The 115,343-nt window shown below is 59.7% G+C and carries 90 protein-coding genes, 2 tRNA genes, 1 pseudogene and 1 riboswitch (1 of these 94 running past the window's edge); of the genes and pseudogenes, 28 read left to right on the forward strand and 65 right to left on the reverse strand.

Features of this window, described 5'->3' with window-relative positions:
* Positions 1-196 precede the first annotated feature (196 nt).
* Positions 197-643 carry an azurin gene (azu, locus tag AC07OG_RS02735; protein ID WP_017336273.1) on the reverse strand — a complete coding sequence of 149 codons (447 nt, stop codon included), beginning with the start codon at positions 641-643 and terminating at the stop codon, positions 197-199.
* A gap of 344 nt (positions 644-987) precedes the next feature.
* Between azu and AC07OG_RS02740 the strand changes: the two genes are divergently transcribed.
* Both AC07OG_RS02740 and AC07OG_RS02745 read left to right on the forward strand, forming a co-directional pair.
* Positions 988-1,575: a cytokinin riboside 5'-monophosphate phosphoribohydrolase gene (locus AC07OG_RS02740; RefSeq protein ID WP_495066161.1), complete on the forward strand. Its 588-nt coding sequence runs from the start codon at positions 988-990 to the stop codon at positions 1,573-1,575.
* A 68-nt stretch (positions 1,576-1,643) separates the two neighbouring features.
* Complete coding sequence (locus tag AC07OG_RS02745; RefSeq protein ID WP_060542756.1) at positions 1,644-1,823, forward strand: hypothetical protein; 180 nt, start codon at positions 1,644-1,646, stop codon at positions 1,821-1,823.
* 246 nt (positions 1,824-2,069) lie between these two features.
* Here AC07OG_RS02745 and AC07OG_RS02750 read toward each other — a convergent pair whose 3' ends face one another.
* The 11 genes from AC07OG_RS02750 to rnr form a co-directional block, all read right to left on the reverse strand.
* Complete coding sequence (locus tag AC07OG_RS02750; RefSeq protein WP_495066162.1) at positions 2,070-2,960, reverse strand: transglutaminase family protein; 891 nt, start codon at positions 2,958-2,960, stop codon at positions 2,070-2,072.
* A complete protein-coding gene (locus AC07OG_RS02755) occupies positions 2,960-5,446 on the reverse strand; it encodes a circularly permuted type 2 ATP-grasp protein (protein ID WP_495066163.1) in 2,487 nt (828 codons plus the stop codon). The genes AC07OG_RS02750 and AC07OG_RS02755 overlap by 1 nt, the downstream gene beginning before the upstream one ends.
* Before the next feature lie 88 nt (positions 5,447-5,534).
* A complete protein-coding gene (locus tag AC07OG_RS02760; protein ID WP_495066164.1) occupies positions 5,535-8,810 on the reverse strand; it encodes a transglutaminase family protein in 3,276 nt (1,091 codons plus the stop codon).
* A gap of 580 nt (positions 8,811-9,390) precedes the next feature.
* The gene (locus AC07OG_RS02765) at positions 9,391-11,694 is read right to left on the reverse strand and encodes a YgiQ family radical SAM protein (protein WP_060542753.1); all 2,304 of its coding nucleotides are present in this window, start codon (positions 11,692-11,694) and stop codon (positions 9,391-9,393) included.
* 263 nt (positions 11,695-11,957) lie between these two features.
* Positions 11,958-13,355 (reverse strand): replicative DNA helicase, encoded by a 1,398-nt coding sequence (dnaB, locus tag AC07OG_RS02770; protein ID WP_060542752.1) that lies wholly within the window; start codon positions 13,353-13,355, stop codon positions 11,958-11,960.
* A 121-nt stretch (positions 13,356-13,476) separates the two neighbouring features.
* Complete coding sequence (gene rplI, locus AC07OG_RS02775) at positions 13,477-13,923, reverse strand: 50S ribosomal protein L9 (protein WP_008035347.1); 447 nt, start codon at positions 13,921-13,923, stop codon at positions 13,477-13,479.
* Between the two features lie 19 nt (positions 13,924-13,942).
* Positions 13,943-14,836, reverse strand: a complete 894-nt coding sequence (locus tag AC07OG_RS02780) for a YybS family protein (RefSeq protein ID WP_218424312.1) — start codon at positions 14,834-14,836, stop codon at positions 13,943-13,945.
* A gap of 36 nt (positions 14,837-14,872) precedes the next feature.
* Positions 14,873-15,103 (reverse strand): 30S ribosomal protein S18, encoded by a 231-nt coding sequence (gene rpsR, locus AC07OG_RS02785; protein WP_002551829.1) that lies wholly within the window; start codon positions 15,101-15,103, stop codon positions 14,873-14,875.
* Positions 15,104-15,131: 28 nt separating this feature from the next.
* Complete coding sequence (gene rpsF / locus AC07OG_RS02790; RefSeq protein ID WP_003217491.1) at positions 15,132-15,554, reverse strand: 30S ribosomal protein S6; 423 nt, start codon at positions 15,552-15,554, stop codon at positions 15,132-15,134.
* 308 nt (positions 15,555-15,862) lie between these two features.
* Positions 15,863-16,630: a 23S rRNA (guanosine(2251)-2'-O)-methyltransferase RlmB gene (gene rlmB, locus AC07OG_RS02795; protein WP_060542750.1), complete on the reverse strand. Its 768-nt coding sequence runs from the start codon at positions 16,628-16,630 to the stop codon at positions 15,863-15,865.
* On the reverse strand, positions 16,627-19,254 hold the full coding sequence (rnr, locus tag AC07OG_RS02800; RefSeq protein WP_060542749.1) for a ribonuclease R: 2,628 nt from the start codon (positions 19,252-19,254) through the stop codon (positions 16,627-16,629). The genes rlmB and rnr overlap by 4 nt, the downstream gene beginning before the upstream one ends.
* A 224-nt stretch (positions 19,255-19,478) precedes the next feature.
* Here rnr and AC07OG_RS02805 point away from each other — a divergent pair.
* Both AC07OG_RS02805 and AC07OG_RS02810 read left to right on the forward strand, forming a co-directional pair.
* Positions 19,479-19,565: transfer RNA gene (locus AC07OG_RS02805), tRNA-Leu, on the forward strand.
* 168 nt (positions 19,566-19,733) lie between these two features.
* Positions 19,734-19,820, forward strand: a tRNA-Leu gene (locus AC07OG_RS02810).
* 250 nt (positions 19,821-20,070) lie between these two features.
* Here the strand turns inward: AC07OG_RS02810 and AC07OG_RS02815 are convergent.
* From AC07OG_RS02815 to AC07OG_RS02870, 12 genes are all read right to left on the reverse strand, one after another.
* Positions 20,071-22,005, reverse strand: coding sequence for a methyl-accepting chemotaxis protein (locus tag AC07OG_RS02815; RefSeq protein ID WP_495066165.1), 1,935 nt, complete (start codon positions 22,003-22,005; stop codon positions 20,071-20,073).
* 149 nt (positions 22,006-22,154) lie between these two features.
* On the reverse strand, positions 22,155-23,444 hold the full coding sequence (locus AC07OG_RS02820; protein WP_495066166.1) for an adenylosuccinate synthase: 1,290 nt from the start codon (positions 23,442-23,444) through the stop codon (positions 22,155-22,157).
* Positions 23,445-23,498: 54 nt separating this feature from the next.
* The gene (locus AC07OG_RS02825; protein WP_060542746.1) at positions 23,499-24,686 is read right to left on the reverse strand and encodes an ATP phosphoribosyltransferase regulatory subunit; all 1,188 of its coding nucleotides are present in this window, start codon (positions 24,684-24,686) and stop codon (positions 23,499-23,501) included.
* Between the two features lie 309 nt (positions 24,687-24,995).
* Positions 24,996-25,865, reverse strand: a complete 870-nt coding sequence (hflC, locus tag AC07OG_RS02830) for a protease modulator HflC (protein WP_046039827.1) — start codon at positions 25,863-25,865, stop codon at positions 24,996-24,998.
* Positions 25,865-27,040, reverse strand: a complete 1,176-nt coding sequence (hflK, locus tag AC07OG_RS02835) for an FtsH protease activity modulator HflK (protein ID WP_060542745.1) — start codon at positions 27,038-27,040, stop codon at positions 25,865-25,867. Before hflK ends, hflC begins: the two co-directional genes overlap by 1 nt.
* Positions 27,041-27,136: 96 nt before the next feature.
* A complete protein-coding gene (gene hflX / locus AC07OG_RS02840) occupies positions 27,137-28,438 on the reverse strand; it encodes a ribosome rescue GTPase HflX (RefSeq protein WP_060542744.1) in 1,302 nt (433 codons plus the stop codon).
* Between the two features lie 12 nt (positions 28,439-28,450).
* Positions 28,451-28,711, reverse strand: coding sequence for an RNA chaperone Hfq (gene hfq / locus AC07OG_RS02845; RefSeq protein WP_007902656.1), 261 nt, complete (start codon positions 28,709-28,711; stop codon positions 28,451-28,453).
* Positions 28,712-28,804: 93 nt separating this feature from the next.
* Positions 28,805-29,776 carry a tRNA (adenosine(37)-N6)-dimethylallyltransferase MiaA gene (miaA, locus tag AC07OG_RS02850; RefSeq protein WP_495066354.1) on the reverse strand — a complete coding sequence of 324 codons (972 nt, stop codon included), beginning with the start codon at positions 29,774-29,776 and terminating at the stop codon, positions 28,805-28,807.
* On the reverse strand, positions 29,776-31,674 hold the full coding sequence (gene mutL / locus AC07OG_RS02855) for a DNA mismatch repair endonuclease MutL (protein ID WP_495066355.1): 1,899 nt from the start codon (positions 31,672-31,674) through the stop codon (positions 29,776-29,778). Before mutL ends, miaA begins: the two co-directional genes overlap by 1 nt.
* An 8-nt stretch (positions 31,675-31,682) precedes the next feature.
* On the reverse strand, positions 31,683-33,110 hold the full coding sequence (locus AC07OG_RS02860) for an N-acetylmuramoyl-L-alanine amidase (RefSeq protein WP_495066356.1): 1,428 nt from the start codon (positions 33,108-33,110) through the stop codon (positions 31,683-31,685).
* Between the two features lie 3 nt (positions 33,111-33,113).
* A complete protein-coding gene (gene tsaE / locus AC07OG_RS02865) occupies positions 33,114-33,584 on the reverse strand; it encodes a tRNA (adenosine(37)-N6)-threonylcarbamoyltransferase complex ATPase subunit type 1 TsaE (RefSeq protein ID WP_495066167.1) in 471 nt (156 codons plus the stop codon).
* Complete coding sequence (locus tag AC07OG_RS02870) at positions 33,572-35,071, reverse strand: NAD(P)H-hydrate dehydratase (protein WP_495066168.1); 1,500 nt, start codon at positions 35,069-35,071, stop codon at positions 33,572-33,574. Before AC07OG_RS02870 ends, tsaE begins: the two co-directional genes overlap by 13 nt.
* A gap of 63 nt (positions 35,072-35,134) precedes the next feature.
* Between AC07OG_RS02870 and queG the strand changes: the two genes are divergently transcribed.
* On the forward strand, positions 35,135-36,199 hold the full coding sequence (queG, locus tag AC07OG_RS02875; RefSeq protein WP_495066169.1) for a tRNA epoxyqueuosine(34) reductase QueG: 1,065 nt from the start codon (positions 35,135-35,137) through the stop codon (positions 36,197-36,199).
* Between the two features lie 106 nt (positions 36,200-36,305).
* Here queG and AC07OG_RS02880 read toward each other — a convergent pair whose 3' ends face one another.
* Entirely contained in the window at positions 36,306-36,917 is a 612-nt protein-coding gene (locus AC07OG_RS02880; RefSeq protein ID WP_060542737.1) for a trimeric intracellular cation channel family protein, read from the reverse strand.
* Positions 36,918-37,128: 211 nt separating this feature from the next.
* Positions 37,129-37,671, reverse strand: coding sequence for an oligoribonuclease (orn, locus tag AC07OG_RS02885; RefSeq protein ID WP_495066170.1), 543 nt, complete (start codon positions 37,669-37,671; stop codon positions 37,129-37,131).
* 107 nt (positions 37,672-37,778) lie between these two features.
* On the opposite strand from orn, the gene rsgA reads away from it, so the two are divergent.
* The 4 genes from rsgA (at position 37,779) to AC07OG_RS02905 (ending at position 40,884) form a co-directional block, all read left to right on the forward strand.
* Positions 37,779-38,810 carry a small ribosomal subunit biogenesis GTPase RsgA gene (gene rsgA, locus AC07OG_RS02890; protein WP_060542735.1) on the forward strand — a complete coding sequence of 344 codons (1,032 nt, stop codon included), beginning with the start codon at positions 37,779-37,781 and terminating at the stop codon, positions 38,808-38,810.
* Between the two features lie 213 nt (positions 38,811-39,023).
* The gene (locus tag AC07OG_RS02895; RefSeq protein ID WP_495066171.1) at positions 39,024-39,431 is read left to right on the forward strand and encodes a TIR domain-containing protein; all 408 of its coding nucleotides are present in this window, start codon (positions 39,024-39,026) and stop codon (positions 39,429-39,431) included.
* Between the two features lie 2 nt (positions 39,432-39,433).
* Positions 39,434-40,393: a caspase family protein gene (locus tag AC07OG_RS02900; protein WP_060542733.1), complete on the forward strand. Its 960-nt coding sequence runs from the start codon at positions 39,434-39,436 to the stop codon at positions 40,391-40,393.
* A complete protein-coding gene (locus AC07OG_RS02905; protein ID WP_060542732.1) occupies positions 40,393-40,884 on the forward strand; it encodes a toll/interleukin-1 receptor domain-containing protein in 492 nt (163 codons plus the stop codon). The genes AC07OG_RS02900 and AC07OG_RS02905 overlap by 1 nt, the downstream gene beginning before the upstream one ends.
* A gap of 47 nt (positions 40,885-40,931) precedes the next feature.
* Here the strand turns inward: AC07OG_RS02905 and motB are convergent, their stop codons facing one another.
* Both motB and motA read right to left on the reverse strand, forming a co-directional pair.
* Positions 40,932-41,996: a flagellar motor protein MotB gene (motB, locus tag AC07OG_RS02910; RefSeq protein ID WP_495066172.1), complete on the reverse strand. Its 1,065-nt coding sequence runs from the start codon at positions 41,994-41,996 to the stop codon at positions 40,932-40,934.
* A gap of 3 nt (positions 41,997-41,999) precedes the next feature.
* Positions 42,000-42,851, reverse strand: coding sequence for a flagellar motor stator protein MotA (gene motA, locus AC07OG_RS02915; protein ID WP_060542730.1), 852 nt, complete (start codon positions 42,849-42,851; stop codon positions 42,000-42,002).
* 167 nt (positions 42,852-43,018) lie between these two features.
* On the opposite strand from motA, the gene AC07OG_RS02920 reads away from it, so the two are divergent.
* Genes AC07OG_RS02920 through asd form a run of 3 tightly spaced genes read left to right on the forward strand, consistent with a single transcriptional unit; the run spans position 43,019 to position 46,293 of the window.
* On the forward strand, positions 43,019-44,557 hold the full coding sequence (locus AC07OG_RS02920) for an HDOD domain-containing protein (protein WP_495066173.1): 1,539 nt from the start codon (positions 43,019-43,021) through the stop codon (positions 44,555-44,557).
* A gap of 41 nt (positions 44,558-44,598) precedes the next feature.
* Positions 44,599-45,414 carry a thiosulfate sulfurtransferase gene (gene rhdA / locus AC07OG_RS02925; protein WP_060542728.1) on the forward strand — a complete coding sequence of 272 codons (816 nt, stop codon included), beginning with the start codon at positions 44,599-44,601 and terminating at the stop codon, positions 45,412-45,414.
* An 18-nt stretch (positions 45,415-45,432) separates the two neighbouring features.
* Positions 45,433-46,293, forward strand: coding sequence for an archaetidylserine decarboxylase (gene asd / locus AC07OG_RS02930; RefSeq protein ID WP_060542727.1), 861 nt, complete (start codon positions 45,433-45,435; stop codon positions 46,291-46,293).
* 126 nt (positions 46,294-46,419) lie between these two features.
* Here asd and serB read toward each other — a convergent pair whose 3' ends face one another.
* Positions 46,420-47,634: a phosphoserine phosphatase SerB gene (gene serB, locus AC07OG_RS02935; protein ID WP_060542726.1), complete on the reverse strand. Its 1,215-nt coding sequence runs from the start codon at positions 47,632-47,634 to the stop codon at positions 46,420-46,422.
* Between the two features lie 135 nt (positions 47,635-47,769).
* Here serB and AC07OG_RS02940 point away from each other — a divergent pair, with 135 nt between their 5' ends.
* On the forward strand, positions 47,770-49,296 hold the full coding sequence (locus tag AC07OG_RS02940) for an AhpA/YtjB family protein (RefSeq protein WP_495066174.1): 1,527 nt from the start codon (positions 47,770-47,772) through the stop codon (positions 49,294-49,296).
* A 250-nt stretch (positions 49,297-49,546) separates the two neighbouring features.
* Here the strand turns inward: AC07OG_RS02940 and AC07OG_RS02945 are convergent, their stop codons facing one another.
* The 9 genes from AC07OG_RS02945 to AC07OG_RS02985 form a co-directional block, all read right to left on the reverse strand.
* Positions 49,547-50,260 carry a PqiC family protein gene (locus tag AC07OG_RS02945; protein WP_060542724.1) on the reverse strand — a complete coding sequence of 238 codons (714 nt, stop codon included), beginning with the start codon at positions 50,258-50,260 and terminating at the stop codon, positions 49,547-49,549.
* A 176-nt stretch (positions 50,261-50,436) separates the two neighbouring features.
* Entirely contained in the window at positions 50,437-52,704 is a 2,268-nt protein-coding gene (gene parC / locus AC07OG_RS02950) for a DNA topoisomerase IV subunit A (protein ID WP_060542723.1), read from the reverse strand.
* A 7-nt stretch (positions 52,705-52,711) separates the two neighbouring features.
* Positions 52,712-53,236, reverse strand: coding sequence for a retropepsin-like aspartic protease family protein (locus AC07OG_RS02955; protein WP_060542722.1), 525 nt, complete (start codon positions 53,234-53,236; stop codon positions 52,712-52,714).
* Entirely contained in the window at positions 53,233-54,222 is a 990-nt protein-coding gene (locus tag AC07OG_RS02960) for an esterase-like activity of phytase family protein (RefSeq protein ID WP_495066175.1), read from the reverse strand. The genes AC07OG_RS02955 and AC07OG_RS02960 overlap by 4 nt, the downstream gene beginning before the upstream one ends.
* Entirely contained in the window at positions 54,222-56,126 is a 1,905-nt protein-coding gene (gene parE / locus AC07OG_RS02965) for a DNA topoisomerase IV subunit B (protein ID WP_060542720.1), read from the reverse strand. The genes AC07OG_RS02960 and parE overlap by 1 nt, the downstream gene beginning before the upstream one ends.
* Positions 56,127-56,176: 50 nt before the next feature.
* Entirely contained in the window at positions 56,177-56,785 is a 609-nt protein-coding gene (locus AC07OG_RS02970; RefSeq protein ID WP_060542719.1) for a YqiA/YcfP family alpha/beta fold hydrolase, read from the reverse strand.
* Positions 56,786-56,973: 188 nt separating this feature from the next.
* Complete coding sequence (gene cpdA, locus AC07OG_RS02975) at positions 56,974-57,789, reverse strand: 3',5'-cyclic-AMP phosphodiesterase (RefSeq protein ID WP_495066176.1); 816 nt, start codon at positions 57,787-57,789, stop codon at positions 56,974-56,976.
* Between the two features lie 112 nt (positions 57,790-57,901).
* Entirely contained in the window at positions 57,902-58,354 is a 453-nt protein-coding gene (locus AC07OG_RS02980) for a DUF1249 domain-containing protein (protein WP_034148716.1), read from the reverse strand.
* Positions 58,345-58,962, reverse strand: coding sequence for an NUDIX domain-containing protein (locus AC07OG_RS02985; RefSeq protein ID WP_495066177.1), 618 nt, complete (start codon positions 58,960-58,962; stop codon positions 58,345-58,347). The genes AC07OG_RS02980 and AC07OG_RS02985 overlap by 10 nt, the downstream gene beginning before the upstream one ends.
* Before the next feature lie 225 nt (positions 58,963-59,187).
* Here AC07OG_RS02985 and AC07OG_RS02990 point away from each other — a divergent pair, with 225 nt between their 5' ends.
* Positions 59,188-59,934 (forward strand): RsiV family protein, encoded by a 747-nt coding sequence (locus tag AC07OG_RS02990; protein ID WP_060542716.1) that lies wholly within the window; start codon positions 59,188-59,190, stop codon positions 59,932-59,934.
* Here AC07OG_RS02990 and cytX read toward each other — a convergent pair.
* Together cytX and thiC are read right to left on the reverse strand one after the other, a co-directional pair.
* Positions 59,903-61,195, reverse strand: coding sequence for a putative hydroxymethylpyrimidine transporter CytX (gene cytX / locus AC07OG_RS02995; protein ID WP_495066178.1), 1,293 nt, complete (start codon positions 61,193-61,195; stop codon positions 59,903-59,905). The genes AC07OG_RS02990 and cytX overlap by 32 nt on opposite strands.
* A gap of 186 nt (positions 61,196-61,381) precedes the next feature.
* Positions 61,382-63,271, reverse strand: coding sequence for a phosphomethylpyrimidine synthase ThiC (gene thiC / locus AC07OG_RS03000; protein ID WP_060542714.1), 1,890 nt, complete (start codon positions 63,269-63,271; stop codon positions 61,382-61,384).
* 163 nt (positions 63,272-63,434) lie between these two features.
* Positions 63,435-63,540, reverse strand: a riboswitch (TPP riboswitch).
* 205 nt (positions 63,541-63,745) lie between these two features.
* Between thiC and AC07OG_RS03005 the strand changes: the two genes are divergently transcribed.
* Positions 63,746-65,185, forward strand: coding sequence for a TolC family outer membrane protein (locus AC07OG_RS03005; protein WP_495066179.1), 1,440 nt, complete (start codon positions 63,746-63,748; stop codon positions 65,183-65,185).
* An 88-nt stretch (positions 65,186-65,273) separates the two neighbouring features.
* Here the strand turns inward: AC07OG_RS03005 and waaA are convergent, their stop codons facing one another.
* Both waaA and AC07OG_RS03015 read right to left on the reverse strand, forming a co-directional pair.
* Positions 65,274-66,551 (reverse strand): lipid IV(A) 3-deoxy-D-manno-octulosonic acid transferase, encoded by a 1,278-nt coding sequence (gene waaA, locus AC07OG_RS03010; RefSeq protein ID WP_495066180.1) that lies wholly within the window; start codon positions 66,549-66,551, stop codon positions 65,274-65,276.
* Between the two features lie 11 nt (positions 66,552-66,562).
* Positions 66,563-67,459: a LysR family transcriptional regulator gene (locus AC07OG_RS03015; protein ID WP_060542711.1), complete on the reverse strand. Its 897-nt coding sequence runs from the start codon at positions 67,457-67,459 to the stop codon at positions 66,563-66,565.
* Between the two features lie 102 nt (positions 67,460-67,561).
* On the opposite strand from AC07OG_RS03015, the gene AC07OG_RS03020 reads away from it, so the two are divergent.
* From AC07OG_RS03020 to AC07OG_RS03035, 4 genes are all read left to right on the forward strand, one after another.
* Positions 67,562-67,894: a DMT family transporter gene (locus AC07OG_RS03020; protein WP_008004867.1), complete on the forward strand. Its 333-nt coding sequence runs from the start codon at positions 67,562-67,564 to the stop codon at positions 67,892-67,894.
* Between the two features lie 198 nt (positions 67,895-68,092).
* Complete coding sequence (locus AC07OG_RS03025; RefSeq protein ID WP_060542710.1) at positions 68,093-69,268, forward strand: NAD(P)/FAD-dependent oxidoreductase; 1,176 nt, start codon at positions 68,093-68,095, stop codon at positions 69,266-69,268.
* Entirely contained in the window at positions 69,265-70,077 is an 813-nt protein-coding gene (locus AC07OG_RS03030) for an aldo/keto reductase (RefSeq protein WP_060542709.1), read from the forward strand. The genes AC07OG_RS03025 and AC07OG_RS03030 overlap by 4 nt, the downstream gene beginning before the upstream one ends.
* 32 nt (positions 70,078-70,109) lie before the next feature.
* The gene (locus AC07OG_RS03035) at positions 70,110-71,075 is read left to right on the forward strand and encodes a metal ABC transporter ATPase (protein ID WP_218424291.1); all 966 of its coding nucleotides are present in this window, start codon (positions 70,110-70,112) and stop codon (positions 71,073-71,075) included.
* Positions 71,076-71,312: 237 nt separating this feature from the next.
* Here AC07OG_RS03035 and hldE read toward each other — a convergent pair whose 3' ends face one another.
* The gene (hldE, locus tag AC07OG_RS03040) at positions 71,313-72,734 is read right to left on the reverse strand and encodes a bifunctional D-glycero-beta-D-manno-heptose-7-phosphate kinase/D-glycero-beta-D-manno-heptose 1-phosphate adenylyltransferase HldE (protein ID WP_060542707.1); all 1,422 of its coding nucleotides are present in this window, start codon (positions 72,732-72,734) and stop codon (positions 71,313-71,315) included.
* Positions 72,735-72,857: 123 nt separating this feature from the next.
* Positions 72,858-74,660: a lipid A export permease/ATP-binding protein MsbA gene (gene msbA / locus AC07OG_RS03045; RefSeq protein ID WP_218424290.1), complete on the reverse strand. Its 1,803-nt coding sequence runs from the start codon at positions 74,658-74,660 to the stop codon at positions 72,858-72,860.
* 156 nt (positions 74,661-74,816) lie between these two features.
* On the opposite strand from msbA, the gene AC07OG_RS03050 reads away from it, so the two are divergent.
* Positions 74,817-76,679, forward strand: coding sequence for an O-antigen ligase family protein (locus tag AC07OG_RS03050; protein ID WP_495066181.1), 1,863 nt, complete (start codon positions 74,817-74,819; stop codon positions 76,677-76,679).
* Positions 76,679-77,893: an acyltransferase family protein gene (locus AC07OG_RS03055; RefSeq protein ID WP_495066182.1), complete on the forward strand. Its 1,215-nt coding sequence runs from the start codon at positions 76,679-76,681 to the stop codon at positions 77,891-77,893. Before AC07OG_RS03050 ends, AC07OG_RS03055 begins: the two co-directional genes overlap by 1 nt.
* Before the next feature lie 23 nt (positions 77,894-77,916).
* Here the strand turns inward: AC07OG_RS03055 and AC07OG_RS03060 are convergent, their stop codons facing one another.
* The 15 genes from AC07OG_RS03060 to glnE all read right to left on the reverse strand — a co-directional run bounded on the left by AC07OG_RS03060 (position 77,917) and on the right by glnE (position 96,070).
* Entirely contained in the window at positions 77,917-78,801 is an 885-nt protein-coding gene (locus AC07OG_RS03060) for a glycosyltransferase (RefSeq protein WP_218424287.1), read from the reverse strand.
* Entirely contained in the window at positions 78,798-79,952 is a 1,155-nt protein-coding gene (locus tag AC07OG_RS03065; RefSeq protein WP_495066183.1) for a glycosyltransferase family 4 protein, read from the reverse strand. The genes AC07OG_RS03060 and AC07OG_RS03065 overlap by 4 nt, the downstream gene beginning before the upstream one ends.
* Positions 79,949-81,391 carry a PIG-L deacetylase family protein gene (locus AC07OG_RS03070; protein WP_495066184.1) on the reverse strand — a complete coding sequence of 481 codons (1,443 nt, stop codon included), beginning with the start codon at positions 81,389-81,391 and terminating at the stop codon, positions 79,949-79,951. The genes AC07OG_RS03065 and AC07OG_RS03070 overlap by 4 nt, the downstream gene beginning before the upstream one ends.
* Positions 81,392-81,399: 8 nt before the next feature.
* Complete coding sequence (locus tag AC07OG_RS03075; protein WP_060542700.1) at positions 81,400-82,296, reverse strand: antimicrobial resistance protein Mig-14; 897 nt, start codon at positions 82,294-82,296, stop codon at positions 81,400-81,402.
* On the reverse strand, positions 82,296-83,426 hold the full coding sequence (locus AC07OG_RS03080; RefSeq protein WP_060542699.1) for a glycosyltransferase: 1,131 nt from the start codon (positions 83,424-83,426) through the stop codon (positions 82,296-82,298). The genes AC07OG_RS03075 and AC07OG_RS03080 overlap by 1 nt, the downstream gene beginning before the upstream one ends.
* Positions 83,410-85,167: a carbamoyltransferase family protein gene (locus tag AC07OG_RS03085; protein ID WP_060542698.1), complete on the reverse strand. Its 1,758-nt coding sequence runs from the start codon at positions 85,165-85,167 to the stop codon at positions 83,410-83,412. Before AC07OG_RS03085 ends, AC07OG_RS03080 begins: the two co-directional genes overlap by 17 nt.
* Positions 85,168-85,330: 163 nt before the next feature.
* Positions 85,331-85,666, reverse strand: a complete 336-nt coding sequence (locus tag AC07OG_RS03090; protein WP_060542697.1) for a YceK/YidQ family lipoprotein — start codon at positions 85,664-85,666, stop codon at positions 85,331-85,333.
* Between the two features lie 253 nt (positions 85,667-85,919).
* Positions 85,920-87,371, reverse strand: a complete 1,452-nt coding sequence (locus AC07OG_RS03095; protein ID WP_495066185.1) for a lipopolysaccharide kinase InaA family protein — start codon at positions 87,369-87,371, stop codon at positions 85,920-85,922.
* Positions 87,371-88,123, reverse strand: a complete 753-nt coding sequence (locus AC07OG_RS03100) for a lipopolysaccharide kinase InaA family protein (RefSeq protein ID WP_218424281.1) — start codon at positions 88,121-88,123, stop codon at positions 87,371-87,373. Before AC07OG_RS03100 ends, AC07OG_RS03095 begins: the two co-directional genes overlap by 1 nt.
* Positions 88,120-88,854, reverse strand: coding sequence for a lipopolysaccharide kinase InaA family protein (locus AC07OG_RS03105; protein ID WP_060542694.1), 735 nt, complete (start codon positions 88,852-88,854; stop codon positions 88,120-88,122). The genes AC07OG_RS03100 and AC07OG_RS03105 overlap by 4 nt, the downstream gene beginning before the upstream one ends.
* Complete coding sequence (gene rfaP / locus AC07OG_RS03110) at positions 88,854-89,660, reverse strand: lipopolysaccharide core heptose(I) kinase RfaP (RefSeq protein WP_218424280.1); 807 nt, start codon at positions 89,658-89,660, stop codon at positions 88,854-88,856. Before rfaP ends, AC07OG_RS03105 begins: the two co-directional genes overlap by 1 nt.
* Complete coding sequence (locus tag AC07OG_RS03115) at positions 89,661-90,782, reverse strand: glycosyltransferase family 4 protein (RefSeq protein WP_218424279.1); 1,122 nt, start codon at positions 90,780-90,782, stop codon at positions 89,661-89,663. It abuts the gene before it with no gap.
* Positions 90,782-91,843 (reverse strand): lipopolysaccharide heptosyltransferase I, encoded by a 1,062-nt coding sequence (gene waaC, locus AC07OG_RS03120; protein WP_495066186.1) that lies wholly within the window; start codon positions 91,841-91,843, stop codon positions 90,782-90,784. The genes AC07OG_RS03115 and waaC overlap by 1 nt, the downstream gene beginning before the upstream one ends.
* A gap of 1 nt (position 91,844) precedes the next feature.
* Entirely contained in the window at positions 91,845-92,879 is a 1,035-nt protein-coding gene (gene waaF, locus AC07OG_RS03125; RefSeq protein WP_060542690.1) for a lipopolysaccharide heptosyltransferase II, read from the reverse strand.
* Positions 92,880-93,130: 251 nt separating this feature from the next.
* Complete coding sequence (glnE, locus tag AC07OG_RS03130) at positions 93,131-96,070, reverse strand: bifunctional [glutamate--ammonia ligase]-adenylyl-L-tyrosine phosphorylase/[glutamate--ammonia-ligase] adenylyltransferase (protein ID WP_495066187.1); 2,940 nt, start codon at positions 96,068-96,070, stop codon at positions 93,131-93,133.
* Between the two features lie 383 nt (positions 96,071-96,453).
* On the opposite strand from glnE, the gene aceE reads away from it, so the two are divergent.
* From aceE to msrA, 6 genes are all read left to right on the forward strand, one after another.
* Entirely contained in the window at positions 96,454-99,099 is a 2,646-nt protein-coding gene (gene aceE, locus AC07OG_RS03135) for a pyruvate dehydrogenase (acetyl-transferring), homodimeric type (RefSeq protein ID WP_060542688.1), read from the forward strand.
* Positions 99,100-99,110: 11 nt separating this feature from the next.
* The gene (gene aceF, locus AC07OG_RS03140) at positions 99,111-101,069 is read left to right on the forward strand and encodes a dihydrolipoyllysine-residue acetyltransferase (protein WP_060542687.1); all 1,959 of its coding nucleotides are present in this window, start codon (positions 99,111-99,113) and stop codon (positions 101,067-101,069) included.
* Between the two features lie 219 nt (positions 101,070-101,288).
* A complete protein-coding gene (locus AC07OG_RS03145; RefSeq protein WP_495066188.1) occupies positions 101,289-102,566 on the forward strand; it encodes an NHL repeat-containing protein in 1,278 nt (425 codons plus the stop codon).
* 288 nt (positions 102,567-102,854) lie between these two features.
* Positions 102,855-104,240: an alkaline phosphatase D family protein gene (locus AC07OG_RS03150; RefSeq protein WP_495066189.1), complete on the forward strand. Its 1,386-nt coding sequence runs from the start codon at positions 102,855-102,857 to the stop codon at positions 104,238-104,240.
* Positions 104,241-104,495: 255 nt separating this feature from the next.
* Positions 104,496-107,192, forward strand: coding sequence for a putative bifunctional diguanylate cyclase/phosphodiesterase (locus AC07OG_RS03155; protein ID WP_495066190.1), 2,697 nt, complete (start codon positions 104,496-104,498; stop codon positions 107,190-107,192).
* 182 nt (positions 107,193-107,374) lie between these two features.
* Positions 107,375-108,022 carry a peptide-methionine (S)-S-oxide reductase MsrA gene (gene msrA, locus AC07OG_RS03160; RefSeq protein WP_060542683.1) on the forward strand — a complete coding sequence of 216 codons (648 nt, stop codon included), beginning with the start codon at positions 107,375-107,377 and terminating at the stop codon, positions 108,020-108,022.
* Positions 108,023-108,126: 104 nt separating this feature from the next.
* Here the strand turns inward: msrA and AC07OG_RS03165 are convergent, their stop codons facing one another.
* The 6 genes from AC07OG_RS03165 to AC07OG_RS03190 form a co-directional block, all read right to left on the reverse strand.
* A complete protein-coding gene (locus tag AC07OG_RS03165; protein ID WP_060542682.1) occupies positions 108,127-108,963 on the reverse strand; it encodes a 23S rRNA (adenine(2030)-N(6))-methyltransferase RlmJ in 837 nt (278 codons plus the stop codon).
* A 221-nt stretch (positions 108,964-109,184) separates the two neighbouring features.
* The gene (locus AC07OG_RS03170; RefSeq protein ID WP_495066191.1) at positions 109,185-110,399 is read right to left on the reverse strand and encodes a KPHS_23130 family T6SS system protein; all 1,215 of its coding nucleotides are present in this window, start codon (positions 110,397-110,399) and stop codon (positions 109,185-109,187) included.
* A gap of 267 nt (positions 110,400-110,666) precedes the next feature.
* The gene (locus AC07OG_RS03175) at positions 110,667-111,203 is read right to left on the reverse strand and encodes a hypothetical protein (protein ID WP_495066192.1); all 537 of its coding nucleotides are present in this window, start codon (positions 111,201-111,203) and stop codon (positions 110,667-110,669) included.
* Positions 111,187-111,756 carry a hypothetical protein gene (locus AC07OG_RS03180; protein ID WP_495066193.1) on the reverse strand — a complete coding sequence of 190 codons (570 nt, stop codon included), beginning with the start codon at positions 111,754-111,756 and terminating at the stop codon, positions 111,187-111,189. Before AC07OG_RS03180 ends, AC07OG_RS03175 begins: the two co-directional genes overlap by 17 nt.
* A 107-nt stretch (positions 111,757-111,863) precedes the next feature.
* Positions 111,864-112,295: a hypothetical protein gene (locus AC07OG_RS03185; protein ID WP_495066194.1), complete on the reverse strand. Its 432-nt coding sequence runs from the start codon at positions 112,293-112,295 to the stop codon at positions 111,864-111,866.
* Positions 112,282-114,900 carry a VgrG-related protein gene (locus tag AC07OG_RS03190; RefSeq protein ID WP_495066195.1) on the reverse strand — a complete coding sequence of 873 codons (2,619 nt, stop codon included), beginning with the start codon at positions 114,898-114,900 and terminating at the stop codon, positions 112,282-112,284. Before AC07OG_RS03190 ends, AC07OG_RS03185 begins: the two co-directional genes overlap by 14 nt.
* A gap of 345 nt (positions 114,901-115,245) precedes the next feature.
* Between AC07OG_RS03190 and AC07OG_RS03195 the strand changes: the two are divergent.
* A pseudogene (locus AC07OG_RS03195) lies at positions 115,246-115,343 on the forward strand (DUF6124 family protein); it runs 224 nt beyond the window's last position.

Here is a 115,343-nt window from a genome sequence, read left to right on the forward strand (position 1 = left end):
GAAATACAAAACGCCCGATGCAGTGCATCGGGCGTTTTGAGACTGAAACAGGTGTAAACCTATTTCAGGACTAGACACGGTGCCTGTTCGGATGCTACCGGCCTCTTCGCGAGCAAGCCCGCTCCCACAGTGATTTGTATTGATCAAAAAACTTGTGGGAGCGTGGCTTGCCCTCGATGAACCGCGGTACTTCAAATTACTTGAGGGTCACAGTGCCTTTCATCATCGAGATGTGGCCCGGGAACGAGCAGAAGAAGCCGTATTTTTCAGCCGCATCCAGCTTCGACACGTCGAAGGTCACCGAGTCGGTTTCCTTGGCGCCGATGATCTTGGTGTGAGCGATGACGCGCGCGTCGCCTTCTTTCAGGTAGTTCTTGTCGATACCGGCCGCCAGGCCGTCAGTGGCGATCGGCTGCATGTCGGCTTCTTTACTCAGCACCCAGTTATGACCCATGACGTTTTTCGGCAAGCTGCCGGAATGGGTCAGCTCAACGGTGAACGTCTTGCAGCTCTTGTCGATTTCGATGGCCTTGGTGTTGAAGGACATTTGATCGGTGGAGTCAATGGTGGTCTTGCACTCGGCAGCCATCAGTTGGCTGCTCGCCAGTGTCAACAGGGATACCGCAACAAGTTTGGCAAACATGGTGAATCTCCAAGGCAGGGTTATCGAAAACGCGAATGCACAGAAGACTGCCTGAAATCTTCGCAAGTTCCTATGATTTGAATCAAAAATTGTATACAACTTTTGAGCTATTAGCCCGATGCAGACAATCTACCGGCCAAGCGTCTGGTCCGGCTCTATCATCAGGGCGTCATCTCTGAACCGGAGTACCGCTCATGTCCATCAACAGCTTGTTGTGCAGCTTGCTCGCCGCCTACGCCTGCGGCGCCAGTGGTACCCATCAAACGCCTGAACGGGAAGTTTAGCCCTTGGAGCGTCGCGCGCCTGCCTTTACTCTGTGCCCCTGATCGACCCAGGAGCAAGGCATGTCTTTAACATCCGTTTGTGTATTTTGCGGCGCCAGCACCGGCACCAACCCGGCTTACCGTGAAGCCGCCGTGGCCCTTGGTCAGGCCCTGGCTGCACGCAACCTGACCCTGGTCTACGGCGGAGGCGCCGTGGGCCTGATGGGCATCGTCGCTGATGCGGCGCTGGCGGCTGGCGGTGCAGTAATCGGCATCATCCCGCAAAGCCTGATGGACAAGGAAATCGGCCACAAAGGCCTGACCCGCCTGGAAGTGGTCGATGGCATGCATGCGCGCAAGGCGCGGATGGCCGAACTCAGCGATGCCTTTATCGCTCTGCCAGGTGGGCTGGGCACTCTGGAAGAGCTGTTCGAGGTCTGGACCTGGGGCCAGCTTGGCTACCACGGCAAGCCGCTGGGGCTGCTGGAAGTGAACGGTTTCTACAGCAAACTGACGTCTTTTCTCGATCATATCGTCGGCGAAGGCTTCGTTCGCGAACCGCACCGTGACATGCTGCAAGTGAGCGAATCGCCGCAATCGCTGCTTGATGAACTGGATGCCTGGCAGCCGACAGTGGTGCCAAAGTGGATCGAGCAAAAACCCAGCTAACGGCTGGGCATCGATACAGGGCAGAATATGCGCCGCTCAACCTCACCTTCGACCCAAGAGGATCGCCCATGGCTAAACCTAATTATTCCTTCGCCAAACGTCAGAGAGACTTGGCCAAGGAGCAGAAGAAAGAGGAAAAGCTTCAGCGCAAGAAAGCTTCAGCTGAAGAAACCGCACTGAACCCTGAGGGTGAAGTGGCGGCAGAAGACGATGTTGATGCACCGAAAGATCAGGCGCCCGACGCCTGAGAACCTCCGGGCCGGATGACCTGATCAATCTGCGTCCAGGCTTGGCAGCTTTGTGGCGAGGGGGCTTGCCCCCGTTGGGGCGCGAAGCGCCCCCCCCCATATCCGGGTTCGGGTTCTATCTTACCCATTGAGCTTTTTGGTATTGGGCCTGCTGCGCAGTCCAGCGGGGCAAGCCCCCTCGCCACAAAAGCCCCTGACCACAAAAGCCCCCCTCACCATAACGCTGGCTCCCACAGCGGATCTGCGTTATTCCAGCGGCATTACGGTGACCCGCACCTCCGGGTCGTGATTGCCACCGCCCAATATCACCCCGCGCAACGGCGACACATCGGAAAAGTCCCGGCCCCAGGCCAGGGTGATGTGTTCCAGCGCCGGTTGCACGTTGTTGGTCGGATCAAAGTCCACCCAGCCCTGAACCGGACAAAACACCGAGACCCAGGCATGGGACGCGTCGGCGCCGATCATTCGTGGCTGGCCCGGTGGTGGCTGGGTCAGCAGGTAGCCGCTGATATAGCGTGCCGCCAGCCCCCGGGAACGTACGCAGGCCAGCATCAGGTGAGCGAAGTCCTGACAGACTCCGCGGCGGCGCTCCAGCACTTCCACCAGTGGTGTTGCCACCTGGGTCGCTTCGGCATCGAAAGTGAATTCGCTGAAGATTTTCTCCATGAGGGCCTGCACACCCAGCAATAACGGCCTGCCCGCCGGAAAACAACTTTCCGAGAATTCGACGAAATTCCGCTTTAGATGCACATAGGGTGATTCGAACCGGTACCGGCAGGCCTCGAGCAGTTCGGGGGAAAGTGCCTGGCCGCTGTAGGTCAGCACTCTGCGCGTTTCTTCCCACGCCGGGGACAGGTGGAAATCCGCTATCTGTCGGGGCAGCACTTCGATCGTCAGTTTGGCATTGACCAGCAACTCATCATGGGGACGCTCGAATGCCAGCCTCGTCACTGGATTACCGAACACATCCAGTTCATCACGGCGGGAAGTGGGATCCGGGCTGATCTGCAACTGCTGGTTGACGCAGTGCTGCCAGGCACAAGGCCGTGGCCATAAATGGGCCAGTTGTTGGGCGAGGGACACCGGACTGTCATAGTGATAATGGGTGTCGTGGAAAATCTGGTAGCGGGCACTCATCACACAGACACCGTACGTTGACTGACATCATCGACATGCGCGAAATGCCGCAACGCGAGACGATCCGATACGTGTCCACTGGCGTCGGCAATCTCTTGCAGCAACCCCGCCAGCCCGTCTATGGCAGCCCGGACGCTGGCATCGCCGAACAATGAGTGTTCCAGACAGCCCAGGTCGAAGCGCGCCAGCCGCTCCACCAGGGCTGGCAGCACCGCTTCGCGCGCAGCGCCAAAGTCGTCGTTCAGGCGCTTGACCGTACGGGTCACCAGTTTCAACTGGAACAGCACCGCGTGCGGGTTTTCTTCGTCCAGCAGCAGCAGGTCGAACACCGGGATCAATTGCGCCACTGCCAGGTACCGCGAGCGGTAGGTAATGCTGCTGTTACCCAGTTCCAGCAGCCACTCCAGACTGGATTGATCGAAGGCCCCGGCACCACGCAGGAACGCCGCCAGGCTGGCGCAGAGAAATTGCAGTCGCTCGATTCGCCGGCCAATCATCAGGAAACGCCAGCCCTCATCCCGGGTCATGTCATCCAGGGCAAAACCGGACAGTGCCGCCAAAGACATCACCAGGCGGTTGAGAAAATCCAGCAACTCGCCGAAATCCGGGTCTTCAGCTTCCAACTCGAGGGCGTCGCGTTGCAACTCTACCAGCGCCTGCCAGTTTTCCCGCGAGAGCTTGCCGCGCACCTGAGAGGCGGCCCACTGCAGACGTTGCAGATTGGTGCGCAGGCTGAACGGCCAGTCATCACCGAGTAACGCCACCAGCAAGCGTTCCGGCAGCTCGCCTTCATCGGGTAACAACATCAGCCGTTCGCTGAGCTCGACCGCCGACTGCAGGGCTTGCGGGTCATCGCCATCGACATAGCGCGTCAGCATGATGCGCAGCAACCGCGCGCTGTCGTCGCAGCGTTCGCAATAACGGCCAAACCAGTACAGGTTTTCCACCACCCGCGAGGGCAGGTACGGATCGCGCCGCACCAGATCGCGTACACCGATGTTGCGCTGGGCTTTCCACTGTTCACCGCTGGGTGGGCGATCACCGAGCACCCAAGTGTCCTTGCTTGCGCCTGCGCGTTGCATCGACACCACTTCGGCATCCGCCTGGGCGGCGACCCGGGTCAAGCCACCGGGCAAGACTCGATAACCCTCGCGGCTGGCCACCGCATACGCGCGCATGCCAATGGCACGTGGTTGCAGTTGACCGTCTTCAGCTTGCCAGATCGGCGCCAGGGATAACTGCGCGAGTTCTTGCGCAACATAAGCGTATGGCCGCGCCTGCATGCGCTTGGCGAGGGATTGACGCTGCTCTTCACTTAAATCACGGCCAAAAACCGGGGAAAAGCTCTGGGACGCAAACGCCGGTTTGATCAACAGCTCCGGAAGTTTTTCAAGCGCCTGGGCCAGCACCGGCGCTTCACCGCACCACCACGTGGCGATGGAAGGCAGGATCAATTCTTCGCCGAACAGGAACTGGTTGATCCTGGGCAGGAAACCGAGCAGTCCCGGCGACTCCAGCACACCGCTGCCGAGGGCATTGGCCACCAGCACCCGCCCCTGTCGCACGGCTTCGAGCAGGCCGGGCACGCCGAGTGCCGAGTCGGTGCGCAACTCCAGGGGGTCGCAGAAGTCGTCGTCGAGCCGGCGCATGATCGCGTGGACCCGGCGCAACCCGCTCAGTGTTTTCAGGTAGACCGTGGCATCGCGCACCGTCAGGTCACCACCTTCGACCAGCGGATAACCGAGCTGCCGCGCCAGATAGAGATGTTCGAAATAGCTCTCGTTGAAGCGCCCCGGCGTCAGCAGCACCACCAAAGGCGCATCAGAATCGCCCGGAGCCTGTCGTGCCAGGGTTTCCTGCAACGTCCGGAAAAATCCGGCCAGATTCTGCACCTTCAAGTCACGGTAGAGCTCGGGGAAGGCTCGGGACACGATGGTGCGGTTTTCCAGCGCATAACCAGCGCCCGACGGTGCCTGGGTCCGGTCCGCCGTGACCCACCAGCGGCCATCGGGGGTGCGCGCCAGATCGACTGCATACAGGTGCAGAAAAGCGCCATCCGGCGGCTTGATACCCTGACAGGGCCAGAGGAAGTTGTTGTGGCCGAAGACCAGCTCGGCCGGCAACAGGCCTTCAGCGATCAAACGTTGCGGACCGTACAGATCGGCCAGAACCGCATTGAGCAGCCGCGCCCGCTGCGCAATACCGGCGGACAACTGCCCCCATTCATCAGCGGCAATCACATGGGGCAGCAGATCCAGTTCCCACGGCCGGTCAGCGCCCTTGGGGTCGGCATAGACGTTGTAGGTCACGCCGTTTTCCTGGATCTGCCGGGTCAGCAGTGCCTGACGCTGCACCAGTTGCGCCGGCGTGCTGCGCTGCAATTGCTCAAACAGACGTCGCCAGTGCGCACGCACGGCGCCACTGTCGTCGAGCAGTTCGTGATAGGTGCCCGCTGTCAGCGGGTAGCGGTCTAGCAGGTCAGGCATGGAGTGCTCGGCAGACAGCAATGAACAGTCAGACTAACGCAGGCTCATGACGCCCGGATAGACGAAAAATCCGGACGTCGCGTACGGTCTAAAAACGTCGTAAATCGAGGGTCAGCGGTAGCTCGTCGTTGATTTCAACGTTCGGTATCGCCAGTTTTCCTGGCGTATGTCCGATGCGGAAGAAACGTGCCATCCGCCGGCTCTCGGCTTCGTTGGCGTTCACCGGCAAGCTGTCGTAGTTGCGTCCGCCCGGGTGGGCAACGTGGTACTGGCAGCCACCCAGCGAACGCTGCATCCAGGTATCGAGCAGGTCGAACACCAAAGGCGCGTGGACCGGTATGGTCGGTTGCAGACAGTTGGCCGGCTGCCAAGCGCGAAAACGCACGCCCGCGACAAATTCGCCGACCCGCCCGGTTGGTTGCAGCGGCACGGGTTTGCCGTTGCAAGTCAGCAGATAACGCTGGGGCGGCAGGCCGCTGAGCTTTACCTGCACACGTTCAAGGGATGAATCCACATAACGCACCGTGCCACCGACCGCGCCCTCCTCGCCCAGCACATGCCAGGGTTCAAGCGCCTGACGCAACTCCAGCGCAATACCATTGACGGCGTAATCGCCAACCTTGGGAAAGCGGAATTCCAGGTGCGCTGCAAACCACTCGGCCCGCACGGGATAACCGGCGGCGTTGAGATCAACGATGACGTCGGCGAAATCTTGCTCGATAAAGTGTGGCAACAGGAAGCGGTCGTGCAGCTCCGTGCCCCAGCGCGCCAGCTTCGCCGGCGCATAAGGCTCGCGCCAGAACCGTGCGACCAGCGCCCGCAACAACAACTGCTGAGCCAGGCTCATGCGAGCATGGGGCGGCATCTCAAAGGCACGCAACTCAAGCAAACCGAGGCGCCCGGTCGCGCCGTCCGGTGAATAGAGCTTGTCGATACAGAACTCGGCGCGATGGGTGTTGCCCGTCACGTCGATCAGCAGGTTACGCAGCAACCGGTCGACCAGCCACGGCGGGCATTCCTCCCCCGGCTCAGGCATCTGGGCGAAGGCAATCTCCAGTTCGTACAAGGCATCGTTACGCGCCTCATCGACACGCGGCGCCTGGGACGTCGGGCCGATGAACAGGCCGGAGAACAGGTAGGACAAAGACGGATGGTTGTGCCAGTAGCTGATCAGGCTGCGCAGCAAGTCCGGCCGGCGCAGAAACGGCGAGTCCGCCGGCGTCGCACCACCCAATACGAAATGGTTACCGCCGCCGGTGCCGGTGTGACGCCCGTCGATCATGAATTTCTCGGTGGTCAGTCGGGTCTGGCGCGCTTGTTCATAGAGGAACTCAGTGCGATCGACCAACTCGTCCCACGTGGCGGACGGCTGTACGTTGACCTCGATCACACCAGGATCGGGGGTGATACGGAAATTGCTCAGGCGCGGGTCGCTCGGCGGCTCGTAGCCTTCCAGCAACACCGGGCAATGCAGCTCTTCAGCGGTGGCTTCGATCGCAGCGACCAGTTCGAGGTAATCCTCAGCCCGTTCCAGCGGTGGCATGAACAGGTACAGGCGCCCTTCCCGTGCCTCGGCACAAAAGGCAGTTCGGGTCAGCCAGTCGGCGGACTCGTCGATTTTTGGCACCCGGTCTTCGGTAACGGCTGCCGATCCCTGATTCTGAGATTGTGTGGTATCCGGAAGTGGCGGGAAGTCCTGATTCGGGTCTTGCGGGTGGATGAACGGATACTCCGCCGCTTTTACCCACGGCTGCGAAGCCAGTGGCAGGCGATAGCCCAACGGCGAATCACCAGGCACCAGGCGACAGTGTTCGTCGCGCAGATACCAGCGACCGCTTTGCCATTGATCACCCTTGGCGGTGCGTGCCAGTGGCAGGACCTGGCCAATGACCTTGTCCAGCCCCTGACTGAAGACTTTACGCAAACGCGCGCGCTCCAGCGGTTCCTCCAGGCGGGAGTCTTCGGCGCTGACGTTTTGCGGCAATGCTCCCTCACGCCAGAGGTAATAGAAATTGTCTTCGTAGGCCGGAAACACAAAACGTGTCGGAATTTTCAGGCGTTCGGCGACACTCGCCAGAAAACGCCCGGCCAGCTCGCCATCGGCACCGTAGTCCTGTTGCTCATCGGCAATCAGTGCGCCGTTTGTCCAGATCGGCACACCATCGCGGCGCCAATAGCAATTGAGCGACCAGCGCGGCAGTTGCTCACCGGGGTACCACTTACCCTGGCCGAAGTGCACCAGACCCTGGGGTGCATAACGCCGGCGCATGCGCTGGAACAATTCGGCAGACAGTCGACGCTTGTCCGGGCCCAGTGCGGCAGTGTTCCACTCGGCGCCGTCCGGATCATCGATGGAGACGAAGGTAGGTTCACCGCCCATGGTCAGGCGGACATCACCTTCCAGGAGATCGGCGTCGATCTGCCGGCCCAGAGCCTGGATCGCCAGCCACTGTTCTTCGCTGTAGGGTTTGGTGACCCTTGGCGCTTCCCAGATCCGCTCCACCGACATTTCGTGGCTGAACTCGCACTCGCAGGGTTCCACCAGGCCACTGATCGGTGCCGCTGAGGACGGATCGGGACTACAGGCCAACGGGATATGCCCTTCACCGGCAAACAGCCCGGATGTCGCGTCCAGGCCGATCCAGCCGGCACCGGGTAAATACACCTCACACCAGGCGTGCAAATCGGTGAAGTCGACTTCAGTACCGGACGGTCCGTCGAGGCTTTTGACATCGGCCGTCAGCTGGATCAGGTAACCGGAGACGAAGCGCGCCGCCAGCCCGAGATTACGCAGCAATTGCACCAGCAACCACGCCGAATCGCGGCAAGAGCCGGAAGCCTGAGTGAGGGTATGCTCAGGCGTTTGCACACCCGGTTCCATGCGGATCAGATAATCGATGTCTTCGCTCAAACGCTGATTGAGCGCCACGAGGAAATCCACCGCCGGCAGCGGCGTGCGATCGATGCCGTCCAGGTAGTCCTGGAATTTCGGCGTCAGTGGCAAGGTTTCCAGGTAGGGCGACAATTCCTTGCGTTCGTCTGTGGCGTAGGTGAACGGAATTTTTTCGGCATAAGGTTCGAGGAAGAAGTCGAACGGGTTGAAGATCGCCATTTCCGCCAGCAGATCCACCTCGATCCGCAGTTCATCGGTTTTTTCCGGAAACACCAGACGCGCCAGGTAGTTGCCCTGGGGGTCCTGCTGCCAGTTGATGAAGTGTTGCTCGGGCGACACTTTCAGCGCATAGGACAGAATGCGCGTGCGACTGTGGGCCGCCGGGCGCAGACGAACGATCTGCGGGCCAAGCTCGACGGAGCGGTCGTAGCGATAGTGCGTGACATGGTGCAATGCGACATGAATCGACACGGCGTGCCTCCTGCGAGCCTTAAGCGTATCGGAAAGCGCGCAAGACTTATGCCATCCAGTGGTGCTGGCGCTTTCTCCGGTTGCTGAAGGCAGTACAGCACCAAAACCGGGCGATGCGGGGAATTGGTTTGAGGCAGTTGCACGTTAATGTGGCGAAGGGTTGGCTGCGGGGGCTTCGGACTTTGCGTCCGGCTTGAGTCTGCTCCCTCACCCTAGCCCTCTCCCGGAGGGAGAGGGGACTGACCGAGTGGTCTGGTCGATATACTGCGACCTGAGGGATCAAGTCGAACTCAGGCTACGAAAAGCATGGAGATGGACTCTCCTGGTCGAAAACCTGCGACCTGAGGATCAAGTCGAACTCAGGCTATGAAAAGCATGGAGATGAACTCTCCTGGTCGAAAACCTGCGACCTGAGGATCAAGTCGAACTCAGGCTACGAAAAGCATGGAGATGGACTCTCCTGGTCGAAAACCTGCGACCTGAGAGCTCAAGTCGAACTCAGGTTCCGAAAGGCATGGAGATCGGCTCCCTTTCCCCCTCGCCCCCTTGGGGGAGAGGGCTGGGGTGAGGGGGAAGGCGGTCAGCGCGGTACTACTGGCTTGCGCGCAGGCTTGGGGCCTTTGCCCTTGGCTGCATCCTTGCGCTCCTTGGCCGCCTGCTGATTGCGGGCAAATGCCGCCGCCTTGGCCTGTTCGCGCTTGTCCCACGGGTTACTGCCATCGCTGGCGCGCGGAGGCAAGCCAGTGTTCTGGGTCAGGATTTTGGTGGTCTTTTCCCCGGTAACCTTATGGCTGCCGGCCGGCGTCGAGTTCTTGCGACGGGCGCTCTGGTAGCTGTCAGTGGACGGCTGGTGCAGCGGGATCAACTGGTTCTTGCCCGGCCCGATCAAATCGGCACGGCCCATGCGGGTCAGCGCTTCACGCAGCATCGGCCAGCCCTTCGGATCGTGATAACGCAGGAACGCCTTGTGCAGACGGCGCTGCTCTTCACTCTTGACGATAGTCACGCCGTCACTCTTGTAGGTGACCTTGCGCAGCGGGTTCTTGCCCGAGTGGTACATCGCGGTGGCGGTGGCCATCGGCGACGGGTAGAACGCCTGCACCTGGTCGGCACGGAAACCATTGCCCTTGAGCCACAGGGCCAGGTTCATCATGTCTTCGTCAGTAGTACCCGGGTGGGCCGCGATGAAGTACGGAATCAGGTACTGCTCCTTGCCCGCTTCCTTGGTGTACTTCTCGAACATGCGCTTGAACTTGTCATAGCTGCCGATGCCCGGCTTCATCATCTGGTTGAGCGGACCTTCCTCGGTATGTTCCGGGGCGATCTTCAGGTAACCACCGACGTGGTGAGTCACCAGCTCCTTGACGTATTCCGGCGACTCGACCGCGAGGTCATAGCGCAGGCCGGAAGCAATCAGGATCTTCTTCACACCCGGCAAGGCACGGGCGCTGCGATAAAGCTGGATCAGCGACGAGTGGTCCGTGTTCAGGTTCGGGCAGATGCCCGGGAACACGCAGGACGGCTTGCGACACGCAGATTCGATTTCCGGCGTCTTGCAGGCGATGCGGTACATGTTCGCGGTCGGGCCGCCGAGGTCGGAAATAACGCCGGTAAAACCCGGCACCTTGTCACGAATCTCTTCGATTTCGCGAATGATCGACTCTTCGGAACGGTTCTGGATGATCCGCCCTTCGTGCTCGGTGATCGAGCAGAAAGTACAGCCACCGAAACAGCCACGCATGATGTTCACCGAGAAACGGATCATCTCGTAGGCCGGAATCTTTTCCTTGCCGTAAGCCGGGTGCGGTACACGCGCATAAGGCATGCCGAACACGTAGTCCATTTCTTCGGTGGTCATCGGAATCGGCGGCGGGTTGAACCAGACGTCGACTTCGCCATGCTTCTGCACCAGCGCACGGGCATTGCCCGGGTTGGTTTCCAGGTGCAGCACGCGGTTGGCGTGGGCGTACAGCACCGCGTCACCGCGGACTTTCTCGACCGATGGCAGACGAATCACGGTCTTGTCGCGGGTCATCTTCGGGCTGGCCAGGATCTGCACGACCTTGGCTTCGCTCGGATCGTCGACCGGCCCCTTCTCCTGCTCAATAGCGCAGGCCTGGGTGTCCTGGGTGTTCACATACGGATTGATGATCTTGTCGATCTTGCCCGGACGGTCGATACGCGTGGAGTCGACTTCGTACCAGTCCTTGGGTGTATCACGACGGATGAACGCGGTGCCGCGCACGTCGGTGATGTCTTCGATCTTGTGGCCAAACGACAGACGCTGGGCGACTTCGACAATCGCCCGCTCGGCGTTGCCGTAGAGCAGGATGTCGGCGCAGGCGTCGATCAGGATCGAGTTGCGTACCCGGTCCTGCCAGTAATCGTAGTGCGCAATGCGGCGAAGGGAGGCCTCGATGCCACCCAGGACGATCGGCACATTCTTGTAGGCTTCCTTGCAACGCTGGCTATACACCAGGCTGGCACGATCCGGACGTTTGCCCGCCATGCCGCCCGGGGTATAAGCGTCGTCGGAACGGATTTTCTTGTCGGCGGTGTAACGGTTGATCATCGAGTCCATGTTGCCGGCCGCGACACCGAAGAACAGGTTCGGCTCACCGAGCTTCATGAAGTCGTCTTTGGACTGCCAATTAGGCTGGGCAATGATCCCGACGCGGAAGCCCTGGGACTCCAGCAGCCGGCCGATGATTGCCATGCCGAACGACGGATGATCGACGTAGGCATCACCAGTGACGATGATGATGTCGCAGGAATCCCAGCCGAGCTGATCCATCTCCTCCCTGCTCATGGGCAGGAATGGCGCTGGCCCGAAACATTCGGCCCAGTACTTGGGATAGTCAAATAACGGCTTGGCTGCTTGCATGTCGATAACCGGTGTTGGCTTTCATTGAATTTCGCGGGCGCGGAATATAGCACAAATTTTGACCAATTCCGACGGCTGTGGTCGGAAATTGGTGGGAGCTACTTCAGTGCAAATTCCACAGACCAATTAAATACCTGTGGCGAGGGGGCTTGCCCCCGTTCGGCTGCGAAGCAGTCGTCAATGGCTTAACAGAGGGAAAACAGGGGCCGCTTCGCTGCCCAGCGGGGGCAAGCCCCCTCGCCACAGAGGCCCTGCATCAACAGTTATTCGTCATCATCGAAGTTATAGCTACCCGGCGCCAGGTTTTCGAATCGGGTGTACTTACCGATAAAGGCCAGGCGGATAAAGCCGATCGGGCCGTTCCGCTGCTTGCCGATGATGATTTCGGCGATGCCTTTATGCTCGGTCTCCGGGTGATACACCTCGTCCCGGTACACGAACATGATGACGTCGGCATCCTGCTCGATCGCTCCGGATTCCCTGAGGTCGGAGTTGATCGGGCGTTTGTTCGGCCGCTGCTCGAGGGAACGGTTGAGCTGGGACAGTGCCACCACCGGGCAGTTGAATTCCTTGGCCAGGGCCTTCAAGGAACGCGAGATTTCAGAAATCTCGTTGGTTCGGTTGTCGCCGCCGGAACCTGGAATCTGCATCAGCTGAAGGTAGTCGATCATGATCAGGCCGATCTCACCGTGCTCACGCGCCAGACGCCGGGTACGCGCACGCATTTCCGACGGGCTGATACCGGCGGTGTCGTCGATGAACAGCTTGCGGTCATTGAGGAGGTTGACCGCCGAGGTCAGGCGCGGCCAGTCGTCATCTTCCAACTGACCGGAACGCACCTTGGTCTGGTCGATCCGGCCGAGAGACGACAGCATACGCATGACCAGCGATTCGCCTGGCATCTCGAGGGAATACACCAGAACTGCCTTGTCGCTGCGCAGTACGGCGTTTTCCACCAGGTTCATCGCGAAGGTGGTTTTACCCATCGATGGACGACCGGCGACGATGATCAGGTCAGCCGGCTGCAGGCCGCTGGTCTTCTCATCAAGGTCGGTATAGCCAGTGGACAGACCGGTAATGGCATTGTCAGTGTTGAACAGCGTGTCGATGCGATCGATGGCCTTGGTCAGCAGATCGTTCACGCCCACCGGGCCACCGGTTTTCGGCCGGGCCTCGGCAATCGCGAAGATCTGACGCTCGGCTTCGTCGAGGATCTCCTCGGCGGTGCGACCTTCCGGGTTGAAGGCGCTGTCGGCGATCTCGGTGCTGATGCCGATCAGTTGGCGCAATGTCGCGCGCTGGCGGACGATCTGCGCATAGGCCTTGATGTTGGCGACAGACGGAGTGTTTTTCGCCAGTTCACCGAGATAACCGAGGCCGCCGACCTGCGAGGTCTGACCTTCCTTGTCCAGTTGCTCGGACAGGGTCACGACGTCAATCGGGGAGTTCTGATCGGCCAGTTTGGCGATCGCACGGAATATCAGACGGTGGTCATGTCGATAGAAATCGCCGTCGGAGACTTGATCGAGCACGCGTTCCCAGGCGTTGTTGTCCAGCATCAGACCACCGAGTACGGCCTGTTCGGCCTCGATGGAATGTGGCGGTACCTTCAGCGCGGCGGTTTGCAGATCGTATTGCTCGGGAGCGGAGATTTCGTTCATGGCCACTTGGAATCAGGATGTAGAAACGGGGATGCCAGAAAGACAAAGGGCACGACCTGTAAACAGGATCGTGCCCGATGTTACCGGCAAGCACCCGCGGGTGCCAGCCGACAGGTGTTGCTTAAGCTGCTACCACGACAACGCGTACGGTGGCTTCAACTTCGGCGTGCAGGTGCACGGCCACGTCGAACTCACCTACGTTGCGGATGGTGCCGTTCGGCAGACGAACTTCGCTTTTTGCAACTTCAACGCCAGAGGCGGTCAGTGCATCAGCGATGTCGTGAGTACCGATCGAACCGAACAGCTTGCCTTCGTCGCCAGCGGTGGCAGTGATGGTCACTTCCAGCTCGGCCAGTTGGGCAGCGCGGCTTTCAGCCGACGTTTTACGGTCTGCTGCAGCTTTTTCCAGCTCAGCGCGACGCTCTTCGAACGCAGCCAGGTTGGCTGGGGTCGCAGCGGTAGCTTTGCCGTAAGGCAGCAGGTAGTTACGACCGTAACCAGCCTTAACGTTCACTTTGTCACCCAGGTTGCCCAGGTTGGTGACTTTTTCCAGAAGGATCAGTTGCATGTGAAAATCCTCTTAACTTTTAACCTTCACCGTTCGCGTTATCGGCGTCTTTCGGCGCCAGACGACCGCGAAAATCAATCAGGCTGTCGACGATGGCCAGGACCACCAGCAACGGATAGATCAGCTGCATGAACAGCAACAGCGTTACGTACAACCCCACCAGCCAGAACCTGGCCAGTCGCTTTTGCGCCACCAGCCCGTGAATCAGGGCCAGCCCGGCGAACACCAGCGGTACGCTGCACAACGGCGTCAACATGGCCATCTGCGGACCGAAGTTCGGCCCCAGAAGCATGCACGCCAGCAGCAACATCGCCGGCACAAGCGGGATACGGATGGCGCGAAACTCGCGACCGAATCCACCCGGGTTGTACAACAACGCCTGCCAGTAGCGCCCGACAAGCAGGCTCAACAAGCTGACGATTTGCAACAAGGCCGCAATAAGGCCGGTCAGGACTGGTGCAATCAGGGACGCAAAATGCGCTTGCTCGTCTACCGACAACTTCTGGTAGACATCACCGAGTAGCGACGGCATGACTTTTATCAAAGCCTGCGCCAGCATCTCGATTTGGGGAGCAAAAGCTGTCCCCAGCACCACTGCAAACACCACTCCCATCGCTATGCTGACCAGCAGCACGCGGTTCCAGGACTCGCTTGCGCGCAAAACCAACGCAAGGCTCGCAGACCCCAGCAGCACCAGAAGTGCCCGTGGGTCGTCGGAGTAAAGCCACCAGATCAATGCCGGCAGCAGTCCCAGAGCAAGAACGCCGAGGGCGTCCTTCAATCCGCGCCGCAGGAGCACGAGGCATCCAGCGGCAGCACCCAACCAATACAACAGCGGCAATGCCGCGCATCCAGCCACTACGAGAGTGGCCTGCATACGGCCCCGCATGATGAACTCAGCTAAGGCACGCATACATTCAATCCTTTGCTACGTGTCGACTGCCCGGTCTCAGCGGCCGTGGCTGTCGGTGTAGGCCAGCAGGGCCAGGAAGCGGGCGCGCTTGATAGCGGTGGCCAGCTGACGCTGATAACGAGCTTTGGTACCGGTGATGCGGCTTGGAACAATTTTGCCGGTCTCGGATACGTAGGCTTTCAGAGTGTTGAGATCTTTGTAATCGATCTCTTTCACGTCTTCAGCGGTGAAGCGGCAGAATTTACGACGACGGAAGAAACGTGCCATTTGATAGGCTCCTTAAAAGGTCCGTGGATTACTCGTCAGCGTTATCGCTGTTGTCGCTGTCATCACTGTCAGCGCTTTCAGCGCCTTCGTGCTCAGGACGGTCGCGACGCTCACGGCGCTCACTGCGGTTTTCTTCAGCCTTGAGCATCTCGGATTGGCCGGTAACGGCTTCTTCGCGACGGATGACCAGGTTACGGATCACTGCATCGTTGTAGCGGAAGTTGTCTTCCAGCTCGGCCAGGGCCTTGCCAGTGCACTCAACGTTCAGCATCACGTAGTGAGCCTTGTGAACATTGTTGATTGCGTAGGCCAGTTGACGACGGCCCCAATCTTCCAGACGGTGGATTTTGCCGCCGTCTTCTTCGATCAGCTTGGTGTAACGCTCAACCATGCCGCCGACTTGCTCGCTTTGATCCGGGTGGACCAAAAAGATGATTTCGTAATGACGCATGAATGCTCCTTACGGGTTGTAGCCTGCCGCTCAAAAGCGGTCAGACAAGGAGTGAATGACACTTATGGACTTGCGGACGCTAGACACATGGGTGCCTGCCATCCAAGCAAGGGGCGCAATTGTAGAGAAGGGACGCGGGAGGCGCAAGGTAATTGGTGATTATTTGAACAATCACCTATCTTTGCCCTTGCACAAAACCAATCTGGGAGCGGGCTTGCTCGCGAATGCGGTATCACATCCAGCATTTTCGCTGAATGACACTCCGTTTTCGCGAGCAAGCCCGCTCCCACATTTTGATCGCGTACGACTCAAGCCTTTTTGGCAGCAGCCTTGGCCTTGACGCTGCGCTGGCGCTGCGCTTCGAACAGGCAGACACCGGTTGCAACAGAAACGTTGAGACTGCTGACGCTGCCGGCCATCGGCAGGTTGACCAGGTAGTCGCAATGCTCGCGGGTCAGGCGACGCATGCCTTTTCCTTCGGCTCCCATGATCAGGATGGTCGGGCCGGTCAGATCCTGGTCATACAGGCTGACCTCAGCTTCACCGGCCGTACCGACAACCCACAAGCCGCGCTGCTGGAGTTTTTCCAGGGTGCGCGCCAGGTTGGTCACGGCAACCAGCGGAATCACTTCCGCTGCACCGCAGGCGATTTTTCGTACAACCGGAGTCAGGGTTGCCGACTTGTCCTTCGGTACGATCACTGCCAGCGCGCCCGCCGCATCGGCCGAACGCAGGCAGGCACCGAGGTTATGCGGATCGGTCACGCCGTCGAGCACCAGCAACAATGGCGCGCCGTCAGTACGATCGAGCAACTCGTCGAGCATCGCCTCGCCCCACACCTGACTCGGGCTCACTTCCGCGACCACACCCTGGTGCACGCCTTCAACCCAAGCGTCCATTTCACGGCGCTCGGCCTGGCCGACCTGGACCCGGTTTTCATTGGCCAACTCAATCAGCGTCTGGACACGAGGGTCATTGCGGCCTTCGGCCAGCCAGATCTGCTTGACGCGTTTGGGGTGATGACGCAGCAACGCTTCGACAGCGTGTACGCCATAAATCTTTTCCAACTGACTCATGACTTGGCCTTAGGTTTACGCGCCCCGCCACTCTTGGCTGGAGCCGAGCCCGCTTTTGGCGGGCCTTTACGGTGCTTGCTCGGTTTGGCTGGTTTGCCGCCGACAGCCTTGTCAGGCGCCGACCGGCTGGTCTTTCCCCCAGACGCCGCTTTACCGCCGCTTTTCGCGCCGGCGAGCAACGCCTGCTTCATTTCACGACTCTTGCGCACTTCAGCGTTTTTCGCTGCTGCATCGCTTGGGCGATAAGCCTCGGCGGCCTTTTCCTTGGCAGGACGACGACCGGTTTTTGCCGGTGCCGGCTCTGCTGCGGTTTTAGCTGCCGGTGCTGCGGTTTCGGCGCCGCGTTTTTTGCGGCCGATTGGCGCGCTGATGGTCTTTTCAGCCATCTCGAAGTCGATCTTGCGTTCGTCGAGGTCGACGCGCATGACCCGCACTTCCACGGTGTCACCCAGACGGAAGCTGCGCCCGGTACGCTCACCGGCCAGGCGGTGGTGTACTGGGTCGAAGTGGTAGTAATCGCCCGGCAGCGCGGTGACATGCACCAGGCCTTCGACGTAGATGTCGGTCAGCTCGACGAACAAGCCAAAACCGGTCACCGCGGTAATCACCCCCGGGAACGACTCGCCCACGCGATCTTTCATGAACTCGCACTTGAGCCAGTTCACCACGTCACGGGTCGCTTCGTCAGCACGGCGCTCGCTCATCGAGCATTGCTCGCCGAGTTGCTCCAGGGCCGCTTCGTCGTACGGATAGATACGCGCCTTCGGGATGGTCATCGCACCGGCACGGCGAACGTGCGGGGTGTCCTGTTTCGAATGGATGACGCTGCGGATCGCCCGATGCGTGAGCAAGTCCGGGTAACGGCGGATCGGCGAGGTGAAGTGCGTGTAAGCCTCGTAATTCAGGCCGAAGTGGCCCTGGTTATCGGCGCTGTACACCGCCTGGCTCAACGAGCGCAGCATCACGGTCTGGATCAGATGGAAATCCGGACGATCCTTGATACCGGCCAGCAGTGCCTGATAGTCCTTCGGCGACGGGCCATCCTTGCCTTTGTGCAGGGACAGGCCGAGTTCGCCGAGGAAGGCACGCAGTTTTTCCAGACGCTCCGGTGGCGGGCCATCGTGCACGCGATACAGCGCAGGAATTTCGTGCTTTTTCAGGAATTCGGCGGTGGCCACGTTGGCCGCCAGCATGCATTCTTCGATCAGCTTGTGAGCATCGTTGCGCACGGTCGGGCGAATTTCCGCGATCTTGCGCTCGGTACCGAAGATGATCCGGGTTTCCTGGGTTTCGAAGTCGATCGCACCACGCACATGACGCGCAGCCAGCAGCACCTTGTACAGCGAGTACAGTTGCTTGAGGTGCGGCACGACGTCGGTGTATTCGCCACGCAGCTTGCGTGCTTCGGTGGCTTTCGGCGTTTCCAGCATGGCGCTGACCTTGTTGTAGGTCAGGCGGGCATGGGAGTGAATCACCGCTTCGTAGAAGCAGTAATCGGTCATTTCGCCGGATTTGGAGATGGTCATCTCGCAAACCATGGCCAGGCGGTCAACCTGCGGATTGAGCGAGCACAGACCGTTGGACAACTGCTCGGGCAGCATCGGGATCACGCGCTCGGGGAAGTACACCGAGTTACCGCGAACCTGGGCTTCGTTGTCCAGCGCGGAGCCGAGCTTGACGTAGCTGGAGACGTCGGCGATGGCCACGTACAACTTCCAGCCGCCAGAGAACAGGCGCAGCTTGCCTGGACGGGCTTCGCAGTAGACGGCGTCATCGAAGTCGCGGGCATCTTCGCCGTCGATGGTGACGAACGGCAGATGGCGCAGGTCGATGCGTTTCTCTTTGTCTTTCTCTTCGACTTCCGGCTTGAGCTTGCCGGCTTCCTTGAGTACAGCTTCAGGCCAGACGTGAGGAATGTCATACGTACGCAGGGCGACATCGATTTCCATGCCCGGCGCCATGTAGTTACCCACGACTTCGACCACGTCGCCTTGCGGCTGGAAGCGTGGCGTCGGCCAGTGGGTAATTTTCACTTCGACGAACTGACCGATCTGCGCGTTGGCATTGCGGCCCGGTGTCACCAGCACTTCCTGCTGGATCTTCGGGTTATCGGCAACCACGAAGCCGATACCGCCCTCTTCGAAGTAACGGCCGACGATGGTCTCGTGGGCACGGGATACCACCTCGACGATCATGCCTTCGCGGCGACCACGACGGTCCAGGCCGGAAACCCGCGCCAGGGCACGGTCGCCATCGAACACCAGGCGCATTTGCGCGGGGCTCATGAACAGGTCATCACTGCCGTCGTCCGGCACCAGGAAGCCGAAGCCATCGCGGTGACCGCTGATGCGGCCCAGGATCAGGTCGAGCTTGTCCACCGGCGCATAAGTGCCGCGACGGGTGTAGATGAGTTGAGCATCGCGCTCCATGGCGCGCAGGCGGCGGCGCAGGGCTTCGATCTGGTCTTCTGTGGTCAGACCAAACTCTTCGACCAGTTGCTCGCGGTTAGCAGGCGAACCCCGATCAGCAAGGTGCTGAAGGATCAGTTCGCGGCTAGGAATAGGGTTTTCGTATTTTTCCGCTTCACGAGCGGCCTCGGGATCGAGGGACTGCCAATCGGCCATTAGAGAGTTTTCACCTTGTCTATATGCGGGTTAGTTTGGCATAGGCGTAATGAAACGGGAAATTTCAGGCTCCGAGAGCCCTTCTAAAGCCCTTTATCGACACTGCAACGCTGATTTGAAGACCGCTGGCGAAATTTTTCAGGTTTTTTTGATCTCAGGGGTTTACAGTCAAAAAGACCCTCCGTATAGTGCGCGCCATCGACGACGGAGACGTTGCCGATACTGCCCAGATGGTGAAATTGGTAGACACGCCAGCTTCAGGTGCTGGTGACCGCAAGGTCGTGGAAGTTCGAGTCTTCTTCTGGGCACCAATTTCGAGCTTGAGATTAGATCAATTTCAAGGCTCACACAAAAACCCGCGAAAGCGGGTTTTTTGCATTCTGAACATCTGATTTAATAATTTTAAAATCAGGGGTTTACAGATCAAAAGACCCTCCGTATAGTGCGCCACATCAACAGCGGCAACGCTGAAGATGAATGCCCAGATGGTGAAATTGGTAGACACGCCAGCTTCAGGTGCTGGTGACCTTACGGTCGTGGAAGTTCGAGTCTTCTTCTGGGCACCAATTCAAATTCAAGGTTTCGGCCTTGAGTTTCACAGAAACCCGCGAAAGCGGGTTTTTGCGTTTCCGGGGTTCATCTGTGGCATCACCCCTCTTTTGTTTGCGCCGGATAAGCCAGATGCCAAGGCATCAGCGCTGCCGACATCGCCTTCGCGAGCAAGCCCGCCCCCCCCCCCACATTTAATCGTATTGCACTCGACTCAATGTGGGGGCGGGCTTGCTCGCGAAGGCGTCAGGTCGGGCAAGAGATAATCTAAGCCCGGAACTGCCCCAGGCTCGCTTTCAACTGCGCTGCCAGCCCATCCAGCACCTTGCCACTGGCCGTCGTCTCCACAACAGCCTTGGCAGCCTTCTCGGCCTGCGCATGAATGGTCTCGACCCGGCCACGTACCGCTTGAGCGCCCTGCGCCTGGTGCGCGGCAGCCTGGGTCGCCAGGCCGATTGCCGCGTGCACCTGCTCGACCGACGCCTGCACCGACTGCTGCAACCGCGAACTGTCTCGCAACACCAGCAAACCTTCGTTGGCCTGACGCCCGGCCTGACCGATCGCCGCAACCGCCTCACGCGCGCCCTGCTGCAAGGCAACGATGTGCGCCTGGATATCGCCGGTGGAGCTTTGCGTCTTGCTCGCCAGTGCCCGCACCTCATCAGCTACCACCGCAAACCCGCGCCCGGTCTCGCCAGCCCGCGCCGCCTCGATGGCCGCGTTGAGCGCCAGCAGATTGGTCTGCTCGGCAATTCCGTGGATCACCGTGAGCACCACCTCGATTTGCTGACTTTGCTGCGCCAGGCGTTCGATGACCTGCGCACCGGTATTGACCTGGCCGGCGAGCTCCTCGATCAGACTGCCGACTTTCGCCGAGGTCCGGGTGTTTTCGTCGGTAGCCTGACGAATTTCCACGACCTGCTTCAACGCCGCCTGCATGGCATGACTTTCCGATTGCGCCTCATCGGCCATTTGCGACAAGGCACGCAAACTTTCCGCCACCTCATCACGCTGCATGCCTGCCGCAGCATCAGCACCGGCGTTGCGCAACGTCATGGCGCCGATTTCAACCCCGGTGCGCTGGGCCACATCGCCCGCCTCGCGCACGATCGGCTGCAGCTTATCCACAAAACGATTGACCGCCGAGGCCATGTCGCCAATCTCGTCCTTGCTGCTGATTTTTACTCGCTTGGTCAGATCCCCCTCGCCCGCCGCCAGGTCATCCATGGCGACAATCAGCATTTTCAGGCGGTTGACCACTCGCCGCCCGAGCACCACAGCCAGCAACAGCAAGACCCCAAAGCCCACCACCGCCAGGCACACACCGATGCGCCAGCGCAAGGTGGCCGCAGCTTCCTGCACCGTGCTGGTGGTGTTGGCTTTCATTTCGGCCGCCGTGGACTGCGCCGACTGCAGGCGCGCCCCCATGGCCGCCGCACTGTCAGCCGCCGCGCCTTTGAGGCTGTCACCAACCAGTTGATCACTGCTGGCGATCAGCGCCGAGAAACGCTTGTCCAGGGCTGCAACATCAGCCTCCACCGAAGCCTTCGAGACGCCCATCAACACCTTGCCGATTTCCACACCGTTCGGGCTGATCGAAGCCTCGATGTAGAACACCGACGGATCGCTCTTCGCCGCGTCCAGCACCTTATCCAGCGCCCGCTCGCCCTGGCCTTTTTCCAGCAATACCTTGTTGATCGGGTTTTCGCGATTCAGATAGCGCGTCAAATGCTGGCCGGTAGCATCGTCATACACCACGAACAACACATTGGGATTGCGCTGGGCGCGACGAGCGAATTCGGACAAGGTCGGGACATCGTTATCCCACATGGCCCGGGGTGCGACCGATGCCAAAAGCTGCGCCATATCATTGGCAGATTCCTTCAGGGCGTTTTCCAGAGTCGAACGCAATTGCGCCTGCTCTTGCTGCAATCGCGCGGACAAACCGGCGGTGAGGCGCTGACGGGTACTGGCGGAGAGACTGTCCAGACTTGACGTGACTTCACGCCCGGCCTGCTCCAGCTCACTGGCAAGCTTTTGACTGTCGGCACCCAGCCGAGCCCCCAGATCGGCTTCCAGAGCGGTCACTGTGCTCCGGGTCAGGGCAACAGCCACCAGCACCTGCACCAAAAGGGCGATACCGAGAGTAACGAACACTGGCCGCAAGAGACGGCTTTGTAACAGTGAGAGAACGGCAGACACTTAAAACCCCTCTGCTGGGCGCCATTAAATTGATGGCGCGCTGGAAGCGATGCAATAAGCAACGATTACAGCAAAGGTCATGCCGTCCTACAGGCATATACGACAAAGGCCCCGATTAAGGGGCCTTTGTTTGTTACATCAACAGCTTATCAAGCAAACGGATGACGCAGAACGATGGTTTCGTTGCGATCCGGGCCCGTCGAAATAATGTCGATCGGCGCGCCGATCAGCTCTTCGACGCGCTTGATGTAAGCACGAGCGTTAGCAGGCAGCTCTTCCAGGGTTTTGGCACCCACGGTCGACTCGGTCCAGCCCGGCACTTCTTCGTACACGGGCTGCAGGCCCACGTAGCTGTCAGCATCAGTCGGGGCAACGGCGTTGCCTTGTGCATCTTTGTAGCCGACGCAGATGTTGATGGTTTCCAGACCGTCGAGTACGTCCAGCTTGGTCAGGCAGATGCCCGAGATGCTGTTCACATCGATAGCGCGACGCAGGATAACGGCGTCGAACCAGCCGCAACGGCGAGCACGACCGGTAGTCGCCCCGAACTCGTGACCCTGCTTGGCCAAATGCGCACCGACTTCGTCGAACAGCTCAGTCGGGAATGGACCCGAACCTACACGCGTGGTGTAAGCCTTGGTGATGCCCAGGATGTAGTCCAGGAACATCGGGCCAACACCCGAACCGGTAGCAACGCCGCCGGCGGTGGTATTGGAACTGGTCACGTACGGGTAGGTACCGTGGTCGATGTCCAGCAACGAACCCTGGGCACCTTCGAACATGATGTCTTTGCCAGCGCGACGCAGGTCGTGCAGCTCGGCAGTCACGTCCAGCATCAGCGGCTTGAGCAGCTCAGCATATTCCTTGCACTCAGCCAGGGTCTTGTCGAATTCGATGGCTTGCTCTTTGTAGTAACCCACCAGCATGAAGTTGTGGTAATCCACCAGTTCACGCAGTTTGTCTTCAAAGCGCGGCATGTTGAGCAGGTCGCCAACACGCAGGCCGCGACGTGCAACCTTGTCTTCGTAAGCCGGGCCAATGCCGCGACCGGTGGTACCGATCTTCAGCTCGCCACGAGCCTTTTCACGGGCCTGGTCCAGCGCAACGTGGAAGGACAGGATCAGCGGGCAGGACGGGCTGATACGCAGGCGCTCACGCACCGGTACGCCTTTCTCTTCCAGCTTGATGATTTCCCGCAGCAGAGCGTCTGGTGCAACCACCACGCCGTTGCCGATCAGGCACTGCACGCCTTCGCGCAGTACGCCCGACGGGATCAGGTGCAAGACGGTTTTCTCGCCGTCGATCACCAGGGTGTGGCCTGCGTTGTGGCCGCCCTGGTAGCGCACTACGGCGGCAGCATGTTCGGTCAGCAGATCAACGATCTTGCCTTTGCCCTCATCACCCCATTGGGTGCCCAGGACTACGACATTCTTACCCATAACACTTGTCCTCATTCGCGCAAACTTGGTGCCGGCGGCAGCCGGCGGGAAAACTCAAGAAGCCAGTGGCGATACTTGCCAAAGCCCGTTCTGCTGAATCAATTGCCGGTCGCAGTCCGCTTCACGGGCGGCGGCCAAAGGTTGCCCAGGCAAAGCCTGAACGACACGCTGACCCTCACTGCGCAACTGGCAAACCTGCTGCCAGAGTGCCGCATCCGTACTGTCAGGCATCCAGATACCGCCAGACGGTAGCTCGATCTCAGCACGCCCCAGGGTCACCAGGGTTTTCAAATCGGTAGAGAAGCCCGTTGCCGGACGGGCGCGACCGAAGTCGGCGCCGATATCGTCGTAACGACCACCTTGGGCGATCGACTGGCCGACACCCGGCACAAACACGGCGAATACAACACCGGTGTGGTAGTGGTAGCCGCGCAGCTCACCCAGGTCGAAGTACAGCGGCAGCTGCGGGAAACGCACGGACAGACGCTCGGCAATTGCCAGCAAATCGTCCAGCGCCGCCAGTACCGGCGCCGGCGCATTGGCCAGGCGCTCGCGCGCGGCTGTCAGCACTTCCCGACCGCCACACAGATCAACCAGGGCGCGCAACATGCCCGACAAATCGGCAGGCAGGCTTTCGGTCAAGGTAATGACTTCGTCGATAGCCTTGCGTTGCAGGGCATCGAACAACTGCTGTTCAACCTCACCGGACAAACCGGCAGCGCGGGCCAGGCCGCGGTAGATGCCAACATGTCCCAGATCCATGTGCACGTCCGGCACATCGGCCAGTTGCAGCATGGCCAGCATCAGGCTGATGACTTCGACGTCACTGCTCGGACTGCCATCGCCGTACAGCTCGGCTCCCAGCTGGATCGGGCTGCGCGAGGACGACAGGGCTCGCGGCTGGGCATGCAGCACGCTGCCGGCATAGCACAGGCGGCTCGGGCCTTCGCGACGCAAGGTATGCGCATCGATCCGCGCCACTTGCGGCGTAATGTCGGCACGGAAACCCATCTGCCGGCCCGATTGCGGGTCGATGACCTTGAAGGTGCGTAAATCCAGGTCCTGGCCCGCGCCGGTCAGCAGGGATTCCAGGTACTCGATATGGGGAGTCACGACAAACTCGTAACCCCAGCTCTGGAACAGATCCAACACCTGACGACGCGCAACTTCAATGCGCGCCGCCTCCGGTGGCAGTACTTCTTCGATGCCATCTGGCAGAAGCCAGCGGTCTACCGTTGCCATTACGCCTTCCCCTATCTCCGGGCGACCAGCCTGTCGGCGAGCCTTGAGTGAAGCAGAAAATGGTCGGTTTGCGCACAAACCACGCGCATGAGCGACGGAGCGAAAAGCCCTTCTACCGGCTTCGCCAACCACTTTCCTCGAAAAACTGTCGAGCCAATCGGCCCGGCATCTGCTTAAAAAAACAATCAAACATGCAGACGCAAAAAAGCCGGGAATTTCCCGGCTGCCGCATCATACACACGTTTTCCCAAAGGATCACCCCGCCAGAGGTTTTAGCCGCCCGGCGGGATGATTCAGGTCAACGTCGTATCAAGGCTTGGCTTTTTCCAGGTAATGGAAGAAGTCACTGCTTGGGTCGAGGACCATGACGTCGGATTTGTTCGCGAAGCTTTCACGGTAAGCGCGCAGGCTACGGTAGAACGCGTAGAACTCCTGGTCCTGACCGTAGGCCTTGGAGTAGATCGCAGCAGCCTGGGCATCGCCGTCACCGCGAACCTCTTCGGATTCACGATAGGCTTCAGCCAGCAGCACGCGGCGCTGACGATCGGCGTCGGCACGGATGCCTTCGGCCAGCTCGTTACCCTTGGCGCGGTGCTCGCGAGCTTCACGCTCACGCTCGGTGCTCATACGTTCGAACACGCTGCGATTCACTTCTTTGGGCAGGTCGATGGTCTTGACCCGAACATCGACCACTTCGATGCCCAGCTCTTTCTCGGCCATCTTGTTCAGCGAAGCCGTAATGTCCGCCATCAGCGCATCACGTTCACCCGACACCACTTCGTGCAGGGTGCGCTTACCGAACTGGTCACGCAGACCCGATTCCAGACGACGGGACAGACGCTCGTCGGCGATCTGCTTGAGGCCGGAAGTCGCGGTGTAGAAACGCTCAGCGTCCTTCACGCGCCACTTGGCGTAGGCATCGACCATCACGGCTTTCTTTTCCAGCGTCAGGAAGCGTTGCGTCGGTGCATCCAGCGTCATCAGACGTGCGTCAAATTTACGCACCTGGTTAACGTAAGGCACTTTCACATGCAGGCCTGGCTGAACATCGGTCTGGACCACGCGACCGAACTGCAGCAACACCGCACGCTCGGTCTGAGCCACGATGTAGAAGCAGTTCCAGGCAGCGATCGCCACGACGACGCCGACAATAAGGGCGATCAGCGATTTATTGCTCATCAGCGACTCTCCCTGGTACGTGCTTGCTGTTGCTGCAGATCGGCTGCCGCACGCGCATTCGCTTCATTGCTGGTGGCTGCCGCACTGCTCACCGGGGTGCTGGTGTTGCGACCACTCTCGACCATCTTGTCCAGTGGCAAGTACAGCAGATTGCTCTGGCCGTTCTTGTTGCCGGTCACGAGAACCTTGCTGGTGTTGCTGAAGACTTCCTGCATGGTGTCCAGGTACAGACGCTGGCGGGTGACTTCAGGGGCCTTGCGGTACTCGGCGACCAGCTTGGTGAAGCGGTCGGCCTCACCCTTGGCGCGCGAGACGGTTTCGTCACGGTAGCCATTGGCATCCTCGAGGATGCGCTGGGCCTGACCACGGGCTTCCGGCACGACGCCGTTGGCATAGGTTTCAGCCTGGTTGCGCGAACGCTGCTCGTCTTCACGGGCGCGGATCACGTCATCGAAGGCTTCCTGAACTTCACGCGGTGCTGCTGCGCTCTGCACGTTGACCTGGGTAACGGTGATACCGGTGCGATAGGTATCCATGAAGCGTTGCAGACGCTCCTTGATTTCGCTGGCCATCAATTCACGACCTTCGGTCAACACCTGGTCCATCGCGGTGGAACCCACCACATGGCGCAAGGCGCTGTCGGTCGCGTGCTGCAGGCTGACTTCCGGCTGATCGACGCTCAGCACGAAGTCCTGCAGGTTGCTGATCTTGTACTGCACGGTCAGCGGCACTTCGACGATGTTTTCGTCTTCAGTCAGCATCTGGCCCTGCTTGGTGTAGGCACGCTCACGCGTGACGTTCTCCATGTACTTCTTGTCGATCGGCGGGAAGTAGATATTCAGGCCCGGGCCAACGGTTTCGTAGTACTTGCCGAAGCGCAGCACCACGGCCTGCTCCTGCTCGTCGACTACATAGACCGCGCTGTACAGCCATACGGCCGCCAACACGACCAGGCCGATACCGAGCAGGCCGCCAAAGCCGCCACTCTTGCCCGGACCACCGCCGTCGTCACCACCACGTTTTTTACCACCACCGAACAACCCGTTCAGGCTTTCCTGCAGCTTTCGGAAGGCCTCGTCGAGATCCGGTGGTCCCTTGCGGTCGCCGTTGTTACGACGCTTGCCACCCCAAGGGTCCTGATTATTCGAGTTGCCACCCGGCTCATTCCAAGCCATAGCGCTCTCCATCTGATAAAGCAAAGACGCACCCACGGCGCGCCGACCAATGCTACAGAATGCCTGTCACCACGACACAACCGCTTTCTCAGGCTTTTATTGCAAAGTGTGTTGCTCGATGAATTCCATCGGCTGCAATCCTTCGCGGCTTACCAGTCGATTCAACTCGACCCGGGGCAAACGAACGGCAAGCAAACTGATGCCTTCTTCGTCGTGTTCTTCTTTTTGCACCGCACCGAGTTCGAAAAACTGCGCACGCAGTCGAGCGAATCGTTGCGGCAAGCGCAAGGTACCGATGAACAAATCACTGCCAAGCAACTCGGCAATGGCTTGTTCAAGCAATTCCAGACCCGTGCCATCACGCGCCGACAGCCAGACCCGCTGGGGCTTGCCGTTTTCGTCGCGCTGGATTTGCGGTTCAACGCCTTCAAGCAAATCGAGTTTGTTATAGACCTCGAGGATCGGCAAGTCCTGGGCACCAATCTCGCCCAGCACCACCATAACCTGCTCGATCTGCAACATGCGATCGGGTTCGGCCGCATCGATCACGTGCAACAACAGGTCGGAGTTGCTCGACTCTTCGAGAGTAGACCGAAATGCCTCGACCAGCTTGTGCGGCAAGTGGCGAATGAACCCTACAGTGTCCGCCAGGACAATCGGCCCCAAATCGTCCAGTTCCAGACGGCGCAGGGTCGGGTCCAGCGTGGCAAACAACTGGTCAGCCGCGTACACGTCGGATTTCGTCACGTTATTGAAAAGCGTGGATTTGCCGGCGTTGGTATACCCCACCAGGGACACGGTAGGGATATCCGCACGGGAGCGGCCGCGTCGCGACTGTTCGCGCTGACTGCGCACCTTCTCCAGCCGACCCTTGATCTGACGCAGGCGAACCCGTAGCAAACGGCGGTCGGTTTCGAGCTGGGTTTCACCCGGGCCACGCATGCCGATACCGCCACCCTGGCGTTCAAGGTGAGTCCAGCCCCGAACCAGCCGGGTGCTCATGTGGTCAAGCTGGGCCAGTTCTACCTGGAGCTTGCCCTCATGGGTACGGGCGCGCTGGGCGAAAATATCGAGAATCAGACCGGTACGGTCGATCACGCGACACTCGAAAACACGTTCGAGGTTACGTTCCTGACTGGGCGTGAGGATGTGATTGAAAATCACCAGATCGGCCTCTTCGGCCTTGACCAGGTCGCGCAGCTCCTCGACCTTGCCGCTGCCGATCAGGAATTTGGCGGTTGGCCGATGACGCGGCACGTTAAAAAACGCAACGGTCTCGGCGCCAGCCGAATTAGCCAACTCCTGAAACTCCTGCGGATCTTCGCGCGCCTCAGGGTCCTGTCCATCCAAGTGAACGAGAATGACTCGCTCACCACCACCGTGGCGCTCAAAGAACAAAGGAGACTCCTATCAGGCGTTACCTGGCTCAGCGTCACCAGCTTCGGATTCGGTTGCGCTTGGCAGACGAATTGGACGAACCGGTACCACTGTAGAGATAGCGTGCTTGTAGACCATCTGGCTTACGGTGTTTTTCAGCAGGATAACGAACTGGTCGAAGGACTCGATCGTGCCTTGCAGTTTGATACCGTTGACCAGGTAGATGGAAACCCCAACTTTCTCTTTACGTAAAGTATTCAAGTAAGGGTCTTGTAGCGAATGCCCTTTTGACATGTGCCGCACTCCTTTAAGGATTCAATATAAAAAATAGGTATTCAGATGGCTTTGGCCGCCCCACCCCCAAGGATAGACGGCAATTGCGAAGACTCAGCTCAATATGGAGATGGTCCCCAAGTATTTCAAGGCGCGTGGCAGATTGTCGCAATCGAGGCTGTCCAGCCAGTGTAAATCAGCCCAACTGCGCAGCCAGGTGAACTGACGCTTTGCCAACTGGCGCGTGGCGATGATTCCACGCTCCTGCATCTCGGCTTGTGTCAGCTTGCCATCCAGGTAATCCCAGACTTGTCGGTAGCCTACTGCACGTATAGACGGCAACCCGGCATGCAGGTCACTTCGCTTACGCAGGGCTACGACCTCGTCAATGAATCCCTGTTCCAACATTAAAGTGAATCTTTGTTTAATTCGCTCATGCAGTACCTGGCGATTTGCCGGGGCAATCGCCAAGTTTGCGACAGTATAGGGCAATTGTTGCCGTCCCGAAGCGGCTGCTTCAGTACTTTGCACAGATTGTTGCAATCTCAGGGCAGTCATGCTTTGACCGCTGACACGATAAACTTCCAGCGCTCGACTAAGACGCTGCGGATCGTTCGGATGAATACGCGCCGCAGACTCCGGGTCTATTTGCCCAAGCTGTTCGTGCAAGGCCTGCCAGCCAAGGCGTGCAGCCTCTTCCTCAATCTGCGCGCGAACCTCGGGATCAGCCGCCGGCATATCGGCCAGGCCTTCGACCAGAGCCTTGTAATAGAGCATTGTGCCGCCCACCAGCAGCGGTATTTTGCCGCGAGCCGTGATATCAGCCATGGCTTGCAGGGCGTCACGGCGAAAATCGGCAGCCGAGTAGCTCTCGGCCGGGTCAAGAATATCAATCAGGCGATGCGGATATTGCGCCAGAAGCTCTTTCGAAGGTTTGGCCGTACCGATATCCATACCCCGGTAGACCAGTGCGGAATCGACACTGATCAACTCGCAAGGCAGGACCTTGGTGAGTTCGATGGCCAGGTCGGTCTTGCCGGCGGCGGTCGGGCCCATCAGGAAAATTGCAGGGGGAAACTGGCTCATCAACGACCGCGCAAAAACAGTTTGTCCAGATCGTCCAGCCCCAGTTGGGTCCAGGTCGGTCGGCCATGGTTGCATTGACCGCTGCGCTCGGTGTTTTCCATGTCACGCAGCAGACCGTTCATTTCCGGTAAGGCCAACCGTCGATTCGCCCGAACCGCGCCATGACAGGCCATGGTCCCGAGTAGTTCGTTCAGATGCGCCTGGATGCGATCACTGGTGCCGTATTCCATCAGGTCGGCCAATACATCACCGACCAGGCGGTTGGCTTCCGCCTGCTTGAGCAAGGCTGGAATCTGCCTGATGGCCAGGGTTTCCGGGCCAAGGCGCTGCAATTCGAAACCCAGGCGCCGAAACCAGGCGACGTGCTCTTCGGCGCAATCGGCCTCACGCTGGCTGACCGCCAGCGACTCAGGCACCAGCAGCGGTTGACCGCTCAGGCCTTCGCTGGCCATGGCGATTTTCAGGCGCTCGTACATGATCCGCTCGTGGGCGGCGTGCATGTCCACCAGCACCAACCCCTGAGCGTTTTCGGAAAGAATATAGATACCCTTCAGTTGCGCCAGCGCATAACCCAGCGGCGGGATATCACCCTGCCCATCCGGTAGCGCCATGGCGTTGGCCTCAGGCAGCGGCGCGAAGAACTCGCGATACGCAGCCTGCGCTTCCGCTGCCGGCACAGCGGCCTGCGGGCGTGGCGAATATTGATACTGATAACCCGCGCCAGCGCCAGAACCGGCCGGAGCATTGAACGATGGCTGCGCCTGGGGCTGCTCCAGCAGCGCATTGGCCGCCAGGCGCATTTCGCCCTGGGGACCGAACTCACCCGCTTCGATACCGCTAGGTCGGACGACTGCGGTCACGACCGGAGCTGCCAGTTGATCATCCGGACGCACATCACCCAAGGCGCGATGCAGGGTGCCATAAAGAAAATCGTGGACCATGCGCCCATCACGGAAGCGAACTTCGTGCTTGGTCGGATGCACGTTGACGTCGACGCCCGCCGGATCGACTTCGAAAAACAGCACGAAAGTCGGGTGCCGGCCGTTGAACAGCACGTCGCGGTAGGCCTGGCGCACCGCATGAGCCACCAGTTTGTCACGCACGGCACGGCCGTTGACGAAGAAATACTGCAAATCCGCCTGACTGCGGTTGAAGGTGGGCAACCCGACCCAACCCCACAGGTGCAGGCCATTGCGCTCGATTTCGATCGGCAGCGCCTGCTCCAGGAACCCCGGGCCGCAGATCGCCGCTACTCGTCGGGCGCGGGCCGCATCATCGTGGGCCTCGTGCAGGCTGAGAATGGTCTTGCCGTTGTGGCGCAGATGAAACGCCACGTCGAACCGCGCAAGCGCCAGGCGCCTGATCACTTCCTGCAGGTGATCGAATTCGGTTTTTTCGGTCTTGAGAAACTTGCGCCGCGCCGGGGTATTGAAGAACAGATCGCGTACTTCAACCGAGGTGCCGACTGGGTGGGCGGCTGGCTGTACCCGGGGCGCCATGTCACGCCCTTCGGTTTCGACCTGCCAGGCCTGGTCGGCGTCGCGGGTGCGGGATGTCAGGGTCAGGCGCGCCACGGAACTGATCGAGGCCAGGGCCTCACCACGAAAACCCAGGCTCATGACCTGCTCGAGGTCTTCCAGATTGCGAATCTTGCTGGTGGCGTGACGGGCCAGGGCCAGCGGCAGGTCATCGGCAGAAATGCCGCTGCCATCGTCACGCACCCGCAGCAGTTTGACACCACCTTGCTCGACATCGACATCGATACGCCGGGCACCGGAATCGAGGCTATTTTCCAACAGTTCCTTGATCACCGATGCCGGGCGTTCGACCACCTCACCGGCAGCAATCTGGTTCGCCAGCCGTGGACTGAGCAGCTCGATGCGAGCACTGTTGCTGATGACCTGATTCATTCCTTGGCCGCCAGCTCGTTACCCGGAATAGTCAGGTGCTGACCGACCTTGAGCTCGTCACTCGGCAGCTTGTTGGCACTACGCAGGGACGCCGCAGACACTTGATAACGCACAGCGATCATCGCCAGCGTTTCGCCCGGGCTTACCCGATGGTCACGCGGCCCTTGGGCGATCTTGCCGGAGTCGCGCAGCCAGGCAATATAAGTACCCGGTGGTGGATTTTGCTGGAAGAACTGGCGCACACCACTGCTGATCGAGCGAGCCAGCGCCTGCTGGTGATTTGCCGCTGACAGCTTGGATGCCTCGTTGGCATTGGAGATAAACCCGGTTTCCACGAGGATCGACGGAATATCCGGAGACTTCAACACCATGAACCCTGCCTGTTCAACCCGTTGCTTGTGCAGTGGCGTTACCCGGCCAATATTGGTCAATACCTTTTGTCCAACGTTCAGGCTGGACGTCAGGGACGCCGTCATCGACAGGTCAAGCAGCACGCCGGCAAGCATGCGGTCCTTGTCATCGAGGCTGACGTTGCCGGCACCACCGATCAGGTCGGAGCGGTTTTCGCTGTCGGCCAGCCAGCGGGCCGTCTCCGACGTCGCGCCGCGATCAGACAAGGCAAACACAGACGCACCAAAGGCCGCAGCCGAAGGCGCCGCGTCGGCGTGAATCGAAACGAACAGGTCGGCACCCTTCTTGCGGGCGATCTCGGTTCGGCCGCGCAATGGAATGAAGTAGTCACCGGTACGGGTCAATTCGGCGCGGAAGCCTTTCATGCCGTTGACCTGACGCTGCAGCTCGCGGGCGATGGCCAATACCACGTCTTTTTCGCGCTGACCGCGCGAGCCCGAGGCACCCGGGTCTTCGCCACCGTGACCGGCGTCGATCACCACAATGATGTCGCGCTTGCCAGCTGGGGCGGGAGGCAGCTTGATCGCTGGTTCCACAGGTGTAACCGGCACCGCCGGCACCGTGGCAACGGATGGAGTCGGTGCTGGCGGCGGCGCGGCATCGGACGGGTTATCGAACAGATCGACCACCAGCCGGTTGCCATACTGGGCATTCGGCGCCAGGGAGAAGCTTTTCGGAGTAACGGCCTTTTTCAGGTCGATGACCACGCGCAGGTCGGTCGGCGTGCGTTGGGCCGAGCGCATGGCGGTGATTGGAGTATTCGAGGTATTGACGTTCAGCGGCGCAGCGAGGGTCGCGCCGTTGATGTCGATGACCAGGCGATCCGGTGCGGTAAGGGTAAAAACGCTGTGCTGCACGGGACCGGTCAGGTCAAACACCAGTCGTGTGTTGTCCGGTGCACGCCACAGACGAACACTGTTGACCTTCGAATCGGCCACAGCGTCGACGGTCACCGCCAAAAACACCATCCCTACGGCAGCCACCAACGCGCGAAAGCGCATACCTAACCCCATCATCTATTTGGATTCCAACGCCAAGGCGGCACACCAGGCCTCGCCGCGCGAGCCCTGGGATAAAATTTTCAGCGAACGCCCGCTGTCATGCGGGCTAATGGTAATGGTCAGGTCGGGCTTTGGCAAAAAGCCCGCACCTTTATCCGGCCATTCGATCAGGCACAGGGCATCATCTTCGAAATAGTCGCGAATGCCCAGGTACTCAAGCTCTTCCGGATCGACCAGGCGGTACAAGTCGAAATGGAAAGCGCGTACTTCACCGATTTCGTAGGGCTCGACCAGGGTAAACGTCGGACTTTTCACCGCCCCGACATGACCCAGGCCCCGGATGATACCCCGGGACAGCGTGGTTTTCCCCGCGCCAAGATTCCCCTCAAGAAAAATCAGGCCATGACCTTGGGTAGTTTGGGCGATGCGTGCGCCAAAGTCGCTCATGGCCTGCTCATCGGCCAGGTACAGGGTTACTTCAGACACGGTGCATGCTCCTCCAACAACTGACGAATGGCTGGAATCAGATCACTGGCCGCCAACCCACGGCCGAATTTACCTTGTTGCGCGCCGGCATTGGCGTGCAACCACACACCCAGGCAGGCCGCATCGAATGCCGTCATGCCTTGGGCCAGCAGCGCGCCGACCAGGCCGGCCAGCACATCACCGAGACCCGCAGTGGCCATGGCCGGATGCCCCTGATGACAAAGCGCCAGTCGCCCGTCGGGATGGGCGACCAGACTGCCCGCGCCCTTCAAAACCACGACCGCTGTGTATTTTTTGCTCAGTGCATGGGCCGCTGCCGGACGATCCGCCTGAACCTCGGCGGTGCTTATCCCGAGCAACCGGGCGGCCTCCCCCGGATGCGGGGTGATTACGCAATCCCCGGGCAGAGTTGCACGCTCTTCGGCCAACAGGTTCAGCGCGTCGGCATCCCACACTTGTGGCAGGGCCGCATCGGATGCCGCCGACAGCAGACTGCGCCCCCAGCCGGCCCGGCCTAATCCCGGACCGACGACCAACACGGACACTTTTTGTAGCAATTCCATCAACTGATTGGCTGAAGAGGTTCCCAGCACCATCGCCTCGGGAATTCTGGCCAGCGCAGCAGGGACATGTTCGGCGCGGGTCGCCACGGACACCATGCCGGCGCCACTGCGTAGTGCGCTTTGCGCGCTGAGCAGGATAGCGCCTCCCAGACCGTGGTCGCCGCCAATCAGCAATACATGACCGAATTTTCCCTTGTGCGAAGCCGGTGCTCGTGAGGCCAGCCGCGGCAGGTTACCGGGCATCAGTCGGCGAGCGCTGACCGGCGCCCCCGCAAGCATCTGCGGATCCGCGTGCAAATCATTGAATACCAGCTCGCCGACCACGTCCGCTGCTTCACCGGTGAACAATCCCAGCTTCAATCCAATGAAGGTCACCGTCAGGTCGGCACTCACGGCACGACCAAGGATGCGCCCCGTATCCGCGCACAACCCTGACGGAATATCCACCGCCGCAACCGGCAGTGCGCTGGCATTGATCGCGGCGATGGCGCCGGCATACGGTTCACGCACGTCACCGCTCAGACCGGTGCCAAGCAAAGCATCCAGCACAATGCCGCGCAATCCGGTTTGTGCCGTCCAGGGTTCGATGACCACGTTTTCGGACACTGCCTCGGCATGGGCCAACGCCGCGTCGCCCTGCAAGCGCTGCGAATCCCCCACCGCCAGCACCCGCACCGCCCATCCGGCACGCTGGGCCAACACGGCCACCAGATACCCGTCCCCGGCGTTATTGCCATGTCCGGCCAACACGCACAGTTCATTCGCTGTCGGCCATTGCCGCACCAGCGCCCGCCACGTCGCTCGGGCCGCGCGCTGCATTAATTCGAAGCCCGGTGTGCCGGCCGCGATCAGGCTCGCATCGAGCCCTCGCACTTGCGCGGCGCTGTACAGCGCGTCGGGTAATTCATCTTTAGTGTGCGGCATGCGTCTTCAGGCTCCGATGTCTGGCAGAATTATACGCACCTCAGCTCCGGTTTCTCTTGTCTCATGCCTGCTATTACCACAGATCTGCCCGCCCTCGCCCAATCCATCAAGGACTGGGGGCGCGAGCTGGGCTTTCAGCAAGTCGGCATCAGCGGCCTCGACCTGGCCGAGCATGAGCAGCACCTGGAGCACTGGCTCGAAGCCGGCTACCACGGCGAAATGGAGTACATGGGCGCCCACGGCAGCAAACGCTCGCATCCCGAAGAGCTGGTGCCGGGCACGCTGCGCGTGGTGTCCCTGCGCATGGACTACCTGTCGGGCGACACGCAAATGGCGAAAATGCTCGCCCAACCGGAAAAAGCCTACGTCTCGCGCTACGCCCTGGGCCGCGATTACCACAAGTTGATCCGCAAACGCGTGCAGCAACTGGCTGAAAAAATTCAGGCCCAGATCGGCCCGTTCGGGTTCCGTGCTTTCGTCGACAGCGCGCCCGTGCTGGAAAAAGCCATCGCCGAGCAGGCGGGCCTTGGCTGGATCGGCAAAAACACCCTGGTGTTGAATCGCAAGGCCGGCAGTTATTTCTTCCTGGCAGAGCTGTTCGTCGATTTGCCGCTGCCGGTGGATCCGCCCCACGCCGGCGAACATTGCGGCCGCTGCACGGCCTGCCTCGATATCTGCCCGACCAATGCTTTCGTGGGCCCCTATGTGCTGGACGCCCGACGCTGTATTTCCTACCTGACCATCGAACTCAAAGGCGCCATCCCCGAAGATCTGCGACCGCTGATCGGCAACCGGGTGTTCGGTTGCGATGATTGCCAGATTGTCTGCCCATGGAACCGCTTTGCCCGCCCCTCCGGCGAAAGCGACTTCAAGCCGCGGCACAACCTGGACAACGCCGAGCTGGCCGACTTGTTCATGTGGGACGAGGACAAGTTCCTCAGCAACACCGAAGGCTCGCCGCTACGCCGGGCGGGCTATCACAGCTGGCTGCGCAACCTGGCGGTCGGGCTGGGCAATGCGCCTTCGACCATTCCAGTGCTCGAAGCGCTGAAGGCTCGCAGGGAATACCCCTCGGAGTTGGTGCGCGAACACGTCGAGTGGGCCCTGAAACAACACGGACTCCTGTAGGAGCGAGCCTGCTCGCGAAAAACCCGAGAGCGCCGCGGGCATTCAGGATGCCCGCGTTATCGTTGACGTCCATCGCGAGCAGGCTCGCTCCTACAGAGGACCGCGTTCAGGCTTCGTCGTTATAGACGAACTTGGGCATTTCCCAGTGAAAACGGATAGCCAGCAACCGCAGCAGGAAACCGCCGAACAGGGTAATCAGGATCGACTGCTCGCTGGGCAATTGCAGGTAGATGCACAGCATGTAGCACCACGCCGCGGCAAACGAGACGCTGGCGTAAAGCTCGCGACGGAAGATCAGCGGGATGTCGTTGCAGAAAATATCCCGCAGGATGCCGCCAAACACACCAGTGATCACGCCGCTGACCGATGCCACCAACATCCCATGGCCCATTTCCAGAGCAGTCATGCAGCCAATCAGGGTAAATGCCACCAGGCCGACGGCATCGAGCACCAGAAACAACGAGCGCAGGTGGCGCATCCAGCGCGCCGTAAACACCGTGATCATTGCCGCGGCCGAGGTCAGCACCAGGTATTCGGGGTGTTTGACCCAGGTCAGCGGATAGTGCCCGAGCAATACGTCGCGCACCGAACCGCCCCCCAGCGCTGTGATACAAGCGATCAGCACCACGCCAAACCAGTCCATGCCGCGCCGGCCGGCAGACAGGGCGCCGGTCATGGCTTCGGCGGTGATGGCGATCAGGTAGAGCATCAGCAGCATGGTGGCGGTCCTTGCACAAAAGGCGCGCAGTCTACTCACTTCAACAAGGCACCAAAAGAGTGCTCCATAGAAAGCACTGCTCCCTGTGGAGAGGGGGTTGCCCGCGCAGGCCCGCGAAGCGGCCCCAAAACCAAGCCAAAGTGTTTTGTCAGTTAGTCCGCGCCGGCCGATTTACGGGGGCAAGCCCCCTCGCCACAAAGGCGCCGCCCAATCAGAACTTGATGAAATGCTTGCGGTAGTGCTGCAGCTCGGCGATCGATTCGCGGATGTCGTCAAGCGCCAGGTGGGTGCTGCCCTTCTTGAAGCTGTCGCGAACGTCCGGTGCCCAGCGCGCGGCGAGCTCCTTGAGGGTCGACACGTCGAGGTTGCGGTAGTGGAAATAGCTTTCCAGAGATTTCATGTGGGTATAAAGGAAGCGACGGTCCTGGCAGATACTGTTGCCGCAGATCGGTGACTTGCCCTTCGGCACCCACTGTTCCAGGAAGCCAATGGTTTGCGCTTCGGCTTCGGCCATGCTGATGCGGCTGTCGCGAACGCGCTGGGTGAGCCCTGAGCCACCGTGTTGACGGGTGTTCCACTCGTCCATGCCCGCAAGGATGGCGTCGCTGTGATGGATCGCGATCACCGGACCTTCAGCCAGGGTGTTCAGGTCACTGTCGGTGACGATGGTGGCCATCTCGATGATGACGTCGGTATCAGGGTTCAGACCGGTCATTTCCAGGTCGATCCAGATAAGGTTCTGCGAGTTTTGCATGTGTCGGCTCCCAAGTAATGCTGCGCAGTTTAGCCTAGGCCGGTGGCCGGGCGTGCTAAACTCGCCGCCGCTTTACCTAATCGCTGCATTCTTGATACGGAACACCCATGGCCAAACGCCAACTCAATCGTCGTCAAAACTGGCGCATCGAAAAGATTCAGGGCGAACGCGCTGCCCGCGCCGCCAAACGCGAGTCCTCGGCTGTCGAGGCACTCGAGGGCGGCGATCTAGGCCCGGAACAGCACGGCCTGGTGATCGCGCACTTCGGTGTGCAGGTCGAAGTCGAGGCTCGCGACGGTGAACTGGCCGGCCAGGTGTTCCGCTGCCACCTGCGCGCCAACCTGCCGGCGCTGGTGACTGGCGACCAGGTGGTCTGGCGTGCCGGCAACCAGGGCATCGGCGTGATCGTCGCGCAACTGCCGCGCAACACCGAGCTGTGTCGCCCGGACAGCCGTGGCCAGCTCAAGCCGGTAGCGGCCAACGTCGACATGATCGTAATCGTGTTTGCACCGCTGCCCGAGCCCCATGCGAACCTGATCGACCGTTATCTGGTGGCCGCCGAGCATGCGGGCATCAAGCCACTGCTGCTGCTCAACAAGTTCGACCTGATCGACGAACACAACGCACCGGCCCTGAACGCCCTGCTCGCGGTTTACCGCACCCTCGGTTACCCGGTGCTGGAAGTGTCGGCACACCATGGCAACGGCATGGAGCAGCTGCAGAAACAACTGGACGGGCGCATCAGCGTGTTCGTCGGCCAGTCCGGTGTCGGCAAGTCCTCGCTGGTCAACAGTCTGCTGCCCAACGTCGAGACCCGCGTCGGGCCGTTGTCCGAACTGTCCGGCCAGGGCACCCACACCACCACCACCGCGCGATTGTTCCATTTCCCCGGCGGCGGTGAACTGATCGACTCCCCGGGCATCCGCGAATTCGGCCTGGGCCACGTCAGCCGCGCCGATGTCGAAGCCGGCTTCATCGAGTTCAACGACCTGCTCGGCACCTGCCGCTTCCGCGACTGCAAGCACGACCGCGAACCCGGTTGCGCCCTGCTCAAGGCCCTGGAAGATGGCCGCGTGCAGCAACAACGCATGAACAGCTACCGCTCGATCATCGCCAGCTTGCCGGAAAACGGCTACTAAACAGACGCGCCCACCGCTCCGATGCCAACGGGGTGGTGGGTGGCGGCCCTGCCCCGAAACAAAATCCCGCCGTTTTAAACGTCAGACCTTTCTGTAAGGCATTCGCACGCCTGCTTGTAGGGCATTTCTCTTTAAGCGCCGAGCCCTTGTAGCCGCTCACCAATCACCTAAGTTCAAGCCCTCTTCGCACTCCGGCGACACAGAGGGACACCTATGCAAACCTACCATTTGTTCATCAGCCATTCGTGGAGCTACCCCCAAGCCCACGACAATCTCGTGCGTCTGCTCAACGCCAGGCCCGGTTTCATGTACAAGAATTTTTCGGTGCCAACGGACAACCCGATCGTGGGCGCCAAAACCGACAAACAGCTTGAGGAGGCCATCGAAAACAAGATCCGTGCATGCTCGGCGGTGCTGATCATGGCCGGCATGTATTCCACGTACAGCAAGTGGATCAACAAGGAAATCGAGATCGCCAAGCGCATGGGCAAGGTGATCATCGCGATCAAGCCGTTCGGTGCCGAGCGAATTTCCACTGTGGTGCGTAACGCGGCCCATGCCGAGTGCGCGTGGAACACCAACAGCATCATCAGCGCGATTCGCCAGCATACGGCGGTGTAACCATGCGCAAGGGACTGTTTATCGGCATCAACGACTACACCCACGTTTCGCGCCTGAGCGGCTGCAGTAATGACGCCATGGCCATGGCTTCCGTGCTCAAGACTGACGCCAACGGCGATCCGAACTTCAAGAACATCGTTCTGACCTCCGCCGAGGATTACCTGAGCCGGGAAAAGCTCGAAGACCAGATTCGCGATTTGTTTTCCGGCGACTGTAACGTCGCGCTGCTGTACTTCGCCGGCCACGGCAGCTTCGATAGCGATACCGACGAAGGCATGTTGATCCCTCAGGATTACAGGAACCCCAAGGACGGGATTCGCATCAGCGACATTCTCAACTGGGCGACCAAGGCGACCAGGATCAAAAACAAGGTGATCATTCTCGACTGTTGCCAGAGCGGCTCGGCCGGCGAGTTGCGCGCCTTGCGCAGCGAGGGCAGCGTGGTCGGTGAAGGCATGACCATCCTCACCGCCTGCAAAAAGGAAGAACCGGCGATGGAAGGCGCGCAGCACGGTGTGTTCACCGGATTGTTGCTCCAGGCCCTGCACGGCGGCGCTGCGAACATCCTGGGCAAGATCACGCCTGGCAGCCTGTATTCGTTTGTCGACAATGCCCTCGACGCCTGGGAGCAGCGTCCGGTGTTCAAGACCAACGTCTCGCAGTTCATTTCGCTGCGCGAAGTGTCACCGCTGATCCCCAAGGAAATCCTGCGCAAACTCCCCGAATGGTTTGCCGAAGCGGAGTCGGTGTACCCCCTCGCCCCCAGCTTTGAGCCCACCGAGCCAGAGTTCAACCCGGAGCACGGTGAGGTCTTCGCCCAGCTGCAAAAGTGCAACCGCCACAGTCTCATCGAACCGGTGGACGCCGAGCATATGTACTACGCCGCCATCCATTCCACCGGCTGCCGGCTCACCGCCCTCGGCGCCTATTACCGCGAACTCGCCATCAAGGGACATTTCTGATGCCAGTCTTTATCAGCTACCGCCACATGGATCGCGCCCATGCGATCAACATCAATAACCGCCTGATGCAGGCCAACATCAAGACCTACCTCGACGTGCTGGACCCGGAGTCACAGACCACCGACGACATCACCGGCGTGATTACCCGCAACATCAGTGAATGCACGCACTTGCTGGCAGTGGTCTCGGATAAAACCGCCCTGTCCTGGTGGGTGCCGTTCGAAATCGGCGAGGCGACCATCACCAATCGACGCATCTGCTCGTTCAAGACCGGCCCGGCAGAACTGCCGTTATACCTCGACAAGTGGCCGAAACTTACCCACGAGAAAGACATCGAGTTTTTCATTGATGCCTATCGCAGCGAAGCGATACTCAAGCGTTCGATGTCCCTGGAGTCTATAAACGGCAGCGAGTCCATGCGCAGCGCCAACAGGAGCAATGCCGACCGCTTCCACAGCGACCTCAAATCCAGAATTAACCGGGGTTTCTGAGGTAGCGCCGACAAAAAAGCCGACATCACTGTCGGCTTTTTTGTCGCTCACTGCTTTGGCGTTGCAGCCGGCTTGGCCGTTTCGCCCGGCTTCGGCGGCGGGTCATCGAACAGGTTCAGGCGCTCACGCAGTTCGTGGGCCGGCAGCGGTTCCTTGTCCGCCGGCAACGCGTTCGGATCAGCCGGCTTGGCTGGTGCGGTTGGCGTGGCCGGTGCCGCGTCCGGAGTAGCCGAGCCTTGCGGGGCAGCGGGGGCAGGGTCCGCGCCTTGTGCACCCTCGATGGTCCGCTGGGCTTTTTTGGTCAGTACGACGATGTCGATGCGACGGTTGACCGGGTTGAGCGGATGCTCGCGATCGAACAAGGCCGAGGAGGCATAACCGACCACTCGGGCCACCTGCGACTCCGGGTAACTGCCCGCCACCAGCGCACGCCGCGCCGCGTTGGCCCGGTTGGCCGAGAGCTCCCAGTTGCCGAAATCGCCGGTGCCGGTGTACGGCTTGGCGTCGGTGTGGCCACTGATGCTGATCTTGTTTGGCACCGCTTTGATGGTGTCGGCCATGGCCAGCAGGATGTCTTCGAAATACGGCTTCAGGCGTGCTGAGCCTGAGTCGAACATCGGCCGGTTCTCGGCGTCCATGATCTGGATGCGCAAGCCGTTCGGCGTGATCTCGAACAGGATCTGGTCCTTGAACTTTTGCAGTTGCGGGTTCTCGTCGACCTTGTTCTGCAATTCCTGCAGCAACAGTTCGAGGCGTTCCCTCTCGACCATTTCGGCCATACCTTCGACCTGATCGGTGTCGACTGTCACCCGGTCCGGTTGCGGCTGCGACTTATCTTCGGGGTTGAGGGTGTTTTCCGGTGCCAGGGTCGGCGTTCCGCCCAAATCAATGATGTAGGGCGTACCGCTTTCGGTAAAGCCGACCGGGTCTTTGAAGTAACCGGAGATGGCTAACTTCTGTTCTGGCGTGGCGGTGGACAGCAGCCACAACACCAGGAAAAACGCCATCATCGCCGTGGCAAAGTCGGCGAAGGCGATTTTCCACGAGCCACCGTGATGCCCGCTGGCGTAGCGCTTGACGCGCTTGATGATTATCGGCTGATTGTTTTCCATGGCTTAACGACCGCGAACCGCTTGTTCCAGCTCGGCAAAGCTTGGACGGTGCGCCGGATACAGAACCTTGCGTCCGAATTCCACGGCCAGCGACGGTGGCATGCCGGAAGCCGAAGCGACCAGCGAAGCCTTGATGGCTTCGTAGATGTTCAACTCTTCCTTGGCATCGTGACGCAGCGCATGCGCCAGGGGGCCGAAGAAACCGTAGGCCGCAAGAATACCGAAGAAGGTACCGACCAGCGCCGCACCTACGTGGACACCAATCATTTTCTGGTCACTTTCACCCAGCGAAGCCATGGTCACCACGATGCCCAGTACCGCGGCGACAATACCGAAGCCCGGCATGGCGTCGGCAATGCCGTTCACCGCGTGGGACGGATGGTCCAGGTCTTCCTTGAGGCTGGCCAGTTCCATGTCGAACAGGTTTTCAAGTTCGTGGGGCGCCATGTTGCCGGAGGACATGATGCGCAGGTAATCGCACACGAATGCGGTCATGCGCTCGTCCTTGAGGACAGTCGGGTACTTGGCAAAGATCGGGCTCGCGGCGGCATCTTCGATGTCACCTTCGATGGCCATCATGCCTTCGCGGCGGCTCTTGTTGAGGATCTCGTAGATCAGGCCCAGTACTTCAAGATAGAAGGAATGATTGAAACGCGAGCTGAACAGGCTCAAGGACTTCTTGAGCACGTGCATCGTCATGTAGCCGGGGTTGGCCTGCACGAAGGCGCCAAGGGCTGCGCCGCCGATAATCATCACCTCGAAAGGCTGGATCAGGGCGGCAATCTTGCCGTGGGAAAGCACGTATCCGCCGAGTACGCTCGCGAATACGACAATGATGCCGATTAATTTAGCCATAGGTTAGGAGAGCACTTACTGAGTCGGGTTCAAGGTCATATTCGGAAGTTAAAAAATCTCTTCTTCTATTTATCGGCAAAACTGCGCCAGACTATAGCCAGTTCAGGCGAAAAGATAATTTGACCCACTCAGGGCATAGGTAACGTTGACAATGATCGCCTCCAGCCATGGCTAACGAAACGAACGTCCCCACTGCAAAACCGACCACTGTCGAAGGCTGGGTCAAGCTTCTCGATGGCGTACACCTGCCGGTTCCACAAGCCAGCCATGACCTGGTGTGTAACGCAATCGGCGATAATCGCCGCTCGTTGCGCGACATTGCCGACCTGATGCAGGACAGCCCGGCCCTTGCCCTGAGCGTGATTCGCGAAGCCAACCGCCACACCCATGGCAGCATGACCACGCCCGCCGAAAACCTTGAGGTCGCAATCAATCGCCTTGGCCTCAAGCGCACCCAAGAGCTGCTCGCGCGCCTGCCTGTCGAACCTCAGGCCGGGATTCCCAAGGCCTTGCGCCAGATGCAGATGATCAGTCAGCACGCCACGCAACAAGCCAACGGTTTTTTTGCCAGTCGCCTGGCGCGGCTTTGGCAGGACATCCACTGGGGCAGCCTGTTGTTTCTGTCACCCTTGTGGCCGCTGGCGCTGACGCACCCGCAATTACTCGAAGACTGGGAGCTGCGGGTCATTCATAAGGGCGAGTCGGCGCGCAAAGTCGAAAAGCAGTTGTTTGGCGTGCGCCTGCTGGAAATATGCCAGGCCCTGGTGGAGATCTGGCACCTGCCGATCTGGGTGCTGCAGGGCTATCGACTGTTGCTCTGCGAGCAGCGCGAACTGGTGAAAGTCTTGCGCATCGCGCGTGACAGCGAGCATCCATTGCGCCAGCAAAACCGCCTCGATGACGATCCAACCTTGCGCCGGTGGCTCAATCAACCAGCCAACACCGTGTTGCTGGCCAATGGTCTGGCGCTGTCGGCGCAACAGGCCTGGGACAGCCCCCACAGTGAGCGTTGGCAGTATTTGACCAGCCTCTACCTGCAAATACCAATGCACGAGGTGCAACAACAGCTGCACCAGCAGGCGGCCAACAGCGCCCGCCATCACGCCATGCCCGATCTCTGGCACCCCGCCGAGTTGTTGATCTGGCCATGTGGCACGAAGCGCATCCATACCAGGCTGTTGCCGGCTGCGGCACCGACCGCCGAAGACCTGGCGAAGTGGCGCAGGCAATGTGCCGAATTGCTGCACGAGCCGAGCCGTTTCACCAACGCCATGCACCTGACCATCGCGGCACGTGACGCATTGGTGGCCTGCGGCATGCGCCGAGTGATGATCCTGATGGCCGATCGCACCCAGACTAACCTGAGGGTGCACCAGACGGCCGGTTTGCCGCAGGAAGCCGCCGGGCTGAATTTTGCGGTCAGTCAGAGCAGCGTGTTGCAACGACTGCTCGCGCAACAGGCGCAAGTGCGCCTGACGCCGGCCAACAACGGGCAATTTTCAGCCTTGCTACCCAACAGCCTGCGTTCGCAATTCAGTGGTGAACACCTGCTGTTGCGTTCGCTGGTCAACAATGACCGGGTGATCATGATTGTCGTGGCCGATCAGGCGGGCGTGCCATTCTCGGAACTTTGCGTGCAAGCCTTCGGCAAAACTGCCCAGTGCATCGAGAAAGCCCTGCACAGCTTTAGTCACCGTGGCCGATAAGCTGCGTTACAATCGTCCCTTTTGTGCTCTGGAGACCTCAAATGTCTGACTTCTCTGGCTTGCCGCTGGTGATCGAGCCGAGCGACTTGCTCCCTCGCCTCGACGCCCGCGAACTGATTCTGGTGGACTTGACCAGTGCCACCCGTTACGCCGAAGGGCACATTCCCGGCGCGCGTTTTGTCGATCCGAAACGCACGCAACTCGGCCAGGCGCCTGCCCCGGGGCTGATGCCTGCGCGGGCAGCGCTGGAAACATTGTTTGGCGAGCTGGGGCACAACCCCGATGCGGTCTACGTGGTGTATGACGACGAAGGCGGCGGTTGGGCCGGCCGCTTCATCTGGCTGCTGGATGTCATCGGCCACAGCAAGTACCACTATATAGATGGCGGCCTGCCGGCCTGGCTGGCGGAAGGCTTGCCCATGTCGATCCAGATTCCGCCATCGGTGGGTGGCCCGGTTTCACTGACCCTGCACGACGAACCCACTGCCACCCGTGAGTACCTGCAAAGTCGCCTCGGCGCCGCCGACCTGGCGATATGGGACGCGCGCGGACCGCTGGAGTACTCCGGCGAGAAAGTGCTGGCGGCCAAGGGCGGGCACATTCCCGGCGCGGTCAATTTCGAATGGACCGCGGGCATGGATCAGGCACGCCAGTTGCGCATCCGCACCGATATGCCGCAGATCCTCGAACAGCTCGGGATCAGCAAAGACAAAGAAGTGATTACCCACTGCCAGACCCATCATCGTTCTGGCTTCACCTATCTGGTGGCCAAGGCTCTCGGTTATCCGCGGGTCAAAGGCTACGCCGGCTCCTGGGGCGAATGGGGCAACCATCCCGATACGCCTGTAGAGATTTAAGGTTTTTAAGGACAGTTAATGAACAAGCGTCTGTTTATCCTCAGTCAGTACCTGCTGCCCCACAACTTGCTCTCGCGACTGGCCGGCTGCATCGCCGAATGCCGCGTGCGCTGGTTCAAGAACGCCTTTACCGCCTGGTTCGCCAAGCGCTATCAGGTGGACATGTCCCAGGCGCTGGTCGAAGACCTGACCGCCTACGAGCACTTCAATGCGTTCTTCACCCGCGCACTGAAAGACGGTGCCCGTCCACTGGACCAGACCCCTGGCGCGATTCTCAGCCCCGCCGACGGCGCAATCAGCCAATTGGGTCCGATCGAGCACGGTCGCGTGTTCCAGGCCAAGGGCCACAGCTTCAGCGTGCTGGAACTGTTGGGTGGCGATGCGGCAAACGCTGCGCCGTTCATGGGTGGTGACTTTGCGACCATTTACCTGTCGCCCAAAGACTACCACCGCGTGCACATGCCGCTGGCCGGCACCCTGCGCGAGATGGTCTACATCCCGGGCCGCCTGTTCTCGGTCAACCAGACCACGGCGGAAAACGTCCCGGAACTGTTCGCCCGTAACGAGCGCGTAGCCTGCATTTTCGACACCGAGCGTGGGCCGATGGCCGTGGTGCTGGTGGGCGCAATGATCGTGGCCTCGATTGAAACCGTCTGGGCCGGCCTGGTCACGCCGCCGAAGCGCGAGCTGAAAACCTTCCGCTACGACGAAGCCGCGCGCGCGCCGATCCACCTGGAAAAAGGTGCGGAGCTGGGTCGTTTCAAACTGGGTTCGACCGCTGTCGTGCTGTTCGGGCCGGATCAGGTCAAGTGGGCTGAAGAAATGACTGCCGGCGTTGCCGTGCAGATGGGCCAGGGCATGGGCTCTCCGAAGGCCTGACAGACACAATCACTGTAGGAGCGAGCACGCTCGCGATGAACCTGAGAGCGACGCAGGCATTCAGTAAGCCCGCGTCATCGTTGACGTCCATCGCGAGCATGCTCGCTCCTACAGTGGGTTTGCGCGTTACAGATGTCCGTCGCGATCGCGCAAGCCCAGCAGGTACAACACGCCATCCAGCCCCAGCGTCGAAATCGCCTGCTTGGCCGACTGCTTGACCAGCGGCTTGGCACGGAACGCCACGCCTAACCCGGCAATCGCCAGCATCGGCAAGTCATTGGCACCGTCACCGACCGCAATGGTCTGCTCCAGGCGCAAACCTTCCTTGTGTGCCAGCTCCTTCAGCAAATCCGCCTTGCGCTGCGCATCGACGATCGGCTCGACCGCGACACCGGTAACCTTGCCGTCCACCACTTCCAGTTCGTTGGCGAACACGTAGTCGATGCCCAGTTTGGCCTGCAATTGCTTGGCGAAGTAGGTGAAGCCACCGGACAGAATCGCCGTCTTGTAGCCCAGGCGCTTGAGCTCGGCGAACAGGGTTTCGGCGCCTTCGGTCAGGCGCAGGGAGGCGCCGATCGAATCCAGCACGCCGACATCCAGCCCCTTGAGCAAAGCCAGGCGCTCTTTGAAGCTGGCGCGGAAGTCGAGCTCACCGGCCATCGCCCGCTCGGTAATTTCCGATACCTTGTCGCCGACACCCGCAGCCTTGGCCAGCTCGTCGATGACTTCGGCCTCGATCAGGGTCGAATCCATGTCGAAAACCGCCAGGCGACGATTACGCCGGAACAACGAATCTTCCTGGAAGGCGATATCGACGTTCAATTCCTGGGCGACGCTGAGGAATTCGGCTCGCAGCGCTTGCGGATCGGCCGCTTCGCCGCGCACGGAAAACTCGATGCAACCTTTGCCCTTGTCAGCCGGCGTGTCCAGAGGCATGCGCCCGGACAGACGATCGATGTGGTCGATGTTCAAACCATATTTGGCGGTAATCGAGCTGACGGCCTGCAACTGCCCCGCCGTCACTTTGCGGGTCAGCAGGGTGACAATGTGGCGTTTTTTGCCCTGGTTGCCGACCCATTGCTGGTAGTCCTCTTCGGAGACCGGCGTGAATCGAACCTGCTGATCGAGTTCGTATCCCTTGAACAGGATGTCCTTGAGCACGGACTTGCCTTGCTCTGTGTCAGGAATTTCAACCAGGATGCCGAACGACAGGGTGTCGTGGATCACCGCCTGACCGATGTCGAGAATGTTCACACCACCCTGGGCCAGAACGCCGGTAATGGCCGCAGTCAGACCCGGACGGTCGACTCCCGTGATGTTTATCAGGACGATTTCGCGCAAGGCGCACCCCCGCAGGTGGAAAAAAACCGCATTCTACCCACTTTCAGTGACCATCGGGCACCGTGAGCGCTTTGCCGGCCCAGACCCTGTCGCTATACTGCGCGTCAACTTCACGGACAAAAGAGCCGAGCTCAAGTGAACCGGCCCACGCCAGTAAAAACCGATAACTTCTTTCTGCTGATCTTCCGGGCACTGCGCCACCGCCGTGTGCCGATTGCATTACGCATCGCCAGCCATAACGTGATCCTGGTCGCCCTGGCCCTGGTCATCTATGCCGGCGTGATGGGTTTGCAGTTCAAGCAGGCCATGCACGAGCAGGCGGATGCGCTGGGCGAAAGCCTGACCACGCAGACAGCCACCTCGGCTACCGAGCTGTTGGTGTCCAACGACATCCTCAGCCTCAACGTGCTGCTCAACAACCTGACCAAGAACAAGCTGGTGGCCCACGCCGCCATCTACAGCCCGGATAACCGCATCCTCGCCGAGGCCGGTCAGCGTCCCAAGCACGGCCTGCTGGGCGAAGCCGAGGGCATGTACCAGAGCAAGATCACCTTCCAGGACGTGACGGCCGGGCAACTGCGCATCAGCCTGGACATGGACCAGTTCCAGCAGCCGATGACCATCAGCCTGCAAAGCATGGGTATTTTGAGCGCGATCCTGCTGGCGCTATCCTTGGCCTTGAGCCTGCGCATGGGCCGCTATCTGTCCACGCCGCTGCTGCAATTGCGCGTGTGGCTGCGCAATATCGACGAGTACACCCCGGCCACCGACCGCCAGGACGAAATCGGCGATCTGGCCCGTCAGTTGCACGCCAACTACGCCCCGGAACCCCGCGAGCCAGAGCCGGTGCCGGTGCCGGAGCCGGAGTTCGACGACGTCGATGAGGACGCCGAGCCGGCATTCGAAGTGCGCAACCTGCGCGACCCGAGTTTCGACGAGAGCCGCCCGATGGCCGCCCTCAAACCTGCGCCACGACAGGTCGTCAGCACCGTCGAGGACGACGATGATGAAGATCCGTTCGCCGACTTGCGTGACGAGTCCCTGGGCAGTGCCGCTCAGCCGGTGATCCGCAAGGCTACCCCGAGTGTGCCGCAACACAGCGCGGTGCTGGCGGTGCAACTGGGCTCCCAGGAACAACTGCGGCGCTTGCCGCGAGCACGCCTTGAGGAATTGCTCGAACGCTATCGCGATTGCCTCGATCAGGCCGCTTCGCTGTATCAGGGTGAAGTTGAGACTTTGAACGATGGCAGCACGCTGATGCTGTTCCACACCGAGGACAGCGGCGACGATTACCTGACCAACGCCATTTGCTGCGGTGAACTGCTGCGAGCGCTGGGTCATCAGTTGCAAATTGAGGTCGCCGACAGCGGCATCACCCTGCAACTTCAGCTGGGCCTGACCCTGGGCGACGAGCTGTTCGGACTGAGCCAGATCGACCTGCTGCTGACCGACAGTGCCCAGGATGCCCTGGCCCTGTCGCAACACAGCCGCAACCTGCTGCTGGTGGAGCGCAAGATCAGTGACGACGCCCTGATCCGCCAGCGCGCGCGTATCCGGCCGATCGCGAGCCCCGAAGGTGCGTGCTGTGTAGAGCGGCTGATGGAGCCTTATCCATCGCTGCTGGAACGGCAATTGGCGCGGATGCATGAGCGCCGGGCGTAACCATTAGCCCCGGCAACAACGAAGCCCGCAGATGAGTGATCGTCTGCGGGCTTTTTTGTTGCCTGTCCCGGCCTCTTCGCGGGCAAGCCCGCTCCCACAGTGTCCGTGTCGCACAACAATAATTTGAACGCCCTTGAAACCTGTGGGAGCGGGCTTGCCCGCGAAGAGGCCGGGACAGCTGATAGAAATCCCACCCTGCAGAAACAACAAAGCCCGCACAAGGCGGGCTCTGACTTGACTCGCTGCAGACTTAGAAGCGGAACACTTCCATGTCCGTGCGAATCGGTGCAGCCATAGGGATCTTCGGCTGTTTTTCCTGCTGAACTGCCGGTGCCGCAGGCTTGGCCGCCGATTTACGCGGGGTGTCGGCGATCGGCGGTTGATTGGCCAGAGGCTTGAGCGCCACGGACAATTGCTCGGCCAGGCGTTGCAGCAACACACCCTGAGCCTGAACCTGAGCCGCGGTATTGCCGGCATGCTGTTCCTGCAAATGGATGATGCGGTTGTCACGGACCTGGCCGCGACGGTCGATCAGACGCCATTGAGCGTCCAGAATGGCCGGCTGCTTTTCACCCGAGTCCAGGCGCGTGATGGTCAGCAGTACCTGGACGTCCGGAGTGAAGCCCAATGTCGCTGGGGCCAGCACTACACGCTGACTGTCCAGATGACCGGCAACTTGCCGCAACAGCAGTTGATCGATATCCGAAGACAGGCTGCCCGCCCAACGACCGTCGGTAGACGCCTGAAGACTGCCATCCGGCTGACGTTGCAACAGGGTTTCACGCTGCAGATAGTCGGCTACGATTACCGGGCCCAACAACACAGCCATGCCCGCGCTTTGCGCAGGCTGAACCGGACTTCCGCTGTCCAGTTGATACAGCGACACCGGCTGGTGAACGCTGCAGCCCGCCAGGCCGAGAACGCCAGCGAGCATGAGCAAAAAAGGAAGGCGCAGAACAGTCATCATCCCATCCAGGTGGTCGCCACAAGGCTGACCACAGTGAAAATACTCAAAAAATATGAAGAACGCTCGGCCACGCCGGCGCTTGAAAGGCCATATCATCCGTGAATATGCGTTCCGACTCCAGCGCGAAAGCGTCGATCTACAGCTTAAATCGTAGATCGGCCGCTCTGGGACGCTTAATTGAGGTTTTCGACGAGCAGCGCATCCACCCTCTGGAAGCCACGTGGCAATTTGTTACCCCTACGCCCGCGCTCACCCTTGTAGTGTTCGAGGTCGTCCGCTTTCAGGGACAAGGTACGTTTTCCGGCCTGCAACACCAGGGTTGCACCGTCCGGGATCACTGCGATGTCCGTTACATACTCTTCGCGACTGGCGACACGGTCGCCGGATATGCCGATGATCTTGTTGCCTTTGCCCTTACCCAATTGTGGCAGATCGCTGATCTTGAAGATCAGCAAGCGACCTTCGGTAGTCACCGAGGCCAGCCAGTTCTGCTCGCGATCAGCCACCGGCCGCGGCAAAATCACCTTGGCGTTGTTCGGCAGGCTCAACAGCGCCTTGCCCGCCTTGTTCTTGGCCTGCAGGTCTTCTCCTTTGACCACGAACCCGTATCCGGCGTCGGAAGCGATGACATACAGTGCGTCGTCTTCGGGCATCAGCACGCACTCGAAAGTCGCCCCGGGTGGCGGCGTCAGGCGCCCCGTCAGCGGCTCGCCCTGGCCACGGGCCGATGGCAACGTGTGTGCGGCCACTGAATAACTGCGACCGGTGGAGTCGATAAATACCGCAAACTGGTTGGAGCGACCGGCCGCCAGGGCCTTGAACCCGTCTCCGGCCTTGTAGGAAAGCCCGGTGGCATCGATTTCGTGGCCTTTGGCGGAACGTACCCAGCCTTTTTCCGAGAGCACGACCGTGACTTTCTCGTTCGGCAGCAGATCGTGCTCGGTCAGGGCCTTGGCTTCAGCGCGCTCGACGATCGGCGACCGACGGTCATCACCGTAGGTCTCGGCGTCTTTGATCAGCTCGGTGCGCACCAGCTTCTTCAGCTTGGCTTCGCTGCTCAGCAAGGCTTGCAGCTTGGCTTGCTCCTTGAGCAGCTCATCCTGCTCGGCACGCAGCTTCATCTCTTCCAGTCGCGCCAGCTGACGCAAACGGGTGTCGAGGATGTAGTCGGCCTGGATTTCGCTCAGGGCGAAACGCGCAATCAGACTGGCCTTTGGATGCTCCTCGGTGCGAATGATGTGTATCACTTCATCCAGGTTGAGGTAGGCAATCAACAAGCCGTCCAACAGGTGCAGGCGACGCTCGACTTTATCGAGGCGGAATTGCAGGCGCCGACGCACGGTCTGCACCCGGAACTCCAGCCACTCGACCAGCAAGGCCCGCAGGTTTTTCAGCTGCGGTTTGCCATCGAGGCCGATGATGTTGATGTTGACCCGGTAGCTCGACTCCAGCTCGGTGCTGGCGAACAGATGTTGCATCAGGGCATCGTGGTCAAAGTTTTTCCGCGCGCCCGGGATAATCACGATCCGGCACGGGTTCTCGTGGTCGGACTCGTCACGCAAGTCGGCGATCTGCGGCGCCTTGGACGGCTTGGCCTGCATCATCGCGGCGATCTGTTCGAGCACCTTGGCGCCAGAAACCTGATGTGGCAGCGCGGTGACGATGATGTCGCCATCTTCGATGTGATACACGGCGCGCATGCGCACAGAACCACGACCGGTTTCGTAGATTTTCAGCAGGTCGGCGCGCGGCGTGATGATTTCCGCTTCGGTCGGGTAATCCGGGCCCTGGATGTGTTCACAGAGCTGTTCGACCGTGGCTTTTGGCTCGTCGAGCAAGCGTACGCAAGCGGTGGCGACTTCGCGCAGGTTGTGCGGCGGAACATCGGTGGCCATGCCCACGGCGATACCCGTGGTGCCGTTGAGCAGAATGTTCGGCAAACGCGCCGGCAAGACCAGCGGCTCATCCAGTGTGCCGTCGAAGTTCGGCCCCCAGTCCGCCGTGCCCTGCCCCAGTTCGCTGAGCAGCACCTCGGAATAACGCGACAGGCGCGCTTCGGTGTAACGCATGGCGGCGAAGGACTTGGGATCATCCGGCGCACCCCAGTTACCCTGGCCGTCGACCAGCGTATAGCGGTAGCTGAACGGCTGGGCCATCAGGACCATGGCTTCGTAGCACGCCGAGTCGCCGTGGGGGTGGAACTTGCCGAGCACGTCACCGACGGTACGCGCCGATTTCTTGTGCTTGGAGTCGGCGTCCAGCCCCAGCTCGCTCATGGCGTAGACGATACGCCGCTGTACCGGTTTCAGGCCGTCGCCGATATGCGGCAAGGCACGGTCCATGATCACGTACATGGAGTAGTTGAGGTAGGCATTTTCGGTGAAGTCAGCCAGTGACCGGCGTTCTACACCGTCCAGGCTGAGATCAAGGGAGTCGCTCATGCGGGCCTCATCGGTTCGTTGTCTGGCGCAGCAGCATGGTGCCACCGCGCTGGGTAAATTCAAGTTTGTTCAGTGCGCTCATGCCGAGCAGCACCTGGTCGCCATGCAACCCTGGAGCCACCAGAGCGCGCACATCGTGCAGCACTATGTCGCCCAGTTGCAGGCGTTCAATACGCGTGCGATAGCCCTCGCTCAAGCCGTTGGCCGTGCTGAGGGTCACGCCGAAGCCTTGCTCCAGCTTCAATCGTTCGGCCAGCCCGGCCGGGATCGATACATCGGTCGCCCCGGTGTCGAGCAGGAAACTCACGGGCTGGCCGTTGATCTGGCCGCTGGCGACGAAATGACCCTGAGCATTGCTGACCAGTTTCACTTCGATGAATCCTTCGCCCTGCTGCGAGCTGACCACCACATTCGGGTTTTGCTGACGCTCTTCCCACTGACCGAAAAATCGCGTTGCCAGAAATAACGCGGCACACCACGCCAGCACCATTAATACCCGACCGGCGCGCTTGCCTGGGGTTTGCTGGCTCAAGGCTGGGCGCTCCAGCCACCGTCGGGCGCGGCAAAACGCCAGACCACCGGACGGTTTTCGCCATCGGCGCGAGTACCGTTGTTGTTATCGACACCGATCCAGGCGCCATCGGCATCCACCACCAACGCTTCTTCCAGCCCATAGCCCTGAGAATAACGAAGGTTATCGTGCAATAGCTCATCAGCGTACGACCAGCACCGCTCGACTTCGGCGGTCTGCGGATCACGCCGGCAAATCTTGTAGTTATTGCGCTCCAGAGTGAACAACTTGCCACTGAACAGGGACACATCGGAAAAGTCCCGGGACACGGCTTTGGCCTTGGGAAATTGCGCTGGCTGCATTTCCCTGCCGGCTTCGCTCAACAACACGCAGCCACCCTCGCAGTCCCACACGGTCTGTTTGCGCTTGATCAGCAGCAACCCACGGCCCTGGCGCTCGGCGGCGAGCCACAACTGGTCACCCGCCGGATTGATCGCCAAGCCCTCGAAAATCGAATTGAATTGCAACAACAAGCCCCTGGCCCGCGCTTCACGAACCATTGTGGGTGAAATCTTCAGCCAGCTCGCCGGTCCGCTCGGAGGAATTTGCAACACAGCCGCGTGGCCTTCGCTGACCACGTAGCGATTGCCGGCGCTGTCGCAGGTGATTCCCTCGTAGTCCAGATCGCCGCCACGCACGAACGAAGCCGCCCAAACACGGGACTTCAACCCCCACGGCAGGCCGCTGTCAGGTACCGCAGGCACTTCAATGTGCACGGTTTCGGCCTGCCAGACGTGCTCGCGGGTATCCAGGCGGTAGATCTGATTGTCATCACGATCAGAAACTGTCCACAGCTCATTACCGCACTGGGCCAACCCCGACAGGTTGCCGCCGGGCATGCCGTCAACGGCATGCCCGGACAACAGGCGCAACTGCGGCACCGGCTCGGCGGACGCCGTGAACGATGTCAGAAGCAGTGCGCAAGCCAGGGCAAAGCCCAGACGCATCAGCCCAGAACCTCTGCCAGGTTGCCCTTCGATTCCAGCCAGTTCTTGCGATCGCCGGCGCGCTTCTTCGCCAGCAGCATGTCCATGATTTCCGAGGTCGCCTCGAAATCATCCAATGTCAGCTGCACCAGGCGCCGGGTGTTCGGATCCATGGTGGTTTCACGCAACTGTGGCGGGTTCATCTCACCCAGGCCTTTGAATCGGGTGACCTGCGGCTTGCCGCGTTTCTTCTCGGCCACCAGGCGATCGAGAATGCCATCGCGCTCGGCCTCGTCGAGGGCGTAGTAAATCTCTTTGCCGAGGTCGATGCGGTACAGGGGCGGCATGGCGACATAGACGTGACCGGCATCCACCAACGGGCGGAAATGCTGGACGAACAGGGCGCACAGCAAGGTTGCGATGTGCAGGCCGTCGGAGTCGGCGTCGGCGAGGATGCAGATTTTGCCGTAACGCAGTTGGCTCATGTCCGCCGCGCCCGGGTCAACGCCGATGGCAACGGCGATGTTGTGCACTTCCTGACTGGCCAGCACTTCACTGCCGTCGACTTCCCAGGTGTTCAGAATCTTGCCGCGCAACGGCAGGATCGCCTGAAACTCTTTGTCCCGTGCCTGCTTGGCCGAGCCACCGGCGGAGTCACCTTCGACCAGGAACAGCTCCGAACGCATTGGATCCTGTCCCGCACAGTCGGCCAGCTTGCCCGGCAGCGCCGGCCCTTGGGTGATGCGCTTGCGTTCGACCTTTTTGCTGGCCTTCAGGCGACGACCGGCGTTGTTGATCGCCAGTTCCGCCAGGAGCATGCCGGTTTCCGGATGGGCGTTGAGCCACAGGCTGAAGGCATCCTTGACCACACCGGAAACGAACGCCGCCGCCTCACGGGACGACAGGCGTTCCTTGGTCTGACCGGAAAATTGCGGCTCCTGCATTTTCATCGACAGCACGAACGCAATACGTTCCCAGACGTCTTCCGGTGCGAGTTTCACCCCACGCGGCAGGAGGCTGCGGAATTCGCAGAATTCGCGCATGGCATCGAGCAAGCCCTGGCGCAAACCATTGACGTGGGTACCGCCCTGAGCTGTCGGAATCAGGTTGACGTAGCTTTCCTGCACCGCATCGCCGCCTTCGGGCAGCCACAGCAGCGCCCAGTCAACGGCTTCTTTATTACCGGCCAGGCTGCCGCAGAACGGCTCGTCCGGCAGGCGTTCGAACTCGCTGACCGCGTCGACCAGATAGGAACGCAGTCCGTCTTCGTAATGCCACTCGACTTTCTCGCCGCTGGCCTTGTCCTCAAAACTGACCAGCAGCCCCGGGCACAGTACCGCCTTGGCCTTGAGCACATGCTTGAGGCGGCTGATGGAGAATTTCGGTGAGTCAAAGTATTTCGGGTCCGGCGCAAAGAACACGCTGGTACCGGTATTGCGTTTACCGACGGTGCCGATTACTTCCAGCTCGGTTTTCTTGAAACCGTCGGCGAAGGTCATCTGATATTCATTGCCGTCACGCTTTACGCGTACCCGAACCTCGGTCGACAAGGCGTTGACCACGGAAATACCCACCCCGTGCAAACCGCCGGAGAACTGGTAGTTCTTGTTGGAAAACTTGCCACCGGCATGAAGCTTGGTGAGGATCAGCTCGACGCCCGACACACCTTCTTCGGGGTGAATGTCCACCGGCATGCCACGGCCGTCATCGCTGACTTCCAGGGAATGGTCGGCATGCAGGATGACCTGTACAGACCTTGCATGCCCGGCCAGGGCTTCGTCGACACTGTTGTCGATGACTTCCTGGGCGAGGTGGTTCGGCCGACTGGTGTCGGTATACATGCCGGGGCGTTTGCGCACCGGGTCGAGGCCCGAGAGGACTTCGATGGCGTCTGCGTTATAAGAGCTAGCGCTGGGAGTGGCCATGGGGTCTCGTCGTCAGTGTTCGGTGAAAAAAGAATTCATGGGGCTATCGCTCACAATGCGGTGAAATCGATTGCCTGGTACAAATCGGTGCCAATGCCGGCAAAACTCAACATGGCCGGCAGTTGCGTGGCAAAACCCTGGAAACTGTGGTCGCCGCCGGCCTGGATACGCAAGGCGCATGCCCGGTAATACTGTTGGGCGAGGCGATAGTCCAGCGTTTCGTCAGCTGTCTGCAACCATACCTGAAAACGCTGCGGATCCTGGGGCGCCGGCACTTCCAGTTCGGCCAGGGCGGTCACATGGTCGTGGGTCAGCTCCCAGGCTTCATCGGTATACAGGTTTTTCTGCGTTCCCAGAAACCCGTCGAACATCCGGTGCGGACTGACGGCAGGGTTGATCAACAGGGCTTTCAAGCCATGGCGCTCGGCCAGGTGAGTGGCATAGTAGCCGCCGAGCGAGCTGCCTACCAGCAGTGGCCGACCCAGCTCGGCAATCGCCTGTTCCAGCTGACCGATGGCCTCGCGCGGGTGGTGATGCAAGGCCGGAACGCGAAGTTGATTGCTCAGGCCCAGGCGCTCCATCACGACCATCAACTGGGTGGCCTTCTTTGAGGCAGGCGCACTGTTGAAACCGTGGATATATAGGATCGAACCGGACATTTGAGCTCCCTGTGCGTCGGGTAAAGAGGCAGAGTTTACAGGGAGTCTGGGGAATCGGGGATATCCATAGAGTTCATGGCGCCTGTGTAGACGCCTTCGCGAGCAAGCCCGCTCCCACAGGGGATTTGTGACCGATGCAAGTGCAGTGTGGGAGCGGGGCCACGCTCCGGTTTACCTGAAATAAACAGTCAGTAGCCGTTGGAGCCGTAATCCACGGTGAAATCAAACCCGGTGACGCGCTCCACACCGGTCTCCAGCCCACCATCGGGCAACAACCGCAACCACCGATACCCCGGCGCCTGATCACTCACTTTGAAATCGTCGCTGCCCGGCTCGAACTGGATGCAAGTCGAGGGCGAGGCGAGAAAACGCACACCGTTGCGCATTTGATCGATCTCCTGATGCACATGCCCCCACAACACCGCACGTACCTGCGCAAATCGGTCCAGCACCGCAAACAGCGCTTCGGGATTGCGCAAACCGATCGGTTCCATCCATGCGCAACCGATCGAAACCGGGTGATGATGGAAACACACCAAGTGATGCCGCTCCGGCGCCTCGCTCAATGACCTGGCCAGCAACTGCAATTGCTCGTCCTGCAAGTATCCGGGCACCGAACCCGGCACCGCCGAATCAAGCAGCGTGACTCGCCAGTTGCCGATATCCACCACCGGCTCCAGCAAAGCGCTCTGCACCGCGGCCTGGGCCATGATCTGCGGCTCATCGTGATTGCCGGGGATCCAGCGCGCCGGCGCAGCAAGCTGGCGGGTCAGGTCGCGAAACTGCTGGTAGGACTCCAGCGTGCCATCCTGGGAAAGGTCGCCACTGGCAATGATCAGATCAATTCGCGGCTGCTGCGCGCGTACCAGTTCGATGACCTTTTGCAGGCTGTCACGGGTGTTCATGCCCAGCAGTGTTTCGTGCGTCTCGGCAAACAGATGGCTGTCGGAGAGTTGCACCAGCAACGCCGCATCGGCGGTGGTCAATGTCGATACGCTCGGCAAGACGTTCTCCCAGGGTGTGATCACGGGAATGGAGGGTTGGCGCAATTATGCTGGGGGACGAACGAAAGGGGAAACCTGTGAACCTGACGCAGTTCACAACTGCAGCGCTCGATTAACGTACTACTTCGTACTCATGGCCCAATGCCAGGCAATGACTCAGCCACTCGCCCAGGAACATGTTCAACTGGGCTTTTTCGTCCGGCTGGTGCATCGAGGCGTTCGGGTAAGGATAGATGCCACGAAAGCGCCGTGCATGTTCGGCGCTGACCACTTCAGCCATGCAGGCATCATGATAGACCTGCACTTCCAGTTGCGGCACCGGCAGCCAGGGCAGGCTGTGTTCCTGGCGCACTTGCAGGGTCGTGGTGTACGGGCACACCTGCAGCACCTCCAGCGCCAGCACACCAAGCATCTGCTCGCCATGGGTCACGGCGATGCGCCGCGCGGCGGGCTCGCTACGCATGTCCGGCAGCAGTCGCATCAGGCGCGCGTAGTTCGCTTCGCAGGATGCTTGCAGCCCCACCAGATCCACCCGATAGCGATCGCGCAGCTTGTTTACAACCATAACCCCCTCACTTCAGCGCGGTTCAAAGCCAGCCATTGCAAGGCAATGATGCTCGCCGCGTTGGCAATATGCCCGTCGCGTACGGCCTGCAGGGCATCTTCGAAGGCCCAGACCGTGACGCGGATATCTTCTGCCTCTTCCTCCAGCCCATGCAGGCCGCCAACCCCGGTTGTTTCGCAACGCCCCAGGTACAGATGCACGAATTCGTTGCTGCCGCCGGGCGATGGAAAATATTTGGTCATCGGCCACAGCGCGCTGATTTCCAGCCCAGCTTCCTCCTGCGCTTCGCGGTGAGCAACTGCTTCCGGCACTTCATCCTTGTCGATCAGACCAGCGACCAGTTCGACCAGCCAAGGATTGCCAGTCTTGCCCAGGGCGCCGACGCGAAACTGCTCGATCAACACCACTTCGTCGCGCTGCGGGTCATAAGGCAGCATGCACACCGCATCATGGCGCACGAACAGTTCGCGACTGATTTCCCGGCTCATGCCCCCTGCGAACAATTCGTGACGCAAGTGCACGCGGTCGAGCTTGTAGAAGCCCTCGAAGCACTTCTCGCGCCGTACGATATCAACGGCGGTCGGAATGGCGGTGGTGAAATCGGTCATGGCAATCCTCGTTCCTGCAAATCCTTTACGAGGTTCCTTTTTTCCTGGAGCCTCGACTTCGCGCCATCCTAACGCGCCGGTGGCGTTTGATGCAGCCCCTTTGCCGTCAGCGGGATGGACGGTGAAGACGAAACCCACTCTAATTAGCTTAGTGGCGAACTGATTGCTTCGTTGAGAGTCGAAGCGGATAACTTTTTGCCTTCCCCTGTTTCAGAAAGGACGCCCATGTCACTTTTCAAAATTGTCTCTGTGGCCGCCATCGCCCTGACCCTGGGCGCTTGCCAGAGCCTGTTTCAGCCCAATTACCGCGCGCCGCTGGAAACCACCCGCGACGCTTCCGAACAGCTCAAAACTGGTTGCACCAACCAGGATTGCCCACTGGTCAACATCGACACCCTGCACTTCCCGGACGAGCCACAGCTTGACGGCATCATCGAAAAACGCCTGCTGCAGATGACCCGCACTTCGCCTGACGCACCGGTGGCACCGACCCTGGCGGCCTATCGCGAACAGTTTTTGCGCAGTGCCGGCCCGGGCAACAGCATCTACTTGCAGGCCAAGGTACGCGAGCAACATGACGGCCTGGTGATCATCGAGTTGTCCAGTTACCTGGATACTGGCGGTGCCCATGGCACGCCGGGTCGCGGTTTCATCAACTATTCGCGTCAGCAGCATAAAGTGCTGACCTTGTCCGACATGCTGGTGCCGGGGCAGGAAGAGGCATTCTGGAAAGCGGCACAGGTGGCGCACAACAGCTGGCTGATCAGCACCAAGCTCGATCAGGAACCGGAGTTCGTGAAGAGCTGGCCGTTCCAGAAAACCCAGAACGTGGCGCTGACCTATGGCGGGGTGATCCTCAAGTACGAAACCAGCAGCATCGCGCCTTACGCGCTGGGCCATGTCGAACTGAAGATCCCCTACCCACGCCTGAACGGCATCATCAAACCCGAGCTGTTTCCCGGCCGTAACTGAAAGCCCGGCCCAGCACCAGTTGCAACAGCCCTGCCAGGACCAGCGCCGGCAGGGTTGCACCAACGTCCGGATAGAGATTGGCCAACAGGTGATAGGTGCTGACTCCGCCCAGCCAGGCCAGTAGCGCCGGCCAGCGCAAGGCAGCTGACGCTACCTGGGCGCTGCGCTTGCGCAGGATGAAGTGATCCACCAGCACCACGCCAAACAGCGGCGCAAACACCGAACCGATCAGCAGCAGGAAGTTCTGGTACTGGGCCAATGGCGCCAGCAAGGCGATCAAGGTGCAGATCACGCCGATGGCCAGGGCCAGATGCTCGACCTTCAGGCGCAACAGAAAGCCGCTGGACACTGCCGCCGAGTGAATGTCGGCAAAGGCGTTTTCCGACTCGTCCAGCAGAATCAGCAGCAGCGGAATCCCCAGGCCGGCACCCGCCAGCGCCAACAGCAGTGCATTGACTTCACCGCTCGGCGCGAACGCCAGGGTGTAGGCCACGCCCAGGCTCATCAGCCAGAAGTTACCGATAAAAAAGCCGATGGCGGTGCCGCCAAAAACGTTTTTCGCCCGCTTGCCGAAGCGCGAGTAGTCGGCAATCAGCGGTAGCCACGACAGCGGCATGGCGATGGCGATGTCGAAGCCCACGGCAAATGGCATCGAGCCGTCACCGGCCTGGGCCCACAATGCTGCCAGATCGGCCTTGGCGAACAGGTTCCAGGTCAGCCAGATGCACGCAGCCAACAGCAGCCAGATGCCCCACTTGCGCAGGACTTTGCGCACGAAGGTCAATGGCCCACTGACTGCCAGCAAGGTTGCCAGGGCACCGAAGAACAGGGTCCACATAAGCGGGCTCGCCCAGAGCGAGCCTTCGCTGAATGCACGGGTACCGAGCAGACTGGCGGCGTCGCGCATGACGATGATTTCGAACGACCCCCAACCGATCAGTTGCAGCAAATTCAGCACAGCCGGCAGGCTCGCGCCTTTGGCACCGAGGCTGAGCTTGAGCGCGGCCATCGACGACAGACCGGTGTCGGAACCGATCACGCCCACCGCTGCCAGCAGCAGAACGCCGACCAGCGTGCCAAGGAAGATTGCCAGCAGCGAGCCGGACAGGCCCAGGCCTGGCGCCAACAGGGCGCCGGTCTGCAACACCATCAGGCCGATGCCGAGGGAGAACCACAGGGAAAACAGATCGCGGCCGCCGAACACACGTTTGTCGGTCGGCACGGCGATGTCAGGGGAGTAAGTGCTGGGTTGAATGCTCAAGGGTGTTATCTCAGAGGGATAAGTGTGTCATTGAGTAATTCGGTGCCTGTTCCAACGCCTTCGCGAGCAAGCCCGCTCCCACATTGATCTCGGTCGTACACAAAACTTGTGTTCACAGGAGATCCAGTGTGGGAGCGGGCTTGCTCGCGAAGACGGCAACGCAGGCGCCGTCAATCACAGGTCAGATCAAACTTTCTGGTACAGCTGACTGCCTTCCTGCTTGAAGCGCTCGGCCTGTTCGGCCATGCCTTGGGCGACGTCGACGTCCAGCGCTTCGATCCGCTGGTTGGCCGCATACTCTCGGACTTCCTGGGTGATCTTCATCGAGCAGAATTTCGGCCCGCACATGGAACAGAAGTGCGCGACCTTGGCCGAATCCTTCGGCAACGTCTCGTCGTGATACGAACGAGCGGTGTCCGGATCCAGGCCCAGGTTGAACTGGTCTTCCCAGCGGAACTCGAAACGCGCCTTGCTCAAGGCATTGTCGCGGATCTGCGCACCCGGATGCCCCTTCGCCAGATCGGCGGCGTGCGCGGCGATCTTGTAGGTGATGATCCCGGTCTTCACGTCATCCTTGTTCGGCAGGCCCAGGTGTTCCTTGGGCGTGACGTAGCAGAGCATGGCGCAACCGAACCAGCCGATCATCGCCGCGCCGATACCGGAGGTGATGTGGTCGTAGCCCGGCGCGATGTCGGTGGTCAGCGGGCCGAGGGTGTAGAACGGCGCCTCGTCGCAGCACTCGAGTTGCTTGTCCATGTTCTCTTTGATCAACTGCATCGGCACGTGGCCAGGACCTTCGATCATGCACTGCACGTCGTGTTTCCAGGCGATCTTGGTCAGCTCGCCGAGGGTTTCCAGTTCGCCGAACTGTGCTTCATCGTTGGCGTCGGCGATAGAGCCCGGACGCAGGCCATCACCCAGCGAGAAGCTGACGTCGTAGGCCTTCATGATTTCGCAGATGTCTTCGAAATGGGTATAGAGGAAGTTCTCTTTGTGGTGCGCCAGGCACCACTTGGCCATGATCGAACCGCCACGGGAAACGATGCCGGTCACGCGCTTGGCGGTCATCGGCACGTAGCGCAGCAAGACGCCGGCGTGGATGGTGAAGTAGTCGACGCCCTGCTCGGCCTGTTCGATCAGCGTGTCGCGGAACAGCTCCCAGGTCAGGTCTTCGGCCACGCCGCCGACTTTTTCCAGGGCCTGATAAATCGGTACGGTACCGATCGGCACCGGCGAGTTACGGATGATCCACTCGCGGGTTTCGTGAATGTGTTTGCCGGTGGACAAGTCCATGACCGTGTCCGAACCCCAGCGAATGCCCCAAGTCAGCTTCGCCACTTCTTCTTCAATGGACGAACCCAAGGCGCTGTTGCCGATGTTGCCGTTGATCTTCACCAGGAAGTTGCGGCCGATGATCATCGGTTCCAGTTCGGTGTGGTTGATGTTGGCCGGAATGATCGCGCGGCCGCGGGCGATCTCGTCACGGACGAATTCGGGGGTGATGATTTTCGGCACGCTGGCGCCGAAGCTGTGACCGGCGTGTTGCTGGTCCAGCAGGCCGGCGGCGCGGGCCACCTCCAGCTTCATGTTTTCGCGGATGGCGACGTATTCCATCTCGGCGGTGATGATGCCTTTGCGCGCGTAGTGCATCTGGCTGACGTTGGCGCCCGCCTTGGCGCGACGCGGGTTGTTGACGTGGGCAAAACGCAGCTTGGTCAGCTCTGGATCGGCAAGGCGTTCCTGGCCGAAGTTCGAGCTCAGGCCGCTCAAACGTTCGGTGTCGCCACGGGATTCGATCCACGGCGAACGCACATCCGCCAGGCCTTTGCGCACGTCGATGATGACATTGGGATCGGTGTAAGGGCCGGAGGTGTCATAGACCACGACCGGTGCATTGACCTCGCCGCCGAAGTCGGTCGGCGTCACGTCGAGGCTGATTTCGCGCATCGGCACGAGAATGTCCGGGCGAGTGCCCTGAACATGGATTTTTTGCGAGCGGGTAAACGGCTGCACCGATTGTTGATCGACCTTGGCCGAGTCACTCAGGTTGGTGGCGATTTTTGCTTTTGTAGTCATCACGGGCTCTCCAGACAGCATCCAGGCAGTGGAATTTTGTCGGAGCGAACCTGTAAACGAATGGACGCACGGGCGCTGGAAAACCAGCTGTGCTGTGCTCAGTGCTCGAGGGGTGTTCGATTGTCGAACAACATCCCGGACGAAGCACAAGAGGACTCGCCGGGTGACGAGAAATCTTGTTCCCTACGCAGGCGCTAACCTGATCAGGTTCAACGGGATCCGAAATTATTCGATCTCAGCCTCATAGCAAGGCACCCCGACAAGAACCCGGCCAGTCTAGACACAACTGGCAAAGAACGCCAACTCCGCTATAACCACCACGATGAATGGCGTAATAACACGCATAGACAGGATTGTTGCCGCCCCGCTGCACAACTACACTCGCTACGCCGGACGGCGCATTGACGCTGAACGAGCCGCGCCTTAGCCTTGGCGCTCAAATTACCTGTGTAATATCAAATCTAGGGAACGCCTATGCTGCGCAAACTCTCACTGGCCCTTGCCGTGTCTTGTGCGTCCAACGGAATGGCCTGGGCAGCTGAAGCGCCCTTATCGAACAAGACAGACCTGGTCAGCGTGTACCAGGAGGCCGTGAACAACAACTCCGACCTGGCTGCCGCCGTCGCCCAATACGGCGCGCAAAAAGAAGTGGTGCCGCAGGCCCGCGCCGGCCTTCTGCCCAATCTTTCCGGTGGTGCGGACGTGGCCAACGTGCGCACCTCGATCGACCAGCCTTCGGCAACGGCTAACCGCAATGCCAATTCGTATCAGGCGACCCTGGCGCAGCCGCTGTTCCGGGCCGATCGCTGGTTCCAGTTCCAGGCTGCCAAGGATGTGAACGAACAGGCCGCTCTGCAGCTCTCGGCAACTGAGCAAAACCTGATCCTGCAGACCGCCGACAGCTACTTCAACGTGCTGCGTAGCCAGGACACCCTGGCCTCGACCAAGGCCGAAGAAGCCGCGTTCAAACGTCAACTCGATCAGTCCAACGAGCGTTTCGATGTCGGCCTCTCGGACAAGACCGACGTACTCAATTCCCAGGCCAGCTACGACACCGCGCGCGCCAACCGCATCGTCGCGCAGCGTCAGGTGGATGATGCGTTCGAAGCCCTGGTCACCCTGACCAACCGTCGGTACAACTCGATCCAGGGCATCAGCCATAACTTGCCGATCCTGCCGCCCGCGCCGAACGACGCCAAAGCCTGGGTCGAAACGGCAGCCAGGCAGAACCTCAATCTGCTGGCCAGCAATTATGCTGTCAGCGCCGCCGAGGAAACGCTCAAGCAGCGCAAGGCCGGGCACCTGCCAACCCTGGACGCAGTAGCCAAGTACGAAAAAGGTGATAACGACGCCCTGGGTTTCAGCAACCCCAATAATCTTCCCCAGGCTTACAGTGGCGACGTCGAGCAAACGACCGTGGGCCTGCAACTGAGTATCCCGATCTACAGCGGCGGCCTGACCACCTCCCAGGTGCGCCAATCCTATGCGCAACTGAACCAGACCGAGCAGCAGCGTGAATCCCTGCGTCGTCAAATCGTCGAAAACACCCGCGACCTGCACCGCGCCGTGAACACCGACGTCGAGCAAGTGCAGGCACGCAAGCAGTCGATCATCTCCAACCAGAGCGCAGTGGAAGCGACCGAGATCGGTTACCAGGTGGGTACGCGCAACATCGTCGACGTCCTGGATGCGCAGCGCCAGCTGTACACCTCGGTGCGCGACTACAACAACACCCGCTACAACTACATCCTCGACAACCTGCGCCTGAAGCAGCAGGCAGGCACGTTGAACCCTGGGGATCTGCAGGACCTGGCTCGCTGGCTCAACCCCAACTACAACCCGGACAAGGACTTCCTGCCGCCGGACCTGGCCAAGGCTGCGGCCGAGCAACTGAAGGCAAGACCGGAGCAATAAAAAGCAAAAGATCGCAGCCTCCGCCAGCGCCCTGCAGGAGCTGTCGAGTGAAACGAGGCTGCGATCTTTTCAATTCAAGCAACACGGTCTAACGGTCGATCAACCGCCCCAACCCATCCAGCAACCGCTGCAACGCACCCTGATTGCTGCGCATTACATTCAACCCTGCCTCAGCCATCCGCTGCGCATCCCGCGGCAACTCGAACAACCGCTGCACCGCCAGCGCCAGTCCTTCGGCATCCTCTACTTCCTGCAATGCCCCGGCACTGCGCAGTTGCGCGGCGATCTCGAGGAAGTTGAACAGGTGCGGCCCGCTCAAAACCGGCTTGGCCAAGGCGGCCGGCTCCAGCAGGTTATGCCCGCCGTTGGGCACCAGGCTACCGCCGACGAACGCACTGTCGGCCAAAGCGTAGAGAAACAGCAGCTCGCCCATGGTGTCGCCCAACAGCACCGCAGTGCCTGCCTCTACTGCGTCGCCGCTGGAGCGACGCACCGTGGCAAAGCCTTGCTGCCGGCACAGGGCGTGAACCGAATTGAAGCGCTCCGGATGACGCGGCACCAATATCAGTAGCGCATCGGGATGATTGGCCAGCAACTGCCGATGGGCCGCCAACACCACTTCATCTTCACCGTCGTGGGTACTGGCGGCGATCCACACCGGACGCTCCTGGGCCTGCCATTGCTGGCGCAGTTCGCTGGCGCGCACCAGCAGTTGCGGGTCAATGGTCAGGTCGAATTTGATCGAGCCGGTCACTTGCACCGTCTCCGGGCGCGCACCCAATTCAAGAAAGCGCTGGGCCTCGGCTTCGGTCTGTACCGCGAACAGGCTCATCTCGGCGAGCATCGGCTGGGTCAATTTGCGAAACCGGCCGTAGCCTTTGGCCGATCGCTCGGACAGGCGCGCATTGGCCAACGCCACGGGAATCCCGCGCCTGGCGCATTGATGAATATGGTTGGGCCACAATTCGGTTTCCATGATCACCGCCAGCTTCGGCTGAACCCGATCCAGAAAACGTTTGGCCGCGCACGGCAGGTCGTATGGCAAATAGCAGTGCTGAATGCGTGGCTCGTTGGTGAACAACGCCTGGATGCGTTCCGAACCGGTCGGAGTCATGCAGGTCACGGTGATCGGCAACGTTGGATAACGTTGCAGCAAGGCGCGGATCATCGGCGCGGCGGCAATGCTTTCTCCCACCGACACCGCGTGCACCCAGATGCCGCCCGGTTGCATCGCCGGCATCCCATAGGAAAAGCGCTCGCCGATGCGCCTGGCGTACGCCGGCGCCTTGCGCGAGCGCAACCATAGCCGAATCGCTACCAGTGGCAGCCCCAGATAAAACAGCGCGGTGTAGAGAGTTCTATTCATGGCGGCGGAGTTTATCGGCTTTTCACGCCAATCGCCTGCAAGTGCACGGCAAAACGTTCGGCGAGCCAGCGCGCGGCCGGGCCCAGCGGTTCGTCGCGACGCCAGACCAGTTCCACCACAAGGGCCGGCGGGGTCCATTCGCTGACCAGTTCGACCATCTGATTCTGGTACGTCGGGTACTGCACCACATGGCGTGGCAACCAGGCCCAGCCGAGGCCCCGCACCAGCCATTCGGCCATCACGTAGAAACTGTCGGCACGCCAGACCTGCGGACTGGCCGGCTCACTGCCGGGATAGACGCTGGACTGGGTGGACATCAACAACTGACGATGCTGCGCCAGCGCCTGGCAATTCACGTGGGTCTGCTTCGCCAATGGATGATCGACGCCGCAAACCGTGACCATTTCCACACTACCGAGCACCCGCCGCTCCAGCGCTTCAGGAATCTGGTCGTGAAAAAACAGCAAACCCAGATCGGCGCGACGCTCCACCAGCTTACGCGCCACTTCCCCTTGCGCGGCGCTGGTCAACTGCACTTCCAGACTGGGAAACTGCTCGGCCAGCGCTTCAAAACTTTCGATGATCGGCTGATAAGGCATCGCCTCGTCCTGGGCCAACCGCAGCAATGCCTCCTGCCCGCGCATCATCGCCAGCGCCCGGCCGTTGAGACGCTCGCACTGGCGCAGCACTTCCCGTGCCTCTTCCAGCAACGCGTTGCCGGCCTCGGTGAGCTTAGGCTGGCGCCCGCTGCTGCGGTCGAACAGACTCACACCCAGGTCTTCTTCCAGCAGCGCGATCGAACTGCTGACCGCCGATTGCGCCTTGCGCTGATCCCGCGCCACGGCGGAAAACGAGCGCTGCTCCGCTACGCTGACGAACAGGCGCAGTTGTTCCAGATTCCACTGCATGCTAAACCCATCTTCAAAACAGATAGGTAATGACTTTACCGCATCTGGCCAGACTCTAGAATGCCGACCTCAGAGAGCAACACTTCACACGAGGATTGACCCATGACCGCTTACTACTACCTGGCCATTGCCATCTGCGCCGAAGTGATTGCCACTGTTTCCATGAAAGCGGTCAAAGGCTTCAGCACTCCGCTGCCGCTGCTGCTGGTGATCGTCGGCTACGGCATTGCCTTCTGGATGCTGACCCTGGTGGTGCGCAGCGTCCCGGTAGGCGTGGCATACGCGGTGTGGGCCGGCATGGGCATCGTGATGGTCAGCGTCGCGGCACTGTTTATCTACGGGCAGAAGCTGGACGTACCGGCGATGCTGGGGATGGCGTTGATTGTGCTGGGCGTTGTGGTCATCCAGCTCTTCTCCAAAACTGCCGGGCACTGAAGACGCATTAAGCTCCAAGGTGGGAGCGGGCTTGCTTGCGAAGGCGCAAAGCCAGCCAACTTCCAATCTGAATGACACACCGTCTTCGCGAGCAAGCCCGCTCCCACAGGATTTGCGTCCACCCTATTGATCACCAACAAATCGACTCTTCTTCGAGTCTGTATACTGCGTCCTCGTCTTGAACACTGAGGTCGCCGAATGCCATCCGTTATTTCCACCGACGTTCTGATTGTCGGCGCTGGTGTCGCCGGCCTCTGGCTGAATGCGCGCCTGCGCCGCCAGGGTTATTCGACCGTACTGGTGGAAAGCGCCAGCCTTGGCGGCGGGCAGAGCCTGAAGTCCCAGGGCATTATCCATGGCGGTGCCAAGTACGCGCTGCACGGTGCCCTGACCGGCGCCTCGGAAGCCATCGCCGACATGCCGCGCCGCTGGCGTGAAGCCTTGGCCGGCGACGGCGAGCTGGACCTGTCCGGCGTGCGCCTGTTGTCCGAAGCTCATTACCTGTGGTCGCCCGGTACCCTCGCCGGCAACCTCACCAGTTTTTTCGCCAGCAAGGCCGTGCGCGGTCGCGTCGATCAGGTCAAGGGCGAACAACTGCCGCCGGCCCTGCAAGACAAGCGCTTCAAGGGCAAGGTCTATCGCCTCGCGGAGCTGGTGATCGATGTTCCGAGCCTGATCCAGCGCCTTGCCGACCTGGCGGGTGACGGCTTGCTCGCCGGGCACAAGATCGAACCGATTCGGGAAAACGGCGATCTGGTCGGACTGAAGGTTGATGAGCGAGAAATCCGTGCCCAACGCATCGTCCTCAGCGCCGGCGCCGGCACCGCCGACTTGCTGGCGGCATTGGGCATTGACCAGCCAGCCATGCAGCGCCGACCGCTGCACATGATCATCGCCAAGGGCCCGGGCCTGAAGCCGCTGTACGCCCACTGCCTGGGCGGGGGCACCAAACCGCGCCTGACCGTGACCACCCACCCGGCCGCCGATGGCCAGTGGGTCTGGTACTTGGGCGGTGACATCGCCGAAGCCGAAGGTGTGGCCCGTGAACCCGCCACACAAATTGCCACGGCGCACAAAGAGCTCGGTCAGTTGCTGCCGTGGATCGACCTGAGCACCGCGCGATGGGCGACCCTGCGCGTCGACCGTGCAGAGCCGCTGCAGTCGGGGCTGGTCCGCCCGGACAACGCATTCCTCGCCGAGCAGGATCGACTGCTGGTCGGCTGGCCGACCAAACTGGCGCTGGCACCTGATTTCGCCGACCGGGTCATCGCCAGCCTGACCCGCGACGGTATCCAGCCAGGCCATCCGGCGCCACTGCCGGAACTGCCGAAACCGCCGATGGGCGTTCCAGCCTGGGAGCAATTGTTGCCATGAGCCAGCCGACCCTGCACGATTTGCATCGCCCCTTGGGCAGCACCGGCCTGCTGGTATCGCCCCTTGGCCTGGGCACGGTGAAGCTGGGCCGCGATCAAGGGGTGAAGTACCCCAACGGTTTCAAGATCCCCGACGACGACGAAGCGCGCATGTTGCTCAAACTGACACGCGACCTTGGCATCAACCTGATCGATACCGCTCCAGCCTACGGCCGCAGCGAAGAACGCCTCGGCCCGTTGCTGCGCGGCCAGCGTCATGAATGGGTGATTGTCAGCAAGGTCGGCGAGGAGTTTGCCGACGGTCTGTCGCGCCACGATTTCAGCGCCGCACATACGCGCATGTCGGTAGAACGTAGCCTGCAACGTCTGGAAACAGACTTCATCGATCTGGTGCTGGTGCACTCCGACGGTGACGACCTGGCAATCCTCAATGACTGCGAGGTCTACGGGACGCTCGCCGAGTTGAAGGCCGAGGGCAAGATCCGTGGCTTCGGTTTCTCCGGCAAAACCGTCGATGGCGGTTTGAAAGCACTGGAGCAAGGTGACTGTGCGATGGTCACCTACAATCTGAACGAACAGAACGAGAAAGCCGTCATTGACTATGCTGCTGCACACGGCAAAGCCATTCTGGTGAAAAAAGCCCTAGCCAGCGGTCACGTTTGCCTGAGCCCGGGCGTTGATCCGGTGCGCGCCAGTTTCGAGTTGTTGTTTGAACATCCCGGTGTTGCCAGTGCTATTGTCGGCACCATCAATCCGTTGCACCTCGCCCACAATGTCGCGACCGTTGCCCAGGTCCTACGTAGCAACTGACGCCGCCCACGCGGCCTTAAGCAGGAGCCGACATGCCGCGTACGCTCATAAGAAAGAACCCGAGCAACTTCAAGACCCTGCCGTTATTCGTCGAAGCGACCCCCGAAGGCCTGACTTACCAAAGCGTCGGCAGGCCGCTGAACTTCACTCAGACCCTGCAACGTCGTCGCCCGGTGACGGTCAGTGACAGCGAGCGTTTTGCCCTGGAACTGGCCAACCTCGGCGTCTCGGTGCGCTTGACGCTGCATTGGCAGAATCGCGATTACTGGGTGCTGGTTCGCCAGCGTCGGCAGGACCGCGGCGACGTGGTGCTCAAGTTGATCTCCGGCTATGTACCGGCCCACGAGCTGAACCTGCCGTTGCACACAGCGATCCAGGAAATTGCCGAAGAGTGCCTGTTGGAAACCCCCGAAGGCTGGCTCGGTGGACGCTTCAACGACACCTGGCTGCCGGCACCCTACTCCACGGCCCTGCATTACCGTGAAGCCCTGCCGTTTCGGTTAACGCCACTGTCCGGCTCGGCGCGACCGGTGCGTTGCGCGAATCTGCAACTGATTGAGCGGCCCCGGGCCTACGTTCATTTGCCGACGGCGTCGCTGCAACTGATCTACGACTTGCGCCTGGAAGTGCCCAAGGAAGCCAAATCCTTGAGCCTGTTCCATGTCGACGAAAGGCTGGAAGGCGATCAACTCGTCGCCCGCCTCGACCGCAAGCGCCCGGACCTGTACCTGATGCCTTTGCAGGACGGTCACCCGATGGCCGAGCTCTATACCTTGAAAAAGGATCAGTTGTACCCGGCGAGCACCCGCGGGCTGTACCTGGCCGAGAGCTTTGCCCGGCAGGAAGGCTGGCTGGTGCGCGATGAGCGGATTCGCTGGAAGGACTGGGTACGGCAGCAGGGGTTGACGCCGCCTGGGAAGGACTCTGGCCTGGCGCGCTTGCGCGGAAAAGCCAAACAGCTGCTGAAGAAAATGGTGCCGCGCAAGGCCGCACGATAGAAAAGGCACAAGGGGGAACCAGTGAAAAAGAGGTTCCCGTGGTGGAGAGGATTTCTGTGGCGAGGGGGCTTGCCCCCGTTTGAGCGCGAAGCGCTCACAAGATCTTGAGGCGTCAGAGATTTTGGGGGGCTGCTTCGCAGCCCAACGGGGGCAAGCCCCCTCGCCACAGAAAGCCCCATAGCCACAGAACCCCCCTAGACACAGTAGGCCCCTTGCCACAGCAAGCTCTCATCACCGTCAGTTATTGCGGATTTTCTCGACGATCGCCGTGGTTGAGCTGTTTGCCACAAGCCCCAACACTTTCACGGTGCCACCGTAAGCAGTCACGATATCCGCGCCAACCACCTGGTCGATGCCATAGTCACCACCCTTGACCAGCACATCAGGCTTGACCTCGCGCAGCAGGTTTTCCGGTGTGCCCTCAGGGAAGCTGATCACCCAGTCCACCGCTCCCAGACCCGCCAGTACCGCCATGCGCCGGTCGACACTGTTGATCGGACGACCCGGCCCCTTCAAGCGGCTGACCGAGGCATCGTCGTTGATCGCCACGATCAGGCGATCACCCTGGGCTCGCGCCTGCTCGAGATAGGTCACATGGCCGGCGTGCAGGATGTCGAAGCAACCGTTGGTGAAGACGATCCGCTCGTTGTGCGCCCGGGCATCGGCAACCGCCAGCAGGAGTTGCTCCAGGCCCAGCACCCCGCGCTCGGACCCTTCTTCACGTTGAATCGCCCGACGCAGTTCCGGCGCGCTGATGGCCGCCGTACCGAGTTTGCCGACCACGATACCCGCTGCAAGATTGGCCAGGGCCACGGCGTGGGGCAGTTCCTCTCCGGCGGCAATCGCCGCTGCCAGGGTAGAAATCACCGTATCGCCGGCACCGGTCACGTCGAACACTTCACGGGCACGGGCCGGCAGGTGCAACGCAGGGTGATCAGGGCGCAACAGGGTCATGCCATGCTCGCCACGGGTCACCAGCAAGGCACCGAGGTCCAGGTCGTGCATCAATTGCGCGCCCTTGTTCACCAACTCGTGCTCATCGGCGCAACCACCGACGATGGTTTCAAATTCGTTGAGGTTAGGCGTAATCAGGCTCGCACCACGGTAAATCGAGAAATCCTTGCCCTTGGGATCGGCCAGCACCGGAATGCCACGGGCACGGGCGGCCTGGATCAGCGCCTGGTGGTTTCTCAGCGCGCCTTTGCCGTAGTCGGAAAGCACCAGCACCTTGATGCCTTCGAGCAGTTCGTCGACCTGCGCTGCCAATGCCAGGGCATCGGTGGCGAAGGGTTCTTCGAAGTCGATACGCAGCAGTTGCTGGTGCCGGCTCATGACCCGCAGCTTGACGATGGTCGGCTGATGCGCAATGCGCTGGAACAACGCCCGCACGCCCGCGCCCTCAAGGCTGTTGGCCAGGCTGTTGGCGGCTTCATCGTCGCCGGTCACGCCGACCAGCGAGGCCGGTGCGCCGAGGGCGGCAATGTTCAAGGCTACGTTGGCGGCACCGCCCGGGCGGTCCTCGATGTGATCGACCTTGACCACAGGCACCGGCGCCTCAGGGGAAATCCGTGAGGTACCACCATGCCAGTAACGGTCGAGCATGACATCGCCGACTACCAAGACAGGGGCTTGATCGAATCGCGGCATCGACAACTTCATGGAGCAACCCACATACAGAATGAACAGGGGCGCGATATTAACACAGGGTTGGCGTCGGCTTGTGCGACGGCTGCAACCTGATGATTCAGAAAGGGTGAGCCCGGCCCACCCTCTTGTCGCAGGTCAGGCGATGTCTTGCGCCGGGGCATCGAGGCCCATCGCATTCAGGCGGGCGTAGTAGCCGTTCTGCGCCAGCAGTTGGGCATGGGTGCCCCGCTCGACAATTTTCCCCTGATCCATGACCAGGATCAGATCGGCCTTCTCGATGGTGGACAAGCGGTGAGCGATCACCAGCGTGGTACGACCTTTCATGACCTGGTCCAGCGCGGCCTGAATATGCCGCTCGGACTCGGTATCGAGCGCCGACGTCGCCTCGTCAAGGATCAGCAACGGGGCGTTCTTCAATAGCGCGCGGGCAATCGCCAGACGCTGGCGCTGGCCACCGGACAGCAGCACACCATTTTCCCCGACCTGGGTATCCAGGCCTTGGGGCAATTGCGCGATGAAGTCCATCGCGTAAGCGTCCCTGGCGGCTTTCTCGATGTCTTCTCGGGGGGCGCCGGCCAGATCGCCATAGGCGATGTTGTTGGCCACGGTGTCACTGAACAGAGTCACATGCTGGGTTACCTGAGCGATGTGCTTGCGCAGGTTCAACAGTTTGTACTGCTCGACTTCAACACCATCGATAAGGATTTCGCCTTTATCGTGGTGATAGAAACGCGGAATGAGGTTGGCCAGGGTGGATTTTCCGCTGCCCGAACGCCCCACCAGCGCCACCATCTGCCCAGGCTCGACCGAGAAGCTGATGTCATCGAGCACCAGGCGCTCGGTTTCGGGATAAGTGAAGCTGAGATTGCGCACATCCAGACGACCGCTGACCACGTCGCGCTCGACTGTGCCGGTGTCGACCTCAGGCTCGACGTCCAGTTGCTCGAAGATGCTTTCGGCACCGGCCACGCCTTTCTGAATGGTCGAGCTGACTTCGGACAATTGACGGATCGGCTTGGGCAACAGACCGGCCAGGGTAATGTAGGCCACCATGTCACCGGCAGAAGCGTCACCGCGCAGGAACAGGACCAGGAACATCAGCACAGCCATGGCGGTGTAGATCACCAGTTGCAACAGTGGCGTGTAAATGGCGCCGGTACGGGTCATGCGCAGCTGTTTGTCGGTGTTTCCCTGGCTGGCGTTGAAGAAGCGTTTTTCTTCGTAGGTTTCGCCACCGAAGCTGCGCACCACGCGATAACCCTGGATGGTTTCCGAGGCCACGTGCGTTACGTCACCCATGGCCAGCTGGATTTTCTTGCTCTGTTTGCGGAATTTTTTGCTCGCCGTACGCACCATGAGAGCGATCAGCGGCAGGATGGCGACCATGACCAGCGTCAGGCGCCAGTTCATGTACAGCAGCGAGGCGAACAGGAAGACCACCGTCATGCCTTCACGAATAACGACTTTGATCGCATCTGTGGCCGCCCCCGTGACCATTGTCACGTTGAAGGTGATACGTGAAATCAGGTGCCCCGAGTTATGCTTGTCGAAATACCGGTTAGGCAGCACCAACAGGTTGTTGAATAGCTGGACCCGCAGATCATGGACTAGCCCAAGGGAAACCTTGGCCAGAAAATAGTTTCCCAGATAGGATCCAAGACCTTGCCAGGCTGCGATGAGAATGATCAGCAACGGCACAGCCTGCAACAATTGCAGGTCACGCAGGTAGGGCACGCTTGGAAACAGCACCGCCTCGGGATTGGACAGACCGTCTACGAAGTACTTGAGAATGTAGCCCAGCATTGGCTGCGTCGAAGCGAAAATCAGAAAACCGACGATGCTGATCAGAAACAGACTGATATATGGCCGGACGTAGCCGAGCAGACGGAAGTAGATTTTCAAGCTTGAAGGGCTTGCGGAGAGACTGGAGTCGGTCATATCACGCGATTGTCGATGAAAAGGACGCTGACTTTAGCACAGCTTCCCCGGGTCTCTGGCAATCGCATAAAGACTGTGTATTGTGGCGCGTCAAATATTCATCGATTGCTCCCTGGCCGGGCAGGGCTGCTCAATTTCAGGAATAAGTCTCTCAGCATGCAATTAAGCGGATTGAACACTACATCCAATCGAGTTTTCGATTTCATTTGCCTGTGGATCCTTCCACTCGGATATTTCCTGTTGCTCTGCGCCATGTTTTTTCTGCCGGGGCGCAGCGTGCACCACAAACTGTATTATGGCCTGTTCAGCATTCCGGCATTCGTTACCCTGTGCCTGCGCCCGGGCATCTGTAAAGAACTGCTGAAGGAACCGATCATCATTGCGGTACTGCTGTTTTTGGGATGGGCATTGCTCAGCTTGTCCTGGAGCCCGGTTGATGACGTTCCCGCCAGTCAGCTCAAACCCGCCTTGCATACCTTTCTGCTTTTCGTCGGCTGCGCGCTGATGGTGCGCTATCGCAGCGAAATCATTGCCCCCCTGCTGTTCTGCGCCGCGACCGTGGCAGTGGTCGCCTCAGCCTACAACCTCTACAGGTTTGGCCAGATCTACGAACCGGAGATGCGTCTGATCGGCGTCGGCGCCTTTGATAACCCACTGCTCAGCTCCCATGTCTTCGGTTTTTTCTGCGCCTACTGGCTAAGCCTGAGCATGACTTGCAAGCGCCTGCAGGTACTTTGGTTAAGCCTCCCTGCAACGGCGATCATGCTCGCTGCGGTGATTGCAACCGGCTCCAGAACTCCTCTGGCAGCGCTGTCGATAGCCGCCCTGTGGCTGTGCTTTGTCTGCTGGAATCGGCGCTCCGTCGTGATGCTGGCGTCCGTGCTCACTACCGGAGCGGTCGTTTTCACGTTTTTTTCGCAGCAAATCATTGAAAGAGGCAGCTCATTTCGCTTCGAACTCTGGCAACTGACCCTGGACAAGATTGCCGACCATCCGTGGATCGGGTACGGCTATAACGCCCCACTGTCACTCGATCCGGGTATCGGTTATACCCTGCAAGAACCCCACAACTTTGCCCTCGGAGTGCTCTACTACGTGGGTATCATCGGCTTGCTGCCATGGCTGTTCTTCCATCTTCGCAGCTTTATCAACTGCTGGACCCATCGCCTGCAACCGCTGTTCATCATCGCCTCAACCTGGCTGGCCTTCGGTATCGGCGCCGGCCTGACTGAGGGCGGCGGCATTATCTCGCGACCCAAGGAGCACTGGTTCCTGCTGTGGATTCCACTGGCACTGATCGCCGCATTGAGCATCAATCAGCGGGCCAGACGCCTCCTGGACATGCCAGTCAAGACAATGACAAAGGGCTCCCTGCAGCAACTGACTGCCGATGCCCGGGTTATTGAAGAGGATGGCTTGGGCCCGAAAGTCCTGCGCCTGGCTGACGGCAGTTTCCTCAAATTGTTTCGCCGCCGCCGCTGGTACACTTCGGGGAGTTTTAACCCTTACTCTGAACGGTTCGCCGTCAACAGTGTGCAATTGCGCAGCATGGGTATTCCCACCCCGCACATCCTTGACCTCTATCGCCTCGAAGACGGCCATACCGCAGTGCATTACTCGCCGCTTCCTGGCAATACGCTGCGCCAGGTCCTGCAAGGCATCACAGCCCCGGCAGTGCGCCAGGCGCTGGTGGAGCGTTTCGGCAAGTTCATGGCGCAATTGCATCAGCAAGGCGTCTACTTCCGCTCCCTGCACCTGGGCAACGTACTGGTGCTCGAAGACGGTGAATTCGGCCTGATCGATATAGCCGACATGCGTATTTATCCTTCGTCACTGCGCGCTGCGCTGCGTCGCCGCAATCTGCGCCACATGCAGCGGTATGCCGAGGATCGGCGCTGGTTGTTCGAGGATCATTTCGACGCGCTGCTCCAGGGGTACGCCGCGACAGCATCGGAGTCCGACGTGGCCAATTTGCACAGGCAAGTGCTGACCGGCCCTCCCCCGGCCCGGACTCACTGATGACAGAAACCAACCCGCTGATTGCCCTGACGGCCTATCTGCTCGCGATCGCCACGGCTGCGCTGATGATACGCACCGTGCCAGCGTTCGCCCGACAGCTGGATCATTCTGGCGAAAGCCGCTATGCCGGCATTGATGGCCTGCGTGGCTATCTGGCATTCGGCGTGTTTGTGCACCACTCCATCATCACCTGGATATTCCTGCGCACCGGTGTGTTCGACTTGCCGCCGAACAACCTCTACGCCCAGCTCGGCCAGGGCTGCGTCGCACTGTTCTTCATGATTACCGGCTTCCTGTTCTGGGACCGGCTGCTCACCCACGGGCGGCAGCACGACTGGCTGGCCTTTGCCGTATCGCGGGTGTTTCGCCTCTATCCGCTCTACTTGCCGCTGATGCTGGCAGTGTTCGTGACGGTGTTCTATGTGCAGAACTGGGAGCTGAAGGAACCTGTCGGCCGGATCATTGCCCAGACTCTGGCTTGGCTGGTGTTCGACCGACCTGACGTCAATCAATACCCCCAGACCGGCATGCTGATCTCGAACGTCACCTGGACACTGGGATACGAGGTGTTCTTCTACCTGTCACTGCCGCTGGCGGGCATGGTGTTCATCTATCGCGGTAGCTGGGCGCAGACGGTGCTTTGCCTGATCGGCATCTACGCACTTTATGAACTGATTGGCTGGGAGCACTCGCTGAAGAAACACTTCCTGACAGGCTTTCTCGGCGGCATCGCGGCTGCGTACTGGATTCGCCGGCCGCAATTGCTGGCCTGGGGCAAGTCGCCAATGGCAGGAATCATCGCTCTGGTGGCGCTGGTCATTGCATTTACGGCATTCAACCGCGCTTTCCGCTTGGGCCCGCTGCTGCTGTTGACCGTATTTTTTTCTATCGTGGCATCCGGCAATCTATTGTTTGGCGTCTTGAAGCCACGCAGCATCCGCTGGTTGGGAGAAATCAGTTACAGCACCTACCTGCTGCATGGTTTCGTGCTCTGGGTTCTGGTACAGCGCCTGCCGCCAGTGTTGCACCTGGATGCGCAGGAAACCTGGACTTTCCTGCCCTTGATGGCGCTGTGCAGCTTCCTGCTGATCGTCATCAGCAGCCTGACCTACGTCTACATCGAGAAACCAGGCATCACGGCAGGCAAGAAAACCCTGCAGTGGATACGACACAACAGGAAGACCCGCAAAGAGTTCTCGGACGAAGTTGCTTGATAACCTTGAGCAACGCCCCGGGCTCAGTCTTTTTCCACACGTGAAAAAAACAATCGCCCCAGACCTCGCCAGGTCTTCTTGTTCCAAGCCTTGAGCGGAATCTGCGCCAAGAGCTCTCGCGCCAGCTTGCGATCGCGGTTGGCCGTCTTGAGAAACATCGAGTTGAGAAACTTGTAGCGCACCTCGTCATACAGCGGATGGTCGCTGAACAGCGCATAGGTGCGCAGGATGCTGTCGATCATGAAACGGTGGTTCTTGTAGGAGTTGGTGGCGTGCTTGCGATAGCGCGCCATCAGCACATTCAGCCCATCGATGAAGTAACCGGCGTGAGTCACCTTCAGCTCGATCAGCAAATCCTCCAGGCGAATGGTCGGGTCGAAACCGCCCACCTTGTCCAGCGCTTCGCGGCGGATCATCAGGGTTGGAGCCGGAGGATAGGGCTTGCGCTCGAGGAACATGTCTTCGAAATCCAGACGACGGAACGGTACATCCCGGCGCTGGCGCTTCTCGGGGTAGAGATTGCCTTCGGCATCGATCAATTCGATGTTGCCGGCGCAAATGCCGACCTCGGGCTTGCCATCCATATGAGCGACCTGGATAGCGATTCGCTCCGGCAGCATGATGTCATCCGAACCGAACGGCACGATCAGGCTGCCTTTGGACCGGGCAATTGCACCGTTGAGGGTATTGGTCAGCCCCTGGTTTTCCTGGACCCGGAAGTCGAAACCATGGGCAGCCTGCAATGCCTTGATCCGCTCGACGCTGTCATCCTTCGAGCCATCGTCGACTACCAGTAACTCGATGTTCGGATAGGTCTGGTTGAGGACGCTGAGAATGCTTTGTTCGATGTAAGGAGCGTGGTTGTACGACGCGATGATGACCGTGACGATGGGTTGCGCGTCGTTCATGGCTGCTCCTTGCTGGCCTGTTCCAGGCCGGAGTCGATCAGATTGAGGTATTCGCGACGGAACTCCTCGATGTCATGGTGTTGCTGCAGATAACGGAAGGCCTGCTCGCCCTTGGCCTTGAGTTCGTCATCCGAAAGGCCAAGGTAAGTGTCCAGCGCCGCCTGCAACGTTGGCACATCCTTCGGCGTAATCGCCAGGCCACCAGCCCCCTCGATGAGCGGCAACATGGCCGGCACGTTCGAGGCGATCACCGGCAAATGCCCGCTCATGCCTTCGAGTAGCGCCAGCCCGAGACCTTCAGCCAAAGAAGGCATGGTCCAGATGTCGAATGCCCGAATGTACTGCAGGGCTATTTCCTTGAACCCCAGCAAATGGGCGCGACCGCTGAGGCCCAGGCGGTCGATTTCCGCTGCCAGGCGCGACTCTTCACGACCGGCGCCGATGATCGCCAATTGCGTGTTCGGGTATTTATCCTTGAGTTCGGCAAAAGCCTGCAGCAAATAAATATGGCCCTTGACCGGGACCAGGCGACCCAGTGCGCCAATCAATCGCACCGACGGATCGATACCCAACATTTCACGGGCCTTTTCCCGAGAGTGCTGCAAACTCTCGGCCTGTTCGATGTCGATGGCGTTGGTGATGGCGTAGGTGTTCTGGTCGGTGAAACCGCAGTCACAATCGAGCAAATACTGTTTTACCGCCGGGGATACCCCGACGAAGCGCCAGTGGCGATCGATCAGACGCTGGGTCTGGCGACGCCGGTAAAACCGGTCGTACTCGCCAAATCCGTGGGAAATACCGATGCACAGCGGCACTTTCAACCAGCGGTTGAGCGTCAGCATCATGTTTACCGGCTTGAAGCGATTGCAGATCACCACGTCGAATTTTTCCCTGCGGCAGAACTTGTACAACTGCCACATGGCGCGCAGGCGCATGCCCTTGAGGGACTTGTCGGAAAATTCGAAATACACCGAACGGTCGGCCCGGCTCACTGCCTCGCCGGGGCCAGGCCTGCCACGCAGAAAGGCTGCGGTCACTTCATAGCGATCGCTCGGCAAGGCCTTGACGATCTGCTCCGCGAGGTCTGCGAAATCATGGGCTTTGACGTTGTAGTCAGGCTGCAGCTGCAAGACCTTTGACCGCTGACTCATAACTCTCCCCGCTGAGAAACATTGCCTGGTGTGTGCTTGATGGTCCACAAAAGTTCGTGACGCCGAACTGCCTTGCGAAAGAATTCGTTCTCGCCATAAGTTGGCGGTACCCGGGCGGCCAACAGCCGCTGAATCAACCGGCGTAGACGCCGCTTGAACGGCATGGGTGGTTGCAGGTCGTGCATCATGCCCAACGCCATGGCCTTGTCACGCTGGAGCTCCAGCGATATCGGCAGGCAGCAGGGTTGCATCGGCGCGGCCGGATCAAAGGCGGGTGGCAGGGCGATGCCATGACCGCTGTCACCCATCGGCCAGCGATCGTTGTCGTGCAAGTGGTTGGCGTAGCCCAACAATGTGGTTGGCTGCCAGTCCAGGCCTTGCAAGGCTTCGACCACGGCCGCCTGGGCGCAGATATGGTCAGGGTGCGGATCGAGGGTCGGGTGCGGCAGGACGATGACTTCGGGCCGCGCGCGCAAAAGCAACTCACGCAGGTCCGCCAGCAGATTATTCCAGGTCGGCGCACCGTCGGCGTCGCCCGGCAAAGCAAAGGGATTGAGTTGGCGGAACAGACGGGTGTCGCTCAAGTCGGCCTCGCGCGAGGCTACCGGCGAGGTTGGCGAGGCCTGCATGGCCGCCAGCTGCAGACAAAAATAACCCAGTTGTACGCAATGGGCTTGCGGCACTCCGCCCCAGCGCGGCACGGCGATACTGTCCCAGGCGCGCAAACGACCTTTCAGGCGGGCTGCTTCAACCTTATCCATACCCATCTGCCGGTAGTGTCCGGCTTCGATTTCACCGGCCGTCAGCGTAACGATCCAGGCCTCGTCAGCCTGGCTGTACAAACCATAGGCAGCCAATTCGGCGTCATCGGCGTGCGGGGCGATCACCATTACCCGCTGACGTCGGTAATCCGGATGTTCCAAGGCCCACAGCACGGGCTCTCCGAGCACGCGGCAAAAACGCCCGCACAGACGTAACTCACCGCGCGAAAGTACCTGCGCCTGGCCTGTAAGATTGAGGTAACGCAGGCCGTTGACACCGCGCTCGAATGTTTGCCGGTCCGGGTTATCGCCGCCACACAACTCGACCACAGGATCGATGAAGCGCCCCAGCCAGGTGCTTTTTACCCGCAGGGCCAGTATCAGTGTTGCGTCGTCGACCAGCATGACCCCTTCGTCCAGCCGCAAATACTCACCATTGAGGTGCACCTTGGGCTGCGGCGTGTAGGGGGGAAAACTGTACTGGTAGTCGTCTTTGGGCGAGTAGAACAGGTGGTCGGCAAACCAGGCTTCGTGGGCTATCCAGCCCAGGACCGCGACCAGCAGCGGCAACCACCAGACCACCAGCACACCAATGGCTACCAGCAACACCAGCGCAATCAGCAGACCGATACGTTTATTGCGCCGGTGGCGCTTGAGCAGTTGCTGTTTGCGGCTCATGGGCTGGCTCATACGGTGAAGACCGGCACGGGATTGCACCAGCGATCCTTGTATTCACGGTCGGCGCGACCGAAGGAAAAGCGCAACGGTTTGTCCAGTGCCCGGGCATGCTCCCAGGCGCTTTGGGTATTGAGGAAGCTCAACACGCTGCCGGGGCTGAACTCGCGGGTCTGGGGATCGACGCCACCATTGATGTACTCGACGCTGATCCATTGTGGCGTCTCGACCCGATACACCAGTTGAATGGCGATCGGCGCATCGTTGAGGAAAATCACCGAACCGATCAGCAATTCACGCAGCAACCCGATGACCTCGGCCATGCGCTCGGCCCCCGTCGCCGGGAAGCCCCAGCGACGCTGGAAAAGATCACAGTAAATCGCTGCCAGCTCGCCACTGGAAAACTCGCAGACCGCACGCACCACGCCGCCCGCCTCCTCCAGCAGGCGCAATTCGCGGCGCTGGTTGTAACGAAATTTCTTCGACAGCTCTTCCGGCGTGCGCGCCATGGCCAGTTGTTCAGCCTGCAACTTGATGCCGCTGAAGCGGCCTTCGTTGAGTGCCGACAAATAGCGACCGCGATGTCGCAGCGGCGCCTGGGCATCGGCAGCAGCTGGCAGAATGATCTCGGCATTGCCCAGGTCGAACAGGCCTTTTTTGCCCCTGCGCTTGAGCACGTCCTTGGATAAGGCGAGGTCGCGGCCCCAGGTCGGGATCGCCGCCTTGAGCTCACCGTTCTGTTCCCAGGCCAGGTAACGCACCGGGATGTCGGCCAGATTGGCCAGCCGCTCGACCACCATGGGGTGGGTCGCGACGCTGCCGCCATGAAGTTGCCAGGCTTGGGCGTAAGTCGAAGCATCGACTACCGCCCAGCCACGCTCGCGCCAGCCTTGAAATCGGTTGAGCATCAGCCCCTCTGTGCCAGTTCGGTAACGTGTGGCAAATGCCAGAAAGCATCGCGTACCGCGCGATCGGAGAAGTGCTCGCGCAAGCGTTCGAGCATCAGCCCGGCACACTGGACACGCTGCTGCTCATCCATGCCGGCCAGATGTTGCAGGCCTTGCGCCAGACGCGCGGCATCACCGAGCGGGAACAGGATGCCGACACCTTCGACCACTTCCCTCGCCCCACCACAAGCCGTGGCCAGCAATGGCACCCCGGCGGCCATAGCCTCCAGCAGGACCATGCCGAACGGTTCGTGATCGGAACTCAGGGCGAATACGTCGAAGGCCCGGAAATAGTTGCGGGCATCAGGTACCTGACCGAGAAACAGCACGCGATCACCAATGCCAAGCTCACGGGCCAGCGACTTGAGATCCTCTTCCAGGCGACCGGAACCGAGAATCACCAGTTGGCTGTTGCCCGGCAGTCCCGGTAGCGCCTCGGCAAAACCCTGCAGCAACGTGGCCTGATCCTTGTCCGGATGCAGGCGCCCGACATTGCCGACAATCCAGGCATCCGCCGACAGGCCCAAGGTTTCCCGAGCTTCGCGGGCCGATACCTGAGTCGCCTGCAAGGCCTCCACATCAATACGGTTGTACAACGTACGAATCCGCGAATGCGGCCATTTCGGCAGACACTTGCGCATGTCGTCGCGCACCGCGTCGGACACGCCAAGCAGACTCAGGCGCTTGCGGAATATGTGCGCAAACAGCTTGCGGCTGACGCGCTTGTAGTCGTCAAACCCGTGATGCACACCGATCACCGGCAACGACGTGCCGAGCAAGGCGATGTAGATGGGTTTGAAACGATGGGCGATGCAGAAACTGAAGTTGCGCGACGCGGCGATCTTGCGCAGATCGCCGATGGCCCCCAGCTTCAGGCCACGAATGGCCTTGGAGCTGTACTCCATGAACAGCACTTCATCACTGGCGCATCCTGCGGCGACGTCGGCATCGGCAACCCCGGTCAGAAACACCGTGGTCACTCGATAACCGGTCCCCGCGAACAGGCTGGCGTACTGCCGGGCGCAGTCCAGGAACGGCCCGTCATAGCCGTGACAAAACTGCAGCACATGGCGTTCAGCCGAGCGTGTCATATGCGTTCGCGCCCTCTTTGACCACCAGGATGTCTTCCATGATCAGATACTGTAGATCGGAACCGAAGAACATGTTCAGGGCGTCCGTCGGCGAGCAGATCATCGGTTCGCCACGACGGTTGAGCGAAGTGTTCAGCGACACGCCGTTACCGGTCAGCACTTCCAGCGCTTTCATCATGTCGTAGTAGCGCGGGTTGTATTCGCGCTTGAGCACCTGGGCGCGGGAAGTCCCGTCTTCGTGGACCACTTCCGGCACGCGGGTCTTCCATTCTTCCGCTACTTCAAAGGTGAAGGTCATGAACGGGGCCGGGTGATCGATCTTGATCATCTGCGGTGCCACGGTGTCGAGCATCGAAGGGCAGAAAGGCCTCCAGCGCTCGCGGAACTTGATCTGGTGGTTGATGCGATCGGCCACGCCGGCCACGCTCGGGCAACCGATGATCGAGCGACCGCCCAGTGCACGCGGACCGAACTCCATGCGGCCCTGGAACCAGGCCACCGGGTTGCCGTCGACCATGATCCTGGCGATCTGCTCCGGCATGTTGTCGAGCTTGCGCCACGTTGGCTTGTTCTCGTGACGGGCACAGGCCGCGATCACGTCTTCGTTGCTGTACGACGGGCCGAGGTAGACGTGTTCCATCTTCTCGACCGGTACGCCACGGGCGTTGGACACATAGGCTGCCGCGCCCACCGCGGTACCGGCGTCGCCGGATGCAGGCTGCACGAACAGTTCCTTGACGTCGTCGCGGGCGATGATTTTCTGGTTCAGCTTGACGTTCAACGCACAGCCACCGGCGTAGGCCAGCTTGCCGGTTTCCTTGAGCACGTCGCCCAGGTAGTGGTCGATCATCTGCAGCGCAATTTTTTCGAACAGCGCCTGGATGCTCGCGGCGTAGTGGATGTAAGGCTCGTCGGCGATGTCGCCTTCGCGCTTGGGCCCCAGCCACTCGATCAGCTTCGGCGAGAAGTAGTAACCCTTGCCCTTCTCTTTGTAGCGACGCAGGCCGATGACGTTGGCGTAGTCGGTGTTGATGACCAACTCGCCGTTCTCGAAAGAGGCCAGGCGCGAGAAATCGTATTTGCTGGCGTCGCCGTACGGCGCCATGCCCATGACCTTGAACTCACCGTCGAGCATATCGAAACCGAGGAACTCGGTGATCGCGCCGTACAGGCCGCCGAGGGAGTCAGGATCGAAGAATTCCTTGATCTTGTGGATCTTGCCGTTTTCGCCGTAACCGAAGAAGGTCGTGGCGTACTCGCCCTTGCCGTCGATCCCGAGGATCGCGGTTTTCTCCTTGAAGCCGGAGCAGTGGTAGGCACTGGAGGCGTGGGCCAGGTGGTGTTCGACCGGCTCGATCTTGATCTTCTTCGGATCGAAGCCCAGTTGCTCCAGGCACCAGACGATCTTGTTGCGATAGCGCTTGTAGCGACGGTTGCCCATCAGGATCGCGTCGAGTGCACGGTCCGGGGCGTACCAGTAACGCTTGGCGTACTGCCAGCGGGCCTTGCCGAACAGGCTGATCGGAGCGAATGGAATCGCCACCACGTCAACGTCGGAAGGCTTGATACCGGCCTGTTCCAGGCAGAACTTCGCCGATTCGTAGGGCATGCGGTTCTTTGCATGTTTATCGCGCACGAAGCGCTCTTCTTCAGCAGCCGCGACCAGCTTGCCGTCGATGTACAAGGCTGCGGAAGGATCATGGCTAAGGGCGCCGGACAGGCCAAGAATCGTCAATGCCACAGGGGTCTAGCCTCTTTAGTCTGCATGCAGGCGCAAGCGCCTCGAAAATTAATGTGCCCTCGCAAGTGGGCGAGAGACAGCTAAAGGGCGGGATTATAGCGTAAAAGCAGCGACAAGCCTCTAGCCGCGAGCAGCAGGACGGCGCTGCGGCGCCCCGCCGATCTCAATTTACACCGGGCCTCCAGTAAATACCGAGGTTGCCATCCACGGTTTGCCGGTAAATCGTGTAGGGCAGGGAAACCGTATCGAAGACGCCGGAGAGAGGCAGGTCCAGCAAGACGAATGGCAGCAGGACACCTGTGGGGTCGGGCGGTGCGTTCAAAACGCAAAAATCGTAGGCCAGACCGCTATAGACACGGGGAATCGACTGGCAGTAAGTCTTTTGCTTCCTGAGGCCGCGAGCAGCATCGGCGTCACTCTGCAGCACCGTATGCGCGGTCCCGCAGCCGGATAACATCAGTGAAACAGCACCGATTACAACAATCGTTTTTATCGTCAAAAGCTGCCCTCCGAGAACGTCAGGCAACCTAACACCCCAACTTACCCGGGCGGCAGTTCACGGCTTCCCAAGATCATGTAGGACGGCTCACAGGGGCTTGCAGTCTATTCCGGGTTGCCTGCGCCGGCCCCATCGCCAGCAGGCTGGCTCCCACATTTGGACAGAGGTGTTCACTGGCTTTTAGTTCAGCAGCAATCTCTGTGGGAGCACGCTTGCTCGGGAAGGCGTTCTGGCGACAGGGCCGCAGGCCCGATCAGCTGGCGCTGGAGATATCCCTGGGCAGTCGCCGGTCAATAACCTGATAGAGCGCACTGCTTTCAGGCCAATTGCGCATGAAGCGCGCCCGATCCCGCGCATAGGCCGGGGCGAAGCTGCTGACAGACGCGTGCTGACACATCGAATCCAGATCGATCAACGCCCAGCGATCTTCCTGCCAGAACAGGTTATGCCCCTTGAAATCGCCATGGCTGATCCGCTCGCGAATCAGCTCTGCAAACAGATGATCCAGGGCAAGCAGCTCTGACTCCGGCGCGTCGCCGCTCTCAACGTACGGCGTAAATCGCTCGATGATATCCGGCCCTGGTAGGTGCTCGGTGATCAGATAGGCTCGGCTGCGCAGCCACAGAAAACGCTTCTCCAGCAACGCCAGCGGCTTGGGCGTGGCAATCCCGAGGAACGCCAGGCGATTGCCTTCACACCAGGAATGCCAGGCCCGGCTCGGTCGCCAGAAGCGCTTGAGCCAGTGGGCAAAACCCTTGATGTTGTAGCGTTTGATCACCAGCGTGCGGCCATCCACCTCGACTTTGCCGACACTCGCCGCACCGCCCGTCTTGTACAGGTACCCCTGATCAAGCAGGGCATCGGCTTGTTCCAGTACCGGCAACATGGCCGACTCTTCCTCTCGGCGGACCGCTTGCAAGCCGAAGGCACCGCGCTGGACGCTGAACAGCGTACATTCACGACCAACCTTGATCAGGTAATCCCTGAGGCGCCAGGCACGGACCTTGTCGATCTGCTTCTGCAACCCCTCCATGGGCAAAGCGTGCTCGCCGTTGCTCAGCAGGTAGTACACCAGCAACTCTTCAGTAAATGGCTCCAGAGACTTGGGCAACTGGGCAAAAAACACACCGAGGTTTTCCAGGACTTTTTGCAGCGACAGCGCCTGACCGGGCGTTTCGCAGCGGATCCCGGCACCATCGATCAAATACAAGCGCCCGCCCTGACGCAGCAGGTTGTCCAGGTGCAGGTCTTCCTGCCACAGGCCCTTGCGGTGCATTTGCCCGATGGCACCCAACGCCTCGGCCAGCACTGCGGTTTGTTCGTCAGCCAGTACCGGCAAATGCTCAACGTGTTTCCAGGTATCGCCGAGGCTTTGCGCGTTTTCCAGAAAATCAAACAGCAGCCAGCCGCCCTCGCCGTCTTTCAGGCCATCAGCCAACAATTGCGGCGTGGTCAACCCTTGGGCGGACAACAGGCGCACGCCATCGAGCTCTCGTTGAAAATGCCGTGCCGCCTTGTTGCCGACCAGCAACTTGGCCAACACCGGCCGGCCACGCCAGATGCCGGCACCGACATAACGCTGCCCTGGCAAAACCCGCAACAAGCTCAACAACTGCAAGTCGGCGGTACCGGCAGCATCAGCCAGGGACACGCTCAGTGGCAGGGAGGGATTGCGACCGCTGGCTTTGAGTTCCGACAAGCGCATCAACGCACCCTCTTATGGCTGCGTCGTGCCGTCAGACGCTGGAGCCAGGTGTCGATCAGCGAACTATCCAGCGGCTGATCCAGATAGGAAGCGAGCAACTGGCGCAACTGCGCCTCGCCCCACTGTGGCGCACGACGGATCAACGGCTCCAGATCCTTGACCCGATCACGCTGCCCGTACAGCAATCGACGGGTCTTTTCCAGATCGATCAGTTGGCCCTTATAGCTGTTGCCGGACGCACGCAAGAAGATGTGCTTGGGGTAAAAGCACCCATGCACCTGACGTGCGCCATGAAGTTGCCGGGCCAGCTCGCCGCAAGCCTTGAGAATTTCGCTGTGCTGCACTTCGCTCAATTGCGGCCAGTGCTGCAACAGCGAGTCCAGATCATTCCAACCATCCAGGGCGCGGGTCAGCAGAATCGCCCGGACTTCGCCATCAACCTTGCGCTCGCCGTAGAACACCGCATGCAGCGCAGGAATTTGCAAATTCTGATAGCGCACGATATTGCGAAATTCGTGGGCGAAACTCGGCTCGCCGAAGGGCGCGCGCAAGGTGCGGGTCATGTAATTGCACTGACGCTTGAGATAAAAGCCACGACCCTCCAGATCCAGGCGAAACACACTGCTCCAGCCACCACGACCGGTGTTGGGCTCATCCACCGCCTCGAGCTGCTTGGCCCAGAGTGCATCGAAGGTGGCCAGACCGTGACGCTCAAGCAGCGCACGGTCTTCAGCTGCCAGAAAATCAATCATTCGCGTCCCTCGAAAAATCTCACCACGTGTCGGATCCGCTTTTTGTCGGCGGCATTGAGCCGGGTCCGCCCGCGGTATTGCAGGTAAAAGCGCAGGCGCTGAGTCGCCGACAGTTGATACTTGGCAACCTTGTCCAGGCATGCCAGGTCCTTGGTGATCCGGTACTTGAGCCAAAAGCCGCGCCAGAAATCACCGTTGGGGCAATCGATCAGAAACAACCGGGCCTCGTCGTCAATCAACAAATTGCGCCACTTCAAATCGTTATGGGTGAAGCGGTGGTCATGCATGATTCGGGTATAGCAGGCCAACTGGCGACTCACGGCGTCGACCCATGCACGATCCGCGAGTTTCGGATCGCGCCGTTCGGCCAGCACAGACATGTCTTCGGTGCGCGGCAGCTCACGGGTAATCATCGCCCCCCGGGCATAGGCCGCTCCGCGTCGCTCCAGGCCCCATGCCACCACTTCGGCGGTCGGAATGCCCCACTTGGCAAAACGCTTGAGGTTCTGCCATTCCATTTTCACCCGCGGTTTACCCAGGTAACGACGCAAGCCCTTACCGGCGCCGACGTAACGCTTGACGTAATAATTCACGCCATTGCGCTGCACGCGGATGACCTCGGACAGCAGATCACGGGTCAGTTGCTCGCCTTCAAGCGCAAACACGGCCTCAAGACTGCCAAAGTCCTCTGCCAGATCGCTATAAGCCGGCTCCAGTTTCCAACCCGCCATCAGAGCGCATCCCCGTATCGCTGTTTGCGGTCGTAGAGTTTGTTGGCCTTGCCGTCGAGCCAGCTCAGCAGACCGGCTTCTTCGCTGAGAATCTGGCGCAGCGGTTGCTGGAAATAGACTTTGAGGAAACGGAATTTGTCGCGGCGGGTCAGGCCGATGTCCAGGGCCGAGAAGTACAGTGCTGCCAGATCCTTGTTGCGCCAGCGCTGCGTGATGGCCGGGCGGGTCTGGGCACGGTGCAGGTCGATCACCGAGAGCTTGAAGTCTTCAGCCGTCACCGGTTTATCGGTGTGCAGCAGGAAATGGCAGATATAGCAGTCGCGGTGGTTGACCCCGGCGCGATGCATCATGCCCGTCATCCGTGCGACTTCGGCGATCAGCGCCCGCTTGAGTTTTACCTCGGGTGGTTGCTTGACCCAATCGATGCTGAAGTCTTCCAGGCTGACCGTTGGAGCCAGTTCCTCGGTAACGATGAAGGAGTGCTGGTCCGCCGGATTGCCACCCTTCTCGCCATATGCCACGGCGGTCATGGTCGGTACGCCGGCTTCCTGCAAGCGCTGGATAGCCTTCCATTCCTGACCGGCTCCCAGTACCGGCAGCTTGGCGGTGAGCAGGTTCTTGAAAATCTCACCCCAGCCGATGCCACGGTGAATCTTGACGAAAAATCCATTGCCGTTCACTTCGGTGCGCAGGGTGCGGCGTGCCTCAAGCTCGCGGTACACCTCGCCCTCGAGCCCCTCGACTTCGGCGAACGGGTCGCGCCCGGCCCAAAGGCTTTTGAACGGTTCAGCCAGCATCAACTTCATTTAAGCGTGCTCCGCCAGAATCACATCGGCCGCGTGTTGCGGCATGCTGTAGAGGTCGGCTGTCTCGGCGAAAGCCAGGCCATTGCGACTCCAGGCCGCCCTTGCTTGCGCGTCGTTCAACATGCCGGTCAGATACTGAGTCAGTTGCGCCTGCTCGAAGGGTTCGTCCAGCACCAGACCGGCGTCGGCCTCGGCGATGTAATGGGCGTAACCACAGACGGCACTGACCAACACCGGCAGCCCGGCCACCAAGGCTTCAAGCAATACGGTCCCGGTGTTTTCGTTATACGCCGGGTGGATCAAAAGGTCGGCACCGAGCAGGAAACGCGGGATATCGCTACGACCCTTGAGGAACGTAACGTTGTCGCCCAGGCCCAGCGCGGCGCTCTGCATCTGGAATAATTTGGGGTCGTCCTGGCCAATTACAAATAGCCGGGTGCGCTTCTTCAGATCAGCGGGCAACGCCGCCAGCGCCTTGAGACTGCGATCAACGCCCTTGGTCTTGAACCCGGAGCCGATTTGCACCAGCAGCAAGTCATCGTCCTTGAGGCTGAATTCACGGCGGAATCCGTCGCGAATTTCGGCGGCATTGGCCGGCGCGCGACGATCCTGAGAGATCCCCGGCGGCAACAAATGAAAGCGCTCAAGGGGCGTGCCGTAATGCTTGATGAAGAGCGGCTGCTGGACCTCGGAAATCATCAGCACTTCGGTTTTGGCGTCCTTGGCGAACACCGCACGCTCGTACTCGGCGAAATGCCGGTAGCGACCCCAGCGACGGTACAGCGAGTTGCGCAAGTTCTGCGCCTTGTCTTCGAAGCAGCCGTCGGCGGCGTAGTAGACGTCCAGCCCGGGCATTTTGTTGAAGCCGATCAGGCGGTCGACCGGACGTTTGGCCAGGTCGGCCTCCATCCACTCGCTGAGTTTCTCGTTACGCCGATGGTTGAAGAACGCCTTGACCGGCGCCACCAGCACTTCGAAGCCAGGCGGTATGTCACCCTCCCAGATCAGCGTGTAAACACGGATCTGATGACCGCGCTGCTGGCACTCCAGGGCGATGCGCATGAAGTCGCGCTGCAAGCCGCCAAACGGAAAATATTTGTACAAGACAAAAGCCAATTGCATCAGCGCAGCTCCTCAGCCAGTAACAACGTGCTCAGTCGGCTGGCGACACGCTCGGGATTCAGACGCGTGAAGCACAGTGGCCACTCGCGTTTAAGGTCAAACCGGCGGGCGTCTTCGGCCGTCGGTTGATAAGTGCATTTCTTTTGCAGGCATGGGGCGCAAGGGAAGTCGCTGGCCAGGTGGATCTGCGACTTGCCATAGGCACCGGTCAGGCCCGGGTTGGTCGGACCGAACAAAGACAACGTCGGCACGTCCAGCGCAGCAGCCAGATGGCCCAGGCCGGTGTCCACCGCTACGCAGGCCTGCGCCCCTGCGAGCACCTTACCGACGCCGGCAAGATTCAACTTCGGCAGCACTTCGACGTGCTTCATGCCTTGGGCGATCCGCTCGGCACGAGCTTTCTCGACCGGATTACCCCACGGCAGCTTCACCCCGACCCCGAGATAGCCAACCCGCTCGGCCAGCTCGCGCCAGTAGGCTTCGGGCCAGTGCTTGGTGTCCCAGGTGGTGCCGTGCAGAAACAGCACGTACGGGTTCTTGCGCGGCAATTCCACCAGGCGCTCGACGTTCAGGCCGTAGTCGCCCAACCCCTTGGGCAGGTCATAACCCAGGGCAATGGCGAACAACTGGCGTACCCGCTCCACTGCGTGCTGGCCACGGGCAACCGCCAGGCGCCGGTTATAAAAACGCGCAGCGATGGGCTCGCGCGCCGAACTTTTATCGAGGCCGGCCACCGGCGCTTTTACGTAACGGGTGAGCCAGGCACTTTTCAGCAGGCCCTGGGCGTCGATGACCAGGTCGTATCGGGTGGCGCGAACGCTTTGCTTGAAGCGCTTCCACTCGCCACTCTTGATGGTCTGCCACAGGTTTTTGCGCCAGCGGCGGATCGCCACCGGAATCACCTTGCCCACCGCCGGGTGCCAGGTGGGAATTTCGGCGAAACCCTCTTCCACCACCCAGTCGAACTTGATGCCGGGGATCGCCCGCGCCGCGTCGGTCAACGCCGGCAACGCATGAATCACGTCGCCCAGCGAAGAAGTCTTGATCAGCAGTACCCGCAAGCTATTTGACCTCGACCACAGTGCCCTGCAACCGTTGCAAGGCTTCGTTCACCGCTTGCGGCATGAGCTGGCGCAGGCAGTTGTAATGACCAAAGCGGCAGGTGCGGTCGAAACACGGACTGCACTCGATGCCCAGGCGCACGATTTCGACCTGATCGGCCAGCGGCGGCGTGAAGCCTGGCGATGTCGAGCCATAGACCGCCACCAGCGGGCGATTCAGCGCGGCGGCGACGTGCATCAGGCCGGAGTCGTTGGAGACCACCGCGTCGGCGCAGGACAACAGATCAATGGCCTCGGCCAGCGAGGTATCGCCACTGAGGTTCACTGACTCTTCGCGCAAACCGGGAATCAGCCGCGCGCGGATATCCTCACCGACGGCATGATCGTTTTTCGAGCCGAATAGCCAGACTTGCCATCCGTCCCGGATCTTAGCTTCGGCGACCTTGGCGTAATGCTCGGACGGCCAGCGTTTGGACTCGCCGAACTCGGCACCAGGACACAACGCCAGCACCGGGCGATCGAGGGCCAGGCCGAACCTGGCCAATGCCGCTTCACGGGTCACCGGGTCAATTTTCAGCCTCGGCCGCGGATAGGGCTTGGGCATCTCGGCACCCGGCTCATAAGCCAGGGCCATGAAGCGCTCGATCATCAGCGGGTAACGCTCTTTATCCAGCGTACGCACGTCATTGAGCAGGCCGTAACGGAACTCGCCGCGCCAGCCAGTGCGTTTCGCGATACCGGCAAAAAACGGCACCAGTGCCGATTTCAGGGAGTTGGGCAACAGGATCGCCTGATCGTACTGGCCGGCCAGGGATTTGCCGATGCGCCGGCGCGTGGCCAACTCCAGCGCGCCATGGCCGAGCGGAAAGCTCAAGGCCTGGCGCACTTCGGGCATGCGCTCAAGAATCGGCCGGCTCCACTCGGGGGCCAGCACGTCGATTTCGCATTGCGGGTGACGCTGTTTCAGGCACTGAAAAAGTGTCTGCGCCATCACCATGTCACCGACCCAACTGGGCCCTACAATCAGAATTTTCATGTGGTTTCCAAAAACGAACCGGGGAGGCCTACGCCTCCCCGCCTCGAAAATTCTACAAAACACTGCAGATCAAATGTGGCGAGGGGGCTTGCCCCGCTGGGTTGCGAAGCGGCTCCATAACAGTGGTCGGGGACTACTGCGTAGTCCGACGGGGGCAAGCCCCCTCGCCACACAAGCTCCACCACCACACAAGCCCCCCTCACCACACGAGCTCGCTCCCACACTGGGTATTCGATGTTGCAAATTCCGTTTCAGCCTAGCCCCAGCTCGCGCCAGATTCGCATCACCTGCCGCCGTTCATCCACGAACTGGTCGCCCGGTATCACCCCGGCGTCCTTCTGCAAGGCCTGTTTGTGGGCTGCGGAGCGGTAGGCCTTATAAGCTTCGCGCAGCAGACTGGCGTCTTCGGCAGGCATCAGCCCTTCGCGCTCCAGCTCTTCCAGAATGCGGATATTGTCAGACCAGCGTAGCAACGGCGGGCACGTTTGCGACCACGCCAGGGCCGCGTATTGCACCATAAATTCAATATCGACGATACCTCCGGCGTCCTGCTTGAGATCGAACGGCGCCGTGGCTTCGAAGGCATTCGCCCCGGTGCCGGCCGCCGTACTCTTGCTGCCGAGGTTATCGCGCATCTTGGCGCGCATCTCGCTGACCTCCTTGCGCAAGGTCGACAGGTCGCGCACCTGCCCCAGGATCTGCGCGCGAATCTGCTCGAATGCCCGACCGACATCCTCGCTGCCGACCAGCACTCGCGCCCTTACCAACGCCTGATGTTCCCAGGTCCAGGCCTCGCCTTGCTGATATCGGGCAAATGCGCCCAGCGAAGTCACCAGCAACCCCGACGCACCGGAAGGTCGCAGGCGCATGTCCACTTCATATAACTGACCGGAGTTGGTCTGGGCCGTCAGCAGGTGAATGATCCGCTGCCCGAGCCGGGTGAAAAATTGTGCGCCATCGATCGGTTTTGGTCCGTCGGTTTCAGCCTGGGGATCGCCATCGTGGATGAATACCAGGTCCAGGTCCGAAACATGCCCGAGTTCGATGCCGCCGACTTTCCCATAACCGACAATGATGAAGCCGGGATCGCACAACGTGCCATCGGTGCGCAACGGTGTACCGTACTTGGCCACGGTCTGGCGCCAGGCCAGCGCCAGCACCTGCTCGAGAATTGCTTCGGCAAGCCAGGTCAAATAGTCGCTGACTTTCATCAGTGGCAAGCTGCCAGCGATTTCCGAAGCGGCGACGCGCAAGCGGTGTGCCAGCTTGAAATGGCGCAGGGCTTCCATTTGCTGTTCGAGATCGTCCTCGGGAATCCGCGTCAGGCGTTCGCGCAGTTCAGCGGCCAGTTCCGGCGCCAATGGCGGCTTGAACAGCCGGCCTTCGTTGAGCAGCTCATCCAGCAACAACGGGAACCGGGTGATCTGCTCGGCGATCCACGGGCTGGCGGCGCACAAGGTCAGCAATCGACGCAGTGCCCCGGGGTTTTCGGTCAGCAATACCAGATAAGCGGAACGGCGGGCCACGGCCTCAACCAATGGCAACACCCGCTCCAGCACCAGATCGGGATCCGCGTGCTCAACGGCCTGGGCCAACAAGCGTGGAATAAAGGCATCAAGACGCTCACGCCCGAGACGCTGCATGGCACGCAACTGTGGACTGCCACGCAGGCCGGCCAGGGCTTTCAACGCCTTGCTGGCATCAGCAAAGCCGCCCTCTTCAAGCTGACGACAAGCGGCCTCTTCGTCCTGGGACTGCTCCCACAACGGCAACCATTCTCCGCCCACCACGACTTCGCTTTCGGCGCCTTGCTCTTCATCAGGGTCGGCAATCACCTGGGCGAAATGCCAGGCGACGCGACCACGCCAATACATCAGTTGTTGATGAAATGCCGGCCAATCGGCGAAGCCCAACATGAAGGCAATGCGTGCCTGATCCTGCTCACCGTCCGGCAGCATTTGCGTCTGCCGGTCGGCAATTGCCTGGATCGCGTGTTCGGTGTAGCGCAGGAATTCGTAACCTTCGCGCAATTCGCTGATGACCGCTGGCGGCAGGTACCCCTGGCCTTCGAGCGTGCCCAACACCTTTAATAGTGGACGTTGTTGAAGGCTCAGGTCCCGACCTCCGTGGATCAGCTGGAAAGCCTGGGCGATAAACTCCACCTCGCGAATACCGCCGGAGCCGAGCTTGATGTTGTCGGCCATGCCCTTGCGCCGGACTTCCTGCTGAATCAGCTGCTTCATGGTGCGCAGCGCTTCGATGGCCGAGAAGTCCAGGTAACGCCGGTATACGAACGGGCGCAGCATGTCTTGCAACTGTGCGCCAGCCACCTGATCGCCGGCCACCACCCGCGACTTGATCATCGCGTAGCGTTCCCAGTCACGCCCCTGATCCTGATAATACTGTTCCAGTGCGTTGAAACTCAGCACCAGGGCACCCGACGAACCGTAGGGACGCAAGCGCATATCGACGCGGAATACGAAACCGTCGACAGTCATCGGATCCAGGGCCTTGATCAGGCGCTGACCGAGTCGAATGAAGAACTCCTGATTATCCAGGGCACGTTTGACACCGACTGTTTCGCCGCCCTCGGGATAGGCGAAAATCAGGTCAATGTCCGACGACAGGTTGAGCTCCACTGCGCCGAGCTTGCCCATGCCAAGGATGACCATCTGCTGCGGCTCGCCACTGCGCCGACCGGTCGGCACGCCGAACTGCTGGCAATGTTGCGTGTACAACCACCGATAGGCCTGATCGATACTCGCATCGGCCATGTCCGAGAGGTCGCGACACGTCTGCACCAGGTCAGCCTGGCGGGTCAGGTCTCGCCAGATGATCCGTACCTGCTGGCGCGCTCGCTGCCGACGCAAGGCGCGGCCCAGTTGATCTTCTGTTTCGGCGGCATTTACGGCGCCAGCGATCTGCGCGCACAACTCACCGGCGGCGAAGCGCCGGTCCAGTTCGCCGGACTGCACCAGATCCAGCAACATCAAAGGGTCACGAACGCTCTGTTCAATCACGAAATCGCTGGCGGCGGTTACCCGCGCAAATTGCGCCCAGCGTTCAGGCGTCCACGAGGACAGCCCATGATCATCGTCCAGGGCGGCGACGGCGTCACGGAACGACTGCTCGGCGCGGGTGACAAACGGCACAAGAATGGCGGGCAGTACGGCAAGCGGTGGGAGGCTCATGGTCTATCCTTGATCGGCGTGCAACGGGCTGCATGTAGTGAATCTGGCAAACCCACTACCTGAAGGAGTGTCGAACAAAAGTTAGAAATAGCTGAATTTTCTTTTATTGTGGCAGCCAGCATCAAACTTTTACCTGATTTGGTTGATAAAACACCAACCTTAATGATTAATCTCACAACGCAGCCGAGGGCCACAAGCCGCTGATCTGTAGTTTTACTACTCGTATATACATTAGCGAAGCTGAAATGCCGGATGATTTGTAGTAAAACTACACGCCGCCGGAACAACCTGTCGGCAATCCAAGAATTCATAACGTCTGCCCACAAGGCCAGTCGCAAACTCAGGCAACCGATTCTGGAAGCCTTTCCGCCCTGGAGCAAGCCATGCAAGACCTCGATCCCGTCGAAACCCAGGAATGGCTGGACGCCCTGGAATCGGTTCTCGACAAAGAAGGCGAAGACCGCGCTCACTATTTGATGACCCGTATGGGTGAACTCGCGACCCGCAGCGGCTCGCAGTTGCCTTACGCCATCACCACGCCTTACCGCAACACGATCCCCGTTACCCACGAAGCACGCATGCCTGGCGACCTGTTCATGGAACGCCGCATTCGCTCGCTGGTACGCTGGAACGCGATGGCCATGGTAATGCGTACGAACCTGAAAGATTCTGACCTGGGTGGTCACATCTCCAGCTTCGCTTCCAGTGCGACCCTGTATGACATCGGCTTCAACTACTTCTTCCAGGCCCCGACCGACGAACACGGCGGCGACCTGATCTACTTCCAGGGCCACACCTCGCCAGGCGTCTACGCCCGTGCGTTCATGGAAGGCCGCATCACCGAAGACCAGATGAACAACTTCCGCCAGGAAGTAGACGGTCAGGGCCTGTCGTCCTACCCGCACCCTTGGCTGATGCCTGACTTCTGGCAGTTCCCGACCGTATCCATGGGTCTGGGTCCGATCCAGGCGATCTACCAGGCTCGCTTCATGAAGTACCTGGAAGCCCGTGGCTTCATTCCTGCCGGCAAGCAAAAAGTCTGGTGCTTCCTGGGCGACGGCGAGTGCGACGAGCCGGAATCCCTGGGCGCGATCTCCCTGGCTGGCCGCGAGAAGCTGGACAACCTGATTTTCGTCATCAACTGCAACCTGCAGCGCCTCGACGGCCCGGTTCGCGGCAACGGCAAGATCATCCAGGAACTCGAAGGCGTCTTCCGCGGTGCTCAGTGGAACGTGACCAAAGTCATCTGGGGCCGTTTCTGGGACCCACTGCTGGCCAAGGACGTCGACGGTATCCTGCAACGCCGCATGGACGAAGTCATCGACGGCGAGTACCAGAACTACAAAGCCAAAGACGGCGCGTTCGTGCGTGAACACTTCTTCAACTCGCCAGAACTCAAGGCGATGGTTGCAGACCTGTCCGACGACGAGATCTGGAAGCTCAACCGTGGTGGCCACGACCCGTACAAGGTCTACGCGGCGTACCACGAAGCGGTCAACCACAAAGAACAACCTACCGTCATCCTGGCCAAGACCATCAAGGGTTATGGCACCGGTGCCGGCGAAGCGAAAAACACCGCGCACAACACCAAGAAAGTCGATGTCGACAGCCTGAAGTTGTTCCGCGACCGCTTCGACATTCCGGTCAAGGACGAAGAGCTGGAGAACCTGCCGTTCTTCAAGCCAGAACCAAACAGCGCCGAAGCCCGCTACCTGAGCGAGCGCCGCACTGCTCTGGGTGGTTTCGTGCCACAGCGTCGCGCACAAAGCTTCAGCGTACCGACGCCGCCACTGGATACCCTCAAGGCCATCCTCGACGGCTCGGGCGACCGTGAAATTTCCACCACCATGGCTTTCGTGCGCATCCTGGCGCAATTGGTCAAGGACAAGGAAATCGGTCCACGCATCGTTCCTATCATTCCGGACGAAGCCCGTACCTTCGGCATGGAAGGCATGTTCCGTCAGTTGGGCATCTACTCGTCCGTCGGCCAGCTCTACGAGCCAGTCGATAAAGACCAGGTGATGTTCTACAAGGAAGACAAGAAGGGCCAGATCCTCGAAGAAGGCATCAACGAAGCGGGCGCCATGAGCTCCTTCATCGCTGCCGGTACTTCGTACTCCAGCCACAACCAGCCAATGCTGCCGTTCTACATCTTCTACTCGATGTTCGGCTTCCAGCGTATCGGCGACCTCGCATGGGCCGCTGGCGACAGCCGTACCCGTGGCTTCCTGATCGGCGGCACCGCCGGCCGTACCACCCTGAACGGTGAAGGCCTGCAACACGAAGACGGTCACAGCCACCTGCTGGCCGCGACCATCCCGAACTGCCGCACCTACGATCCAACCTACGGCTACGAGCTGGCGGTGATCATCCAGGACGGCATGAAGAAGATGACCGAAGAGCAACAGGACGTCTTCTACTACATCACCGTGATGAACGAGTCGTACCAGCAGCCAGCCATGCCGGCCGGTGCCGAAGAAGGCATCAAGAAAGGCATGTACCTGCTCGAAGAAGACACCCGCGAAGCGGCGCACCACGTTCAGCTGATGGGCTCCGGCACCATCCTGCGTGAAGTCCGTGAAGCAGCGAAGATCCTGCGTGAAGAGTTCAACGTCGGCGCCGACGTGTGGAGCGTTACCAGCTTCAACGAACTGCGTCGCGATGGCCTGGCCGTAGAGCGCAGCAACCGTCTGCACCCTGGCCAGAAGCCGAAGCTGAGCTACGTCGAAGAGTGCCTGAACGGCCGTAAAGGTCCGGTCATCGCCTCTACCGACTACATGAAGCTGTTCGCCGAGCAGATCCGTCAGTGGGTACCGTCCAAGGAATTCAAAGTCCTGGGCACCGACGGTTTCGGCCGCAGCGACAGCCGCAAGAAACTGCGTCATTTCTTCGAAGTTGACCGTCATTTCGTGGTGTTGGCAGCCCTGGAAGCACTGGCTGACCGTGGTGACATCGAACCTAAGGTTGTGGCTGAAGCCATTGCCAAGTTCGGTATCAACCCGGAAAAACTCAACCCACTGGACTGCTGAGGAGAGATTCTGTGAGCGAACTCATTCGCGTACCTGACATCGGCAGCGGTGAAGGTGAAGTAATTGAACTGTTTGTGAAGGTCGGCGACCGTATTGAAGCCGACCAGAGCATCCTGACGCTGGAATCGGACAAGGCGAGCATGGAAGTGCCTGCGCCGAAGGCCGGTATCATCAAGAGCCTGAAAGTGAAGCTGGGCGATCGCCTGAAAGAAGGCGACGAACTGCTGGAGCTGGAAGTCGAAGGTGCCGCTGCTGCAGCTCCAGCGGCCGCCGCTGCGCCAGCCGCCAAAGCCGAAGAGAAACCGGCCGCTGCTCCAGCGCCGGCCGCTCCTGCTGCTGCGCCGGTTGCCGCTTCGGTTCAGCAAGTGCACGTGCCGGACATCGGTTCGTCGGGCAAGGCCCAGATCATCGAGATCCAGGTCAAGGTCGGCGACACCGTCGCAGCTGATCAATCTTTGATCACCCTGGAGTCCGACAAGGCCAGCATGGAAATCCCGTCGCCTGCCGCTGGCGTGGTCAAGGCCATCAGCGTCAAGCTCAACGACGAAGTCGGCACCGGCGACCTGATTCTGGATCTGGAAGTGGCGGGCGCTGCGGCGCCGGCTGCTGCCGCTGCTCCTGCTCAGGCCGCTGCTCCTGCCGCCACTGCTCCGGCACCGGCCGCCGCTCCTGCTGCACCGGTTGCCGATAGCGTTCAGGACATCCACGTTCCGGATATCGGTTCGGCGGGCAAGGCCAAGATCATCGAAGTACTGGTCAAGGCCGGCGACACCGTTGAAGCCGACCAGTCGCTGATCACCCTGGAATCCGACAAGGCGAGCATGGAAATCCCATCGCCTGCCGCGGGTGTGGTGGAAAGCGTCTCCGTCAAGCTCGATGACGAAGTCGGCACCGGCGACCTGATTCTCAAGCTGAAAGTCAAAGGCGCGGCGCCTGCTGCTGCCCCGGCACCTGCCGCTGCTGCGAGCGCTCCTGCGCCAGCCGCTGCTGCTCCGGCTGCCGCTGCACCTGCTGCTGCCGCTCCGGTTGCTGCTCCAGCCAAACCAGGCGCCAAGGTTCACGCCGGCCCGGCAGTGCGCCAACTGGCCCGTGAATTCGGCGTCGAGCTGAGTGCCGTTGGCGCCAGCGGTCCGCACGGTCGCATCCTGAAAGAAGACGTGCAGGTTTACGTCAAAGCCATGATGCAGAAGGCCAAGGAAGCACCGGCCGCTGCTGCTGGCGCAACCGGTGGCGCGGGCATCCCGCCGATTCCGGTCGTGGACTTCAGCCGCTTCGGTGAAATCGAAGAAGTGCCGATGACCCGGCTGATGCAGGTCGGCGCCGCCAACCTGCACCGCAGCTGGTTGAACGTGCCGCACGTGACGCAATTCGACTCGGCGGATATCACCGAACTCGAAGCGTTCCGCGTCGGCCAGAAAGCCGTGGCCGAGAAGGCTGGCGTCAAGCTGACCATCCTGCCACTGCTGCTCAAGACCTGCGCGCATCTGCTCAAGGAACTGCCGGACTTCAACAGTTCGCTGGCACCAAGCGGCAAGGCGATCATCCGCAAGAAGTACGTGAACATCGGTTTCGCCGTCGACACCCCGGATGGCCTGCTGGTACCGGTCATCAAGAACGTCGACCAGAAGAGCCTGCTGCAACTGGCCGCCGAGGCTGCTTCCCTGGCTGAAAAAGCCCGGACCAAGAAGCTCTCGTCGGATGAGATGCAAGGCGCGTGCTTCACCATTTCCAGCCTCGGCCACATTGGCGGCACCGGCTTCACGCCGATCGTCAACGCGCCGGAAGTGGCGATCCTCGGTGTTTCCAAGGCAACCATCCAGCCAGTCTGGGACGGCAAAGCCTTCCAGCCGAAACTGATGCTGCCCCTGTCGCTGTCCTACGATCACCGCGTGATCAACGGTGCCGCTGCTGCACGCTTCACCAAGCGTCTGAGCGACCTGCTGGGCGACATCCGCACCATGCTGCTGTAATACCGGCCGGCCCTCCTTCACCGGAGGGCCCGTCGTGTTCCACGTTTCCGAGCGCCACGCTCGTACCTCAACCCCGCCAATTTGGCGGGGCTTTTTTTTGTTTCCAAGGCCACTCCAAAAGACCAAAACTGGTATTTCTGAGAGTTGAGCGCTTCAGCCTTTTTGTCGTTTCATCCATTAACAGGGCAAAACTTTGCCCCACTAACAAGGATGATAGACATGCAAGTCCCACTTGAACCCATCAGCACCACCCCCCTCTCCACTCCACGCCTGGATACGACCTTCGGCACCCTCGGCACGGTTGTGTGCAACGCAGCACTGCTGGGCAATGGGGTGTCTGCCTCGTCCATCTATGGGGTGGTTATGCGCCCTGATCGCTCAATGGTGCTCGTCAGTAGCTACGCCGGCCATGCCCTGCTGATCGCTTTGAATGAGGACGGCAGTCTGGACCGGAGTTTTGGTAGCGGTGGCCATGTCGCTGAAAATTTCGATGATGAACGCAACAGCGACGGTATCAATATTCAATTGATGCCTGACGGTCGACTGCTGCTGACAGCCATGATCGACGATGAGGATGAGTTCATTCCAGGGCTCGCCATGTACCTGAGCAATGGGCAACGTGACCGTACTTTCGGCACCGAGGGCGTGACCATCGTCGAGCTGGGCTCCTCTGGAAAAACCGCGGCCCGGACCTCAATGGCACGCAGTGGGGCTCGCAATGGCAACCACAGCTCATCACCCATCGTGACTCCCAAGGGCCAAATACTGATTCCTTTCGTGGTCGACAATTGGTTCGACGAACCGGCCAGGACCGTTCTGATCCGCCTGGCCCAGAACGGCAAACTTGATACCGGATTTCACGGCAAAGGCTACACCGAGATCACTTACAATAACGGCCCCTGCCAATTGAATGGAGTCATCGCGCAGGTTGTGGGCAGCCTCGAACCACGCCTCGTATTGGCCGGTCAGCATAGAGCAGGCGCATTGCTGGCAGCCCTGACCCTGGACGGTGAACCCGACCTGTCATTCGGCGTAGCGGGCTTCACGGACATACCTGGCAAACGCGCCTTCCTGTCACTGACCCCGACACCGGATGAAAAATTGCTCGCTTCTGGCTATTTTTTGACCGACCAGCAGGCTACTGCCGGCTGGGCGGTCGGGTTTACCGCTGACGGATGGATCGACCAGAGCTTCGAGCCTGTACTTACCCCGGCCGACACCCGCACCTTTCGTTTCGAGCGCGTACAAGCGGACCCCGATAATTTGATCCTGTGTGCCGGCCAGGTCATCTCGCCAGGGCCACGATTTCATGGTGTTCTGGCCCGCTACCTTGCCAATGGCCAACCCGATACAAACTTTGGCACTCATGGTTTGTTCGAAGAGCAGGAGGGAAGTTTCTGGGACATTCTCCTGAGCTCCGGTACCCGGTTGCTCGCAGTCGGCGGGCAGGCTGATAACTCGGCGGGTTCGGTACGACGCTACGAACTGGACGCCTGAGTCTTGAATCCTTTTCGAGCGTTTCCTTAGCATCTGCGTGGGGCCGAGGCCGTTCATCAAGCTGAACGACAGCACCACGCTTGTCTCTCAACCCCGCCAATTTGGCGGGGCTTTTTTTGCCCTGAAGAAAACCGTTTTCTTACATTTGTGGCTGACTTCGCCCACAAATCGAATCCATTTCGGCTCGACATTTTTCAAGGTCAAATAACTAGGATCATTCAACGGTTATTAACTACGGCCGAGAACAACATCATTTGCCTAATCAGCATAAACCGAATGGACTCAAACATGCTTAAACCGACAGTTGGCCCAATCATTGGTCATACGACAATTAATCATGCACGCATTTTCTTGCGCGGCGAAGTACAAAAGAACACCCTGGCATATGCCGGGATTCGTTATCGGCGCCGCGGCGAAGTTCTTTGGTCGCCGGGTGTTTTTACCAGGCTCGAACCTGCGCACGACATGTCCGAAGTCATCGCACTGAACGGGCTTTGTGCCGATACCGTCTATGAATATCAGGCGGGCTGGTTCAAATCCATGCACCCGACACCTCCCGCGGAGGAGTCGCCTCTGCACTGGCCGCAACAGATCTATCGTTTTCGCACCCGCTCCACTCAACCAACCCGGCCCCGCGCCTACCTCACCGGTTCCTGCCGTTACCTGCGCATGACCGCGGGCATTGCCGCGGCACCGCATCTGGGAGACAGGATCTTCGCGTCGATGTCACGCCTGGCGGAACTCGCCGACCCGCCTGTCAGCGCATTGGTGATGACCGGCGACCAGATCTACGTCGATGACCTGAACGTCTTCGCGCCAGACCGCAAGCTCAAGGACATCCTGCAAAAATATCGCGTGGCCTTCTCGCAACCCAGGATCGCCGATTTAATGTCCAGCCTGCCAACCTATATGATCCTCGATGATCACGAGATAGAAGACAATTGGCCGGCCAACAAAAGCAAAAGCGATGATCTTTTATATCTCAACGCTCTGAAAGCCTATGAGATATATCAGGCCAGCCATGGTCCCGCCCACGAACTTTGCGCAGACGGACAAATAAACAAAAAGCTGGATAAGTACTGGTATCAGATCTTCGAAGGGGATATCGAATGGTTTGTAACCGACAGCCGCACACGCCGAAATTTAAGTGCCGATGATCGACGCATTCTTGATGCAGAACAGGAACAGGCGCTGTGCACCTGGCTGATCAACAGCCCGGCCCGGGTTAAATTCGTGGTCACCAGCGTCATGTTTTACCCGGACCGGAAAATTCTCGATGGCGATGCCTGGAAAGCCTTTGCGCAACAACGCCTGCGCCTGCTGGAGACGATCCGCGAGCACCACGTAAAGAATGTCATCTTCATTTCGGGCGATGTTCATGGCTCCCTGACCAGCCGACTGAAGCACAGTGCCGATGCGGATTTCGAAGTTCACACCATCGTGTCATCGCCCCTGTGCAACAGCAAATTGCTGCCCTACGCCACGCAATCCTCTTTTATCCTCGACCAACCGCTGGCACGGACGGCCACAGGTGACTATCAGCATGAATTGACCAGCCCGGTGATCAGCCAGGACAACTTTGCCCACCTGGTGGTAGAGGCCGGGCACATTCAGGTGAATTATCACGATCGCAATGGCGGACTTTTGCAATCGACCAGCATTTCGTTGCGATAAAAGATCCCAGCCTGCGGCAGCTCCCACACTGGAATGCGCTCCATGTGGAGCTGCCGCAGGCTGCGATCTTTCATGGGCCGGCACTTACTTTCAGCCCCCTACTGAAGAAATCTTCGCCCCTGCCGACATATTCTTATAGCACTTGGCCTTCATGTCTCTTGTAAGTCGGTGTCGCAATGATGCAACCTTGCCGCACGCAATAATCGAGAGGGCGTGAGCCCGGCGCTATCAGCACATTCGAAGCGAGTTCCCTCCATGAAAAGCCAACCCGATGCCGCCAGCCGTATGGTGGCCGAGGTAGTGACGCAATTGCCTGTGCCCTCGCGGCTCGGCATGCTGCGTTTCGAACGGCTGAATGAACCTAGCTGGGCACTGCTGTTTCTCGATCCCAACTGCGAACGGCAGTTCGGCCTGCCGGCGGTGGACCTCTGTGCCTTGGTAGACTCGCCCTACGCCAGCCTGATGGAGCCGCAAGTTCGTTATCAACTGCACGACGCAATCCAGCAACAGTTGAGCGAAAGCACGCACTACCTGATCCACTATAACCTGCACACGCCCTCAGGCTCCCTGAACCTCCTGGAGATGGGCGAAGCCTACAAACAACACAATCGACACCTGTTGCGTGGCTATCTGATGGTGATCGGCGGCCTGTTCGAGGATAACCCGCTGCAGACCGCCCTGGACCTGGAAACCCAGAACTCGCGCTTGCAGATCGCCCTGGAGCTCAACCAGCGTACCCAGCAGGAGCAGTTGCAGCATCTTGACCGGGTGCGCGCTCAGCAAGACCTGATCCTGCTGCTGACCCGTCAACGCTACAGCAGCAACAACTCCTTGCAAGAAGCCGCCGAACTGATCACGCGCAGTGCTTGCGACATTTACCAGATCGACTGTGCCAGCCTGTGGAATCTCGAAGGCTCAAGGCTGATGCCAATCTCGGCCTATCACCGTGCAACCCACGAGTACCAGTTACCGGAACCGATCGACGTCAGCGACTTCCCCGACTATCTCGATGCCTTGCACACCGGCCGCGCCATCGACGCCCACAACGCCATGCGCGACCCGCGCACCCGGGAAATAGCCGAAAGCCTGCGCCCGCGCGATGTCAACGCCATGCTCGACGCCAGTGTCCGCGTCGATGGTCAGGTGGTCGGCGTGCTTTGCCTCGAACAAAACGGCGCCACCCGCGCCTGGCAATCTGACGAAATCGCCTTTGCTGGCGAACTGGCCGATCAGTTCGCCCAGGTCATCAGCAACCACAACCGCCGCACCGCCACCAGCGCCCTGTACCTGTTCCAGCGGGCAGTCGAGCAAAGCGCCAACGCCTTTCTACTGGTCAACTGCGACGGCGTGGTGGAGTACGTCAACCCAAGTTTCACCGCGATCACCCAGTACACCACCGATGAAGTCCACGGCCAGCGCCTGTCGGAACTGCCCGCCCTGGAGAACCTCAGCGAACTGCTGTTCGACGCGCCTTCGGCGCTGGCCAAAAGCAACAGTTGGCAGGGCGAATTCAAGAGCCGGCGCAAGAACCTCGAACCCTACTGGGGCCAGTTGTCGATTTCCAAGGTCTATGGCGACAACCGCGAACTGACCCACTACATCGGCATCTACGAAGACATCACCCAGACCAAACTCGCCCAGCAACGCATCGAGCGCCTGGCCTACACCGACAACCTGACTAACCTGGGTAACCGCCCTGCCTTCATCCGCAACCTCGATGAACGCTTCGCCCGGGACAGCGATGCGCCAATCAGCCTGTTGCTGGTGGACATCGACAACTTCAAGCGGATCAACGACAGCCTCGGCCACCAGACCGGCGACAAACTGCTGATCAGCCTGGCCCGACGCTTGCGCAACAGCCTGGTCTCGAGCGGCAGCCTGGCGCGCTTCGCCAGTAATGAATTCGCCGTGCTGCTGGACGACAGCGATCCCTCGTCAGGCCAGCAGGTCGCCAATCAGTTACTGGCCACCCTCGATAAGCCGATGTTCGTCGACAACCAGTTAATCAGTGTCACCGGCTCCGTAGGCCTGGCCTGCGCGCCGCTGCACGGACGTGACCCGCAGACCCTGATGCGTAACGCCGGCCTGGCACTGCACAAAGCCAAGGCCAACGGCAAACATCAGGTGCAGGTGTTCACTGAAGCACTGAATGCCGAGGCCAGCTACAAGCTGTTCGTCGAAAACAACCTGCGCCGCGCACTGACCCAGAACGAACTCGACGTGTTCTACCAACCCAAACTGTGTCTGCGCAGCGGTCGCCTGCTGGGTATGGAAGCACTGCTGCGCTGGGATCATCCGGAAAAGGGCATGATCCGCCCGGATCAGTTCATCAGCGTCGCCGAAGAAACCGGCCTGATCATTCCCATCGGCAAGTGGATCGCCCGCCAGGCCTGCCGCATGAGCAAAGCGCTGAGCGCCGCCGGCCTGGGCAACCTGCAGGTGGCGATCAACCTGTCGCCCAAGCAGTTCTCCGATCCGGAACTGGTTGCCTCCATTGCCAACATCCTCAAGGAGGAAGCCCTGCCGGCGCACCTGTTGGAGCTGGAACTGACCGAAGGCCTGTTGCTGGAAGCCACCGAAGACACCCACCTGCAACTCGACCAGCTCAAACGCCTGGGCCTGACCCTGGCCATGGACGACTTCGGCACCGGTTACTCGTCGCTCAGCTACTTGAAAAAATTCCCCATCGACATCATCAAGATTGATCGAAGCTTCATTCACGAAATCCCGGACAATCAGGACGACATGGAAATCACCTCCGCGGTGATCGCCATGGCCCACAACCTGAAACTCAAGGTCGTAGCTGAAGGCATCGAAACCGCCGAGCAGTTGTCGTTCCTGCGCCGTCACCGCTGCGACGTCGGCCAGGGCTACCTGTTCGACCGCCCGATCCCGGGCGCCGATCTGATCGAGAAGCTAAAGCGCTACCCGCGTGGCCCGATATCACTGTAAGACACAGATCCCCTGTGGGAGCGGGCTTGCTCGCGAATGCGGTAAGTCAGTCGACATCAATGTGCCTGATAAACCGCCTTCGCGAACAAGCCCGCTCCCACAAGGGTAGTGCGCATCTGCCAGGTATTGGGCACACTGACGCTCTGACTATTTACAACCCAACCTGACTGAGAGGACTGATCATGGTTCTGCGCTCGGAAATTCTGGTGAACAAAAACGTGCTTCCTACTAAAGATCAAGCTCTGCCCGGCCGCGAAACACCGATGAACCTACCGGAAAGACATTTCGTCCACGACGCCCCGCTACTGGGCCCGTTCGCCACCGATGTCGACTTTGCGATCTTCGGCCTCGGCTGCTTCTGGGGCGCAGAACGTCGCTTCTGGCAGCGTGAAGGTGTGGTCAGCACCGTGGTGGGTTACGCCGGCGGCTTCACGCCAAACCCTACGTATGAAGAAGTCTGCTCAGGCCTGACCGGCCACAGCGAAGTGGTGCTCGTGGTCTATGAGCCGGCAAAAGTCAGCTACGAAGAATTGCTGAAGATGTTCTGGGAACTGCACAACCCGACCCAGGGCATGCGCCAGGGCAACGATATCGGCACCCAATACCGCTCGGTGATCTACGCTACCAACCCGACGCAACTGGCCGCCGCCGAACGCAGCAAAGAAGTGTTCCAGGTCGAACTGACCAAGGCTGGCAAAGGCCAGATCACCACCGAAATCGAAGAAGCTCCAACGGTCTACTTCGCCGAGGCCTACCACCAGCAGTACCTCGCCAAGAACCCGGAAGGCTACTGCGGGATTGGCGGTACGGGCGTGACTTGCCCGATCTGACGCAAAGCACTTGTAGGAGCCGGCTTGCCGGCGATGGCGGCAATGGGTCCAGTGGTGACCTTTAGGGCGCCATCGCCGGCAAGCCGGCTCCTACGGGCCGAGCATTACTCGGCAATCAACCAATCCATCCGCCACCCACCCTGGGTCTGCCCAAGCTTCTCCGACAACCACGGCAGCAACTCGCGCAACTCCTCCTCCAGCCCCCACGGCGGATTGGCAATCGCCAACCCGGAACCATTCAGACAGTCCGGCGTATCCAGCGGATGCACCAGCAACTCTACCCGCAGCAACTTCGGCGCACCGGTGCCGGCCAGATCCTGATAGAAACGGCGCAACGCGCGCTGATCCTTCACCGGGTACCAGATTGCCGCCACGGTCTGACGCATCCGGCCAATCGCCTCTTTCAACGATGCGGCGCAGCGCTGCATCTCGTCGAGCTTTTCAAACGGCGGATCGATCAGCATCACCGCACGCTTCTCCTGCACCGGCAACATCGCACGTGGAACATGCCAGCCCTCGCCCAAATGCACCTTGACCCGGCGATCACCGGCCATGTTGTCCTTGAGCAGCAGGCCATCTTCCGGATGCTTCTCATTGAGCATGACCCGATCCTGCGGGCGAGTCAGACGGCGCGCCAGCTCCGGCGAGCCCGGGTAATAGCGCAACTGGCCATCGGGGTTCATCTCATGCAGCACCTGCATGTAATCCGCCGTCAGCAACGGCAGATCTGGCTGATCCCACAAACGCGCGATGCCTTCCAGGTACTCACCGGTACGATTGGCCTGATCGCCCTGCAAGTCATACAGCCCGATCCCGGCATGGGTATCGAGATAGGCGAACGGCTGCTCCTTGCGCGACATCAAGGCGATGAGGCGGGTCAAGGTCAGGTGTTTGAACACATCGGCGTGATTGCCGGCATGGAAGGCGTGACGATAATTCATGGTTGCTCCTGCGCAGGGCGGCAAGTTTACCTTTTACCGGCCGGCAAGTCAGGGGCTCGCAGCCGAGTGGCAAACCTGCCCTCCTCCCCCTGTAGAGCTGCCGAAGGCTGCGATCTTTTGATCTTGATCTTGTGACGACGCCTTCACCCGCCGAAGACCGCGCGAGCAACCGCCAACCACCACTTTCAGCACATCCAAGCCTGCGACCCAGGCGTTTGGAGTTAGTTGACCACTACAGGTGTCAAAACTGTTCCCCAAAGACCATTATCAGCAACGCTGCCACTGAAAATGAACTGCGGCCCTATGCCACGCTGTATTGTTTGCGCCGCAGCAGCAATCGCCAACCAAGGTGAGGCGCACCCTGGAAAGCCAAGCGACTCATCAAGATTGCACACGCCTGCTTTGCCCATGGGAACGCCAGCCAGGGCACTTGCAATCGCGCCATGTCGTTGCGAATCGATACCCACCCGCCAGACTTGCTCGATGGAATTCGCGTCCACCGGTACCCAATCGAGGGATTGGCGCGTTGCGTAAACCAAATCATCAGCGGTGGGTTTACGCTCTTGTTCCGGACGGTGGAGGCGGGCGATAGGTACTAAAGTGGTTTGCGTCAGTTGATTTCCAAATAACAGTCCGGCAACAACTTCTGCTGTGCCTGCGGGAAGCTTCGGAGCAAATTGCAAGGCGACAACCAACAACAACGCCTGATCTTGGATACGATGATCGAGCCAATGATCCACTGCGGTCAGACCACCGACCTCGAGGGGGGTGGAAGATTGACGAATACCCGATTCGCGCCAGGCGCGACGCCACACTCGACGCCATTGCTCCTCCGGTAAACCGGTGTCGACTTCAAGCAAAAGAGCCAATGGCTGATCGTCGGGAAGCTGAGCCAAAACCGACGACACATCGGCGAGTACTGACTTCAAGATGCGCAGCAGCGTTCGCCTGGGATCGCCATCGATACCGCTGACGAGACGGGTGTGACGCGATATCTCTGCGCCCTGCCTCGCTGGCTGCGCTCTCAAAGGTGTAACTCCATCCATTAAATTATCGAGCTGCTGAGTCGGGGGCTCACCTGGAATTCGAACTGCGGTGTACAGGCTAGCTGCCAATACTTTTAGTGAGTTCCGACCCTGAGAAACTTTAAGACTCATATCCTTTTCCCGGGCATCATCCCAACCATCGGCAACAGAATGCTGACCAACGTGAAGCAATAAACGCCCGAAACCCAGCACGCACCAGCCCAGGAAAGGAGTTCCGATGGCCGGGAGCCAAAATTCAAAAGGTTGTTGAATAGTAGTTTGGTCGCAAAATAATACGACTCCTCCAACGCCAAGCAACAAGAACACCATCAACAGACTGAACCATAACCAAGCACGCGGTGGGTCAGGACGTGGCGCGGGACTGGGGATCTGATCAATTCTAACGGGCATAACTAAACCGTCCTCACTCTAACATCAACACGATCACTCTCCAGCCAATAACACTTCGTGGATTGACATGCGCAACCAGTACCTCTTTAAGCATCGCGCGCTCGTTAAACCCAAAAGCCGGAGATACACTTAATGAACGAGTGTTAATATTTTATATTATCTACTAGCTTCAATATTTCTGCATAAATAGTAGGTCCATCACTCTCACGAAACTGAACCACACCTGATTCGCCACCATCGTTATGGCCTCTAAATTTCAGCAGCCCATCATCTTCCGTAATATATAGCGGAGAAAAGCAGTATAGAGCTTTCATTGCTAGTAGGATGCTTGAGCAAATTAACGAAAATACTTTTCTTTAGAAGCTCATTATCAGGCTCTCCACATAAAGGATGCGACTGGAAGATATCCGGAATATCACCCACCGTTCGACGCAATTCTTCCACGGTGTATTTTTTACCTAAATCCAACTTTCCAATCCTGTACTTACCAGTTGACATATATTCATCTACAAGCCAACCAACATTATCATGAGAAGTGCATTCGCAATCACACGCAATGAGGAATGCGTTCTGTTTCGCACGGTTCCATGTCACCTCGACCTTTGGTGTCTCACACGCCAAAACTATTTGCTTAGCAGTATCACTAATATCTAATGCACACTCTCCGGAAGCATTGCATGCTACGCCCTTTATCTCCTTGTGCTCTCTAAGTACATTGCCGCCATGTGCGAGCGAAAAACCGCAAAACAGGATCATGGCAAGGGTAAATGCAGCTTTGATTGAGTAATCATAATTCGCATACATGTTTTCCTTTAACCTCCCCAAGCAGATGAAAATTCGTATTGTTACGATTTGCCGTATTTCCTTGAAGAGTTGCCGAATAAGGAGCGCCCTGAATAATCCCCATTCTTCGGCTCATGCAGTCAGCTGCCCATCGAGTTAAGGCAGATTTAGCTCTTTCTTGTACGCAGATTTTTAATAAATGCTCCTGGGTTAGCGGTGTCTCGCTGTCTACTCTGCTTCGAACTTCAAGTAATGTACTGCCTTTTTCCAACCCTCCTTGCTGGACACAAAGATCATAGAGAGCTACGTAAGTCAATACACTAACCTCGTTCATGATCGAAGGTGATATTGCTCTCATATCTCTAATGCAGCGCTGTACATTTGAATGATAGGAAGCCGCCTCCCGAAGTTGAATCTCCTGGAATTCTTGCTCACTCCCCAATGAATTGAAGGCTTGTTTCCATCCAGCTCCATTTGTACGAAGAATTTCTTTAGCCCATGCTAACTGAGCAGCTTTATCCGATCTAACCAGCGCACTCCTGAGACGCTGACAATCTGTGTTAGCCGTAAACATCTAGAAAAAGCACCACTTTTGTCTTTTAATATTCAGGAAAGCTGAAAACATGGCCACTAGCGAATACAAAATGACTTACCCCTACTCCACCCACGCAAGCATTGCCACTACAAATCAGCCTCACTAATTAAATCATCAATAAAAACACCCCTCCACATAACCTCTTTCAAGACGCAATTCTCTATTAGCAACTCAGATCGTTGCCCCCCCAATTCACTGTATAATCCGCACGACTCCCGCACATATTTTTTCCACGCTCGCTTACTTTGATTAATAGACGAAATGAGATCCGCAGTAAGCAAATTTTTTGCCGCGTCCGCAGTTTTATTTTCAATGATTTTATCTTGACGACTTATTTCTCCGCGAATACAGCTAATTACCTCCGGATGTACACCTTCGGCTTTATTGATACATTCAGAGTATTTTTGACCTGTCTTTTCCCAGACTGAATCATGCCCTCTCTGGTATGCCGCATTAACCTCTGAGAAAATCCCCAAAAATAACACACAGAATATCGCACTAATATTATTCAACCTCATAAGCCTTTTTCTCCAAATCAAGCAACTTACTTCTTTCGTCGGTTGCTCTCGCCAACAGACCTGACTGCAATGTAGGCGAGCTTGCAAAAAGAGTAGAATTATTTGATATTTTATAATCTTGAACTGCGCGTATAATCTCAATCACTGAGAGCGATGGTATAACTGAGCCATTCAGAGCCCGCTTAATTAATTTTGTTCTCGGACCAAACTGAACACTAGTCGACCACACCATATCATTCAGTGCTGCATCTTTATTATCAATAGGAAACCCGATATCACTCAAAATCTCTTTCACCTGCACGTCGTAATGAGTAACTTTAATATAATCATGCTGCGCACCTCTAAATTCTTCAGGTGAACTATTTGCGATACTTCTCCATTTCTCATTAAACTCAGCAGTTCCAGCATCCAATCCAACAAATGCGTGAGCGTAGGCAGAAAGCTCGATGAATTTTTGAACAACCCCCATGTTTGATGACATTTGATAGACTCCATAGGAGATACCACCATAATCACCTCCTCCTGTAGAAATAACACCAGGCCCTCGACCTCCCGACTCATAATGCTCAGAGGTTTTGCCTAACACCCACAATCCATTTCTTTCACGAGCAAACATCCCAGTCAAACCCAGCGGATGAAAGTGATAAACCTCTCCATGCCCTGGCAACCCAACCCGCTCCGCCACCTCACTCCACCAACTCAACTGCCTGATTCGCCGCTTCTCCTGAAACCAATTCAAGTTCGGCGTCGAGCCACTATGGCCGAGCAATTCATCAAGCCGATCCCATTTGCCTTCCTTGTAATACCACTCGCTGTCACAACAAACGATCAACTGCGAAATCGCCTGTGCGTGGGCCGGCAGACTGATTGCTGCTCGCAGCTCTTTAGCTGTCATCCGGCCATCCCGGTTGCGGTCGATAATGTCGTACAGCCGCTGCTTCAACGGCCCCGTGTCACCCTCATCCGCAATTGGCCCAAAGCGTTCAAGTTGCGACTCGCTCAGTTTTTTCATGGTACGAAGGAAAGAGGCCAGGAATTCCTGAGGAACGTCGTATTCGTAGATAAAATCGTAGCCTTCCCACGCCCACGGGCTCACACAAGGCGTGACGCCGATTTCTTCGCGCACCCAGCCCTTCAGCGGAGTGTTATTGGTGTCATGCAACAGTTCTTCCAGGTAATACCAGTTGCACGCCTTGCGGGGCGGACTCGCGGGCATGTGTCGCTTGTGACTGGCCGGTAATTTGTCCAACAGAGTCTTGGGGACGAGCAAGTCGGCAGCACTGAGCGGACTGGAGGCCCTCGATGCTTCCAATTGGCCAACGGTGAGATTGCCCTCCGGCGAAACTACGGGCGTACCCTTGGCGAGCTTGAGCCAGGTTTTGTCTTTTTCCGGCAGGCGCTTGGCCCAGGCCCGACTGGCTTCAATAAACACTTCAACGTCATCGCCGCTGAAGGTTTCCAGGTGGAGCCTTTCCTCCAGCAAGCCAGTACCGTTGTCGTGATACAGGCCAAGATGACCGATCAGATCGCCCGCCTTGACTGCGACGGGGGTACCGAGCACTACCACTTGATCAACCGCTACAGGCTCAATAGCGTTTTCCAGCGCGTCGAATTTCACATATTGGTTTACGCGTTCTAGTTTGCGAAATTCGCCTGTGCCACTGACCGTCATATCTGATCCTGTCGGCAGCTGGAAGATTACGTTGTCTTTAGTAATCACCGGCGAAGAGCGGACGTAAACCTTTGGTTGCGATGACTGGACACGAGTCTCTTTGCGGTCTTGGTCTCTGAGCACTCTGGCAGCGATGTACCCCTTGATAGAACCGTCGGCATTGAGCAGTTCGGCCGGCCCCAAGGTGTTTTCCAACTTGCGGAATTCCCCAGTGCCACTGATGTTCACCTCAGCGCCTCGCGGCAGGAGATCAATCATCTGGCCATGCCACTTGTGACTTACTTGCAGGCCTGACTGCTCAGGTGTACTCGGGTGGAAATCCTTTACGGCTTGCTTCACGCGATGAGTTGGTCGTTCGGGCCAGAAACCCGGGCGGGTGAGTGTGGAATCCCGATACACCGCCCAGTCCTGCAGGTGCATGTACAGGCTGTAGAAAGTCAGGCTCGGCGGCGCATCCGATTTGCCCTGGATTCTGGGAAGTTGCAAACGATGGCGCACCAACACGAAGTTGCGTGAGTAGGAGTTCTCAGATGCTTGCTGGTTGGCGGTGTAAGTTGTTTTCGGAGAATGGGTGTCAATGCGGTAAGCCACCACTTCGCCGTCGGCGAGGCAGTGCACGCTGGATTGTTTCAGGGTGCCGGCGGTGCCGCTGTCGAAATGCACACCGCCGTGCCACAGTCCGCCGCGCCCGAGGGGGTAGTAACCGGCATTAGCATTGGCCAGGTGGGTCAGTTGCTCCAGTGGGTTACGGCTGTCCTTGAACGGATGGCACCAGTTCTTCAGCGGTTGCAAGGACTCTTGTGGCAGAGATTTTTCCGGTAAGGGCTGCGCAGCGGTCAGGGCCGGGGAGCTCTGCATGGCCGATCTATTTAAACCTGCCTTGCGACCAAATGAAGACTCGGTGCCAAAAAACCAGATGAGCAAGTCGCGCATGCTGTGTTCACTCCTTGTGTGGCAGCTCTCACGGGGTAGTCAGCACGCATGGCTGCTCCTTCCCGGACCGTGCCGAGACGGTCAGGTAGGGCCGTAATGCATGCTGGTGCCAGAGGACAGGAGCTTTGGCTAAGCGGACTTGGTTTTAAATAGGACGTTTTCACGGAGCTCGTAGGAGGATTCCGAATCTTGAGTGCGCTTAATCCGTAAGGAAAATCTCTTGCTGAGAAGATGTCCATGCACGGCCACTTCTTTGATCGTGTCGACCTAGCGATGTGGGCTTCCCTCGGACCGCTGCAATCGCTGGCAGAGCCCTTTGCGAGCAGGTTCGCTCAGAGCTAAATCATGGTCAAGGTAACTCCCGATCCTCCGACAGATTCGCCATCACCACACAACACTTCTGACCCCTTAAGACCGCAGTTGGCTGCCAGCATAATGGCCGC

Source organism: Pseudomonas sp. GW821-FHT09H03, assembly GCF_059415945.1.

What these genes read in the sequence shown, in the direction of transcription:
- AC07OG_RS03030 (WP_060542709.1), top strand. Translation starts at nt 69,265, where the DNA reads ATGAGCCAGCCGACCCTGCACGATTTGCATCGCCCCTTGGGCAGCACC.
- thiC (WP_060542714.1), bottom strand. Translation starts at nt 63,271, where the DNA reads ATGACTACAAAAGCAAAAATCGCCACCAACCTGAGTGACTCGGCCAAG.
- rpsR (WP_002551829.1), bottom strand. Translation starts at nt 15,103, where the DNA reads ATGGCACGTTTCTTCCGTCGTCGTAAATTCTGCCGCTTCACCGCTGAA.
- rnr (WP_060542749.1), bottom strand. Translation starts at nt 19,254, where the DNA reads ATGGCCGATTGGCAGTCCCTCGATCCCGAGGCCGCTCGTGAAGCGGAA.
- AC07OG_RS03150 (WP_495066189.1), top strand. Translation starts at nt 102,855, where the DNA reads ATGCTTAAACCGACAGTTGGCCCAATCATTGGTCATACGACAATTAAT.
- AC07OG_RS03035 (WP_218424291.1), top strand. Translation starts at nt 70,110, where the DNA reads ATGCCGCGTACGCTCATAAGAAAGAACCCGAGCAACTTCAAGACCCTG.
- AC07OG_RS02750 (WP_495066162.1), bottom strand. Translation starts at nt 2,960, where the DNA reads ATGAGTGCCCGCTACCAGATTTTCCACGACACCCATTATCACTATGAC.
- AC07OG_RS02970 (WP_060542719.1), bottom strand. Translation starts at nt 56,785, where the DNA reads ATGTCCGGTTCGATCCTATATATCCACGGTTTCAACAGTGCGCCTGCC.
- AC07OG_RS03005 (WP_495066179.1), top strand. Translation starts at nt 63,746, where the DNA reads ATGCTGCGCAAACTCTCACTGGCCCTTGCCGTGTCTTGTGCGTCCAAC.
- motB (WP_495066172.1), bottom strand. Translation starts at nt 41,996, where the DNA reads ATGGAAAACAATCAGCCGATAATCATCAAGCGCGTCAAGCGCTACGCC.
- AC07OG_RS03015 (WP_060542711.1), bottom strand. Translation starts at nt 67,459, where the DNA reads ATGCAGTGGAATCTGGAACAACTGCGCCTGTTCGTCAGCGTAGCGGAG.
- AC07OG_RS02985 (WP_495066177.1), bottom strand. Translation starts at nt 58,962, where the DNA reads ATGACCGATTTCACCACCGCCATTCCGACCGCCGTTGATATCGTACGG.
- AC07OG_RS03185 (WP_495066194.1), bottom strand. Translation starts at nt 112,295, where the DNA reads ATGAGGTTGAATAATATTAGTGCGATATTCTGTGTGTTATTTTTGGGG.
- AC07OG_RS03020 (WP_008004867.1), top strand. Translation starts at nt 67,562, where the DNA reads ATGACCGCTTACTACTACCTGGCCATTGCCATCTGCGCCGAAGTGATT.
- rhdA (WP_060542728.1), top strand. Translation starts at nt 44,599, where the DNA reads ATGTCTGACTTCTCTGGCTTGCCGCTGGTGATCGAGCCGAGCGACTTG.
- AC07OG_RS02780 (WP_218424312.1), bottom strand. Translation starts at nt 14,836, where the DNA reads ATGCGTGCCTTAGCTGAGTTCATCATGCGGGGCCGTATGCAGGCCACT.
- AC07OG_RS03075 (WP_060542700.1), bottom strand. Translation starts at nt 82,296, where the DNA reads ATGCTCAACCGATTTCAAGGCTGGCGCGAGCGTGGCTGGGCGGTAGTC.
- AC07OG_RS03060 (WP_218424287.1), bottom strand. Translation starts at nt 78,801, where the DNA reads ATGAACGACGCGCAACCCATCGTCACGGTCATCATCGCGTCGTACAAC.
- hflK (WP_060542745.1), bottom strand. Translation starts at nt 27,040, where the DNA reads ATGGCTTGGAATGAGCCGGGTGGCAACTCGAATAATCAGGACCCTTGG.
- AC07OG_RS03080 (WP_060542699.1), bottom strand. Translation starts at nt 83,426, where the DNA reads ATGACACGCTCGGCTGAACGCCATGTGCTGCAGTTTTGTCACGGCTAT.
- AC07OG_RS02905 (WP_060542732.1), top strand. Translation starts at nt 40,393, where the DNA reads ATGCCAGTCTTTATCAGCTACCGCCACATGGATCGCGCCCATGCGATC.
- AC07OG_RS03100 (WP_218424281.1), bottom strand. Translation starts at nt 88,123, where the DNA reads ATGATTGATTTTCTGGCAGCTGAAGACCGTGCGCTGCTTGAGCGTCAC.
- AC07OG_RS03095 (WP_495066185.1), bottom strand. Translation starts at nt 87,371, where the DNA reads ATGCGCTTGTCGGAACTCAAAGCCAGCGGTCGCAATCCCTCCCTGCCA.
- rsgA (WP_060542735.1), top strand. Translation starts at nt 37,779, where the DNA reads ATGGCCAAACGCCAACTCAATCGTCGTCAAAACTGGCGCATCGAAAAG.
- glnE (WP_495066187.1), bottom strand. Translation starts at nt 96,070, where the DNA reads ATGAGCCTCCCACCGCTTGCCGTACTGCCCGCCATTCTTGTGCCGTTT.
- AC07OG_RS02960 (WP_495066175.1), bottom strand. Translation starts at nt 54,222, where the DNA reads ATGCGTCTGGGCTTTGCCCTGGCTTGCGCACTGCTTCTGACATCGTTC.
- msrA (WP_060542683.1), top strand. Translation starts at nt 107,375, where the DNA reads ATGGTTCTGCGCTCGGAAATTCTGGTGAACAAAAACGTGCTTCCTACT.
- AC07OG_RS02980 (WP_034148716.1), bottom strand. Translation starts at nt 58,354, where the DNA reads ATGGTTGTAAACAAGCTGCGCGATCGCTATCGGGTGGATCTGGTGGGG.
- parC (WP_060542723.1), bottom strand. Translation starts at nt 52,704, where the DNA reads ATGAGCGACTCCCTTGATCTCAGCCTGGACGGTGTAGAACGCCGGTCA.
- hldE (WP_060542707.1), bottom strand. Translation starts at nt 72,734, where the DNA reads ATGAAGTTGTCGATGCCGCGATTCGATCAAGCCCCTGTCTTGGTAGTC.
- waaF (WP_060542690.1), bottom strand. Translation starts at nt 92,879, where the DNA reads ATGAAAATTCTGATTGTAGGGCCCAGTTGGGTCGGTGACATGGTGATG.
- AC07OG_RS03165 (WP_060542682.1), bottom strand. Translation starts at nt 108,963, where the DNA reads ATGAATTATCGTCACGCCTTCCATGCCGGCAATCACGCCGATGTGTTC.
- rfaP (WP_218424280.1), bottom strand. Translation starts at nt 89,660, where the DNA reads ATGAAGTTGATGCTGGCTGAACCGTTCAAAAGCCTTTGGGCCGGGCGC.
- AC07OG_RS03050 (WP_495066181.1), top strand. Translation starts at nt 74,817, where the DNA reads ATGCAATTAAGCGGATTGAACACTACATCCAATCGAGTTTTCGATTTC.
- asd (WP_060542727.1), top strand. Translation starts at nt 45,433, where the DNA reads ATGAACAAGCGTCTGTTTATCCTCAGTCAGTACCTGCTGCCCCACAAC.
- hflC (WP_046039827.1), bottom strand. Translation starts at nt 25,865, where the DNA reads ATGAGCAATAAATCGCTGATCGCCCTTATTGTCGGCGTCGTCGTGGCG.
- dnaB (WP_060542752.1), bottom strand. Translation starts at nt 13,355, where the DNA reads ATGAACGAAATCTCCGCTCCCGAGCAATACGATCTGCAAACCGCCGCG.
- rlmB (WP_060542750.1), bottom strand. Translation starts at nt 16,630, where the DNA reads ATGAGTCAGTTGGAAAAGATTTATGGCGTACACGCTGTCGAAGCGTTG.
- AC07OG_RS02920 (WP_495066173.1), top strand. Translation starts at nt 43,019, where the DNA reads ATGGCTAACGAAACGAACGTCCCCACTGCAAAACCGACCACTGTCGAA.
- rpsF (WP_003217491.1), bottom strand. Translation starts at nt 15,554, where the DNA reads ATGCGTCATTACGAAATCATCTTTTTGGTCCACCCGGATCAAAGCGAG.
- parE (WP_060542720.1), bottom strand. Translation starts at nt 56,126, where the DNA reads ATGGCCACTCCCAGCGCTAGCTCTTATAACGCAGACGCCATCGAAGTC.
- aceE (WP_060542688.1), top strand. Translation starts at nt 96,454, where the DNA reads ATGCAAGACCTCGATCCCGTCGAAACCCAGGAATGGCTGGACGCCCTG.
- AC07OG_RS03070 (WP_495066184.1), bottom strand. Translation starts at nt 81,391, where the DNA reads ATGAGCCGCAAACAGCAACTGCTCAAGCGCCACCGGCGCAATAAACGT.
- queG (WP_495066169.1), top strand. Translation starts at nt 35,135, where the DNA reads ATGCCTGCTATTACCACAGATCTGCCCGCCCTCGCCCAATCCATCAAG.
- AC07OG_RS02945 (WP_060542724.1), bottom strand. Translation starts at nt 50,260, where the DNA reads ATGACTGTTCTGCGCCTTCCTTTTTTGCTCATGCTCGCTGGCGTTCTC.
- AC07OG_RS02860 (WP_495066356.1), bottom strand. Translation starts at nt 33,110, where the DNA reads ATGGGGTTAGGTATGCGCTTTCGCGCGTTGGTGGCTGCCGTAGGGATG.
- AC07OG_RS02825 (WP_060542746.1), bottom strand. Translation starts at nt 24,686, where the DNA reads ATGGCAACGGTAGACCGCTGGCTTCTGCCAGATGGCATCGAAGAAGTA.
- AC07OG_RS02990 (WP_060542716.1), top strand. Translation starts at nt 59,188, where the DNA reads ATGTCACTTTTCAAAATTGTCTCTGTGGCCGCCATCGCCCTGACCCTG.
- AC07OG_RS03115 (WP_218424279.1), bottom strand. Translation starts at nt 90,782, where the DNA reads ATGCAATTGGCTTTTGTCTTGTACAAATATTTTCCGTTTGGCGGCTTG.
- AC07OG_RS03025 (WP_060542710.1), top strand. Translation starts at nt 68,093, where the DNA reads ATGCCATCCGTTATTTCCACCGACGTTCTGATTGTCGGCGCTGGTGTC.
- waaA (WP_495066180.1), bottom strand. Translation starts at nt 66,551, where the DNA reads ATGAATAGAACTCTCTACACCGCGCTGTTTTATCTGGGGCTGCCACTG.
- AC07OG_RS02745 (WP_060542756.1), top strand. Translation starts at nt 1,644, where the DNA reads ATGGCTAAACCTAATTATTCCTTCGCCAAACGTCAGAGAGACTTGGCC.
- AC07OG_RS02900 (WP_060542733.1), top strand. Translation starts at nt 39,434, where the DNA reads ATGCGCAAGGGACTGTTTATCGGCATCAACGACTACACCCACGTTTCG.
- AC07OG_RS02765 (WP_060542753.1), bottom strand. Translation starts at nt 11,694, where the DNA reads ATGCAAGCAGCCAAGCCGTTATTTGACTATCCCAAGTACTGGGCCGAA.
- AC07OG_RS03190 (WP_495066195.1), bottom strand. Translation starts at nt 114,900, where the DNA reads ATGCGCGACTTGCTCATCTGGTTTTTTGGCACCGAGTCTTCATTTGGT.
- AC07OG_RS02820 (WP_495066166.1), bottom strand. Translation starts at nt 23,444, where the DNA reads ATGGGTAAGAATGTCGTAGTCCTGGGCACCCAATGGGGTGATGAGGGC.
- AC07OG_RS03175 (WP_495066192.1), bottom strand. Translation starts at nt 111,203, where the DNA reads ATGTATGCGAATTATGATTACTCAATCAAAGCTGCATTTACCCTTGCC.
- AC07OG_RS03105 (WP_060542694.1), bottom strand. Translation starts at nt 88,854, where the DNA reads ATGGCGGGTTGGAAACTGGAGCCGGCTTATAGCGATCTGGCAGAGGAC.
- azu (WP_017336273.1), bottom strand. Translation starts at nt 643, where the DNA reads ATGTTTGCCAAACTTGTTGCGGTATCCCTGTTGACACTGGCGAGCAGC.
- AC07OG_RS02870 (WP_495066168.1), bottom strand. Translation starts at nt 35,071, where the DNA reads ATGCCGCACACTAAAGATGAATTACCCGACGCGCTGTACAGCGCCGCG.
- motA (WP_060542730.1), bottom strand. Translation starts at nt 42,851, where the DNA reads ATGGCTAAATTAATCGGCATCATTGTCGTATTCGCGAGCGTACTCGGC.
- AC07OG_RS03145 (WP_495066188.1), top strand. Translation starts at nt 101,289, where the DNA reads ATGCAAGTCCCACTTGAACCCATCAGCACCACCCCCCTCTCCACTCCA.
- AC07OG_RS02740 (WP_495066161.1), top strand. Translation starts at nt 988, where the DNA reads ATGTCTTTAACATCCGTTTGTGTATTTTGCGGCGCCAGCACCGGCACC.
- miaA (WP_495066354.1), bottom strand. Translation starts at nt 29,776, where the DNA reads ATGAGCCAGTTTCCCCCTGCAATTTTCCTGATGGGCCCGACCGCCGCC.
- AC07OG_RS02895 (WP_495066171.1), top strand. Translation starts at nt 39,024, where the DNA reads ATGCAAACCTACCATTTGTTCATCAGCCATTCGTGGAGCTACCCCCAA.
- orn (WP_495066170.1), bottom strand. Translation starts at nt 37,671, where the DNA reads ATGCAAAACTCGCAGAACCTTATCTGGATCGACCTGGAAATGACCGGT.
- msbA (WP_218424290.1), bottom strand. Translation starts at nt 74,660, where the DNA reads ATGACCGACTCCAGTCTCTCCGCAAGCCCTTCAAGCTTGAAAATCTAC.
- AC07OG_RS03055 (WP_495066182.1), top strand. Translation starts at nt 76,679, where the DNA reads ATGACAGAAACCAACCCGCTGATTGCCCTGACGGCCTATCTGCTCGCG.
- AC07OG_RS03170 (WP_495066191.1), bottom strand. Translation starts at nt 110,399, where the DNA reads ATGCCCGTTAGAATTGATCAGATCCCCAGTCCCGCGCCACGTCCTGAC.
- hfq (WP_007902656.1), bottom strand. Translation starts at nt 28,711, where the DNA reads ATGTCAAAAGGGCATTCGCTACAAGACCCTTACTTGAATACTTTACGT.
- AC07OG_RS03180 (WP_495066193.1), bottom strand. Translation starts at nt 111,756, where the DNA reads ATGTTTACGGCTAACACAGATTGTCAGCGTCTCAGGAGTGCGCTGGTT.
- AC07OG_RS02755 (WP_495066163.1), bottom strand. Translation starts at nt 5,446, where the DNA reads ATGCCTGACCTGCTAGACCGCTACCCGCTGACAGCGGGCACCTATCAC.
- AC07OG_RS03065 (WP_495066183.1), bottom strand. Translation starts at nt 79,952, where the DNA reads ATGAGTCAGCGGTCAAAGGTCTTGCAGCTGCAGCCTGACTACAACGTC.
- AC07OG_RS03155 (WP_495066190.1), top strand. Translation starts at nt 104,496, where the DNA reads ATGAAAAGCCAACCCGATGCCGCCAGCCGTATGGTGGCCGAGGTAGTG.
- AC07OG_RS02880 (WP_060542737.1), bottom strand. Translation starts at nt 36,917, where the DNA reads ATGCTGCTGATGCTCTACCTGATCGCCATCACCGCCGAAGCCATGACC.
- rplI (WP_008035347.1), bottom strand. Translation starts at nt 13,923, where the DNA reads ATGCAACTGATCCTTCTGGAAAAAGTCACCAACCTGGGCAACCTGGGT.